Here is a 115,343-nt window from a genome sequence, read left to right as displayed (position 1 = left end):
CGGGCGGAAAGCTTTTTCAACTTCGCAACTTATATTGATGAGTTGATTGCCGAGGCAGACATCAGAGACAAAAAACGTATTTTAGATGCTTATGGCGGGCGCTCGCCACATGAGCAATCGCATGGAGAATCTTTTCTGTCCTTGTTCAATAATCAGTTCGATAACGGAATTTATATTCTTGATGAGCCCGAAGCTGCCTTATCTCCTGCCCGGATTCTGGCCTTTATGTCGGTTATACACGAGCTTGATAAAAGTGGCAGGGCACAATTTATAATCGCTACCCACTCTCCTATGCTTCTATGTTACCCAGGTGCTACGATTTACCAGTTTGACGATAATGGAATGGGGGAAACCAGCTATGAAGAAACAGAACATTTTACGCTTACCAAATCTTTTTTAAATAATCCGGGCGCATATTTAAGGCATTTAACTGATCATTAATACTGCAAACAAACGATCTTACCATCCATAGTTGTACCTATCAATTTGTTCTCATCAAAAAAACTTAACGGGTTAACCAGACAGTTTGATAGTTTATGCACCCATGCCAGCGAGCCGTCTTCGCGTTTAAAAGCATAAATATTGCCCGAGTTGCTTAAAGTAAATACCAAACCGTTGTGTTCTTCTATTAGTGACGGCGAAATGTCGTAACCGATATTTCTTTTAGCTTGCCATTTTACCTCCATAGAGTCGGCTTTGGCAGAGAAACCCAATACATCGCCCTCCATTGTTTTCCCGTAGATCAAGGTGCTGTCTGCAGAAACGCCCATAGCTTCGCGAATTCTTATTTTGGGATCGCCTTTGCGCCATATAACTTCGCCGGTAGCGGCATTAAGGCAGGTCATAAACCTGTCAGGTGCTACTATAAACACCTTGTTACCAGTTATTACTGGCACGCAAGATGCCGGTGAATACATGCGATTAGCAGAACCATTTGTCCAGCTCCAGGCTAATGTACCGGTTTGTTCATTGAGCGCGTAAAAATAATTACCCCAACCGCCAAAGTATATTTTGCCATTATTTATTACCGGCCGGGTTACAACAAAGCCGCTAACATCAGCAAAGTCCCATATTAAACTCCCGGAAGCAAGATCATAGCACCTGAAATGACCGTCGGAGCCCCCGCAAAACACCCGTCCGCTATGTATCACAGGTGATGCTACTATCGGTTTATCTGCTTTTACTTTCCAGTTAACAGCTCCGGTATTTTTATCAAGACAATAAAGGTATTTATCAGTACTGGCTACAACTACATAATTTCCATCGGCACAAGGCGTGCTGTAAATTTTGCCGCCGGTTTTTGTTGCCCATAGCTGTTTGCCATTTTTTAAGCGGTAAGCAGTAATCCAGCCCGCAGTATTGCTTACAACTACCCTATCGGCTGCAACGGCGGTGCCTGCGCCTATGTCGGTGACATCCTGCTTATTCCAAACCGATTTTACTGTATTAAATTGTTTATTTATAGCGAATGTGGGCCGCGGATATTGAATATCCTGCTTAAAATTATGTGTATAAAGCCGCTCTTTTACCCATGTTGGTTTGGTTTGAACGCCGGGCCTGCGCTCGTTATAGAATACCGAATCGCCGGTGACGGTTACGATATTGTACCCCCCTATTGTGTCTTTGGCCCTTAAATTTGAGCGGCCCATAACGCCGGGGATCCCTTCAAAGTTTTGCTTGTGATTACTATGCCCGTGCCCGCAAATAATGAGCTGCGTATTACGTGTTTTTAAACGATTGATAACCTCGTACCAATTGTTAAGGGCAGAATCAATGGGATAATGATTTACAAATATAACAGGTGTTGTTTTTGGTGTCGCTTTTAAAACCGAATCCAGCCAAACGAGGTTTTCCTGAGGGACCTGCCCCGGGCTCATCCGCATATTGGGCCCGCAATTGGTACCCAGAAACAGGAACCCATTATGGTTAAATGCAAAAGTTTCTGAGCCAAAAATGGTTTTAACGCTATTGCCCCCACTTTCAGACCAGTTCATATCATGGTTGCCAGGTATTATATACCAGGGCTTGTTTAAACCGCTTAACATGGATTTGGCAAGTGTTAACTCTTCATCGGCGCCAAACTCGGTAATATCACCAGATATGATTACAAATTGCAGTTCGGAATCAGCGTTAATATCAGCAATAGTTCTTTGTAGGTCCTCAACGGATGTCCCGCTGCCGATATGGATATCAGAAACATGGGCAAATTTCCAGGCAGTAGTTTGAGCATTGGTTTTAAAAAAAAGTAAAATTAAAACCGTTGTTAGCCATGCTATTTTCTTCATCAGTGCAGATATCTTAAAGGATGCAATCTCGGTATATCCGGTTACTTTAACATCAATTAATATTAAACTTTATTTACAGAAACTAAATGTATGGTTTTTTACTGTAGCTTCATTTTTACATGGATTTAACTTTTCTTGAATTATATTTAGGGAAAAATTAAAATTGCCCCATGATCAAAAAACTTACCAAACTCACTTTTTTAGTAATGTTATCTGCTGCTGCATTTGCACAGACAACGCCAACTGCCACTGCACCAACTGGCCAAAACCCGCAACGCAGGCGTAATGCACCCCGGCCATATGCCATAACAGTTGTTAATGATACAAAGGTTAAAGTAGATACAGCCCAGGTAAGCGCTGCTTTTAAAGCAGTGTATCCGGGATTTGCTGCCGCCGACGGTTACCGCACGGCGAAAGAAGTTACTATGCGCATAATTGATACCAATGCGAAAGATTTTACTTTAAGCGCGAAACCGGGCGAATTTTTAGTAAACAGCAAATGGATAAAAAACAAGAAGAACTTCGTTAATTTCCAAAACAGCTTGCAGGAAGCCTTGCATAAAAACTGGAGTTCGGTAGATACTACTGTGAGGGATGGCTACCAATTGGTTTTCATTAACAAAAATTCGGATTTTAACCCTGCTATAAGGAAAGACCTGGTAGAAACCTACTTTAAGGTATTCCCGGCATTGGTTAGTAAGTTTAATGATAAAACCACGCACGAAGTGGTATTTGTTACTGATACTGCCTATAAAGGCGTAGCCGAAGCAAGCGGCAACCGCATTTTATTCAGCACCAAATACATGAATGCTCACCCTACCGATATTGACATTGTAACACACGAAGGTTTCCATTTGGTACAAGGCTATGGTTATAGTGCCGGCCCGGTTTGGTTAACAGAAGGTATTGCTGATTTTATCCGTTACGAATATGGTGTAGATAACATCGGTTCTAAATGGTATTTACCCGCGTTTAAAGAAACACAAAGCTACAAAAACAGCTATAGGGTTACTGCGCGTTTCTTTGAATGGATAGAGCAAAAAGTTAAACCGGGTATGGCTGTTATGTTAGATAAAGAATTAAGAGCCCATACTTACACTGAAGCTACCTGGGCCGCTTTATCTGGTAAAAGCATTGATGAGCTTTGGGCGGATTATGCAAAAAATCCTGAAGTATCACTTCATTACAGCGGTAAAGAAAGAAATTAATCATACCCACACTTAAAACAAAAGGCCCGGTACATTACGTATCGGGCTTTTTATTTGTGACAGGTTTAGGTTGTTTTTTCCTGTCGACATACCGAAAGAGCATAGACTATTTCACCTCAAATAAATACTTGCCTGCACCGCATTTTACAAGTGGTATTTCACCTATATCCGGGAACCGCTTTTCACCGTTGATATACACTGCCTGTCCGCTTTTAACCGGCAGATAAACGTTGGCTGTGCTATTTGCCGGGATGGTAACCTTCATCGAAAATTTATCACCATCTTTTTTCCAATCTGTGTATACCCAACCGTAAGGGGTATGAAATGTGCCCGATGCGCTGGTGATGTCTCCTACAGGTTGCGGCCTTATTTTAAGTAATTTAAAACCTACGCTACCCTCCTCCTGCCCTATTCCGGCTAAACCGCTGTAAAACCATTCCATAATATGGCCAAGCATCAGGTGGTTGTTTGATACGTTTGTTAAAGCGGGCCATGATTCGGTGAGCGCGGTCGCCCCCTTTTTAAGTTGATAACCATAACCCGGTACATCGTCGCGGTTATTCATGGCATAAATTATTTTTGATTGTTCGCCTTTATCCAACGCGTCAATTAAAAAATGGAAACCGATATCGCCGGCAGTAAGCGCATATTTATGCAGACTGATAGAGTCCGTCAAATTTTTAAGTACTGTTGCTTTTATACCATTATCAACCAAACCAACACTCAAAGGCATAGCCATGGCAGTTTGGCTGCCGGTTGAATAAACATTGGTTGCGGCATTTAAAAACTTAGCGTTAAACGCCTGCTTTACAGCTAATTCCTGTTTTGTATACCAAGCGGCATCATCAGTTTTATTTAATATCGCTGACATTTTACTCAGCAGCAAAACATCGTAATAGTATATAGCAGTGGCGGTTAGCGCCTTTGGAGTTAATTGCGCTTCGCCGGGTTGCCGCGGGCCGTAATCGAACCAGTCGCCCAGGCCATAGTCCAAAATATGATTATTGGATTTACTTTCCAGGTAAGCCACATACTTCTTCATCATTGGGTAGGCTTTTGCAACGATATCTTTATCACCATACCAATTGTATAGCTGCCATGGCAAAATAACCGCGCTGCTCCCCCATTCGGGCGAGTCTAAAAATCCGCCACCGAAGCGTACAAACTCGGGCGCTATATCCGGCACAAAACCTTTTGGATCCTGCGAGTCTATCAGGTCAAAAACCAGCTTACGGTAAAGCGCGTAGTTGTCAAGGTTATAATGGATAGAGTTTCCCATCAGGTAATCCTGCTCCAGCCAGCTCAACTTCTCGCGGTGCGGGCAATCTGTTACCACACTTTGGTAATTGCTTTTTATGGCCCAGTTTATTAGCGTATAAATGCGGTTAAACAATTCGTTAGAGCATTTAAAAGTTCCGTTTTGTGGAGATGAATTGCGGATGTGCAAGGAGGTTAGCTTTTCAATAACCGGAAGATCGCCTGTGTTCCCCACCGGGATAGCACCTTCCACCTGTACATATCTAAACCCGTAATAAGTAAACTTAGGCCTGAAGGTTTCTACACCACCGCCTTTTAAAGTATATGCGAAATAATATGGGCCACCGGTGGCGCCCTGGTTAGCCATTTTAGCTGGAGTTAAAATCTCGGCAGGGCTAAGCTTCACAATTTGCCCTTTACGCCCTTTAACTTTTAATTCGATAATACCTGAAGCATTTTGCCCAAAATCATATAAGTAAATACCTGGTTTAGGTTGTGTTATATTTTTAACGCTAAACGAATCTATAACGGCAACTGGGTAATCCGGATCTGGAATTAACTGGCCCATTGGCGCTTTAACTAATTCGGCCTTTTTCCATAGCTTATCGTTAAAGCGGCCCTTATTCCAGCCCGCCTGTTCTAAACGCGCATCATAATCCTCGCCGCCGTAAATACTGCTAAATGTAATAGGCGATGGGGCAGTTGTCCAGTTTTCATTGCTTATCACATTGTCAGTTGTACCATCGGCATAGGTTAGTTTTACGCGGCATATTAGTTTAGGCATCCCGAAGGCATCAACCATTTTGGTATAGCGTTCATGGTTGATGTAATAAAACCCGTTGCCAACTGTTACCCCTAAGGTATTTACACCTTTATTTAAAAGCGGCATTATATCTAATACGTTATATAAAACAGTTTTGTCGTAAAAGGTCCAGCCGGGAGTTAAAAAACCATCACCGGCCTTTTTACCATTAACGCTCATTTCGTACTGTCCAAGTCCACTAATGAAAGCATAAGCACTGACGATCTTTTTATCAGCCTTAAATTCTTTGCGGAAATATGGTATTACGCTATGCTCCTTTGCCCTGTTACCCAATATCTTTAAAGCGGCCTTATCAGGGCCGTGCATCCCGGGCACAACCCGCATGGAGTCCGGCAATTCTTCGTAGCCTATCCATTTAGCATTCTTCCAGTCGGCTGCACTTTCAAGGCCGGTGCAAAAGCTGTTTACTTTACTCCAGGCCGAGACGCTGTTATTTTTATCCCAAATCTTTACCTGCCAATAATAGACCGTACCGGGCAATAGTGCTTTGCCTTTATAAGGTACCAAAACGCTTTCGCTTGTTTTTACCGCGGATGAGTTCCAAACATAATTGCCGGCTTTTAATTTTGCAGGCGAGGTAGCAATAACTATCTGGTAAGCTGTTTGGATCTGATTGTTTTGTAGTGATGACAATTCCCACCCAAAATGAAGGTTTTTGGCCGATACGCCCAAAGGGTTAACCTTGTTTTCGCATAAGGTTTTAACAACTATTAATTGTGCGTATGTATTAGTAAAAGCAACAAATAAAATAATAGCAGTTAGCAACGCTCTTACAGTCGCTTTTTTATTGGGATGGCTCATTTACAGGTATGATTGGTTATCTGAAATGTAATATAGGTATTTATGATAATCTTGTTAAATTTAGCAAACAAAAAACCTCCTGATGACTAAAACTTACTTTGATTTTAAAACCTGCGCGTTAATTAGCCTGGTAACGCTTTTTACAATATCCGCTTTAGCGCAAACCAACTTAAGCCGCAAAAAAGCCGACCAAATAGCTGCTGCCGAACTTAAGACCCAAATGGAACTGCAAAAACCCAAGGCAGAAGCTGAGTGGGCCGCACACCAGATCCAATATAAAAACTTCGCCATGAAGTTTACCACGCAAATATTTGGCGATAAGCCAGCCGGTGGTCGTAGTTTGTATATCTCGCTGCATGGCGGCGGCGGTACTGCGCCAAGGGTTAACGACCAGCAATGGGAAAATCAAAAGAAACTCTATAAGTTAAAAGAAGGTGTATATTTTGTGCCGCGATCACCTGTTGATGCCTGGAACATGTGGCATGATTACCCAATGGACGAGTTATTAACAGAGGTAATTAAAAGCGAGATAGTAATGGATGATGTAAACCCCGATAAAGTTTATGTAATGGGCTATTCGGCCGGTGGCGATGGTGTGTTTCAATTGGCCCCTCGCCTGCCTGATTATTGGGCCGCAGCATCTATGATGGCGGGCCACCCTGGTGATGCACAGATCCTGAACTTAAAGAACCTTCCGTTTATGGCATTTGTAGGCGGCAAGGATGCAGCCTACCACAGAAATGAACTTGTTGCACAATGGGGCAAGCGACTGGATAGCCTACAAACTGTTTATCCCGGCAGCTTTATACATGAAACCCATGTTTACCCAGATATGCCGCATTGGATGAACAGGAAGGATACTATAGCCGTTCCATGGTTGGCGTCGTACACCCGTAACGCTTTACCAAAGGATGTGATCTGGATCCAGGATGATATCCTGCGCGATCAATTTTACTGGTTGGGTATGCCGATTGAGAGCGCTAAAAAAGGCCTTAAAGCACGCGTAACAATAACGGGTAACAATATCAATATTTTAGAAAATGAACATGAGGTATTGTATATCTATTTAAATGACAACTTAGTAAACCTTGATAAGAAAGTAACCGTCACCATAAATGGCAAGCAGGTATTCAATAAAAAGGTACCGCGCAATGCTGCCGTTATTAAACAATCGGTTGCGGCAAGGATGGATAAGAGTTTAATATTTACGGGTAAGCTGGTGGTTAAGAACGGCGAGGTGACGGCTATATAAAACCTGTTAAGTAAGTTAATTATTACAATAGCACATTCGTTTTTATTATTTCCTATAATTGGGATGTAAAGCCGCATAACCAACGGCACCCCTATTACCAACTATTTAGGCCAATTAAGCGCATGAAACTAAAATTACTTTTTCTTACCCCTTTACTGTCTGTAAATTTCGCGTTCGCGCAACAGTTAGACTTAGTGCATTATGTAAATACCTTACAGGGTACTAACTCTAAGCACCAGTTAACACGTGGTAACACCTACCCCACTACAGCATTACCTTTCGGCATGCATACCTGGACACCGCAAACCGGCAAAAACGGAGATGGCTGGAAGTATCAATACTTTTTAGATCATATCCGTGGTTTCCAGCAAGCGCACCAGTGCAGCTCATGGACCCGTGACTATGCTGTGTTCTCACTAATGCCGATGAGCGAGTTAGTTGTTGATGAAAATAAACGCGAAGCCAAGTTTAGCCATGCTAACGAAATTGCAAAGCCAAACTACTATAAAGTTAAATTTGATAACCAGATAACTACAGAGATCTCGCCATCTGAACGTGGCGCGCATTTAAGGTTTACTTATCCATCAGGCAAGAAAAGCTTTTTGGTGTTAGACGGCTATGACCGTTTAAGCGGTGTTAAGATCCATCCGAAGGAAAACAAGATAACCGGTTTTGTAAATAATGGGGCGGGTTTTAAAAGAGGCTGGAAAAGCTATTTTGTTATACAGTTTGATAAGCCGATAAAAGCTTACGGTACCTGGGAAAATAAAAATAACACCATCAATGCAGATTCAACCGAGGCACAAGGTTTGGGCCGGGGCGCTTATATTGAGTTTAAAGCTGGCGTAAAGGTGCAGGTTAAAACAGCGTCTTCTTATATCAGCGCAGAACAGGCACAGTTAAACTGTGACCGCGAGTTAGGTGCCGATAAAACTTTAGAGCAAACCAAAGCAAACGCCGCAGCGGTTTGGAATAAATCGTTGGGTAAAATAACTGTAGAAGGCGGCAGCAAAGCCGATATGGAAACATTTTACTCTTGCTTCTTCCGCGCCAGCTTGTTTTCAAGGAAGTTTTATGAAGTAGGTGCTGATGGTAAACCATATTATTTTAGCCCTTACGATGGCACCGTGCACCCCGGTTATATGTATACTGATACTGGTTTCTGGGACACTTTCCGTGCGCAGTTCCCGCTTAATGCTTTGATCCAACCAGAGATGCATGGCCGTTACATGCAGGCTTTGTTAGACGCTTACAAACAATGCGGCTGGTTGCCGTCATGGTCGTTCCCAAGTGAGGGCGGCAGCATGGTTGGTAATCATGCTATTTCTTTATTGGCTGATGCGTGGGCGAAAGGTATCCATACATTCGACCCTAAAGAAGCACTTGCCGCCTATTTACATGAGGCAGGATCAAAAGGCCCGTGGGGCCCGGCAAATGGCCGCGAAGGCTGGAAAGAATATTACCAGCTGGGTTATGTGCCTTATCCTAATTACCGCGAGTCTACAGCTAAAACGTTGGAGTATGCTTACGATGATTGGTGCGGCTATCAGTTAGCTAAAATGACCGGCAACCAATATTATATGGATGTTTTTGCACGCCAGATATATAATTACAAAAACGTATATAACCCGGCTACGCACTTTATGCAGGGCAAAGGCCCGGATGGCGAATGGACAAAAAACTTCGACCCTATTGAGTGGGGCGGTCCGTTTACCGAGGGTAACTCATGGCACTACACCTGGTCGGTTTTCCAGGATACACAAGGCTTAATTAACCTGATGGGTGGCGACAGAAATTTCACAGCCAAGCTCGACTCGGTGTTTAGCGAACCTAATAAAGTTAAAGTTGGTACGTACAGGGGTATGATCCACGAAATGACCGAAATGGTTGCCGCTAACATGGGCCAATACGCGCATGGCAACCAGCCGATTCAGCATATGATCTATTTATATGACTACGCCGGCCAGCCTTGGAAAGCACAATCCCATTCAAGAGATGTGATGTCTAAATTATATAACGCTAGCGAGAACGGTTACCCGGGCGATGAAGACCAGGGACAAACATCATCATGGTATGTGTTGAGTGCTTTAGGTTTTTATAGTGTAACACCGGGCACCGGCGAGTACGTTTTTGGCAGCCCGATGTTTAAAAAGATCACCCTGAACTTAGAGAACGGAAAGAAATTTGTGATAGATGCCGCGGCTAATGATAAGGATCATGTTTATATCCAATCGGCAAGTCTGAATGGAAAAACTTATACTAAGAACTTCATTACACATAATGACTTGTTAAATGGAGGCACTTTAAAGTTAGAAATGGGTGACAAGCCTAATGAGCAAAGAGGGCTTGGTGCCGATGACAGACCATTCTCATTAACTAAATAACGTATGTTGAAACGGGCGGGATTAGTATTTGTAGGTTTGCTACTGGCCAATTTGGTTTGGGCACAAGCATCTACAGATGCTAATCCCCTATCCGGCGTTATTGATTTTCATTGCCACACCGGGCCTGATGTTACCGCCCGCGCCATAAGTGATATTGAGTTTGCTAAACTGGCTAAGAAAGAAGGCATGCGCGGCATCGTCCTTAAAAATCATTATTTCATGACTGCCGACCGTGCGCAAATTGCAATGCAGGAAGTACCCGGCATTGAGGTTTTTGGCGGGATTGTTTTAAATCGTTCCGTTGGTGGTATTAATGCCGAAGCTGTGCGCCGTATGGCGCAATTTGAAGGGCACAGAGGCAAGGTTGTCTGGCTACCTACCGTTGATGCTGAGAATGGTTTTGAGCATGCTGCCGGACCGCGTCAATTTGTTTCGGTTGTTAAAGATGGTAAGCCCGTGCCCGAAATGGCGGAGGTATTCCAGGTTATCGCGAAAAATAATCTGGTGTTTGAGACCGGGCACTCAACTCCTGCCGAATCGTTGATTCTGATCCCCGCTGCCAAAGCTGCGGGTGTTAAAAACATCGTGGTAACACATGCCATGCTACTTGGAGCTACTTTAGATCAGATGAAGCAAATGGCCGCTATGGGTGCTATAATTGAGTTTTGTTTCCAACCGGCGGGTTTGCCAAATGCCAAAGATAAAGGAGCTATAGCTAATTATGCAAATGTTATTAAAACCATCGGTGCCGATCATGTTATTATCGACTCAGACCTTGGACAAAAGAATAACCCTTTACCTCCTGATGGATTGCGTGCGTTTATAGCAGCACTAAAATCAAAAGGCCTGAGCGAGCATGACATCGATCTTATCGCGCGCCAAAACCCTGCTAAGTTATTGGGGCTGGATCAATCTAAATGATGCTAAAAACTACGCTTTTTAGCCATTTTACTGTTTCACTAAATAATGAAACACTTTGCAACAGTTGAAACACTTTTTTACTGTAATATACTGTAAATAAGTATTTTGAAACAAACCGAGTGAAACACTTTGCAACAGTACAAAAACTTTAGATTAAACAATGTAAATATTTGTAAATTAATTACTTATGTGTTTTTAAACATTTTTTGAAGCCCGGAGTGAAACACTTAAAGTGAAACACGCCTAAGCATCTTAGGTATTGGTATTTTGACACAGTTAATACCGGAGTTTGTATATTTACACAACAACCAGTTCTATATCGATCTAAATAATTCTAAATGAAAAACCTGTTTTTAGCAACACTCCTGTTAATTAATATTAACCTGTTTGCTGTAGATAAACCCGCTATCACTAAAGCACCTTATGGCGAAATTAACGGGCAACAGATCTATCAATACACCCTTACAAACAGTAACGGTATGCAGGTTAAAGTCATTAATTACGGCGCCACTATAACCGATATCCTTGCCCCTGGCCGCGATAATAAGTTAGGTGATGTTGTATTAGGCTTCGACTCGTTAAAACAGTATATGGGCCGTAATAACGCGTTATTGGGGGCCGCTGTAGGCCGGGTAGCAAATCGAATAGCTAAAGGGAAATTTACACTTGATGGGAAAGAATATTTGCTACCGTCAAACATCCACAGCGGGCCTCGTGGATTTGATAAACAGGTATGGGCCATTGAAGAAATACCGGGCAGTAAGGAAGTAGCTTTAAAGCTGACTTATTTAAGTAAAGACGGCGAGAACGGGTTCCCCGGCAATTTAAATACAATTATTACTTATACGTTGACCAATAATAACGAGTTAAAGTTAAGTTACCGTGCAACCACAGATAAAGCAACGCCGGTTGTTATAACTAATCATACCTATTTTAACTTATCAGGTACTACCGGTAAGGTGAGTAATACCCAGCTTACAATTATTGCCGATAAATACCTGGAAGCAGATAAAGATGTAATGCCAAGCGGTAAATTATTGGATGTAAAGGGAACCCCTTTTGATTTTACCCGGCCTAAAGAGGTTGGAAAAGATATCGCAGCAACCGGGAATGGTTATGACTTAAGCTATGCTTTAAATAATACATCTGGTAAAATGGCTTTGGCCGCTACTGCTTACGAGCCAACCAGCGGCCGTGTACTGCAGACTTATACTACCGAGCCATGCCTGGTGATATATACGGGTAATCATTTTAATGAACGCATTATCGGCCGCAACGGGCAGCACTTTAATAAATGGGGCGCGCTTTGTTTGGAGACCATGCATTTCCCCGATTCGCCCAATCAACCAACTTTTCCGAATGTTATTTTAAGGCCCGGCGAGACTTTTAAATCTGAAACGGTTTATAAATTTTCGGTTAGGAAATAGTTAGGCTTTTTCTTCTAAAAACGGGGTGTCACCCTGAGCCCGTCGAAGGGTGAGCGCAAAGGTGCAGGGTTGGTATAATTGGCCGAAAAAGCAAAGCCGACCAAACAGGCAAACAGCAGTACTGTTCTTTTCTGGCTGTTGGTTAGCAGCGCATTATCATTACTCATATAGGGTGTCGGTTATAATTGGTAACCAAATATATATTAAAGAAAACAGGTTTTAGATATCCTAATAAATTATCCTATCTATAAGGTAGATTTAATTTGTATATAGTATCTTAGCCACTGTATTTAATACCCATCACAATTATGACCGCAGTTTACAAAAGCCTTTTACGGGTAAGCATTATCTCACTGATTATTTCGACCGTATTTATCAGAACAGCAATGGCACAACAGTCATCTGGTTATCCAAAAATGGTTGGCTATTTTAGCACGGTATTGCCTGTTGCCTCATTAGCTAACGGAAAGATAACGAGTAATTACACCGGCGTTTATACACAGAATTTCCCGTTTGGCTTTAACCTGTTTAAGAGCGATAAGTTTGGGGTGAGTTTTGAAATTGCGCCAACCATGCGTGTAGAAAATCACATTGCCAAGATCAGCACCATATCATTTAACCCCGGCGCGGTTTTTCGTTTAAAGCATGATTTTGCTATCATCCAACGTGTAGCTTTTGAAACCAGCGGCAGGTTTGGTGTAACCACCATTTTTAATAAGATCGTGATAAAAGGGAAAGACGCGAGTTTGTTCCTGGCTGTTCCGTTTGCCACACGTACCGGCAATAATTTGCCAACTTCATTAACTACAGGTTTACAAGTCGGTGTATTCTTTTAATACCAAAAATCCCGGCTTAAAATTACCATCATAAAACTGTATTGTGTTAAATGCAGGCTATTATTAGCCGGTCATGTATTATATTTGCGGCTTGTTAGTCCATCAACCTATTTTAGCTGTATGCACGCATTCTATATTAATTTCATCAGAATATTTATCTGTTCAGTACTATTTTTAATTGGCTACATTAACACTGCCAACGCGCAAACCAACGAACTATCTGGCTGGGCCGCCTAGTTTCATACCCAACGCTTCAATAAAAATTGGGGCGCGTCGTTCGACGGGCAGTTTCGCTCGGCACACCATGCAGATTACCTGAAGAACGTTTTATTGCGACCTAACCTAAATTATTACTTCGGCAATAAAAGTGCAACCCTGGGCTATGCTTATGTATCAACCAATGGCCGTACCGCAACCGGCGGTAAAACTTTCCGCAGCGAAAACAGGATATTTCAGCAATTTATAGTTACGAAAAAAGCTGGTGTAAATACAGCTATTACCCATCGTTTTCGTTTAGAGCAGCGTTTTTTAGGTGCTACCCCAACCCAGGCAGAAGTATTCTCGCAACGGGTGAGATATTTTATAAGGGGCGTAATTCCGTTTAACAACGAGCCAACTTTTACTAAGGGGACTTTTCTTGCCCTGCAAAATGAAGTGTTTGCCAATATCCAAAACAAGGACAAAATAAACAATCATGTTTTTGATCAAAACCGGGCTTATGTGGCTTTGGGCTACCGCTTTAGTAAAAGAATGGATATAGATGCAGGCTATTTAAATCAGTGGGTGCAACAAACGTCTGCACATACAATTAATCACATAGCGCAAATAGCATTATATACCAGGTTTGGGAAATAACAAAGGGTAAACGACAATGATTTCGTTACTTAGCCTACTGCCGCCTGATTTATAATTAGGCGGCTTTTTTTTAAAGAAAAGAATTCGGGAATTAGTTGTGCTGTTTTTCGCCGGCTAATGGTAAGCTTGATATGTAAAGTACGATACCAATACCAAAAATAATAAAGCCGCCATAAGCTAAGGGGGCAGAGGCACTTATTCCATTTCCTGAATCTGCTGCATTTAAAGCATGATCAGGCGTAAAAACAAACGCGCCAACTACTATTAATATACCAACTAAAGTAATTATAAGTCCTAAAGTCTTTTTCATATCAGATACACAAAAATATTAAAGCGCAAATATATAAACTTTGTGTTTTAATTATATATCCTTAAAACAATTCTTTTGGTTATTTACTTCTATAGGCATGTTTATTTCTGATACCTATAGAATATGATAACATCCCTACCCCAATTTAACCAAAGGTACTTATTTGTAAAAAAAAATGCAGTTATCTTTACATTGCTTATTAGCTGTTCATTTATAACTATCCCATTGTATGCGCAGGTACCCGCCACGTACGAACAACCGGTTAAAAAAGATAGTATACCTAAACCCCGTTTACGCTGGCGCAACCGACCTGCTCATTTTGACCGTGCGGTAATTGAACTGGGGTTGATGGAAATAATTCCATGGTCGTATGATAAATTTATTGCTAAGAAGGATTATGCCGATATATCATTTAAAAGCGTTCGTAACAACTTAAAACCTAATAGCTGGGCCTGGGATGATGATCCCTTCCAGACCAATCAGTTTGGTCATCCGTTTCATGGCAGCCTTTTTTATAATACTTTCCGGTCTAACGGGTATACCTTTTGGCAATCGGTACCGGCTGTAATGGTTGGCAGTTATATTTGGGAAACCACCGCCGAAACCCAGCCTCCCTCTCCTAACGACTTTATAAACACCAGCTTTGGCGGTATAGTATTAGGCGAGATGACCCACCGCCTGGCCAATAAACTGGTAAATAATCAACGTACCGGGATTAGAAGGCAGGCAACAGAGGTTTTAGGCTTTGTTATTAATCCGGCTAATGGCCTTAACCGTATTTTGGACGGTAAATGGGGTAAAGTGGCCCGTAATTCCAAGATCGATTCATCGACAATAACTGCCGAAATTGATGCGGGTGTGCGTACTTTCAACCGCAGTAATTCTAACATTTTGCACAACAGCAATTTTGGCTGGTACGGCCATATTAAAATATTATACGGAACCCCATATAAAGATTATGACACCCCGTTTAGTAACTTTACTATGAATGTCGAATTTGGCAAGGATGACAGCTCGAAGGTTAACATGGTTAGTGTATATGGCTCGTTAAAGGGCTGGGAAATTAAAACTAATGAGAAACTGCAACACCTGGCTGTGCTTTCGGCAAATTATGATTTCCTTCATAATTCGGCTTTCTTTTATGGCTCACAAAGTGTTAAGATGAACCTGCTGTCAGAATATAATATTTCCAAAAAACTCAAGATCAATACCGTATTTGGTGCAGGGCCAACACTGCTTTCGGCCACGCCCGACCCTTACCTGTATTATGCCAACGGGCGTAACTATGATTATGGGACCGGTGCTTCTATAAACGCCAGTGGCGCTTTAACCATATTAAACAGGTTTACTTATGGTGTTAACTATCGTGGTGGTTGGACGGTAACTTTAAACGGACATCCATCCCATTACTTCTTGCATACAGTTTCAAGCGAAGCAACTGTTACGCTTTCGAAAAAATTTGCATTCAGTGCAGAGTCGGGATACTTTGCCTTACATGGCAGCTATCAAAAGTATGCTGATGTAAATAGAAATTATCCTTATTTGCGTTTTTCAAGCCGGTATACCATCAGTTTTTAACGGGCGTGTTTATAACTTTTAAGTATGAGGTGTACTGTTTTGTATACTATAATTTCATTATTAAGTTTTTTCGTTGTACATTTAATTCCCTTTCACAACAGGATCCGTCTTTAATACAGGCAGTTGCATAATAGGCACACTATTTGAATACTGTTTGATGGCTGTGTAAAAGCGGATTACTATGAAGAAACTTACCATACTTATCATTATTTTAATTTACGGGTTCAATGCATCCGCATTAACGTTACGTGCTGATACTGCTGTTAAGCAACAAATGGTTGTGTTAACTCCAATAGACAGTTTAAAGCAACAATTGCAATTAGCTACTAACGACACTTTAAAGTCAAACCTCTATACCCAAATAGCTGCCGAATATTTAAAGTACGATAACCTGGACAGCCGCACCAAACGCTTTTACCAGGCACAAGCATTAAATTACAGCTATCTGGCACTGCATTCATATTCTAATTTAAGTGATACTGCCGGTTTGCGTACTACCTTTAACAGCCTGGCAAAGGTTTACAGGTCGCAAAAAAAATATCCGCAGGCAAAATGGTTCATTCTTCAATCAAATACTTTATCGCGTGCTAAAAATGATATCCCCAATATAATGGCTTCGCTTTTGGTACTGGCTAATATAAAAATGGAGATAAAGGATTACACCCTTGCAATGCGTGACCTCGATGAGGCACTAACGCTATCTAAAGCAAACCACTTCCCTAAAGTTGAATCAACGGTACAGGAAAGCTATGTATTATTATACACACATTTAAAGAATTATGCCAAGGCAGATATTGCTGCAAAAAGGCATGAGTTTATCGAGGATAGCCTGCTTAAAAACGCAGAGGTGCTGGTTGCTAAAACACAGGATACCTTACAGTTGAAAAAAAAAGTATATCCAATCAGCAGGAAACTTTCCAAAGCAAACTACTCCAGAAAGATAGCCTCGTTATAATACTGATTATTGTTATAGGCTTGTTAAGTATAGTATCTATATTTTTCTACAGAAAACAAAAACGGAGGAAACGGAAAAACAACCGTTAAACTTCGTACCTTCATCATTGTCTTAGTAGCATATGAAGATCATTATACTATCGCTGGTAGTTGCATTTAGCATAAGCCAAAAAGGATATAGCCAAAAAGCCGGCGATAAAAAATTTAAAAAACAGTTTTTAGAATCAATTAACCGTACCCGCCAAAGAGGCTGCAATTGTGGTACTACCTATATGCCCCCTGTCCCCCCTTTAACCTGGAATGAGGATTTAGAGAAGGCAGCTAAAGGGCATGCTGCTGAGATGGCAAAAAAACAATTCTTTAGTCATATTAGTAAAGATGGCCGTACTGCTATGACGCGTGCCGAAAATGCAGGTTACAACCATAAAGGTTATAGAAGCTTTACCGTAGGTGAAAACATTGCCCAGGGACAACCAACCATTGCCGATGTAATGGTGGGCTGGTTTAAAAGTGAACCGCATTGTATGAACCTGATGAACCCCGATTTTAAAGAAGTTGGTGTTTGGGTAGATGATAGCTATTGGGTACAGGACTTTGGCGGACGGGAGGAGTTTTCGCCCGAAATGCAGCGGATGATAAAAAGCGGTAAGGCTACTATTATACCGGGCAAAACAGGCGAGCGTCGCTAAGCGTGCCCCTAAAGGTAAACTACTTAGGTGTATTTTGACTGCGTTCGGGACGTGGACCGCGTTGGTGAATAATTAATCCGTTTAAAAAATTACGAAGGATCTGGTCGCCGCAAGGCTTAAAGTTGGGATGATCCTCTGCGCGGAAAATAGCGCCCAATTCTGTTTTGGTAATCCTGAAATTTGCCAGTTCAAGCACCTTTACAATATCGTCATCGGTAAACTTCATAGCTACTCTAAGCTTTTTCATTATATCATTATTACTCATGTCGTTTTATCTTGATATTTCGATCTTTACTTTTTTATTTTTTATTTTTTCTCCTTTTAAGCGATCAACGACCTTTTCAATCTGCGTACGTTTTACCGCGGCGTATGATGTATTATCCAACACCTCTATTAAACCCACATCATCTTTAGGCAACTCCCCTTTTTTTAATAATAACCCAACGATATCTACTTTGTTGATCTTATCTTTTTTGCCTGCGGCGATGTACAAAGTGGCCCATGGCGTAATTTCTGGTAAAGATAGGTTTTCGGGCAATTGTTCTATCTCTGGTTTTTGTTTCAGGTATTCCTGCTTTTCATCCTCACTTAGTATCAGGTACGCGGTTCCTTTGGCATGCATCCTGGCCGTGCGGCCGTTGCGATGGGTAAATGCCTCTTCGTTATGCGGCAGCTGATAATGGATAATATATTCTATCTCGGGGATATCCAAACCGCGCGAAGCCAAATCTGTAGTGATTAATAACCTATGGCTGCCGTTTCTAAACTTTAACAATGCCCGCTCCCTATCCTCCTGCTCCATACCCCCATGAAATATATCATGTATAATCCCACGGTTCCAAAGCAAGTCACTTATCCTATCTACAGCTTCGCGGTGATTACAAAAAACCAGGGTAGCTTTGTTTCCAATCTTGCAGATCAATGAAAACAGGGTATCTAACCTATCAGTTGCCTCTGACATTACTGCTTTTAGTTTGATATCAGGCGTATTAGACTTGTTTCTCAGATAATCTAACTGTATGGGGTTAGTCACGCCTGTAAAATCAGGTATTTCCTTCATTCGGGTAGCTGATGTCAGGATTCGCCTGCCCAGGTGTTCTAACTGGCGGATAATTATCGTCATGTCAGTTTGAAAGCCAAACTCTAACGATTTATCAAACTCATCCAAAACCAACGTATGTATAGCCTCTGTACTAAAGCTTTCCCGGCGCAAATGATGGGCAATACGGCCCGGTGTACCTATTAAAACTGCGGGGGGCTGCGACAGGTTGTTCTTTTCTATTTTAGTGGAGTGCCCGCCATAACAGCAATTAACTTTAAAGCCGCTGGCTATGGTTCTGAAAACCTGCTCTATTTGTAAAGCCAGCTCGCGCGACGGCACTAAAATAAGCACCTGCACCAGGTTAACATCAGGATGTAATGATTTTAATACCGGTAACAAAAACCCTAATGTTTTACCCGAGCCTGTTGGCGAAAGCAAGATCAGATCACGTTTTGCATCGGCATTAATGGCCGCGTTTTGCATTTCGTTTAATGCGGTGATCTTAAGGTTTTCAAGCGCTTTTTTTATCATGGCGCAAAGATACATTATTAACCATTGTCATTTCGACGAGGTACGAGGAGAAATCTATACATTGGTCACCTATCTTGTATATATTTCTCTCTTCGTTGCAAATGATACGAGGGATTACTTAGTTCCCTTTGCCAGCGCCAACGCTGTAGTGGTAGTATAATACTTGGCAATCATATTTGGCACTTCCCATTTAGGCATGTTACCGTTGCGCAGATAGTCCAGGTACTTTTCGGTTACCCGGCCAAAATGCGCTTCGTGTCCGTCTTTATATTTTTCGGGAATTATTACGGCCCAGCCTTTGTCTTGTTTTTTTAGTTCGACGCCGGGGTATTTAGCTTGAATCAGTTTTAACTTATCCATCAGTGTCTGTTCAAAATCAACACTTGCATTTACAGGCTCGATATATAAAACCGGGGTGAATTTTTCTGCGGCGCCTTGTCTTACATACAGATCGGCCCTGGTTCCGTGCAATACAGCATATTGGCTATCCCCACTTCCCGGAGGCGCAGCATAGGCCCATTTAGCGGTTAGCTTAACATTGATGCCAAATAGTTTATAATTAACAGAACCATTGGCATAAACCTTAAGTATAGTATCCTTAACCACATTCTTTTTCAAAAATTCAGGGAAGCCGTTTAATTTGGTTATGGCTTTAAACTGGCTAAGCGTAACTTCAGACGGCCACCTTTTAGCGCTGTTAAATTTGATATCCTTTTTATAGTCGATTATCCTATCCGGAAAACACTCCCATTGTGTAAGGTCAACCAAATGCACGCCTACGTCCTGTAAACCTTCGCCCTGTTGTTTTACATCAAAAAACCAGGCCGGCCTGCTTAAAACGCTACCCGATACATATTTATAGAAATAGTGCACGCTTTCCATCTCTACAGCCGGGTTTTGTGGCGTGCCTTTTTTAAGCCGACCAAATACTTCAGGTATCATTGCAAATTCGCGTTGCAGGTTGTTAGTTATTTCATAACGCTCGGTCATGATATCATACAGCACCAGTTTTTTCTTAGCTGCGTTGGCGAAGGCGCTTTTAAGCATTTCAAAATGCTGGTTGTCAATGGCCATTGGCTTATCGCCCAAAACATTAAAACCTGCATCGATAGATCGTTTTACGTATTCGGTTTTCTTTTGATTGTTACCCGCCATTACTACCACATTGCCCTTTTTATCGGCTATCATCCGGTTAAAGAAATCATTACCGGCATATACTACCTCGTTCCAATGTGACGGGTCGGCGGGGCGATGGTTATATCCATCTATCTTACTTAAGTGCGCTTGCAGATCGGGCCCTTGCGGGGCGTAAACATAAACGTTACTGCCAACATCATTTAAATCGGTTTTTTGCACCAATGCGGCATGGAAGTGGCCCGGATCTAAGGTAATCAGGTTAAACTTACTTTCTTTTTTCACCTGTGCAATTGCCGGCATTGTTAATAATATTGCACCTGTGACAGCACAATTAATAAAAATATTTTTCATAAAAATTTAAGATTAAAACCAAACTCCCCGGATTAAAAAGAAAGCACCAATACCTGCAAAGACAATGCTAACCAGCCACAGGCTTTTACGTTTAACAATAATGGATATAGCGCCTATAGCAATTGAAATTTGGAACAAGGTTATCCCCCTTGCAAAAACACTATGTTTGGCAACATGCACATTTGACTCTTTCTGAAACTCCTCTGCCTTTTCTTTTATTTCTGCCTGCTCTTTTTTGTTTTCCCGGATCTTTTCTTCATCGGCAGCAAGTGGGGTTTTGCCAAAAGCCAGCAATAATTTATTGGTTTGATTTAGTGTTTCTGATTTAATACCCTTTGCCTGGTAATATGCCCATTGGTCTGATGCATGAATCTGGGCCAGCATGGCTTCGTCTGCATGCTCGCCGGCTAACAAGCCGGTTATGGCAGCCAGTACAGCTATTAAGGCTGTAGAGAGCGCTACAAACAGCACCCAGCGCTCTTTGCCTTCGGCCAGCATGTGATGCGCGTGCTCGTTACTTTGTTCATGAATTTTTTCAGAATAGTTTTCTATTTCGTCCATGTAGCAATATAGGCTGTTGTAATTGGTTTGGCAGTAAAGGTAAAATTAGAAACGTTTACCTGCAATAGCTAAATAGTAAATCAGGTTTTATCGTTATTATTTGTAATAGCGACGTTTTCAGTTTGTATAAAACCGGCTATCTCCGCTGCATTCGCATGGTCTAAATAACCCATCGCGGTATATTCCCATTGCTTCAGCATATTATCAAATACAATATCACCCAAATCTACGCCACCCTCTGTTAACTTAAAAACACCCGTTAAATTAATTTCTCCGTTAGGCAAGGTTTTCATAAGTGGCGTAATAGTAATGTTATGCCCTTCGTCATCTTTGTAAATGGTATACTTTAACTGCGCTGTCATGCACGTACTACAAAATCAGGCCAATTTTGTTTAAGATTTACCAGTCCATTAAATTCATTACCCTGCTAAATTCGCTGTTAACAGCGGCATTTATGTTAAGATATTCTCCAGAAACAGGATGTTTAAATGATAGTGTCGAAGCGTGTAACAACAGCGTGGTCATTTCCCATTTTTCTCTAAAAAGTTTATTTTGCTTGTTACAACCGTGTGTGGTGTCGCCAATTATAGGGTGATTAACATGGCTCAAATGCTTCCTTATCTGGTGCATACGCCCGGTTGACGGCACAACTTCTACTAAAGAATATCTTGAGGTATCATGTCTTCCTAACGGGACAGCAATTTCGGCACGCTTAAGCGTGGTATACCTGGTATGGGCTCCCTGTAAAGCGCCGTTTTCTTTGCGTAAGGGATAATCTATGTCTTCACTATCCGGTGTGTATCCCCTAACTATAGCCGAATATTTTTTTTCAACCCGGTTATCGGCGAACTGTTGTTGCATCATTATTTCAACCTCTTTGTTTAAGGCAAATAATAATATGCCGCCGGTGGCCCTGTCTAACCTGTGTACGGGGTTAACTTTTAAGCCTACCTGGTCTCTTAGTAATTGTAAAGCAAATTCTTCCGCATCTGCTGCTATGGGCGACCTGTGTACCAATAAACCATGCGGTTTATTAATAGCGATCAGGTATTCATCGCGATAAAGTATATCGAGCATTAATTATCCCAATATTTTACCCAGTTCGGCAGGCGAATAGTTAATTGATTTTAGTGTCTTGTTATCCTGGCTCCTGTATACCAGGAACAAGCCGTCAATTTCTTTATGATATGATTCTGTATTGTCTTTACCTTTATAATGTGCAATTGTATGATCAGCTTCCTCAATTGTTTTGCAGGCTTTGCTCATATTTGAACGGTGCACCTCATCAAAAAGCTCTTTAAATTTCTCGCCCAAACCAAATTCCAATACAGCACCTGATAATACATACTGCAAATCGCAAAGTGCATCGGCTATTTCAACCATGTTATTATCGGCTATTGCTTGCTGTAACTCTTTTAACTCTTCGGCTAAAAGCTCTACGCGCAGTTGGCAACGCTCTGGCGACGGGATGGTTGGAGTTGGTAATATAGGATGTTTAAAGGTGGTATGAAACTCTGCTACCTGGTTTAATGAGTTCGTATCTTTTATCATGATCTGTTATTAGATTATTTATAAGCGGCCGGTATATTACCGCAAGCTGCTAAGTTATAAATAACCCGATACTTGTCAAAAATGATTACTGATTTTGAGGATTATAAATATCCCCTTTTTTTAAAGAGGCATTATAATTTCCTTTAACAGTAAAATACGTATTATGAACATCGACGAGTGTAAGAATCATATACTCGGAATTCCACTTTCCAATTTCATATACATGAAATGGCATAGAATATTTGCTAAATGATTTAGTATCAGTAGCAACTTGTTTCTGCGATGAGCAAGCAAAGAGCAGTAAACAAAAAAACAAGGGGAGTTTTTTCATTTTAATAGGGGTTACAATAGTTAAATAAAATTAGTACAGTATAGTAAAATAACAAAATTTTTATTTAATTTGTTTTACCACCAGTTAATTTTTTACTAAAAAAGAAAACGTTTTTTGCCAAAAAAAAGCGTCATTTCAATGGATGATATTTCCATCGAAATGACGCTTAAAAGTCCTGCCGGTTTATTACAACTCTCTAACCCAGATATTGCGGAAGCTTAAAGGTTCGCTTCTATCGCCATGTGCCTGTAATTTTATAGGCGCCGGGCCAAATTTGGCATTTGTGTAAGATGCCTGACCAATGTATTGTGTAGGGCCCAACAAGGTGACATTGTTTTGTACTAATACGCCATTATGGAAAACAGTTACTCTTGCAGGTGTTTTTACAGTAGTATCATCATTAAATGTTGGGGCTATCCATACAACATCATAAGTTTGCCATTCGCCCGGTGCTTTGCTTACATTAACCAATGGGACAAACTGTTTGTAAATACTGCCAGCCTGCCCATTAACATAGGTTTTATTATTATAAGAGTCTAACACCTGTAACTCGTACCCGGCATCACCCTTGCCTAATGATGCTAAAAAGACACCACTGTTACCACGCGCCTGGCCTTCGCCTGTAATATTTGCCGGTACGCGCCACTCTATGTGCAATTGGTAGTTGCCAAAAGATTTAACAGTTTCTATATTTCCGCTGCGTTTATTAACGGTCAGGATAGCATCGGCAACCGTCCATGACGCAGGTGTGCCACGGTTATCGGTCATTGTCCATTGGTCAAGGTTTTTTCCGTCAAATAACACAATTGCGTCTGAAGGCGCATCTGCATTAGTTTTTCCGGGAGTTACAACGGGCGGAACAGGTGTATAAAACTCTGTATCTTGTGGTTTGGCTTGTGCATTAGCTATCAATGAGCTACCTGCCAGTATCGCCGAAAAAAATAAGGTGTGTTTTATATTCATAATTTTAAATTTATGTTTGGTAAACAAACATAATAAAAAAAATCAGCCTGTATAATTAAGCGCCAACCTAAACACTATTGTTACAAATTTCTTACCCATTTACCCATTAACAACCTCGCCTCCGTTAACGTGTATTACCTGGCCCGTTATAAATGAAGCATCGTCGGACGCGATGAAAACATACGCAGGGCCCAACTCTGATGGTTGCCCGGCACGTTTCATAGCAGTTTCTGATCCGAAGCTTTTTATTTTTTCTTCATCAAAGGTTGATACGAAGCCAGTTAAAAAAATAGCGATGGGTTTCAAATCCATCGCTATTTTTTTTAATAGTTCTCCCCCCTGAGAGCATTAGGGGGCTTACATTCTTTCTGGCACTTTAATACCCAGCAAATTCATCCCTCTGCCTATTACACTGGCTGCTGCTGCTGATAATTGTAACCTAAACTGTTGAACCAATTCATCTTCGGCTTGTAATATGGAATGCTCATGGTAAAACTTATTGTAGGCTTTTGCCACCTCATAAACATAGTTGGCAATAGCTCCCGGATTATGGCCGGCAGCTGCCTGTTTAATTGTATCCGGGAATTGTCTTAACGTTACTATCAGATCGCGCTCTTCGGGTGCAAGCTCCGTCGGCTGGGTAGCTATACCGGTTATGGCTGCGCGATTTAAAACAGATTTGATGCGGGCGTGGGTGTATTGTATAAATGGCCCTGTATGTCCCTGGAAATCTACAGACTCATTAGGATCAAACAATAACCGTTTTTTTGGATCGACCTTTAACAGGAAATACTTTAAAGCACCCATACCAATGGTATGGTATAATTGCTCTTTTTCTTCCTCGCCAAAATCATTGATCTTACCCAACTCCTCGGTTACCTGTTTGGCGGTACGTTCCATTTCGGCAATCAGGTCATCAGCATCAACTACAGTACCTTCGCGAGATTTCATTTTACCAGATGGCAGATCAACCATACCGTACGACAAATGATATAAGCCTTTTGCCCAGGTTTTACCCAGTTTCTCTAAAATCAGGAACAATACCTTAAAATGATAATCCTGCTCATTACCTACTACATAAATAGATTCGTCCATTTGGTAGTCGTCATACTTTAACTGGGCGGTCCCCATATCCTGGGTAATGTATACTGATGTGCCATCCGCACGTAAAACCAATTTTTGGTCCAGGCCATCATCAGTCAGGTCAATCCAAACAGATCCATCATCTTTTTTAAAGAAAACACCGCTGGCCAATCCCTCTTCAACAATATCTTTACCTAATAAGTAGGTGTTCGATTCGTAATAGTATTTATCAAAAGCTACACCCAGTTTTGTATAGGTTTCGCTAAAGCCTTCGTAAACCCAGCTGTTCATTTTTTGCCAAAGGTCAATAACGGCATCAGCGCCTGCCTCCCATTGCAGCAGCATTTCCTGCGCTTCTTTAATCAGCGGGGCGTTCTTTTTTGCTTCGTCCTCGGTTTGGCCCGCTAACTTCAGGTCTTCTATCTGCTTTTTATATTCTTTATCAAAAATAACGTAGTATTTACCTACCAGGTGATCACCCTTCTCCCCCGTTGATTCCGGCGTTTCGCCATTGCCCCATTTTTGCCAGGCCAGCATTGATTTGCAAATGTGGATGCCGCGGTCATTAACCAAATTGGTCTTCACCACGTCATAGCCCGCGGCAGCTAATATTTGCGCTACCGAATAACCCAACAGGTTATTACGTACGTGGCCCAGGTGCAAAGGTTTGTTGGTATTGGGCGATGAATATTCAACCATCACCTTTTTGCCATTGGGTTTTATAACGGCAAAATCATCCGCAGCAATTACTTTGTAAAGCTGCTCTATCCAATAAGTGCCGGAGATAGAGATATTTAAAAATCCTTTTATTACGTTAAATGCCGATACTTCTTTTAGTTCATTTTTAAGGAACTCGCCTATTTCGGCACCGGTTTGCTCGGGCGATTTACGTGAAACTTTGGTGAACGGGAAAGTAACTATAGTAACCTGGCCCTCAAACTCCTTACGGGTTTCCTGCAAACTTACATCGGCAGGTATTATATCTGTTTGATATAATTGTTTAACGGCTTTAACGGTAGCATCAATAATAAAATTCATGCGGCAAAATTAATAAAATTGTTGAGAGCGTTAAAGCCGGCCATGAATAGATAAATCAAATGCTGTTAACAATTGTTTAATACCAGAAACAAATTTTTCTCAATAGCTTTACAAATTGCTAAAACGTATATGATATTACCCGGTACCGATTTTAAATTAAGCGTTACATCAGAAATTGGCGATTTGAAAGCCTTGTTGATCCACAGCCCGGATAACGGCCTGGGCCGCGTTGTGCCATCAAAAGCGCAGGATTGGCTGTTTGAAGACATTGTGCACCTGGACAGCATGCGTAAAAACGAATACGACTATTACGTTAAGCTACTGCTATACTTCCTTGACCCCGCTAAAATTAAAGGCAAACTAAAAGAGATTGACGCCAAAGAAAACAACCGCGACTTTTTTAAGCCCGATAACCAAGCCTTTTACGCGTCAGATAAAGTAATTGAGATCCAAACTTTATTAGCTGATATTTTAGAGGATGAGGATATTCGCAATAAACTGACTGCCTCTGTTTGCGCTATTGAGAGCTGCAATTACCGTTTGCAACAACGGTTGATAAATACGGCGCCTGTCGAACTGTCCAAAATATTCATCTCAGGGTCATTGGACAGTAACGAAATGATCTTCGCTCCTATCCCTAATCTTATATTTTCGAGGGATATTGGCATCGCCATAAATAACTATATGTTATTGAATAAACCGGCCAAGAAGGCACGCTCGCGCGAGACTTTACTGGCGCGGTACATATTCTTTAATCACCCATTGTTTGCGGCCTACCGCGATAATATATTAGAGATACCGGAAACGGTACAACACTTCCTGCGCCCCGGCGAAGACCAGGACGAGAAAACCACATTAGAGGGCGGAGATGTAATGATGATAAGCCCCGAGCATCTGATTATAGGCTGCAGCGAACGCACATCATACAGCGGCGCTAACGAGGCTATAAAACTGCTTTTTGCTAAAGATGTGGTGAAGAAGATAACCATTGTTAAAATACCGCACCGGCGTGATTATATGCATATTGATACGGTGTTTACGCAGGTAAAACGTAATATGTGGGTGCTGCTGCATTCGCTGGCTGTAACTCAAACCCCTGCCGCCGACAGTGAGCCCATAGCCTGGCTGGCCGATAAAAAGACAAAGGATAAGGACCGTACAGATATCCTGCAGTTTGAAAAAGGTAAGAAAAAACCACGCTCGTTTAATTGCCTGGAAGACCTGCTGAAAGATATCAGCGAAAATGATTTGAGCAGCAAAGAGGAAACCCGGTTCATTTACTCTGGTAATGATACCTTCCCCTATGATTCGCGCGAGCAGTGGACCGATTCGTGCAACGTCCTTGCCGTAAAAGAAGGCGTTGTATTAGGTTATGACCGTAACGACAAAACCATTGAAGCTTTTAAAAAGAATGGTTTTAAAGTAATTAAGGTAAAGGACCTGCTTAACAAGTTTGAGAACGACGAACTTGATCCTAAAACGATCAAAGATACTTTGATACTAATGCCGTCTGCAGAGCTTTCAAGAGCGCGTGGTGGTTTTCATTGCATGAGTATGCCGTTGCAGAGAGACGAAATCATTTAGGATATGAGTCAATCTACCAATAACATCCTCATGATACGCCCGGTAAGTTTTGGCTTTAACGAGCAAACTGCCCAAAGCAACGCCTTCCAAATCCGTAGTGCCGACCAGCAGCAGGTACAGGCCAAAGCAATTGCCGAGTTTGACGGGCTTGTACAAACATTAAGGGACAACGATGTAAACGTTACTGTTATTGACGATACTGCCCAACCGTATACCCCCGACTCTATCTTCCCGAACAACTGGGTATCCTTTCATGACGACGGCGAAGTGTTTTTATACCCCATGCAGGCCGCAAACCGCAGGCTGGAGCGCCGCGAGGATATTATTACCACGCTTCAGGATAACTTCAGGGTAAAGCATGTTATCGACCTGAGCCATTTTGAGCACGACGGCAAGTTCCTTGAAGGTACCGGTAGCATGGTGCTTGACCGCGAGGAAAAAATAGTTTATGCCTGCCTGTCGCCCCGTACCGACGAAATTGTATTGGCGGCGTTTGCCGGGCAGGCCGGCTATACGATAATTAACTTCCACGCTACTGACAAAAAAGCACAGGCAATTTACCATACCAACGTTATGATGGCGCTTGGCAGCAGTTTCGTGGTGATTTGTTTAGATAGCATTGCTAATGATGCTGAAAAAGAATTAGTTACAAACTATTTAAAAGATACCGGAAAACAAATCGTTGATATATCGTTCCACCAGATGAACCACTTTGCAGGTAATATGCTGGAGGTTAAAAACAGCAAAGGCGATACATTGATCGTGATGTCGCAGAGCGCATATAATTCGCTTAATTATGGCCAAAAAGCGGTGCTGTCAACTTTTGGCAAGTTGGTTTATGCTGATATAAATACCATTGAAACTAATGGCGGCGGCAGCGCAAGGTGCATGATCGCCGAGGTGCATTTGCTCCTCAAAACCAATGACTAATGACACAATGACCAATGACATTACAATTATTACAATCCAACAATAAATTTGTCCCAACAAATAGCCTATAATTCCGTTTAAAAATTACATTTTTGCCAAAATTTTAATTAATGCAGAGTTACCAGGAATTTCTTGACTTAAGTGTTGGCTTCCCGCAAGAAGGCTTCGAGATTATTGAAGATGAATTATACTTCCATGATTTGAATCTGATGGAGATGATTGAAACGTATGGCACCCCGTTACGTTTTACTTATTTGCCAATGGTCACCAAAAAAATCCAGCAGGCTAAATTGCTGTTTCAGCAGGCTATAATCAAAAACAATTATCGCGGCAGCTATAAGTATTGCTATTGCACCAAAAGCTCGCACTTTAAACATATTGTTGAAGAAGCGCTGAAGAACGAGATCCACCTGGAAACATCTTCAGCCTTTGATATGCCGATGATTGACGCGCTTGAGAAAAAAGGTGCTTTAACCAAGGATATGACCGTTATCTGCAACGGCTTTAAAACCTTCCAGTACAAGCAATATATTATTGATATGCTGCACGATGGGTTTAAAAACATCATCCCGGTACTGGATAATAAGGAAGAGTTTAACCTGTATGATGATGAGGTAGAAATGTCTACCCCATGCAACCTGGGTATCCGGATAGCTGCTGAAGAGCAACCCGACTCGCAGTTTTACACCTCGCGTTTAGGCATCCGCATGGAGGATATTATTGATTTCTACTACAACAAGATAGAGCAAAACCCTAACTTCCAGGTTAAGCTGCTGCATTTCTTCATTAACTCGGGTATTTCTGATACGCCGTATTACTGGAACGAGCTGGAGAAATATGTTACCCTGTACTGCAAGTTCAAAAAGATCAACCCTGCGTTAGATACATTGGATATTGGCGGCGGTATGCCGTTTAAAGATTCGCTGGTGTTTGATTTTGATTATGAGTATATGATCAACGAGATCGTGAGCCGGATCAAAGAGATCTGTGCTGATAACGATACCGAAGAACCGGATATTATAACCGAATTTGGTAAATATACCTGTGCGGAAGCGTCGGGCATATTATATAAGGTATTGGGCCGTAAACAACAAAACGACCGCGAGAAATGGCTGATGCTGGATGGTTCATTCATCACCAACCTCCCTGATGTTTGGGCGCTCAATCAAAAATACATCCTGTTACCTATAAACAACTGGGATAACGAGTACGAGCGTGTTAACCTTGGCGGCATTACCTGCGACGGTCAGGATTACTACAACCAGGAAGCGCACATGAACAGTGTGTTTATGCCAAAAACCCGTAAGGTACAATACCTGGGCTTTTTTAATACAGGCGCCTACCAGGAGGTATTAAGCGGCTACGGCGGTATACACCATTGCCTGCTGCCATCGCCTAAGCACGTTATCATCCGCCGCAACCGCGACGAGACATTTAACTTCGAGGTATTTGGCGAGGAGCAAAATAGTAAACAGGTATTGAAGATATTAGGCTATACTACTTAGCGGTTATATACCTTAAAAGTACATTAAACTATTAAGCCTGATTCTTGCGGATCAGGCTTTTGTTTTTAAAAAAGCAAAGCAACAACAGCAATACAAAATATAGGCAGGCTAAATTTATTATCTTTAACCCAATGCAAACTCAGGAGATAATAACCTTTACTATAGTGCTGGCGGCGATATTTGCCTATATCAATCACCGCTTTATTAAATGGCCGCCTACTATCGGTATAATGGCATTATCGTTAATCTCATCAATTGCGCTTGCCACATTTGGTTCAAGATCCCTAATTTCAGAAAAAGCATTACAATTAGTAAATTCATTGGATTTTCAGGATGTGCTGATGAATTTTATGCTTAGCTTTTTGCTATTCGCAGGCGCTATCCATATTGATTTGGGCAAATTAAAACGCGAACGTTGGCCGATAATAATATTGGCCACCTTAGGTATTTTACTGTCTACCTTTATTGTTGGTGGCTCGGTTTGGTATTTGTTTAAGTTATTCGGCCTGCCAATCCCCTTTATTTATTGCCTTTTGTTTGGCTCGCTCATTTCGCCAACAGACCCTATAGCTGTACTTTCCATATTAAAGGAAGCTAAAATTCCGGCATCATTAGAATTAAAAATATCCGGCGAATCATTATTTAACGATGGTGTAGCCGTTGTGATATTCATTACTATTGCCGAAGTAGCCAGATCAGGCACCGGTGATTTTTCATTCCCGCTCGCGGCGAAACTGTTTGCGCAGGAAGCAATAGGCGGCTTACTATTCGGTGGATTATTGGGTTATATTGGTTATTGGGCGATGCGATCAATAGATGACTATAAGGTGGAGGTTATGATAACCCTGGCTATTGTAATGGGCGGTTACTTTATTGCCGGCAAATTGCACATATCAGGGCCATTGGCAATGGTAATTGCCGGTATAATAACCGGTAACAAAGTCAGGGATGGCGCTGTATCAACAACAACACTTGATTATCTGGATAAATTTTGGGAGTTGATTGACGAAATATTAAACGCTATTCTGTTTATGCTGATGGGGCTTGAAATGCTGATCATTAAAATAGATAACACTATACTAATTATCGGTGCCATTTGTATTGTTATTATTTTGTTTGCCAGGTGGGTTTCTGTAGTTATTCCAATTTCATTGTTAAGGTATAAGATCAAATTCGAGCGTAATGCTGTAGCCATACTAACCTGGGGTGGTTTACGGGGAGGGTTATCTGTAGCCATGGCACTATCATTAAGTACCGCCATGCATCGCGATGAGTTTGTATTAATAACTTATATGATAGTAGTATTCTCTATTATTGTGCAGGGCCTTACAATAGGCAAGCTGGCAAAGAAACTAAAAACAAGTGATGGGTAAATTAATAACAGATATTCGAACGCTTTTGACTGACCGGTTCCATTTACAAGATGGTAAAGCCGAAGAGTCTGTAATTATCGACGCTGTAAAAAATAATATAGATTTTAAAGGCGCAAATCTGTTTGCGTTAATATTTGCCATCTTTATTGCATCCATCGGTCTAAATGTAAATTCAACCGCGGTTATTATAGGTGCTATGTTGATATCGCCTATAATGGGCCCTGTAATGGGCATTGGCCTGGGTATAGGTATTAATGACCTTGATTTGGTAAGGCGCGGACTTAAAAACTTATTCGTAGCCACAGTTATAGCTGTTATCGCGTCTACTATTTATTTTTTGATCACACCACTGCATAATGCACAGTCTGAATTATTAGCACGCACTTCTCCTTCCATTTGGGATGTTTTTATCGCTTTTTTTGGCGGCCTCGCCGGCATGGTTGCCGCATCGCGCAAAGAAAAAACTAACGTGATACCTGGTGTTGCAATTGCAACCGCTTTAATACCGCCGCTATGTACGGCCGGTTTCGGTATTGCTATGGGTAATTGGTATTTTGTGCTTGGCGCCCTATACTTATATTTTATTAATAGTGTTTTTATCGCTATTGCTACCTTCCTGATGGCAAGATATCTAAAAATGAAAAAACACCATCTGGAGGACATCGGACAGGAAAAAAAAGTAAACCGCTATATTATCCTCATTGTTATAATTACTATAGTGCCCAGTATCTTTATGGCCTATCGGATAGTTGATAAAAGTATTTTTGAAAACAACGCCCGAAAGTTTGTTGAAAAAGAATTTATCTTCTTAAACACACAGGTAGTGTCCAAATCAATTATCTATAAAAATAAAACTATCGACTTATTATTACTTGGTAGCATATTAGACAAACCTGTGTTAGATTCTATAAGAAAAAAGTTACCATATTACAAATTGACCAATGTTACCCTGGTCGTCAGGCAGGGGTTAAATGCACGACAGCAAATAGATCTTTCGCAAATAAAGGCAAGTATAATAGAAGATGTTTTTAAGGGCCGTGCCGACACAATTAAAAAGAGTACAGTTAATAAGCCGGTAGTCGCCGACTCGACCGTGCTTGCTGAATTGAAAATTCTTTATCCTTCCATTACCTCCTTTGGTGTAAATCAAACATTTGTTCGTCATACGGCTAAGCAACCAATTGATACTGTGAGTGTGGCTTTGGCAACTTTTAACAATAAATTAAGCGATAGGGAAACAAGCAAATTGGCCGGTTGGATAAAGTTGCGATATCAAATGCCAAAGTTAGTGGTGGTTACTAATTTTTATAAATAACTATAGGCTAAACACGCTATCATCCACCGCAACCATCACCAAATCTATAATTTCGGGGTGTTTAACGCGGAGAATTTGAAAGGTTCTCAGTTTCCCGGGAGGCTTTTTGTATTGAGTAATCTTCCGGCAATTGCAGGTTAGCAAAATTATGATTTACTTAGTATAACTATAGCCAACCTTATATCATGCATAACCTTAAACCAATTTTCATTTGCCTGAGTACCCTATTCTTATTGTCCGCTTGCGGCGGTACAAACAAAACTGATAAAACAGATACCGGCAAAATTACTATTCGCACCCCGATAACCCCTCCTTTGTTTGTTGTGGACAGGATAGATGATAGCGTTAAACTAACTGCGTTAGTAAGGGCTTTATACAAGTGGCACGAAACCGCAGAAATTAAGCCAAATGGCTTTGTACCTACCAAGAGGAATCCGGGCGATACTTTAAATACCGGCATGGATTTAAAAGTCACCGAGGTAGCAATTGTTAACTTAAGAAGGCTCGGTTTTTTTACCGAAGATTTCTTAAATGATTACAAAAATATCGCCGTGCGCATGGATAAAGAATTGCGCGATGGCTCCTCGCTTTGGCCCGATGGTGAACTGCCTACTTTCAATGATGATGTTGATGAATGGTGCAACTGCCAGGATTTCCCTGATAATTACTGGGAGAAACTAACGCTGGCTAATTTGAAGTTCAATGATAATGAAGCGGATTTTAAATGGACCTGGGGCGATAATTTCTTTTACCATACCAAAGCAAAAAAGGTAGCAGGTATTTGGAAGATAAGCTATTTAGAAGGCTATGATATGAACTGGTATAATTGGGAATGGCAAAAAAAGCATAAATAAGCTTATCTTAGTTCAACCAATATCAACCGCCATGCTTCGCAAATACTTTATCGCGCCATTACTGTGCACCTTTATTTTTGGCTTTACCTTAAAGTTGAAAGAACCTAAATGGACGCAATTATTTAACGGCAAAAATCTTAAGGGTTGGGATAGTTACCTTGGCCCGGACCTTGACGATAAAGGCAAATTCATTACCCCAACGCCGGTTGGCCTGAATAACGACCCGCGGCAGGTATTTACTATTGTAAAAGAAGATAATGAACCGGCCATAAGGATCTCCGGCGATGGCTGGGGTGCTATCATCACCAAAGCCGAATACGAGAATTACCATTTGCGCCTGCAATTTAAATGGGGCAAATTAAAATGGGGACAACGCAAAAACGGCAATAAAGACAGTGGGCTGCTTTACCACTCAGTTGGCCCGTATGGTGCGGATTATGGCGCGTGGATGCGTGCGCAGGAGTTTCAGGTTGAAGAAGGTAACTGCGGCGATTTCTGGGGCTGCGCGGGCGGCACTGCTGATATCCCGGCGGTTAAAAAAGGCGATAACAATTATGTTTACAGTCCGCAAGGCGTATTGACCACCTTTAGCGATGGCAATAAACAGGGCCGCCATTGCACCAAACAAGGTAGCAGTTATGAAAAACCATCAGGCGAATGGAATACACTCGACCTGTATTGCCATGGTGATACCAGCATCCACGTAGTGAATGGTAAAGTATCTATGGTGCTTTACCGTAACAGCCAGAATGATAAAGGCGTGCTCACCCCACTTGCCAGGGGAAAGATCCAATTGCAATCAGAAGGTGCCGAGGTGTTTTACCGGCGGGTAGAAATGCAGAGGATTGATAGGTTGCCGATGGCGTTGTTGAAAGAGTAGGTGCATATTTAAATATTGAAGGTGCAGACCTGGCTATTTAGAATATCAAGATTAGGGAAGTCGATGCTTCAATAATTCACAGGCCCCGCCTGTCAGGGCCGATTTGTAATCCCGGACTATTGAGATATAGTAAAGTAACAAATAAAGTGTTCGTTTTTGGCTTTTTAAAAATTTAAATTTTTTCTCATAATAACTATATACCATTTTTATACCTACCTTTTACCGGTTTTTCTACCTGTGTAAACAGGTGAACGATCCTCTGAGAACGATACGAATATGGGACATCTTGCAGAACAACTTAGGCTTGCAAACATGCAACTGGAAGCCGTTAATGCCGAGTTATTATACGAACGACAAGAAAAAGCTAAGCGGGAAGCCGAACTGATCCTTGCCAATATTGAGCTTGATTTCCAGAATCACGAAAAAGAAAAACGTGCCGCCGAATTAACATTAGCCAATACCGAATTGCTTTTTCGGAACCGCGAAAAAGAAGATCGTGCTAACGAATTAGCCCTTGCCAACCACGAACTGGTATTTCAAAACCAGGAAAAACAAGATCGTGCCGATGAACTCGCTATAGCCAATAAAGAGCTGATCTATCAGAACCAGGAAAAGCAAAAACGTGCCGATGAACTTGCTATTGCCAATAAAGAGCTGATCTATCAGAACCAGGAAAAGCAAAAACGTGCCGATGAACTTGCTATTGCCAATAAAGAGCTGATCTACCAAAACGAGGAGCGTGAGAAACGGGCTATAGCGGATGCCAAAAAGGATGAGTTTTTTAATATGGTTAGCCATGAATTAAAAACACCGCTTACCAATATCAAAGCCATTAACCAGATCTTAGCTAAATCGTTAAATAAAGCCGACCGCAGTTACCGCTTTATAGAACGATCTAATCAGAGTGTTTTGCGGTTAGAGCGGCTTATTGAGGATCTGCTGGATGTTACCAAGATTAATACCGGCGAGATAGACCTTAATATAACCGAATTCTTTTTTACAGATATACTTACTCAAAGTATTGAAACGGTACAACAGATCTCCACGCAACATCAAATCACACTGGAAAACTCGGTAGATATTTTTTACACCGGCGATCAGTTTAGGTTGGAGCGTGTTATTATCAACCTGTTAAACAATGCCATTAAATATTCGCCCGATGCTACACAGGTAAAAGTAAGCGCGTTTGTTGAGAGCGGACAGATAACCGTTTGCGTAATCGATTCGGGCATAGGGATAGCCAAAGAAGATATCGCGCAAATATTTAAGCGATTTTTCAGGGTGAAAAAAGTAGCCAAGCAATTTAATGGTGTGGGCCTGGGCCTTTACATTGCTGCCGAGATCATTAAAAAACATAATGGCACCTTTACTATTGACAGCGAACCGGGTGTGGGCAGTAATTTTTGCTTTTATTTGCCGATTAATTAACGCTGTTTTAAATATACCTAAGACTCTTAGGCATGTTTCACTTTAAGTGTTTCACTCCGTTTGATTAAAAAAGAAAATTTTTGTATACTTTATTTATTTACAGGTAATTACAACCTTCATCTCAAGTTTTTGTACTGTTTCAAAGTGTTTCACTCAAGTTTTATCAAATCATTGATTCATAATAACTTACATTAAAATAGTGTTTCAAGTGTTGCAAACTGTTTCATTTTTTAAGTGAAACAGTTTGATGCTTTTTTAAGATCATCTACTGTCAGGCAGCTGTCAGTAGATGGATATTAGTTTCCTAATTCGATAGCTATCATTATATTGGCTGTATTAATAATTTTATACGGATGCTTGAACAGTACGACCTGGGTAATTTAGTGGTATTAGACATTGAAACCGTGCCGCAACACGCCACGCACGATGAGCTGCCCGATCATTTTAAAAAGCTTTGGGACCTTAAAACCCAACGCATCCGCAAGGATGAGACCGCCGAAGAGTTCTATGAAAGCGCCGGCATCTGGGCCGAGTTTGGGAAGATAATTTGTATCTCGGTTGGCGTATTCACCGGTAGCGCTGTAAGAGGCATGCGTATAAAATCATTCGCCGGGCATGATGAGAAAGAGCTATTAGCGGACTTCTCGACCATGCTGGCCGGCCAGCCGCCAAGCCTGATATTGGTTGCACATAATGGTAAAGAGTTTGATTTCCCCTATATCTGCCGGCGTATGCTGGTTAACGGCCTGCCCCTACCCAAACAGCTGGACATAGCCGGCAAGAAACCCTGGGAGATTGGCCACCTGGATACCATGGAACTATGGAAGTTTGGCGATTATAAAAGCTACACCTCCTTAAATCTACTCACCTCTATATTCAACATCCCCACCCCAAAAGATGATATAGACGGCAGCATGGTTGGCTCGGTTTACTGGAAGGACAACCAGCTGGAGCGTATCAGCACCTATTGCCAAAAGGATGTGATAGCTACAGCCCAATTGCTAAGGCGCTATCGCGGCGAGCCATTGATTGACGAGGAGAACATCACCATAGTAGGTTAATATGCTAAGCGTTACCAACCTCACTATCCAATTTAAAACGCCCGAGGGGTTGTTTGATGCAGTTAAGGGTATCTCATTCAATCTCGCCAAAGGCGAAACCATTGGTATAGTTGGCGAGTCGGGGTCGGGTAAGTCGGTTACCTCATTAAGCCTGATGCGTTTGCTGGATAAAAGCAGTTCGGTAGTTAGCGGTAAGGTGCTGTTGGATGATATAGATCTGTTTGGCATATCCGAAGAAGAAATGCGTGCCGTACGCGGCAACCGTATAGCCATGATCTTCCAGGAACCCATGACCTCGTTAAACCCGGTACTTACTTGCGGCTACCAGGTTACAGAAGCTATACAGCTGCATTTGGGATTGACGGAAGCCGAGGCAAAGGCACAAGCCATCAAACTATTTAAAGAGGTGCAACTCCCCCGCCCCGAGGCGATATTCGACAGTTATCCGCACCAGGTATCTGGCGGCCAAAAGCAACGGGTCATGATAGCCATGGCGCTTTCCTGTGATCCCGAGATACTGATTGCCGATGAGCCCACCACCGCGCTTGATGTTACGGTGCAAAAGACCATCATCGACCTGTTAAAAAAGCTAAAGGACGAGCGCGGCATGAGCCTGGTATTTATCTCGCATGACCTTGGCGTTGTGCATGAAATTGCCGACCGCGTGCTGGTAATGTATAAAGGCGAGATCGTAGAACAGGAGAAGGCATCGACACTGTTCGCGCACCCGCAGCACCCATACACCAAAGGCTTGCTGGCTTGCCGTCCATCAGTCAAACATCATCTTAAAAAGCTGCCCGTTATAGCCGATTTTAAAGATAGCGATACCAGCATAGCGCACATCCGTAACGAATACCATTACCCGAAGGCAGAGTTAGCCGAACGCAAGAAAAGACTATACAGCCAGCAACCATTATTGGAAATAAAAGACTTGAGCACCTGGTTCCCGGTAAGCTCAGGGATCTTCGGGCAATCAAAGAACATGGTAAAGGCGGTTAACAATGTAAGCTTTGATGTTTACCCCGGCGAGACACTGGGCCTGGTTGGCGAATCGGGCTGTGGTAAAACAACTTTGGGCCGGAGCATCTTAAGGTTGATAGAGCCTACAGCAGGCATCATCAATTTTGAAGGTACTGATCTGCGCAAACTAAACAAAACCGACCTGCGCAATATACGCCGCGATATCCAGATCATATTCCAGGACCCCTACTCGTCGCTTAACCCACGGCTTACCGTTGGCGAGTCGATTATGGAACCCTTACAGGTACACAATTTGTATAACAACAACACACAGCGCAAGAAACGGGTTGTTGAACTACTGGAGCGCGTTAACCTGCTGCCTGAGCATTTTAACCGTTACCCGCACGAGTTCTCTGGCGGGCAGCGGCAGCGTATCGTTATTGCCCGCGCTTTGGCCCTACAGCCTAAGTTTATCATTTGCGATGAATCTGTATCGGCATTGGATGTTTCGGTACAGGCGCAGGTGTTGAACCTGATAAGAGAATTGCAACAAGAGTTTAACCTTACTTACATTTTTATCTCGCATGACCTGTCGGTTATCAAACATATATCCGACCGTATGATGGTAATGAACAAAGGCGAGATCATTGAAATTGGCGATCCGGATGATATTTATCAGCACCCTAAACAAGAATATACCAGGCGGTTGATTGAATCGATTCCGGCTGTTTGAATGCGGAAGTCGGAATGCCGATTGCGGAATGTGGTAAGTTTGAAATATAAATTTTGAATATGCAACCTGTGAATGACCTTAAACTGAGAACTAAAACTTTTGCGCTCAACATAATTAAACTTGTCAAGTCAATGCCGGAAGATAGAATTGGTAGAGTACTTGGAAATCAAATATTGCGATCCGGCACATCGGTAGCCGCCAATTATAGGTCGGCTTGTAAAGCTCGTTCTAAAGCCGATTTTATATCGAAAATAACAATTGTTGAAGAAGAAGCTGATGAAACAATGCTATGGCTTGAACTGATAATGGAATCGGAAACTTTAAATAATGATTTTACTAAATTTCTACATAAAGAAGCCAATGAATTAACAGCGATATTTACAAGCTCGGGGAAAACTGCGAAAGAAAATAACGTTAAGAAATAGTCACTGACGAATTATCATTCAAACGACATTAAAAAACTTCCGCATTCGGCATTCCGACTTCCGCATTCATTTTTCCGTATCTTCGCATAAATACTTATTTAATACATGTCTAATAAAAAGAAACATAGCGCAACAATAAACACAGTACTAACCCAAATGGTGCTGGATATTTTTGAGCAAAATGGCAATACACCACTTAATTACAAGCAGGTATCGGCCAAACTAAACGTACGCGATCCTGATGCAAAATACACCATACTTGATATTTTAAAAGAAGAAGCATTTAAGCAAACCCTTAAAGAAGTATCGCCCGGCAAATTCCAGCTGATTGAACTGAAAACATTTATCGAAGGCAAAGTCGATTTGACTAATGATGGCTCGGCCTTTATAGTTACTGACGATGCTGATGAAACTGACATTTTTGTAGCTCCGCGCAAGCTACGCAATGCCTTAAATGGTGATCGTGTTAAGGTTTATGTTTATGCCAAAAGCAAGGGCAAGCGCCAGGAAGGCGAAGTGATAGAGATATTGCAACGCGCCAAAATGGAATTTACCGGTATAGTAAAACTATCAGACCGATATGCGTTTTTTATTCCTGATGATCGTAAAATGATGCACGATATCTTCATCCCGATGGGTGAACTTAACGGCGCTAAAAACGGAATTAAAGCAGTTGCCGAAATAACCGACTGGCCCGCGCAGGCTAAAAACCCGGTTGGACGCATCAAGCATATTTTAGGCGCTCAAGGTGAGAACGATACTGAAATGAATGCCATACTTGCTGAGTATGGTTTCCCCCTCTCCTTCCCTAAAGAGGTTGAGCAAGATGCAGAAGAGATCTCAGCAGATATAACTCCACAAGAAGTCGCTAAACGTCGTGACTTCAGAAACGTTACCACCTTCACTATCGACCCATTTGATGCCAAGGATTTTGATGATGCCATATCATTTAAAATATTGGAGAATGGCAACTACGAAGTTGGCGTACACATTGCAGATGTATCGCATTACATCATTCCCGATTCGGCTTTGGATAAAGAAGCTTTTGATCGAGGAACCTCGGTTTACCTTGTAGATAGAGTTATCCCAATGTTGCCGGAAAGATTATCAAACGGTTTGTGTTCATTGCGTCCTAACGAAGATAAACTTTGTTTCGCGGCTGTATTTGAGTTGGATGAGCAAGCCAATATCCAAAACGAATGGTTCGGGAAAACAGTTATCAACTCAAACCGCCGTTTTACTTATGAAGAAGCACAGGAAGTTATTGAAACCAAACAAGGCGACTTTAGCGATGAGATATTAAAGCTGAACGAGCTTGCCTATATACTGCGCGACCGTAAGTTTAAAAATGGTGCCATTAGCTTTGAAACTACCGAGGTTAAGTTTATTCTTGACGATAAAGGCAAGCCAACCGGGGTTTACGTAAAAGAACGTAAAGATGCGCATAAGCTGATAGAAGATTTTATGCTTTTAGCCAACCGCAAAGTGGCCGAATTTGTAAGTAAAAAAGGCAAGGGCAAGCAAAAATATACATTTGTTTACCGTGCGCACGATTCGCCAAAACCCGAAGCATTGGCCAGCTTTGCCAATTTTGCTGCACGGTTTGGGTATAAGATCAATACTAAATCCGACAAAGAAACTGCAAAGTCCCTTAACTTTTTGATGGAGGACGTGGAAGGCAAAAAAGAAGCGAATGTATTGACCCATTTGGCTATCCGGTCTATGGCTAAGGCAATTTACACCACTAAAACCAGCAGTCATTACGGTTTGGCGTTTGATCATTATACGCACTTCACCTCACCTATCCGCCGTTACCCCGATGTGATGGTACACCGTTTATTACAACATTATTTAGATGGCGGTCAGTCGGTCAATGCAGATCATTACGAAAAGATGTGCCAGCATGCGTCAGCAATGGAAAAGAAAGCTGCCGATGCCGAGCGTTCATCTGTTAAGTACAAACAAGCCGAGTTTTTGAAAGACCAGGTTGGCAGCGTTTATAGTGGCGTTATATCGGGTGTTACAGAATGGGGTATGTATGTAGAGATCCTTGAAAATAAATGCGAAGGAATGATAAGGCTGCGCGATATCTCTGACGATTTTTATACCTTAGATGAGAAAAATTATGCCATCATTGGCCAACGTAAAAAGAAGATTTATCAACTGGGTGATGAGGTTAAAATACGTGTAAAAAACGTCGACCTTGCTAAAAAACAAATTGATTTTTCGTTAGTACAAGATTAGTATAATGGTGATTAGTTAGATTAATTTGATTGGGTTTAAACCACTCACTTACTCAACCACTCACTTATTAACCAAACCATGAGAGAACTACAAGACCTGCAACTATTAATTGATAAAGCGGTTACCAATCTTAAATATCCGGTGTATCCCGCCGAATTATACGAGCCTATAGCATATATCCTGAACATGGGCGGCAAGCGTATGCGCCCTGCCCTGTTATTAATGGCTTGCGACCTGTTTGGCGGCGACGTAGAAAAAGCGCTTCCTCCCGCTCTGGCAATTGAGGTGTTCCATAATTTTACGTTGATGCATGATGATATTATGGATAATGCGCCACTGCGCCGCGGTAAAGTTACCGTGCACGAAAAATGGAATAAAAACGCGGCCATCCTGTCAGGCGATGTGATGTTGATAGAGGGTTATAAGCTGATGATGCAGGTTGAGGACAGGTTGCTACGGGTTATACTGGACATATTTAACAACACAGCAGTAAGTGTTTGCGAAGGCCAGCAACTGGATATGGATTTTGAGGTACGTAACGATGTAAAGATAGACGAGTATATTTACATGATCCGCCTTAAAACCGCTGTAGTACTGGGGGGAGCTTTAAAAATAGGGTCGATATTAGGCGGTGCCGATATGAAAGATGCTGAGCTTATCGCCGAGTTTGGCGAAAACCTTGGCCTGGCCTTCCAGTTACAAGATGATATCCTTGATATCTATGGTTCGCCCGAAAAATTTGGCAAACAGGTTGGCGGTGATATCATATCAAACAAAAAAACTTACCTGTTGATAAAAGCTTCGGAGTTGGCTAATCCTGATCAAAAAGCCGAATTAGCCAAATGGATCAATGCTGAACAATTTGATCAACTGGAAAAAGTAGAAGCCGTTACCGCTATTTACAACGACGTACAAGTAAGACAGCACGCCGAAACCACTATGCACAGTTATGCTGATAAAGCTTTCGAGGCGCTAGAAAAGATCAACCTGCCTGAAGAAAACAAACAATACCTGCGCGATTTTGCGGATAGCTTAATGGTGAGGGAATATTAGTATATTTAGTTATGAAAAAGTTTATCACGCTAATCTTTCTTGTAGTGTGCGGTTTCGGTTCGCAAGCACATTACAATTTAACTACACAAGAACCTATTTTATATAAGGTAGACAAGTACCCGCAATATGCAGGAGGTTTTGAGGCCTTCATTACTTACCTCAAAAAAAATTTACATACAGGCACCGAAAAAGGCAGGGTAATAGCAACATTTGTTGTTGAAAAAGATGGCAGCATCACTGGTATAAAAATCGTTCGGTCGTTTTCAGAAGAAGCAGAGGCAGAAGCATTACGGGTGATCAAATTGATGCCAAAATGGTCTCCTGGTATGGACAAAGGCAAGACTGTAAGAGTGCAATATACCATACCCATTTCGTTCCCAACACTATAGATACTGGTCCTGTTGGTTTTTAGATTAATTAATGTAGTATATTTATATCTACTTAATAAGTCGGTTTATGAAAAAGGCGCTATTCATCCTTATCGTTATTTCATTTACGCTTAAAATACAAGCGCAAACCACATCTTACCAAAACTCTCCTATTCTTGAAGATGCCGATACCATGCCTGAATACAAAGGCGGCATGGATAATTTTTACTATAAACTAAGCCAAATCCATTATACATTTTCAGATAGGATGTATGGCTGCCAGGGGCGCGTAACTGTAATGATGGTAGTTGAAAAAGATGGCAGCATAAGCAACCTGAAAATAGTAAATGGATTATCAGCAAAACAAGACGAAGAAATACTGCGTGTTGTTCGGCGTTTAAACAAATGGAAGCCAGGCACAGCTAATGGAGAGCCTGTGCGGGTGTTGTGCGCAATCCCTATCAATTTCAAAATCAAACAACCATCATAGTATCAGTTTTTTTACAGCGGTTGTAACCTATTATGCTAAAAAGATTTAGCATATTTAGTCAACCAATATTAAACTGATTTTATGAAACCCAAAAAGCTATCCCCTGCTGCTTCAGCTGTTGGTAAAAATCCGCGTCGTACATTCATTAAAAACAGTGTTACACTGGCTGCTTTGATAGCTGCTGGTCCGCTGGTTAAAATATCGGGATTTGCAGCTAACAAACCCGCTAAAGAGTTAATAAATGGTCTGCAGGTAGGCATGGCTTCGTTTGCTGATGAAGGTGTCGATAGCGTATTGGATACCCTGCAAAAACGCGGTGCTATTAACACCATTTTCTTAAATACATTTACTTATGGCGATGGCCTATCAGGCAGGCAGGTTGGCGGACAGCCATTCCCTGATCATGGGCCACAGGAAAAAGATCTTAACTACCATGGCGGCAACTACGCTATCCCCCATGCCCAATATTATAAAAACACAACTTTAAAAGATACGCGGTCGCCGGAGTATGGTAGCCGTGACTTGGTTGCCGAAGTGATAAAAGGCACCCGCAAACGCGGCATGAAAGTATTTGCTACCATTGAAGACCAATGGCGCGATGATGTGCCCGGTATAGATGATTGCCGCGAGGTGGATCTGATAGGACGCAAAACAAAAACAACCTGTTTATTTAATCCAAACGTCCGTGCTTTTTGGACAGCCCTGGCTACCGATACTTGTGCAAGCTATGATCTGGACGGCCTTGTATTCTTTAACGAACGCAGCGGCCCGCTATTGAATGCTTTGGGTGCAAGCCATTTGGTTGGTACGGTTGATCCCTCTAAATCAACCTGCTTTTGCCAGTATCACCAGGAAGCTGCAAAGAAACGCGGTATCAATTTCGAACGCACCAAAGAAGGCTACCATAAACTGGATGCCTTTGCAAAAGCGGCTTTAGCTGATCAGCGACCAAGTGATGGTTATTATGTCGAGTTTCAGCGGATCATGCTGGAATACCCGGAGATAGTTGCCTGGGATCAGCTGTTTGACTATGGTAAGCACCAGATTGTTGATGATGTTTATAAAGCCATTAAGGCACTCGGCAAAAAACAATTGGTCGGCTTACATATTGAGCACGTTAACTCATTTAACCCTTTCTTTCGCGCTACGCGGGATTATGCAGACTTGGCAACACGGGTTGATTTCCTGAAGATCGTTGTTTATAACAATTGCGGTGGCGAACGTTACCAGCATTTTATAAAAAACATAGGTTCGACCATGTTCAAGGATATCCGGCACGAAGAACTAATGAGGTTTAACAGCCGGCTATTAGGCTATAGCGAAAATGAAGCATCATACGATGATCTTCCTATGGCTGGCTTGTCGCCTGATTATGTTTATCGCGAAACACAACGTGCACTTAAAGGGGTTAAAGGCAAATGTTTGATCTTCCCCGGCATTGATATTGGTATCCCGACAGGAAAGAACAGCCGAAAGCAATCGCCTGATGATGTTTATAAAGCCACCCTTGCCGCTTATAAAGCCGGCGCTGATGGGATTATCATATCCCGTAAATACTCTGAAATGAAACTGAACCTTATTGATGCTGCCGGGCGTGCTATCCGCGAAGCGACAAAAGGTTAATCCCTAAAATATAATGAAAGAAGAAGCAAAAGACGGAATTTCAAGACGTAAGTTTATGCAGGCCGGCAGTATGCTGGCTGCAGTAGCAGCAATACCTGTTACGGTTAAAGCTGCTGTAGATAAGCTTGCAGATGATCACGCAAAAACGGAAGAAGACTACCTGCAATATATTGACCCTACAATAGGCAATATAGCCCCGCTGTTAAACACAAACCGCCCGGTGGTACACTTACCTAATCAAATGGTTCGCACGCACCCAAGGCGCCAGGATTATTTAGACGACCAGGTATCGGGATTCCCTTTATTGTCGTTGAACGTTATAACGCCACAAGTTATATTCTCTGTCAGGCCGGCAAAAGGTACACTTACTGATGCCGACTGGAACGAGCGCCTTACCTACGACCATGATATGGAAGTAACACACCCCTGGTATTATGCAACAACACTGATTGATAAAGACATCCGGGTTGAACATACAGTTGGCAAACGAGGCGGCATGTATAGGTTCAGGTACCCTAAAGGGGTTGCTAAGCATGTGCTGCTTACGCACTGTTATGATAATGGCTTATATGACATCGCAGCAGATGGCAGCATAACAGGCACCGAGCTTGTAATGGACGGTATCCATGCGCAAAAGGGTAAAGCTTATATGTATGGTACGTTCTCGGGCAAACCCGTAAGTGTTAAACTAAATGGCGATAAGGATTGGGGCAAATACACCGTACAAGGTGCATTAGCTACGCCCAAAATGATGAACGGCGAAAAGGTGGCCATGAGCTATGCTAAAGCTGATGGAGATACCGTCGAGTTTAGATTTGCGGTTTCCTTTATCAGCCCCGAACAGGCGAAGAAGAACTACATGGAGGAGTTCACCCATATCACTTTTGATCAGTTAGCCGCACAAAGTAAAGAGATATGGAGAAAAGAGATCGGTAAGATAAAGGTTGAAGGCGGTACCGTTGGGCAAAAACGAACGTTCTACACGGCGCTTTACCGCAGCTATGTGCGGATGTACAACATCACCGAAAGTGGTGATAAGTACTTCAGCGGTTACGATGATAAGGTACATGACGATAAACGCAACGTGTATACGGATGATTACACCTGGGGCGATTACATAGCGCAGCACCCGCTGCGCTGCATCCTTAACCCGGCGCAGGAAGGTGATATGCTGCAGTCGTACGTTAATATGTACGAACAGAGCGGCTGGATGCCCGAGTACCCAAAAGTATTCGGCGATCGTCCGGGCATGTTTGGTTTTTACTCGGCAGTGATGTTTTTGGATGCATACCGTAAGGGCATTCGTAACTTCGATACAAAGAAGGCGCTTGAAGGCATGCTAAAGAATGCTGAGCAAGCCACTATGCTTGCCTCCACAAACGGCCCTAAAGGTGCGCTGGAAGACTTTTATTACGAAAAGGGCTACTATCCTGCCCTGAACATCGGCGAGGCTGAGAACGACGCTGTAGCTAAAGTGCACCGTAGCGCACGGTCGGCAGTGGCAGTAACATTGGCCGCAAGTTATAACGACTGGGCGGTTAGCGAGCTGGCTAAAGAGTTAGGCAATAATACGGTGCACCTTAAGTATGCCCCGCGTGCCAAGAACTATAGGAACTTATGGAGCACTGAAAAGACGCTGTTTATGCCTAAGAATGATAAAGGCGAATGGGTGAATATCGACCCAAAAACACAGGGGCAATCTTACTATAACGAGAATAACGGCTACACCTATAAATGGGGTGTTACGCATGATATTGAAGGGTTAATTGAACTAATGGGCGGCAAGGATAAGTTTGAAAGCGAGCTGGATCAATACTTCCGCGAAGGTTTGGGTAGCAGCCGTGCAGCGTTTTACGCGAAGTTCCCGGATATGACAGGATTAATAGGCCAGTTCTCTATGGGTAATCAATGCTCGTTCCAGATCCCCTATTTCTTTAACTACACCAACAATCCCTGGAAAACCCAAAAATGGACCCGGTTTATACTGGATGTTTACTTTAAAGACAATGTTTTAGGCGTGGCCGGTGATGAAGATGGCGGGTCAATGTCATCGGTAGTCGTGTTCTCGGCTATGGGCTTCTTCCCGGTTAAGCCAGGCTCGCCAATGTATACCATTACCAGCCCGTTGTTTAGTAAGGTGGCTATAGATTTGCCAAATGGCAAGACATTTACTTTGATAGCTAAAGGATCATCAAAAACTAAAAAGTATATCCAGTCGGCAGCCATGAATGGCAGGAAGCTGGATAAGCTATGGTTCTCGCACCAGGACCTGGTTAATGGCGGTACATTGGTTTTAGAGATGGGCGAAATGCCGGTGAAAGCGTAACAGGTGATCCACTTTAAAATGTGGATCACCTGGATCATCTCTTTTAGTGACCCTAAATGCTATGATCATACTGTTTTTTAAAATCAATTGTTTGTTAACCCCTTCACCAGCTCCGGTACGCCGACAGTTGCTTTTTCTTCTATTTTTATTAGGTTTTTTACCCGGTTAACATCCGGAATATTAGGGTCTATGATATACTTGGGTACATTATAATGCACATAGTTGATTAAGCCTGCTGCCGGGTACACCGCTAATGACGAGCCCACCAAAATAAAGATATCAGCCTGCTGACAGATCCGTGCCGACGGTACGATCATCGGCACATCCTCGCCAAACCAAACTACATGCGCGCGCAGTTGCGAACCTAACTCGCACATCGCCCCCATTTTAAGTTCCCAGCCATCAATCGGGTAAGTAAGGTTTGAGTCGATGCTTGATTGCGAACGTGTAATAACCCCATGCAAATGCATCACCTTAGTTGATCCGGCACGCTCATGCAGGTCGTCAATATTTTGGGTGATGATGGTTACGTCGTATTGCTTTTCTAATTCGGCCAGGGCATAATGCGCGGCGTTGGGTTTGGCTGCAAGCGCATCCCTCCTGCGCATATTATAAAAATCCTGTACCAGTTGCGGGTTTTGCTGCCATGCCTCGGGTGTTGCCACCTTTTGTATATCGTAACCTTCCCACAGGCCGTCGCTGTCCCTAAAGGTCTTTAAACCGCTTTCAGCGCTTATACCGGCGCCCGTTAGTACAACTATTTTTTTCATAAATAAAAGCTCATAAAAAAAGCGTCCCGATATATCGGGACGCTTTCACATATATCGTATAGTTATTAAAGTGCTAATTTGTGGTTGGTACGCAATACGGTATACTTGCTCTTAGCCAGCTCAAAACCGCCGAATAATACAAGCCCAAAAACAGCATCTCCTAAAAACATATTTTGCTCAAACGGCAATGCGGCAACTAAGGCCTCCCAATATCCAAGTACCGTGTATGGATAAAGTGCTGCAGCGCCGTTTATCCATGGCAGATCCATAATTAACCAATGAACAGCTACCGGTGCAAGTAAAATAACCACGCTATTAACAACAGTCAGTTTTTTAATTTGGGAACCAATAAATACGGTTATTGAAAAACATACGCAATTCCAAAAAGTATCACTGCTCCATAAAGACCACTGCCCGGTGTATGAATGATTGATGATAACATCACTTACAAAAAATGTTAACAGTACAACAACGTAAGCTTTCCACTTTTCGTTAAAATATACCCCGCCAAAAATTGCTAATGCACCTACCGGCGTAAAATTACTCCAGATCTGGTATTTTAAAGTTAATAACCGGGTAGCTGTCAGGATGATTATGACCAAAGCCAGTATGATGTTCCTTGTGTTTATTTTTTGTAATGATGACATGCCGTAAAATTACATATTAATCCTAAAATTACTAAAGAATAATTTATAGGAATTATTTATTGATCAATACTATTTTACCTGGATTAATACCGGTAGTTATAACGTATTCTTTTTTACCATTTTTATCAAAAGCGGTTAAAGTTCCGTTTGATGCATAGTCCTTAGCGTCTGAAATGAAGATCTCGCCGGTTAATACATCGCCTGATATGGCATACGGAGTAGTAATAGCTGTACCGTCGGTAACAAAGTTTGCAGATGATAGCGTTTGTGTTTTAGCATTATAAACAGCTATCTTGTTATCAACTGTTGGATAGTAAACAAAATCTCCTTGTGCGTAAATCGGCACATTATAACCTAAACTTAAATCTGCTTTTGATTTAACAACATCTGTTGTATTATTTATGATAGTTAATCCGGGATTAACGTTTTGTGTATTAGTGATGATTCCTAATGATAATACATATACATTTCCAAATGTATCTGCGGTAACCGAAATAGGATCTGCGATAACAGTTACTTTTTTAACTTCTGCCAATGTAGTCAAATCAATAACTGATACCGTAGTTCCAACATTTGGATAATCTAAACCACCTGAATTGGCTACATATAGTTTTCCATTTGCAATAGCCATTTGCTCCGGACTGCTACCTACATTGATGGTTTTAGTAATAACCATAGTAGCAGTGTCAATTACAGATACGGTGTTATTATAAGATGTTACGAAAGCATTTGTTTTGTAAAAAACAACACTGCGTGGTTGATTTAGCGTAATGGTTTTTAAAACTTTAGAAGTTTTAGCGGTACTAACATAAACCAGGTTTGAGTTATTTACAACGATATACATTTTAGATCCATAAATCCCCAGGTCATTACCGGTATCGCCAAGCTTATTAGTGTTAGTCGCTACAAAAAGGTCGCCTGTTAAAGCTTTGGTGGTGTAATCATAATAAGTTAAGGTACTGTTGTTTTTACTGAAAGCACCCTGGTTTAATATATAAACACCGGCTCGTTCTGCTGTAGGTTTATCCGGAGTTGGGTCTGTTTTATCTTTATGGCATGATGCCAGGATCGTTGTAAATGTTAACGCGATAAAGAGGTTGTGAAGTTTAATTTGTTTCATGAGTTATTGTTTTATATAGTTATTTGAAATGAAATTCTGAATGACCGGCCGGGCATGGGGTAACTTTGCACCACCATATAGTTGGTATTAAATACGTTATTAACCCCCGCAGATAAACTAACCGGAAAATGATTAACAGCGCCTTTATAAACTACCGACGCGTCGCTGATACCATAAGCCGGCATATAATCGATAGGCAGGTTATCGTTGTCGTAATATCTTGATGACGATATTACCTGGTTGTAATACAAACCAAATGCACCCTCACTAATACCAGCGTTTATAGCCACTGTATGTTTAGGGGTGTAGGGCAACTGATTAAGATAGATAGCTGCTGTAGGGTCCGTAACATTTTGTACTTGCTGAAAGGTGTAGTTTGCAGCTAATGTTACCGTAAAAGGTGTAAGCTTCGCCTGGGTTTTTAATCCGGCGTCAATCCCCAATACTTCTACCTTGCCTGTGTTGCGGGCATAACCATTATAAAGGCTTGGTATATTTATAATTTTATCGGTGATGTTGTTGTAATAAGCATCGGCGGTAAAACTCAGGTAATCAAACAATCCGGTGAGACTTTTCAGGTAACTAACACCCAGATCATACTGCTTTGTAAGTTCGGGCCTTAGTTCGGGGTTTATACTGAAACCATAATATTGGTCATTAAACGTAGGCGCCCTGAATATGTATTTATAAAAGCCGCGCAGCTGTAAGTTTTTATCAGTAAATGGTTTTATCATGGCTATAAAAGTAGGCGCATAGATGTTCCTGTCGGGTGTTGTGGTGCCGGTTTTTACGGTTTCGTGCAGGTGTGTATTAAGTAAGCTGCCCTGCAGCGTAAAATCACCTAATATTAAATTACTTGCCAAAACATTAAGTATGGTAAGCCGTGTTGGATAACGAAAACCAGGCAGATCGGCATTCATATTATTTACAGCCAAATCTGCTGCATATGATATTTGCCAGTTTGGTTTGATAGAGTAAGCCAAAGCTGCCGACTGGTAATATTCGCGCTGGCTAAAATGCTGATCAAGCACTCCTGCGGTATTCGGGAACTGCGGATCAAGATAGCGTAACTGGTTTTGTGAGATTTTTGAGTTGAGTAATAGTTGCAGTCCGCTGTTCCATTTATGCTCATAGCCACCCTGCAAAAACAGGTCGCGGTTGTACAGCTTTTGTCCTTCGGGCGGTATCTTGTAAAGTATTACAGCACTTGGTAAACCCCGGTCAGAATTATAATAGTTAAGCCGCAGGTTAAACTTGCTGTTATTACCGGTCCAATATAAAGTACCATCAACCTGCTGGATAGCCACCGCTGATCCAACGCGTTTTTGTTTGGTGTTGGTAGCGCCGTCAAAAAGTAAAAAATTGTAGCCCCCGTCCGCATTTATGGTGTAACTATTTATAACAAACGCCCACTTATTGCTAAGCCGCTGCTGCCATTGCAGATACGGGCTTACCAAACCAAAACTGCCCGCTTTTATCCCGGCGGTTACCAGGTAAGGCTTTTCTGCGGATAAGTTGGGTTTTACGGTTTCGATAGCTAAGACAATTGCTGCTGCAAAGGCCCGTGCTGTTTGTAAGATATCTGGCGGCTGTGCATTATATAAGGTGATCCGCTGGATACCGTTTACGTTCAGCTTACTCAAGTCTATCTGCCCGTTCTCGGCATCGTTTACCTGTACACCGTCATATAAAACTGATGTATGATTAGCGCCAAGCCCCCTAACGGACATTGTTTTTAAACCGCCGATACCGCCATAATCTTTAATGATAACACCCGAAAAATCACGGATAGCATCTGCTACGTTAAATGCGTTATAACGGATAAAATCGCCTGAAGATATAGACTGCGATGGCACAACAAGCTGCATGGCCGGTATAGCCGAAGTATTTATTTGAACTTCTTTTAGCTTTTTAGTAGTATCGCTTTGCGCAAAAACAGAAATGGTTGACAATAAAAAGGCCGATAGCATTAAACATCCACACAAATGCGCCGGATATTTTAATAAGTATGCTACTGTTTTGTTCATGGCCTGATGCAAGTAAAACTTACAGCCTGAAGGAAGAGTGATAATGGAATGAAAACACGCCGGTTTTACAGGTGAGCATCACATCCAAGCTTCAATCCCCGAAAGCTGTGAATAATATATAATGCTCTGGCAGGTCTTCTGACTTACTCCCCTTTCGTCCTGTCTTCCCATCCGGGTATCCGGATAGTGACTAATGAATGGACTATGGTTATGGAGCTTACAGCTGCGGGACAGTTACAGAATTACACTGTATTCCCTTTTAATCCCTAATGATTGTTATCACCAGGAAACCTAAAGCATTGCAAAAGTAGGATAAGTATTGGATATCGCAAACTATTTAATGTAGCCGGCATCGCGCAGTACTTCTTTATTCATGCGGATATATTCGGCGTTCTCGTCCTTTTCAGCTATAAACAAGCCTACTTTGGCAGTATTAATGGCTCCTTTTTTGTCCCCCATTTTTAACAAGATCCTGGCTTTCCAGTACTTAACGTTGTAAGCATCGGGTTGTGTTTTTTCCTGTTCCGTCATCCAGGCCAGGGCTTTAGTCATATCTAAATTATGGTTGTAATACCATACTGCGGCAAGGTAGTAGGGCTTATCCTTCCCTTTCATCATCCGGTTAATATTGGCTATTACGCGGTCATTAACATTGGCTTTTAAATGAAGTGCTATGCCTGTGCGTTCCCATAAAATTTGCAGTATCCCCTCATCAATATGCACATCAGTGAATTGCATAGTTAAAGTTTCAAGCGTAATTGGTAAACGATAAGGTTTTACTTTAAAACGCAGCAAGTCCTGTTTTTGATCATATGAATACGCGCCCCATTGTTTAGCCACTTTGTTTATAATTACAGTCCACTCGGTAGCGCCGGGTATCGTGAATAAGGAATATTCGCCCGGCTTAATTTTATGGCCTTCAATAGTCACTTCGTCAGTAAACTTTATTATGGTAGCTGCGTTGGCACCGGTGCGCCAAACAACGCCGTATGGTTCTGTACCATTAAATATCTTGCGACCTTTTACATCAGGCCTGCCATAGGTTAAGCTGATGGTGCCCAGACCAAATTCCTGGTCGATATGTTGAGTTGAACTAAAATTTGGGATCTGCGCTTTAAGCGTTAGCACAGATAAACAGATTACAAAGCAGGAAAGTAGCGTTTTCATCAAGGTGTTTTTTTATGATAAGACTAAGTATAGTTTATAGTTGGTTGCTAAACTTAGACGTAATTTTTTGTAAAGGTTTATTCAGTTCGATCAAATAAAATATTTGGTATCCGACTAAACAACCAAGTAATCGGCTTATTGTTGCAATAAATGCAATTAACAATAGCATCAAATATATAATTTGTTAATAAATTAGTATACCTCGGCACAAATTTTTAAATTAGGTTCATGAAAACTGAACTCACACTCCGCTTTACCAGCCGGCTTAAAATCGCTATGTCTTTTGCCGGCATGTTGCTTTGCAGCAGCACCTTTGCGCAATCAACCCAATCTGTTGTCGACGCTATTGTACAGGAAGAAACCAACAATTCGCAATTACCAAAATTAGCCCATGAACTTTTTGATGGCGTTGGCCCCCGTTTAGTGGGCACCCCGCAAATGAATAAAGCAGGCGACTGGGCAGTCGAGAAATATAAAAACTGGGGAATATCAGCTAAAAAAGAAAACTGGGGCGTATGGCGCGGCTGGGAACGCGGCATATCGCATATTGATATGATATCGCCCCGCGTAAAATCATTAGAAGGTACACAACTGGCCTGGAGCCCTGGCATGGGTACAAAAACGGTTACCGCACAAACTATCATCATTCCTGATCTGGAAGATTCCGTTGCTTTCCAGAAATGGCTGCCTAATGTAAAAGGTAAGTTAGTAATGATATCCATGTTACAGCCAACCGGCCGCCCGGATGATAACTGGAAAGAGTTTGCTTTCCCCGAAGTAATTGATAAAATGAAAACCGAGCGTACAGCAATGACCGCTGCCTGGGCCAAACGCATCCGGAAAACCGGTTATACATTAAGAACATTACCTATTGCATTGGAAAATGCGGGCGCTGTTGGCGTGATAAGTAATTATTGGTCGGCTGGTTTTGGGGTTGATAAAATATTCAGTGCCTATACTAAAAAGGTTCCTACAGTTGATATCGCGTTAGAAGATTACGGTATGCTTTACCGTTTAACCGAATCGGGCAACCCTCCTACTATTATGCTGCACACCGAGTCGAAAGAGCTTGGTGAAGTACCTACCTTCAACACCATTGCCGAAATTAAAGGATCAGAAAAGCCTGACGAATATGTGATGCTATCGGCACACTTTGATTCATGGGATGGCGGCACAGGCGCTACAGATAACGGTACCGGTACCCTTACTATGATGGAAGCTATGCGTTTGTTAAAGAAATTTTATCCTCACCCAAAACGTACTATACTGGTTGGCCATTGGGCAAGTGAAGAAGAAGGGTTAAACGGATCGCGTGCTTTTGTTGAAGATCATCCTGAAATAGTAAAAAACCTGCAGGCTTTATTTAACCAGGACAATGGTACCGGCCGCGTTATAAACTTAGGCGGTGCCGGTTATACCGACGCAAAAGACTATTTACCACGTTGGCTTGCAGCAGTACCTGATACGATTAAACGCCGTATTAAAACAAATTTCCCGGGACAGCCAAGTGGTGGCGGATCTGATAACGCTTCGTTTGATGCTGTTGGCGCGCCGGGTTTTTCAATAGGTTCGCTTAACTGGTCGTACTTTAATTACACCTGGCACACCAACCGCGATACTTACGATAAAGTTGTATTTAGCGAAGTAGCCAATAACGCTATGCTTGCCGCGATATTAGCTTATATGGCCAGCGAAGATCCCGAAAAAACAAAAAATATAAAAGTTGAAGGTGTAAAATGGCCCGAGCCTGTTAAGGCCATGCGCCGTGGCGGGTTGGATAAATAATAACCTTTACACAACAAAAAAGCCGCCCTGATAAATGCAGGGTGGCTTTTTTGTTGGTATCAGATGATTTAATATTTTACTACATTTATCAGGGTGACAAATTTAAACCAATATTTATCATCGCTTTATAAACCTGTAATATGAGAAACTTGACACATTGGCTAATTGTTGGCCAGCTGTTTTTATCTGCGCTGCTATTTTCACAAAATATAAAACGGACAAATACTCCCATGTTACCAATTATACCGATTGGATTGGATGCATACCGGATGTGGGATACATGGCCGATGCAAAGAATTGGCGACCGGGCCTATATGAGGAGTACGTATGACCGTGAGGGCGGCAATCAATCTGCCGATGCAAGCCATTACCTGTTTGCGAACGAAGAAAATTACAATGTTGCGCTTGATGTTAAAGGTAAAGGCGTCGCTTATTTTTTTAGAGCGAACCATTGGCATGGCAGCCCGTGGCATTTTATTGCTGATGGGAAAGATAATATTGTTAAGGAAACCTCTACAGCCGATCCGAGAAATGCCGCCGTATTGTTTAAAACAAGTACAGTCTTTATACCTCAAACACCTTTTCCAAGCCCGCTTAACTATACCTGGGCCGCCACCAAAGGAGCTGACTTGATATGGACACCGATGCCGTTTAAAGATTCATTCAGGATTGCTTATTCAAAAACGCATTACGGTACGGGGTACTTCATTTATCATTTATATGCTGACCAGGAAAACCTCTCGCAAAATATAGACACCTGGGATATCAACAAAGCACCTGACAAGGATGTACTTGACCTGATTGATAAAGCGGGTACAGATATCGCACCTCAAAATATTAAAAAGGTAAGCGGGAAGTTGAAACTTAACAGTAATAGACTATTACTATCAAACATAACGGCGGGGCCATCCTCGGTACGGGCATTTAAATTATCCTTACCATTAGATAAAGCAATAGCCCTTGAACGCCTACGGTTAATAGTTACCTGGGATGATGCTAAATATCCTTCTATCGACGCACCGTTAGCCTTATTTTTTGGCGCCGGTACCTTATATAACCGCGATGAGCGCGAATACCTGGTGAAAGGGTTTCCTATAAATATCCGTTTTGATTATACTACTAAAAAGGCAGAGTTATCGTGTTATTACCCGATGCCATTCTTTAAATCGGCTAAGTTTGAATTAGCTGATATACCTGCTGACAATACAGAAATTGAATATGAAATAAGATATGAACGATTAAAAACTACCCCAAACCTTAGTAGCTATTTCCATGCTACTTATGCTGACATGCCCAACCCGGAGTTAGGTAAAGACATGGTGTATTTAGATACCCGTGGAATTGAAGGGAAAGAAGACTGGTCTGGAAGTTTTGTGGGTACATCGTTCATATTCTCGCACGCTGCCAACCTGGGTACACTGGAAGGCGACCCAAGGTTCTATTTTGATGATAGTAAAAGTCCGCAAGCCTATGGTACCGGTACCGAGGAATGGGCAGGCGGGGGCGACTATTGGGGCGGACAAAACATAACTTTAGCTTTTGCCGGGCACCCTTTGGGGGCCAATGGAAAAAATAATTCAAAAGGCGAAAAAGATCTTATCGAATCTGCATATCGGTTCCTTTTGGCAGATATGATGCCATTTGGTAAACGTGCAGTGATTGGATTTGAACATGGTGCTGAAAATTTAAGCACGGAGCATTATGAAGCGGTAACCTATTGGTATGGGTTGCCTACACCTTCGTTAATTAAAACCGACGAGGTGGATGTTGGTGATAAGACAAGCGAGAAAGATCATAATTACTCATCCCCTGAGGCATCACCGGTTGAAACCATAACATCAAGGTATGAAGCAGGAATAGATGTTTTTCCTAATTTCCCTATGGGGGTTGATCGTAATCAACTTAAAGGATATATGGAGAAGATTGGTAAAGATGTCTACCCTGCTCAGCAAGAAAACGGAAGGTTCACCCGCGGAACATCAGAGTTTACTGTAAAGCTTGCTGCAAATAATAAGGGCACATTATTACGCCGTACTTTAGATTATAGCTTTCCTAACCAAACTGCCGAGGTATATATTGCCGGTACCGGACAAAATGCAGAATGGAAACTTGCAGGCACCTGGTACCTGGCAGGATCTAATACCTGCATTTACTCTGACCCGCCCGGCGAGCTTGAAAATAGACTATTGCGAACTAAAACGTCTAACCGCAAGTTCCGTGATGATGAATTTATGATCCCTGCAAGTTTAACTGCAAACAGATCAGCAATTCGCATCAGGGTTAAATTCATACCCAATTACCAGGAGTTATTTCCCGGCTTTCCGTTCCCTAAAAAAAGCGCGTGGAGCGAATTACGGTATGAGGTATACAGTTATATATTACCAGAATTTTCAACAAAGAAATAACCGGATATAACAATGCATTGTAATAATTTATGGGTTGGCTACAAACTTGTAGATCCTGCCATCTTTATAATTTAATAGGTAAAGGTTGCGGTTACTGTCTTCTCCAAATGAAGATAATGAATTAGCTGCCACAGTACCTATCAAATCATTACTTATCGCAACTTTACCCGAGCTTGCAAGTGCCCATACATTGCCCGAAACGTAGTCGCCATACACGTATCTTCCGGTTAATCCGGGCAGGTTTTTATCGCGGGATACATAGCCGCCGGTAATACTGGCACCTAATGTTCCGTGTACATAACTCCATATAGGTAATTGTAAACCGGTTTGATCGCAGGTAGCAGTGTTGTAACAAGTGTTTCCTTCCATCACGTTCCAGCCGTAGTTGACACCTTTTTCAATAATATCCACTTCTTCAACTTTATCCTGCCCTACATCGGCTGCCCACAGGAAGCCCGTTGTATGATCAAAGCTAAAACGCCATGGGTTACGCATACCATAAGCATATATTTCTTCCTTGTAGCCGCTTGTATTGCCTTTAAATGGATTATCATCCGGGATAGTGTACTTTCCGGCTTTACTTACGTCAATGCGTAATATCTTACCTAATAATGCTGCCTTGTTTTGGCCATTCTTGTTAGGGTCGCCCCCGCTCCCGCAATCGCCGGCAGCTATATATAAATATTTATCATTACCAAAAGCCAGCTTGCCACCTTTATGGTTTTCAAAAGGCTGGGCGTAGGTCAGTAATATTTCTTCGCTTGCAGGGTCGGCAATATTCGGGTTTGATGCACTTACTTTATAGCGGGCTATTACAGTTTCTAACGATGGATTTTTCCGCACATAATTCACATAAAAATAACCGTTGGTTTTATAATCAGGGCTAAATGCCAGGCCCAGCAGTCCCATTTCGCCGCTAAAATTAACTTTGGCTGATATGTCCAGGAAAACATTTTTGGTAATTACATCCGCCGTGTTGGCAAACTCGCTGATCACGCCTTTTTGTGATACCACAAATATCCGGTTGGTTCCATCATCCGGAGCTGTCAACTCTACCGGATTATCCAATACAGGTAAAGCCGGGAACGCTTTTGTAATAGTATAAGTGCCCGGGGGAGCTGGCGGTGTATTGTGATTGTTATCAGGCTCGACGGCCGGATTCGATTTACAGCCTATGATTACACAAAGGGCAGCAAAAATTATTACAGGATATTTCATAACACAAGTATTTAACTAAATAAACAACTTTAGTATCTTATGTTATAACCTGATTTATATCACCTTTGTTTTATAGGATATTCATTGCCTATTAAACTAATCTGACAGAAAATTTAAAAAGTTTAGCTTTAAATAATTCGTAAATAAAGGCAGGGCCGTAATACAAATATCTTTTTGACATGCGTTTAGGTTCTTTGGCCAACCTAACAGCCCATTCTAAACCCAGGTTAATCCAAAATTCAGAAGGCCGGGTAACCGTTTCTGCATAAAAATCAAATACGGCGCCTATTGCACAAATTATTGTGGCATCTAACTGATCTTTATACTTAAAAGCCCATTTCTCTTGTTTGGGCGCAGTCATTCCAATAAATAACACATTAGGCTTAAATGCATTTACCGCAGCTATCATGGCCGCATCTTCTTCTGCTGTAAATTCTGCTTTAAAAGGCGGTGAGTATGTGCCTACTTTAATTTTAGGATACTCTCTTGAAATACGTTTTTTGATAATGGCAAGGGTTGATTCTGAAGCACCAAGATAAAAACAGCTTTTTCCTTCGGCATTTAATTGTTGAAGCAAATGTTTGTGAACATCAGCGCCGGCAATTTTTTTAATACTGTCACCATTCAGCATTTTTGCAGCGGCAACAATCCCCACTCCATCTGCCAGCAATATATCAGAAGCCATTAGGGCATTTTTAAATTCTTTATCCTTTTCTGCAACCATGTATGAGTATTGGTTAACAGTATTTATGAGGCATTTTTTTTCAAAGCCAACGTTGCTAAGGTTACTATTAAAGATAGAATAATCTAATACGTCTACAGTGGTATAATTGAAAACGCCCTTAAGATTGATTACAGCCATTTTTATTATTTGCTCGTGAACCAAAGTAGGCAATTATCAAGCCTGAAAAATAAAATGCAATTTAAGTTAGATATCACAGTTTCGGGGAAAATAAAATACTCAATTTGGGGAATTATTTACCTCTTGAATTTTAACCATGGTACTAAAAGGCAGCCGTGCCACTAAATGTTGGGATAAATCATTTTGTGTTAGGTATGCTATCCAGTCTCCCGTCGAATTTACATCTACGTGGTCAAATAATTCACCATTGGCATCAAAGTCGGGGTGAACCATTATTTCAACTTTACGTTCAGCAGAAAAATTGGTGTGGCTCTTTAAAAACTCCTCTACCGTAACAAAATATTCCGAGTGATTAATACCGAGGACTTTAATTCTATTATTAATGTATTTGCGGTAATAAAACTTGAGATAACTTCCCTCTCTATAAGTTTGTGCTAACCTCAGTTTTAAATTATGGTACTTTGCCACGTTTATAAAAAGATTGTAAAAGGCCGGTAAGGTATGTAAGTGCAGATGGGAATCTATATGGTCAATTTTAATTTTTGCTGTAAGCGCACGTTCCAATTGCGCATTGATCTCGTTAAGAAAGGCCGTTTTGGTTTCCTTATTTAAAAGCGTAAACAATTTACCGGTTTTATTAATATCCCAGTTGCCTTCCGCATCCAGGAATTGGGTTTGAGCGAAATTGCTTACCGGCTTCCCTTCGGCAAAATTAACATGCAGGCCAATGTTTTGTATTACCCGGTTTTGATGGATAAACTCAACAGTATCGTTAAAATAATCCATGTTTGTTAGCAATGATGTACTATTGATATAGCCTTGCTCAAAACAGTAAAGTATAGCTTTATTAACTGAGGGCTTTAAACCGATATCGTCTGCATTAACTATAATTTGGGATGGTATGGACATTCTTGTTAACAATAAGTTTCACTACTAAAATGGTTATACGAGGCAATTAAGGTAACACTTAAAATTAGAAGTTGTTACCTGATTGGGTTTTTATAGTGAAATCTGTTAAGTTAACAACAGCCCCATAAACCATATTATTAGTTAAAGTAATTGAATATGCAGGATCAGTGTTGCCCGATATAGCTAACACTGGCTGTTTATTGGCCCGGATGTTATTACCGTAAACCTGGTTGGCATTAAGAACTGCATTATCGGTGCCAATTTCAAAACCATACTCTAAACCCTTGCCTCCCCCCGCGGTTATAGCATATGTGACTACATTGTTATCTAAATTAATATTTTGAATACCTGTATGATTTAAACTTGTGTATGACTCGAAAGCTTTTCTATCATGTATGTTGGGGACATTAAAAGATATTTTATTATCAGTGACATTTATGGTATAGAGCGGCGAAGCGCTATCTACATTTATCCCGACTAACCCGGGATTATTTAGTGTATTTGATACAATATTAACATTTGGCGAATAGTCCCCAAACACGACAATGCCTCTGTCGCAACCGGTTATTACATTTCCGGCTATGCTCATAACGTTTGAAGCCCACCTGCTCACTATTGTTGCTGATTGCACCGCAGTGAAATTACTCATGATACCAATGGCGTTACCCCGGGTGTCATTAATGATATTATTGTCAATTATATTAGTTCCGCCAGACTCGATATAATATACCGGGGCATCAGTTAATTTATTATTTACCACCCTGGTATTAATACCTACAGCAGATATGCCAATGCCATTTACAGCCTGGGCGGGATCTTTACCTACACCGTTTATGGTATTATTATCAATGATTGTTCCGTCAACTTTTCCCCAATCTTCAATACCCATTAAGCCGGAATTTTCTATTACATTGTTACTTACAATATGTTTTGTGCACCAGGTTAAAGAATTTCCATGCGAACTTAAACCATCATTGGCGGCATGGGTTATATAATTAGCATCTACCGTTGTGGAGTTAGCACCATTTTCTGCGTATTCAATCCCCACTGAAGTAAGGTTATTTGCTTTGATCAGGGTATTTTCAGATAGCTCACCGCTTACCCAAATACCCTCAAGGCCTGTTTTAGAATAAGGCAGGTGAAAATCAAAATTATTATAGCTGATAGTAGTGCTTTTACTGTTAATAATATAAATGCATGCGTTTGCCCATTTACCCAAATTAAAAGTTTGTTTTGATTGTTGAAACCTGATATTAGTGATCAATGAGTTATCAGCATTGCTTAAATAAAAGTATCTGCCCATAGATAGCAGGGTACCTTGCATACTATTACCCGATTTGATGATTGCACCACCTGTTCCATATAACTTAACCCCCGGGCGCATATTTACAGTGGTATTGATTATATAATTTCCCGCCGGCAAAAAAACAACACTTTCTGAATTTAATGCGGCTTGTATGGAACTTGCATCATCATGCACACCATCGCCAACCGCACCGTATTTTTTGGCACTTACTGCAGTTGCTGGTACAATTGTATCAATTAGGGAAGTACTTGCGGGGGTAATATTAAGTGTGTTGTGAAGGTTTTGAGAAGTACTTGCAGCAAGCTGTTGGTCGCTTATGGGAGGGACTATTGTTTTTCCACACGAAAACAACAACAACAAGATCAAGCCAAACATAATTAAAGAAAGTTTCATTTAAATTAACGGTATATCCTTTATACTAAAGAATATGCGTTAATGTTACACGTATTATGAGTATCAACTATTTATTCCATCCAGAAGTATTATACCCCCCCTTCCATACACCCATAAAAACTGAGCCGAGAAAAGTTGCTTTCTTAGCTTTTTGCAAAGCCATCTTGTTTAATACCGTCAGCAGTTCATTACCCATGTTTTCGTAATTCATGGTGTTTATTATGGCTAATGATTTAACAGACATTGCTTTTTTTGCAGGTATATCAAGGTTGATAAATTGTAAGATTTTTTGCGCCATCCCGTCCACATTGTATGGGTCAAAGGTATAACCATTCTCTCCATCTTTTAAAAGAGCTGTAGCAGCATGGATTGTTTTACTTAACAGCACAGGTAAACCGGCCGCCATGGCCTCGTTAACTACTAACCCCCAGCTTTCGGCAAAGCTTGCCAAAACAAAAGCATCCGATTTAAACAGATACATCGGAATATCCTGGTTGCTTACAATTCCAGTAAAATCAACCCGTTTCAATCCAAGGTCTGTTTTTAATTTTTGCAGGTGATCATGCAATGGCCCCGACCCTATTATTGATAACCTATAAGTAGCATTTGCTGACTCGACAACTTTCCAGGCCTTTAATAAATTATCAAAGTTTTTAATGTCTACCAGCCGGGCAACACAGGTAATGGTGTTATGGTTAAATTCTTTTTCGGCATTAATTTTAAACAGATCATTATCAATGGTATTGTAGCCGTGAAAAAACCATGGTTTATCAAAAACTCCTTTATATTCTGCATCATAATCTGCAGAAGGCAGCCACAATGCATCGGCCTGTTTGGTAAGAGTATCTTTAATGTATTGAATAAATGGGTTGCGTTTAATAAAAGATGGTTTTCCATCATCAAACATTATAAAATGCTTGTTATTGTTCCTGCACCAACGCACACCTAACGCACCCGAGAAAAACACGATAGAGCCGGCAATAACAACATCCGGATTTATCTCGTCCAGCTTTTCAAATAATTTGGTTTCAATTTCGCTTTTTGATAGTTCATCATAACTGTTATCAGGAAATAAACAATTATTACTATCATGAGGATCGAACGCATAAGGAGATCCTTTGCCAAATAGTTCGATGGAGTATAGGGTAATATGATGTACCTGTAAAAAATCATGAAGATATTTTATCCTGCCTTTCCAGTAAACACGCAGATCATTATGTAAAATTACGACCCTCATCTAATCTTTTTTATATTTATCGTATACAACCGGCAACAGCGTCTTTAACCATAATTTTAAAACCGCTGCGGGGTAATTTAACGGAAAGAACTTCCTGATATATCGCAAATAACTCCGCGATTCAATTCCCTTAGGGCTACGCATGTAGGCGATACGTTGTTTTAAAGAGTGCTTTTGCGACATCCATGGCTTACCGTGGTCGTATTCACACCACCCATAATATCCTGGTGCTACCCAAACTTTAGATCCATGACGTTTGGCATTTAAGGTGTAGTCAAAATCTGCAAAGCTGTGTATATACCTATCAGATAATATACCTGTTTTATCAACTGTACCTTCATCAACAAGCATGATATTGGCGTTTCCCAGATCGCACTCCTTTAACTCAACAGCATCGGGCTCAACCAATACCGCATCGCCATTATGGCCATTTAATAGTTTGCGCCCGCCATACGTTATTTTAGTATGCCCGGGGTTTTGTACTGTGCCTATCAGTATATTGTTTTTATAGGCAGATCTATGGTAAGCTGTAATGAGCTTTTCTATCGCATTGTCAAATAGCTTAACGTCATCATTTAATAGGATAAAAAAATCATAATCGGCAGTATTTACTACATGCTGCCAAAGCATTCGCATACCCCCGGCCCAAAACAAAGAACCAGATCCGTCGATAATATTTACAGTTTGAAAATGCTCACGTATATAGCTTGCGGTTCCATCTGGTGATTGATCATCAAGCATATAAATATCCAGCGAATATCCCGCGGGAATAGATTGGTCGTTAAGACTTTTTAAAAACGCCTTAGTCTTCTCTATCCTGTTATAGGAGCATGCAAGGGCAGCTATTTTAAAAACTTTGGACACGCTTTAATTATTAGTTTTGTTAGTTGATACTTTTTTATAAATATCCAAAAGGCCGGTTGTAATCCTATCAATATTGTGCCTTTCCAGACCTCTTGTCCTGGCATTCTTTCCTATGGTAATAGCTAATTCTTTGTTCTCTTTTAACTCTATTATTGCGCCAGCCATTGAGTATGGATCACCATCCTGAATTAATATCCCATCCACCCCATCACCAATCAAACTATTGGTGCCACCGGCATGTGTGGCAATGCTTGGCATACCTAATAATAAAGCCTCGCATAAGCTATTAGGGCTGTTTTCTATGTGCGATGTTGCTACGTATATATTGGCTTTTAGCAATTTATTAACTAATGCGTTTTCGTCAAGCTTTCCTAAAAAAATAATATTGCCTGAGAGTGGCTTACCGGTGCTTTTTGAGGCAATGGTTACTATCTCATCGTCTTTGTTAATACCTGCTACACTCCATTTATAATCTATATTACTATCGTCCAGCAAATGGGCGGCATAAATTAATGTTTCAATGCCTTTATATATATCCGGGCCGTTAATAGTTATTAAATTAAGCTGGCTGATTGGCTCATAGTTCCACTCTGATTTATAAAACGAATCGCGAAGTATCTCATCATTATGGAAATACTGCGCCTGCGGAGCCAATATGCGCGATACCCTTCTATCCCATACTGTACGGCCAATTAAATTTTTGGTATGTTTAAGTATTTCCAATTCGCGGTCGCGCGCCTTTCCAAAAAGGAAGTAAGTGTTTATAGCTGTACGAAAAAATAGAAGGTTTTTAAGTTTAGCGCGCCTTACAATATCGAAGAACATTATTTTAGAGAAAAACTTATACCTGTAAACCGTCACAATGCCTTGTAATGACAGCACAGTTGGAATATTGGTAAACTTTTGAATTAAGCCAAATGAAAACTCCGAGCCATGTACGTGGATAAGATCGGGTTTAACTTCATTTATAATTTTCACAAAAGCAGCTATATCTTCCTTAGGTTCTAAAGTATTAAATATACGCCTGCCAACTTTAGACAACTGGCCGTTAACAAATCTTTGAACGGGATAATACGTTGTATCGCCTAATTTAAACGGATCAAGCTGTTTTTCATAATAGAACGCAACAGACAGATCTACTTTAGATTGTATATTTTTTTCCAATGATTTTATCCATCCGCCACCAGTGGGTTTATCATTTAAGTAAGACTCGCTTAAAGAAGGTGTAAAACAAAACCAGAGTACTTTCAATTTCCTTATTTTAATTACTACAATGTATATTAATTTATTTACTATTTACTTAAAAGACTACACTATACCACATGCCCCAATTCATATTCATCAACATCATTTCCCTCATCATCTTCAAGTTCATTAGGTTGCGCGTAATGATACAAGAAGCAAAATGCCGTGGTTATTGGCAACATAAATATGGATTCACCAAAACCCAATATCAGGATCAGGATAATGCAATAAAAGGCCTGCTCAAAATTTGAAGTATAAACCCTGAAAAAGAGATAAGCCCGATATAACAAAAATATTATTCCAACAGCGCCAAACTTCGCGCAAAATTCAAATATGCCGTTTGATATGTTAATATTAGCAAAAATTGGATTTGTATCAGTAAAGATGTTTGATATGCCAAAAATTAGTTGTGCACCAAATGTTTTATAAATAAATAACAAACTGGCAAACCTGTTTAACGGGAAAGTCTCGCCTATGCGTATATAATATTTGCTCAGATACGCTATGTTTTTCATACTGTTTAAATCATCCTTATAAGTGTGGATAATCTTATCGGCCAGGAACGGTAATTGAAAGGCAGCTACCAATATTAAGGGTACGGCAAATGTTAACAGCAGGCTCCATTTTAGTCCCCTGGCCCTGAAAAACAACAGGCAAACCAATATTAAAGCTATAAATGAGGTTGTAGACAAGGTTGTAAAAATAGCAAGGACCAACCACCGGGCCCGTTTATCAAAACTAAAACCATTTGACATGAAATGTAGTACCAGGCCTATATTTAAAAAGAAACCATAGGCTCCCGGTTCCCACGCAAAGCCGGCATTTTGAAATGCATGGAGCTTAACGTATACAAACACGATAAAATTGGTATACTCATACCCAACTACATGTGGCGGGATATTTAATGCGCTGCCAATATTGAAAAGCATATTGCCTGCTAATACTTGTATCAAAAAAAAGGGGATCGAAATAATTGCCAGGTCGATAATTACTTTTGACAGATAATATAGCGCTTTATCTTTTAATAGTGCGCAAAACAGGAAGCTTGGTAAGATGTATTTGAACAGGTATATTATATCGCTTACAAAAAAGTTTATAGGCAGGTGTGTAAGAAATACTGAACGGAATGTGCAATAAGTTATGTACATGGCCGCAAATTTCACAAACAGCCCTATATCTCTTTTATTAAATCGGTTATGTTCAATACCAATCCATAAAAAAACAAATTCAACAATAAACCAATTAATATTAAAGAACGGTATAAATGTTCCGTTGGCCGATAGTAGTATAAAAATTAGCGTTGCAAAATAATACATACCAGGTAATGGATATTGAATTCAATTATGGGTTAAATATGTGCCTAACTTATATTGTTAACTCCTAAATTATTTGTCTTGGTATTTAATATTACACCAATTTCTTTTTTCCAAAGGATCACCTGTATTACAGACCATAATATACTTGCATATATAATAGAGTTTAAACCCAGGTGCATATATCTTATAAAAAACAGCACAACAGGTATGTGTAATATTGCAGTAATTATTGATACAATAGATTGCATTTTAACGTTACCTGTGCCATTTAAAACAACGGTATAAACCAACGTAAATAGTGTTACACTAAAGTAAACAGCCATACCCACACTCAAACTAAACGGAACCTGTATTTTATCGCCCACCCATATTTTAAATACCGGCCCGGCCAATAAAACCTGTGCAATAATTATAATTAAAAACAGCGCAGCTATTTTAATTAACTTGCTGATACTTGTTCTTATCCATACTATATCATTTAACGCGAAGGCATTAGTAAAGGCACTCCAGTAGGTGGCTAAAACTATATTAATAATAATGCTTGTAGCCGAGTAATATTTATATAACGATACGTATATAGCTACATCGCCCCCACCAAACTCGCGTGCTACAATTATTTCGGTTGTTGAGTAAAGGAAAACGCCCGCTATTTGCACTACAAAAAAGGCGATGCTTAGTTGAAATAATGATTTACTTTTTTTCAGGTCGATAAACTTTAAAGACGGTTTAATATCGACATAGCTTTTGTTAAATAATACTATGGTATAAACGAGCAATACGCCGACGGGCAAAAGTGTTTGTGCAATTGCCAGGGCAAACATCGATCCTTGCAAATACTTGCCCAAAAGTATGATGGGTACCAGTGGTATAAAATTACATATCAGCTGTATTTGATTGCTTTTATATATTTTCTGATCTCCCTGTAAAATAGATGATATTGGTTTTAAAATAAACTGGAATGATAAACCTGTAAATACGGTAATAAGTGTATACAGCAGTTCTTTCTGATCTAAATTTGTTTTGAAAACGTTGTTCCAGTTTATAAATGGCGCGGCAATTGAAAATATAACGGCTACAGGCAAAATTATTAACAGTAATATAGCATACGTTGATGATACCGCTATTTTAGCCTGATCATACTCTTTTTTCGCAATATACTCTGCAACTTTATTTCTTAAACCATTTGCCAGCCCTATGTCCAGGATACTTATCCAGCTTACTGTTGATGATATAGCCAGCCAGATACCATATTTATTGGTATCTAATAGTTTTAATGAATAAGGAACTATAAGAAATGAAATAATTATACTAACAGCCCGCAATGCAAAAGAAACGGCTATATTAAAATTCACCCTCCCAGACAGGGCCTTATCGTTCCCGGTTAACGACTCCCAATATCTTTTTGCAGTTTGTATAATACTCATTAATTACTATTTATCCTTTACCAGGAAATAATCTTTATATCCGTACCTAATCGGGTCTACACCATTAAATAAAATGCTCATTTTTGGTAATTGATCATCGGTGTGTAACTTATTAATAAACGGAAGCTGGGTTTTTGATGTGAAGCCTTTCCTGATAATATATAGCGTGATATCGCAAAGCCTTGATACAATATTAGCGTCGCCTATAACCTGTAATGGCGATGAGTCAATAATAATATGATCATAGTGTAAACGCAGCCAGTCTATCAATATCTCTATACGTTTGCGGTCAAGTAATTCAGAAAAATTGGGTATAAACTGCCCTGCAGCAATAACATCGAGGTTACGGTAAGTAACCGTATTTTGGATAACTTCTTCTTTTAATGATTCCCAGTTTAAATAATTGCTCATACCGGGATGCGAAACAGGCAGGTTAAAAATATCGCTCATTACCGGGCGGTAAAGATTCAACTCTAAAATTATAGTTTTCTTGCCCGAGGTAGCCAGGGCCACACCAAGGTTTGATGATATAAAACTTCTACCCTCGCCGGCAACACTTGATGCAATGAGTGTCACCCTGCCTTTGCTATCATTGTCATGCAAATAATAAAGTTGGGTACGCAGGCTTCTAAACTGCTCAATAAGTATAAAATTAACTTTAGCATTAGCCGCGTCAGTAACAATAGGCGATCTTAATTTACCCCATTCCAAATCGCCTGATATGGGTATGGGCAGAGCCTTTTCAATATTTCTGAGGCTGGTTACCTGGTTCTTTATGGTATCCCTGATGTAAATTAAGCCGGCGGGTATAAGCAGGCCCAATACAAGGGCAATAATAAACGGCAGTATTGCTTTTGATTTTTTTGGAGGTATTACATAGGCAAGGTCAACCATGCGGGCATTACTTACTATAGAAGCATAGCTTAGCGCAGTTTCTTCACGCTTTTGCAGTAATACATTATATAAAGATTCTTTACTGGCCTGTAAGCGCTTTAATGCCGCCAACTCTCTGTCTTCACCGGGTATGCCTTCTATAGATGATTTAAACTGGGAGCCATAATTTTGCAATGCATTACGGGTAGCAGTTAACGAGGCTTTAATATTATTTATATTTTCTTTTATGGCGGCTCTTGTTGTAGCTATTTGTTTATTTATTGGCTCAAATGCAGGGTTTTTTTCAGGCGTAGTTGCCAGCATTCTGCTCCGCTCAAGCTGTTGGTCGGTATAGCTCTGTACCAGTGTTACTAAATTTTGATCGCCGATATTAAGGGTTGAGGGTACAGTCCTATCAGTAATATTTGGAGAATTAATATAATTTTCAATTTCATTAATAACCTTTAACTGAACATTTACATCGTCTAATTTTAAGCCATTTGTCTGTGCGTTTTGTATATACACCTGCGATTGTGCGTTTACATCAGTTATACCATGCGAGCTTCTGTAATTTTCTACATTTTTTTCGGCAAGGTTTAGTTCGATAGCTAATGAATCAAGGCGCTGATCTATAAAATCAAGTGTGCCTTTTGTTTTAGCATTTCGGTCCGCAACTTCGGTTTTATTATAGGAGGAAATTAAATAATTAATAAAATCCTGCCCCCTTTGCGGTATCTGGTCTTTAACAGAAATGTCAACTATTGACGATTCTAACTTATCTCTTAAAGCCACTTCTAAAGTGCTCTGGTAAGTGTCAGTAATATCTTTTGGGTCGGCCAGTTCAATAACAATGGTAGAGCCGATATACTTTCTAAGATTTGGGGTTGGTGTTAGCTGCCAGGTACCAAAGTTGCTTTCAACAGTACTTGAAAAACTGTATTCGGTTCCGGATATTTCAGGATCATCTGATGTTTTAAGTAAGAAAGTATAGCTACTTTCTATAACTATGGTAATTTTTTGATTTAGTTTACCGCTGTTTCTTATAAAATTGAATGTTACAGGGGTTGTATTTTTATAAAGATTTTCTTTTAAATGATTGACAACTACTTTGTATGATATCCATAATTTTAAATCCTTCACAACATTTTCTACAATCCGTCTTGATTTTATTAGCTCGACGTCATCTTCCAGTTTTCTCGGCGAGCTGCTTATACCCATTTCCTGTAATGAGGTTTTAATATCATTGGCGCCTTTATCATCCTGTAAAAGCATCGTCGCCTTTATATCGTATAGTGGTTTGGTCACCACATGATACGCATAGGCCCCGATCAGGGTTATTATAGTAAAAAGCAAAAATACGGGCCAATAGTATAAATACTTCTGGATGACTTCGCGCAGGTCGAAATCGTCATCAATAAGTGGAGGACGTTTTTTAGCTTGTGTGTTTGTTTTTAGCGCACACATAGTTATTTGTTATTGTAATATAAGAAATAACTGGTTGCCACTACGCCCGCCGCCGATATAGCCGCCAGGATGGTGGTAAAGGTACGATAGCCCCTATCAAGCGGAGCGTATTTGGTACGATCCGGCTCAACATATATCACATCATTATTTTGAAGATAGTAATAAGGCGACGTAAATATCTTCCTTGATGTAAGATCTATGGGTAAATATTCGCGTTTTCCATCATACTCTCTTATAAGCAATACGTTTCTGCGTTTAGCGGTAACATTTAAATCGCCTGCCAGTCCAAGCGCTTCAATTATAGTAATGCGCTCGTTTTGAACAGTAAAAACATCCGGCCTCAACACATCACCCATTACCGAGATCTTAAAATTCAATATCCGCACGCTCACAATCGGGTCTTTAAGATATTGTTCTAATAATGGCGTTAATTTAGCTACCACTTCATCGGTAGAAAGTCCGGTCACTTTTACCTTGCCCAGGTAAGGCAGGGTTGCTTCGCCCTGCTGATTTATCCGATAGCCAAAAACCGGGTTGCCGGCTACATTTTCGGTTCCAACAGGTGGGTTGGTTCTACCAAATCCCCCCGCACTTTCGTCTCCTTTAGTACGCTGGTTTGCCGAATTAAACGCGTTAGTCGGGCTTAAGCTGTTTACATTTATGCCTAACAGGTCGCCTGCCTGTATTTTTAGAGGCGAGTAGTTCTCTATATTTTCCTGGCTTATTTTTTTATGGTCAAGATCCTGAAAGTAAGGTACCTGGTGGTATGAAGAGCATGAAATGTTAAAGAATATTAATACTAAAAAAAATATGTTCTTTAAGTTAAATCTCATCATTTCTAATCTTTAAATAGTTGTTTCGAAATTAGCAATTACTTTGTTAAGCTAAGGGCTGTAATTATTAACAAAGCCATATTAATTAACAAATATTGCCCGGCTGTAAATCATCACTAAATTAATTGCAGGTAAACATTCTGTTAATATACAGAGCATTAGTATTATAGCTTTTATTTATTATAAAATGCTGCTACAACAACCGTGCATTAAGGCTTATAAAAGGTGTTTTATTTAGCGTAAATAAAATGCAGTTATGTTAAAGCCTCATTTTCAACATGAAACTACCAGGCTTGAATTTTGTGTTATTTTTTAGGGTGAGATATTATTGGGGTTAAAAACCACATTAAATGTAGAAAATGATTTGAGGTGAGCACATATTTCCCCATAAATTGCAGTTCACAATTGCAAATAATACCTTTGGTTATATTTAAGACGATCAATGTTAAGAATAAGCGAATTATATATTTATCCCGTTAAATCATTAGGTGGTATAAAGCTTGATAACGCTGTTATCACAGATCGGGGTATTAAACATGATCGTCGCTGGATGCTGATAGATTCTGATAACCGGTTTATTTCGCAACGCGAGTGTTCAAAAATGGCGCTGTTAAAAACGCACATTACAGATGAATGTTTAACGGTAACAAATACTTCAAATAATTCTTCTGTTAACATACCATTAGCGCCTGTAAAAAAGGAGGTTATCCAAGTAACTATTTGGGACGACACCTGCACGGGCCAGTTGGTTGATAATGATATTGATGCATGGTTTACCGATGCTTTGGGAAGGGATATCCGGCTGGTATATATGCCTGATAGTACAGCACGTTTCACAGAACCTGCGTATGCCCCTGAAGGTAGTATTACATCGTTTTCGGATGCTTATCCTTTCCTGCTCATCGGGCAATCTTCATTGGATGATCTAAACAAGCGACTAAACAGTCAGTTGCCCATAAATAGGTTCAGGCCCAATATTGTATTTACCGGCGGCGCTCCCTTCCAGGAGGACATGATGGATAGTTTTACAATAAACAATATTGCTTTTAATGGCGTAAAGCTTTGCGCACGGTGTGTTATGATAACCATTAATCAGGCCGATGCATCTATAGGGAAAGAGCCAACAAAAACACTTGCCTCCTATCGCGCAAAAAACAATAAGATATATTTTGGACAAAACCTGGTTCATAGCGGCAGTGGCACAATTTCAGTTGGTGATGAATTATCTGTATTAAGCACACATAATGATGACCGGTTTATTATCCCCATAAAATAACATGAAACCTACCATCATAATTGAATATTGCCCAAAATGCAACTGGTTATTACGGGCAGCATATATGGCTCAGGAATTATTAACTACGTTTGAAGCAGACCTTGATAGTATAGCCCTAAAACCAAGCGAAACTGCCGGCAGGTATACCATAAGTTTAGGCGATGTTGTTTTATTCGACCGGAAAGAGCACGGCCGCTTTCCCGAAATAAAAGAACTAAACAGCTGGTGCGCGACAAGGTAAACCCGCGCAAAAACCTTGGCCACTCGGACGCTATTGTAAAATAAGTATAGCTAATCGGTATTTTTTATTGGATTACAATTCTTTAATTATATTTGTTAGTTATTAACTTTAGAAAATGCTATCGAAAAAAACTAAGTATGCTATTAAAGCATTAGTGATTCTTGGGAAGAACATGGACAAACCTCCCATGCAAATTTCAAAGATTGCAGAACAAGAACGCATCCCTAAAAAATTTCTGGAACAGATATTATTGGATATGCGCAATGCCGGCTTTTTATACAGTAAAAAAGGCGCCGGTGGCGGATATGCTTTAAATAAAGACCCAAAAGATATTTACCTGGTAAGTATAATGCGTATTACTGATGGGCCGGTGGCTATGCTACCTTGTGCCAGCTTAAATTTTTATCATAAATGTGATGAATGCCACTCTGAAGTAACTTGTGGCATACGCGATGTGTTTATTGACGTACGCGATGCTACGTTAAAAATACTCTCAGAAACAAGCATTGCTGATGTGATAACCAGGGAAACTACACTTATCAACAATTAATATCCGTTATTCATTTAATTGTTAAAATACACCTTTTTTTAACAATATTCTACCAATTCCATATACTATATATATCTTTGGCAAAGAATATGCCTTTTTAGCTATTAAATTGGCTTTTTACAAACACTATTTATATTATGCAGAGCTTCAGAACAGAGCTTGAAAACCCTATTGTTGAACAGGATATTATAGATCTTGAAAAGAAAATAAGGGCTTTTCGTGAAGGAAAAATACATGACGAGAAATTTAGAAGCTTACGTTTAGCCCGTGGCATATATGGCCAGCGCCAACCGGGCGTGCAAATGGTACGCATTAAATTACCTTTCGGTAAAGTAACGTTTAAACAATTGTTACGCATAGCTGATGTATCAGACGAATATGCAAGCCGTAACCTGCACTTAACTACCCGCCAGGATATCCAGATCCATTACGTAAGCTTAGACCGGACTCCCCAATTATGGGCCGATCTTGAAAAAGATGATGTTACCATGCGCGAAGCTTGTGGTAATACCGTACGTAACGTTACGGCCTCTCCTACTGCCGGAATCGACCCGTTGGAGCCGTTTGATGTTTCGCCATATGCCCACGGTACATTTGAATATTTATTGCGCAACCCTGTAAACCAGGATATGCCGCGTAAGTTTAAAATAGCTTTTTCATCAAGCAATGAAGATACAGCCTACACTTTTGCACATGATCTTGGTTTTATACCAAAGATTAACAGTAATGGCGAACGAGGTTTTAAAGTGATGTTAGGTGGTGGCTTAGGTGCCCAACCTATATTGGCGCACATTGTTGATGAGTTTTTACCCGAAGATCAGCTTGTTCCGTATATAGAATCAACGATACGTGTGTTTGACCGTTATGGCGAACGCACCAACCGTAATAAGGCACGGTTTAAATATGTTATCCAAAAATTTGGGATAGAAGAAGTTCTGGAGTTGATAAAGACCGAAAGAATTGCAAACAAAGTAAAATCATACAAAATAAATACAGAAGCTGTTGAGGTGCCTGTATTACCACAACCTATTGAATTTGGTGATGTTGCCATAACTAACCCATTGGGTTATGAGCAATGGCTGGCTACAAATGTATTTGAGCAAAAGCAAAAAGGCTTTTATGGGGTATATATCAAGGTTCAAACCGGCGATATCCCTACAGATCAGGCACGCAAACTGGTAGCTTTATTGCAACCATTAGCTGGTGATGAGATCCGTATCACCCAAAATCAAGGCTTGCTATTAAAATATGTACGCAAAGAAGCTTTTGCTACCTTGTACAATGGCTTAGCAGAATTGGGTATGGCTGCACCAGGTTTTGACAGCGTTGCCGATGTTACTACCTGCCCGGGTACGGATACTTGCAACCTGGGTATATCAAACAGTATGACTTTTGCGCGCGTGTTAGAGGATCTGATCTATAATGAATACGAGGACCTGATCTATAACCGCGATATCAAGATAAAAATAAGTGGTTGCATGAATTCGTGCGGTCAGCATAGTATGGCGCATATTGGTTTTCATGGCAGCTCTTTAAAAGCAGGTGCCAAGGTTTTACCATCAATGCAGGTTATGCTTGGCGGTGGCGTTGTGGGTGACGGCGTGGGCCGGGCCGGCGACAGGGTAATTAAAATACCTGCTAAACGTGCCACCCAGGTTTTAAGAGATCTTTTAGATGATTATAAAGCCAATTCAATTGAAGACGAGCTTTTTAATAACTATTATGACCGCCAGGGTAAAGATTACTTTTACCAAATGTTAAAACCATTAGCTGATCTTACAACACTTACTGATGAAGATTTTGTTGACTGGGGCCATGTAGAGAGCTACGAAAAAGCTATTGGCGTGGGCGAATGTGCGGGCGTAGTAATTGATTTAGTTGCAACGTTGTTATATGAGTCTGACGAAAAAATGGAGTGGGCAAATGAGTCATTTGCCGGTGGCGCCTGGGCTGATGCTATCTATCATTCTTATAACGTGTTTATCAACTCAGCTAAAGCGTTATTGTTAGATAAGGGTATAAACAGCAGCACCCAAATCGGTATTATTCGCGAGTTTGATACCCAGTATGTTGATACTAAAGAGTTTGATTTAAACACCAGCTTTAACAACCTCGTAACACAATTAAATCAAAATGAACCTTCTGAAGAGTTTGCTACAACTTATAAAGCTGCAGCTACCCAGTTTTTGGAAAATGTGAAAGCGAAAAGAGAAGCAGTATTACAATCATGAGTATTGAACCAACAATAACTTCATTTAAAATAAGCAGAATACTAAATGGCGCTGTTAACCGGAAATAATGAACTAACTACAGTTCAGGACGAAAAGACCGGCAGCAATCAACTGTTCCCTGTTTTTTTAAAACTGAATGAATTGCATACCGTGCTTATTGGTGCAGGTAATGTTGGCTTGGAAAAGCTGACAGCTATTTTGCATAACAGTAATGACGCAAGAGTTACTGTTATTGCTAAAACTGTTATACAGGCCATTAGAGATCTTGCAATAACCTACCCTACTATAACTATTATAGAAAAACCGTTTATCGACAGCGACCTTAATAACGCCGACCTGGTTATTGCCGCTACAGATGATTCGGTATTAAATACTTATATAAGGGATTCGGCACACCAGCGTAGGCTTTTAATTAACGTAGCCGATAAACCCGACCTTTGCGATTTTTACCTTGGTTCGATCGTAAAAAAAGGCGATCTTAAGATTGGTATTTCAACTAATGGTAAATCGCCCACCATTGCTAAGCGTCTAAAAGAAGTTTTAAATGAAAGTCTGCCTGCAGACCTGCATATCACACTACAACAAATGAGCGACCTGAGGAACTCGTTAAGCGGTGATTTTACCTACAAAGTTAAAAAGCTAAATGAAGTTACATCAGTGCTGGTTGAACAGAAAGCAGAGCGTAAAAACCTTAACTGGTTAATCTGGCTAACTATCGTATTTTCATTAGTGGTTGCTATAACAGCGTTATGGATGAATGAGCCTGAATTTAGGGCTTATGCGCAAGAGATTGACCCTGTATTTTATTATTTTTTAGGGGCAGGGTTCGTATTTGCGATGATAGACGGAGCAATAGGCATGTCTTATGGTGTTACTTCAACGGCTTTTTCTTTATCCATGGGTATCTCTCCAGCTTCGGCAAGTATGGCAGTGCATCTATCTGAGATTATGAGCAACGGTATCGCCGGCTGGATGCATTATCGTATGGGTAATGTTAACTGGAAAATGTTTAAATTACTTATTTTACCCGGCATTATTGGTGCAGCAGCTGGTGCCTTCTTAATTTCATCGTTAGAGCATTATTCAATGTATACTAAGCCTTTGGTATCTGTTTATACGTTGATATTGGGCTTAATTATACTTTCTAAGGCCTTTAAAACTGCGAAAAAGAAATCGGCTGATAAAATAAAGCGGATAGCATTATTGGGTTTAGGCGGCGGGTTTATCGATGCTGTAGGCGGAGGCGGTTGGGGTTCAATAGTACTATCATCGTTAATAGCAGGTGGTCGACATCCGCGTTTTTCACTGGGCACCGTAAAATTAACGAGGTTTTTTATTGCCATGATAGGCTCGCTTGTGTTCTTAACCATGCTTAATGGTGCTCCCTGGAGTGCTATTGCAGGCTTAATTATAGGCAGCGCCCTGGCAGCGCCTATTGCTGCGCGCATTTCTAATCGGATATCAGTTAAGGTTATTATGGTTGCCGTAGGCATAATTGTGATACTGGTAAGCCTAAAAAGCATCTTTGCATTTGTAAGTAAAGTAATATAATGAACCCATTAGCAGAAAATATAAAACAGTTAACTACGGGATTAGATCCTGTTGAAGCTTTAAAAAAATTAGCTGAGTTGTTTGCCGGTGAGATCGTATTTTCGACCAGTTTTGGCTGGGAAGACCAGGTGATCACGCATATGATCTTCACCAATAATATCCCCATTAAAGTTTTTACATTGGAAACCGGGCGATTATTTCCGGAAACTTATTATGTTTGGAACCGCACAATGGAAATGTATGAAAATACCATTTACGCATACTATCCGCAAAACGGCCCGCTTGAAAAAATGCTGAACGAAAAAGGCCCGAGCAGCTTTTATGAGTCGGTAGAGAACCGTAAGGAGTGCTGTGGCATACGTAAGGTTGAGCCTTTAAACCGCGCCCTGGCGGGCAACAAATGCTGGATAACCGGCATCCGTGCAGAGCAATCTGTAAACCGCCAGGATATGCATAATGTGGAATGGGATGAAGCACATAACCTGGTTAAGTTCCATCCTATTTTTGAGTGGACGTTAGAAGAAGTAAAAGCATATATTAAAAAACACAACGTGCCATATAATATTTTACACGACCGTGGTTTCCCGAGTATTGGATGCCAGCCGTGTACAAGAGCGATAAGAGAAGGCGAAGATTTTAGGGCAGGACGCTGGTGGTGGGAAGACCAATCGAAAAAAGAATGCGGCCTGCACGAATTAATAATAGACAATAAATAAGGTAGTTATTGAATTAATGATTTATTGAATTATAGAGTAACAAAGTCAATAATTATAAATCACTATTCAATCATTAATTCAATAACTCAATAATTCAATAATTAATGACACAACACAACCAACTGGACTATTTAGATGAGCTTGAAGCAGAAGCTATACACATTCTGCGTGAGGTAGCCGGCCAGTTTGAGCGCCCAGCGCTTTTATTTTCGGGAGGTAAGGATTCTATTACACTGGTACGTTTGGCCGAGAAGGCATTCCGTCCGGGTAAGTTTCCCTTCCCGCTAGTACATATCGATACCGGGCATAATTTTATTGAGACTATCGAGTACCGCGATGCTATGGTAAAACGCTTAGGCGAAAAACTGATAGTAGGCCACGTACAGGATTCGATAGACCAGGGCAAGGTTGTTGAGCAAAAGGGCAAAAACGCAAGCCGTAACGCCCTACAAACTGTAACCCTGTTGGATACCATTGCCGAGCATAAGTTTGACGCCTGTATTGGCGGTGCACGCCGTGATGAGGAAAAGGCCCGTGCTAAAGAGCGTATCTTTTCGGTACGCGATGAGTTTGGCCAATGGGACCCAAAACGTCAGCGCCCGGAGCTTTGGAACATTTATAATGGTAAGATCCATAAAGGCGAGAACGTTCGCGTGTTCCCTATCAGTAACTGGACGGAATTAGACGTTTGGAACTACATCCGCAGAGAAAAAATAGACCTGCCTACTATATACTTCGCGCATGAGCGTGATACTATTGTACGTAACGGCCAGCTAATGGCAGCATCACCGGTTTTGAATATGGATGAGGATGACGTGATTACCCGTCGTACCGTACGTTTCCGTACTGTGGGTGATATGACCTGTACAGCTGCAGTATCATCAGACGCATTTTTAATTGACGATATTATTGACGAGATAAGCGCTTCGAAAATAAGCGAGCGCGGCGCACGCATGGATGATAAAGTATCAGAAGCTGCAATGGAAGATAGAAAGAAAGGCGGCTACTTTTAGCCCCCTAACCCCCTGAAACGGGGAACGATAGTTAACAAGATATAATTACAAATAAGATATTAAAGTCTCACCTTTAGGGTGAGATTTAGAGGGGCAAATGGATATACTTAAATTTATAACAGCAGGCAGTGTCGATGATGGCAAAAGTACCTTAATAGGTAGATTACTGTATGATAGCGATTCTATCCTGGCAGATCAACTGGAAGCATTGCATTCATCAAACCGTAAGAATGACGACGGCAGTATCGACCTTGCCATATTAACCGACGGACTTAAAGCCGAACGTGAACAAGGTATTACAATTGATGTCGCTTACAAATACTTTCAGACAGAGAAACGCAAGTTCATTATAGCCGATACCCCGGGGCATATCCAGTATACCCGTAACATGGTAACCGGCGCCTCAAACGCTAAGCTGGCTATTATATTGATAGATGCGCGTAAAGGTGTTATCGAGCAAACTATCCGCCACTCCTACCTGGTTTCGTTATTGGGTATAGAGCAGGTGGTTGTTTGTATCAATAAGATGGATATGGTAGATTATAGTGAAGAAGTTTATAACAACATACTAAAAGACTATAACGCTTTAGCTGCTAAAGTTGGCCTAAATAATGTGCACCCCATACCCGTAAGTGCGCTTAAAGGCGATAATGTAGTTAACAATACCACCAATATGGATTGGTACAAAGGCGAAAGCCTGTTACACTTCCTGGAAACCGTCGATTTAGCGATTGATAACAGTACCGAGCATGCACGTTTCCCGGTGCAATGGGTTATACGCCCGCAGACCGAAGAATTGCATGATTACCGTGGCTATGCCGGCCGGGTATCGTCAGGATCATTTAAAGTTAATGACAAGGTTACTGTATTGCCATCAGGTTTTACTTCAACCATCACCAAGATAGAGGTATTAGACCAGGAGCCGGAAGTAGCGGTATCGGGTATGTCAGTAACCATGCATTTAAAGGATGAGATCGATATCAGCCGTGGCGACCTGTTGGTTAACAGCAGTTATCAGCCCCAGGTATCGCAATTAATCGAGGCCGATCTTTGCTGGATGGATACCCGTGCTTTGGATATCAGCCATACTTACTTTATACAACACAACAGTAAAGTAACCCGTTGTAAGATCCAGGAGACTTTATATAAAGTAAATATCAACACGTTGGAGAAAGAGCAGGGCGAAGATTTTAAACTGAATGACATCGGCCGGATAATCATTAAAACTGCCGACCCGTTAGCGTTTGACCGCTATCAGGACAACAAAGCTAACGGTGGCGCTATTATTATTGATAGCCGTACCAATGTTACCGTAGGTGCGGTAATGCTGCGTTCGGTAGCTGATTGATAGATTATAAATATTAATAAGCGAAGGCGGCCTGAGATAACTCAAGCCGTCTTTCTTTTTAACAGGTGATCCATTTTAAAATGTGAATCACCCGGATCACCTTTTTTACTTAACTAATTGAAAATAAAATACTTAAAGTTTAACGTGGATCACTTTGGATCGCTCTTATTCGTCAGTATTTATAGGTGCAAGTTTTACTTAAGATACTGATAATAAAGCGATTATAAAACAGTCCTTTTTTACTCTTTTTTGAAGAGTGGATCACTCAAGTGGATCACCCATTTTTTTAAAAATAAGCAATTCACAAATTTAGTGAGTAGCTTTTTCTACCGTATAATCACCATTCTTTACTTCCAGTCCACAATCAACAACGTGGCTATTTGTAGTTTTGCGGCATCTATCACAACACAATGCTTAAAGAAAAAAATCAACGCATCTCTACCTTGCTTGCATTCGCCTTGCTGCCCCTATCCGGGTTCGCAACTGATATTTATATCCCATCATTACCCAGTATGGGTGCCGACATGCACATCAGCGCCATACAAGTGCAACTAACGCTTACGGTTTTTTTGATAACTTACGGTACTTCACAACTATTCATCGGTATTATATTAGATAGTTTCGGGCGGTACCGGATGAGCCTTATCGCTTTATTTATATTTACTATCTCCTGTATGCTTATCGCGGTAACGCATAACATCTACTTAATTTATTTTATGCGGGTTATCCATGGCATTACCGTAGCTTTTATAATTGTAGCTAAGCGTGCGCTGTTTGTTGATATCTATAAGGGTAAACAGCTGCAACATTACCTGAGTATGTTTACCATTATCTGGTCGGCCGGGCCAATTGTGGCGCCGTTTATAGGTGGCTATTTCCAGGATACTTTTGGCTGGCAATCAAATTTTTATTTTTTAGGCGGATTAGGTGCAATACTGTTTGTTTTAGAACTGATTTACAGCGGCGAAACCTTAACCAGGCCTGTGGAATTTAACATAAAACGGATTGCCGGAGTTTATGCCAATATGATAAAAACCACCAGCTTTAGTTTGGGTATTTTGATTTTGAGTTTTGGCTATTCTATGGTGATCATGTATAACATGACCGGGCCTTATATTATCGAACATCATTTTAAGCTTACGCCTGTTGTTGCCGGCTATTGTTCATTAATTTTAGGCTTAGCCTGGATGGTGGGTGGTTTTATTAGTAAGGCGGTTATCAATAAGCCGTTTTACAGTAAGCTATCGGTAAATATTGCTTTGCAGGTTGTGTTTGTGGGTATCATGATCGGTAGCTTAAATTTTGTTTCCAACTTGTATTCGATGGTATTTTTTGCTTTTCTGATCCATGTTTGCGCCGGGTTTACTTATAACAACTACTTTGCTTATTGCCTGGGTAAGTTCCCGGATAACGCGGCAACCGCAGGCGGCCTAACCGGTGGGGCGGCTTATGTTATACTTTCAATCCTTACGTATGGTGTTATAACCTTATTTCCGGCTAAAGATGAACGCAACCTGAGCTATAGTTACCTGGTGTTTATCTTGTTGTCGGCAGTGGTGATGTATATTTTGTTCAGGTTGAACAGGCGGGCGGTAAAACAAATAGCTGTTTAATTATCACCCGTTCCCTACCCGCTGCATTTCATCGCTAACCCCGCTTTGGTGTTTAACGGTTTTGTAAGCCTTGCCAAACCGGTAAGTAAAAGCAAGGGTATAAACCCGGCTGTCTCTTTTCAGGATAAAATACTCAGTAGAGTTTGGGAACTGCGTTAAGCCTTCCATAGCGTTGGTATATAAAATATCGCGCGCGGTAAATTTAAGCGTGCCTTTTTTATTGAAGATTGGCCGTGAAATACCTGCTGATAGTTGCCCCGTTGGATACAACAATTCCTGCACATCATTACGTGCACGGGTAGTGTAAAAGCCGGATAACTCGGCAGTATAATTTTTGCCTATGGTAAATTGATTGTTCAGGTTAACATTTAACTGATCTATGGACGTTGTATAGGTATTACCGTTAAATCCTTTTAACTGTTTATGGTTATACACAGCCTGGAAAGTAAACGACCACCAATGCACCGGCGCCAACGCCACAACTGACGACACACCAAAATTACTGGTATGCCCCACATTGCCCTGGGTATATAATATGATATCTGTTGTAGCGCCGTTAAGGAAGATCTGCGAGAAATAGTTTTTGATATCACTGTAAGAAACCGTAGTAGTTAACCAGCTTTTATATTGATGGCTCAGCTCGAAGTTCCAGGTGTATTGCGGTAATATGAACGGGTTACCCGTCATATACGTGTACTTATTAATGATAGACAAAAACGGGTTCAGTGTTTGAAATATTGGGCGGTCAATACGCCGTCCAACGGTTAAAGTAAACCCGTTAGCTGTATCAACCTGGAAAGTAAGATACCCGCTCGGGAAAAAGCCGCCATAGTTTTTGGTGAACGCGGTATCTTTCTGAACGGCATTACCATATTGGCGTGCGTTATAACCGGTATGCTCATACCTTACACCCAGCTGGTAGCTTATTTTCTTATACTTACTTTCTATTGTACTATATAAAGCGTGGATATCCTCAGCATAAACAAAATGATTGTTCCTGTTATTATCATCCACCCAGGTCGATCCTATTAAATTTTGATAGGATGCCAGGTTATCCGTTTTACTCATTGATGATTTCCAGCCCGATTGAAAAGTCGTCTCCTTCCCTATCTTCTGGTTATAATCAATTTTACCGGAGGTAATGTTAATAGTTGTAGGGATATGGCCACGCGATTGCTCATCATAACCCCCTGCTTTTAATAACCGGTTATCGTAATCGGAAGTACTGGTGGTGGTATAATGCAGGTAATCAAAATCGGCAGACAGGTCCTGCGTTTTGGATATGGTATGCCTGGCATTTAAATTAACCGAGCCATTTCTTAGCTGATTATTTGTATTGTTGGTGGTATAAATTGATGAGTCGGCCACTCCTGCCGGGTTTAACCAGGTTGCCGTACCCACGTTGCCGCCAACGCGGCTAACGGTTATGCCGCCAATTGCAAAGCCTATCGTGGTTTTTTCCGAAACAGTATAGTCCAATCCTGTTTTCAGGATATTATTAAACAGGTTACCTGTAAAACCGCCGGGCTGGTCAAGCTGCGCAGTGATGTCATTATTAGCGTCGTAATACTTCCGGAAAGCATACAGGTCGGTTAGGTATTTAAGTATGTTAGCGTTATAATTAAAGAACATATTAACCTTGCCAACCCGGTAATTTAAAATTAAACTATTGCTGTTTTTAGGGTAAACACCTATACCAGCCGATGTAGTGAACGACCCGTTAAACCCCTGTTGCTTATTCTTTTTTGTTTTAATGTTAATAATACCCGCGTTGCCGCTGGCATCGTATTTAGCTGTCGGGCTGGTTATCAGCTCTATTTGTGATACGTTGGTCGAGCTCATGCTGCTTAGCAGGTTATTCAGGTCGGAACCTGATAGATAAGTCGGCTTATCATCAATCATTACCAATACGCCTGCTTTACCCTGCATGGCAATACCGCCATTCCTGTCAACGGTTACACCCGGCGATTTCTCCAACACTTCTAACACCGTTGAGCCCACATTGGTAACTGATGCTTCTACATTAACTATGGTTTTGCCCTGCTTGTGTTCTATAGCCGGCGCTCGGGCAACAATATTTACCTGTTGCAGGTTGGTGTTATCAGGTTGCAATTTGATGGTATCGATATAGATATTTGAAGGGAAGGTGTAATTGCGCGTGATTTCTTTATAGCCGGTATAACTGATGGTGAGTGTATAAGAGCCAGCGGGTAGCCCTTCAAAACCGGCCATACCCTTGGCATTTACAATAACGCTATTGATTAGTTTATTAGCTAATAATTGCTTTACACCGGCGCCTTCGGCAGGCTGCGACTTTTCGTTTAAAACAACAAGCGTGAGTGTACCACCGCTTTGCGCCTTGGTTTGGGTATAGAAACCAGTGGATAATAAGATCAGCGCGATAAAATAGATCGCTTTTTTAGTGTCTATCATAAACTCTTACAGTAGACTAAATTAAGGGCATATTGTTACAGCGTATAATGTGCGAAAATCACCCAAATATCATAACAGTTCTTTAAGTTTTGCCGCTAATTGAGTGCTCACATCACCGGCCACGGCGTTCCCTATCGCTTTGCCGTCAATGGCTATAACCGGTAAAATATTTTTTGTTGAGCTGGTGATAAACGCTTCTTTACACAAGCGCAGATCCTCAAGGGTGATATCGCGTTCGGTTAGGTTAAATCCGCTGTCTTTAATAGCTAATAATTGCTTGCGTACAACTCCTTTTAAAATGTTGGTAGCGGTTGTTATAACCTCGTTGTTTTGGGTTACGATAAAGAAATTGGCGCGCGGGCATTCCCTAATAATTCCGTGGCTAAAGTATAATACATCATCGGCGCCTTTTTCCTTAATTAAGGGTTGCAGCCATATCGCCATCAGGTAGTCCAAAGTTTTAACATGGGCAAGCTGCCGTTGGTGCGAATGGGTAATGAGTTTAATGCCGGGTGCTATATCGCCCTTATTAAGCGTTAAGGCTTGCTGTGTGATGATCATATTGGGTTTTGCTATCGAGTACCCATCCGGAGTATAACCACCCGTTAAAGTGATCTTAATGCCCGATTCGGGCAGATCATTCTTTTTCATCAATTCGAAAAGCATTGCTTTTAACTCGTCGCGGGTTTGATCAACCGGCAAATGCATCTGTTCGGCCGAATTATAGAAACGATCCAAATGATCTTCTAAAAACTTAATCTCACCGTTTAAGATCTTAAAGAAATCAAAAATGCCGTAGCCACGTTGCAGCGCCAGGTCGGTTATTTTTACCGAGGCTTCAGTTGCAGGTAAAAAATCTTCGTTTACAATGGAGTATTTAGTCGGCTGTAATTGCATGGTGTTTTATCGTATCCTTTTCAACAAATTTACTAATTATCATGGCCGCGGCGGTATCGCCGGTTGCATTAAGTAAAGTAGCTACAGGGTCTATAAGCGTACCTATAATTATGGCCGGTGGTAAAGCCTCGGGCGGGAAACCATAGGCAGATATAAATAATAACTCGCCTATATAACCACCATTAGGTATTCCACCTTCAACAATACTTACTAAAACAGTCATACCAAGTGCTAATAATATAATATCCGGGCTATTAAAGCTTTTACCAAACATGGCAAATACCACAGCCATTTTTAAAATGGACGAAATACTGGAACCATCCTTATGCAACGCTCCGAATAATGGTAATACAATGCCCGCAACTGTATCAGAAATGCCCATACCCTTGGCTGCTTCCAAATTTGCAGGGATAGTGGCTATACTGCTGCACGTACCTACCGCCGTGGCCGATGGTATGATATTGTTTTTCCAATACCTTTTTATCCCCTTTATACCACCCGCAATAAATGCAAATAAGCTGTAAAAAACCAGGTAATAAAATATACTAACCCCATAACCTATACCCATTGCATGCGCATAAGTGCCAAATAACGATGGCCCAAACACGGCTACCTGGTAAGCAAAGTAAGCACCCAATCCTAATGGCCCTAACTTCATTATCAGGGTAAATACATTTTTAAACACCTCGGCACCGGCATCTAAAAGCTTGCGGAAAGGTTCGCCCTTATCGCCCGACCTGAGTGTAGCAAATCCTATTAAAATGCTAAAGATGATCATGGCCAGCATATTTTTGCGCGAGAGCAGCTGGTAAAACTCGCCGGTGGTGAATAGTTGGGTTATCTGTTCGCCGGTTAGTTTACCACCCTCGCCCTGCTTCATCATTTCGGCAGTAACCGTTACGTGCTGGTGGACAGGGAAGATCCATACCGCTATCATGGTAACTATTGCGGCAAGCAATATCGTCATTAAAAAAACAGCGGTCATGGTAACCATAATGCGGGTAAGCTTTTGCCCACCGTTTAAATTGGCAATTGCCGAGGCTATACAAAAGAAAACTACGGGTATAACAGCCACAAACAACAGGTTTAAAAACATGTCGCCGATAGGTTTCAACACTTCGGCCTGCTTACCGAAAACAATGCCGATAATACTGCCGGCAATTATACCGGCTATCAGCCAAATCATACTGCTATAATTTTTAATCCAACTCATGCAATAACCTTTAAATATCGAAGGTAAGATAATGATATTCGCCGTTTTTTAAGTATTGGTTTCAGTATCTGTAAAACATTTTTTACTAAAAGGCTGTTAAGTATACAGTTACAAAAACTACATTTTATGGAAACTATAACATTAACACCGGTAACCACGACTACCACATATAAACAAGCTGCAGACATCAACCTTAACTGGCCAGAGCGTTATATCTCAATCGCCGCAGGTGTTAAACTGGCATTAAATGGCTTGGGCAACATATTTTCAAGTCCGTTTACCAGCGCTTTAAAGATGGGTGCAGGCGCATATCTTTTAAATCGCGGGGTTAGCGGCCACTGCGCTATTTATTCAAAAATTGGTAAGAACACGCAGCAGCCTATTGATATCAGTATCCGCACGGCTTTTACCATCAATAAACCGCGTAAAGAGGTTTATAAGTTCTGGCGCAAGCTGGATAACCTGCCTTTATTTATGAACCACCTGGAAAGTATTGAGGTGATAGATGATACCCGGTCGCGCTGGGTACTAAAATTACCAACCGGCGTAGGTACTATAAGTTGGGATGCCGAAATTGTTAAGGATAAACCTAACGAAATGATTGGCTGGAGCTCATTGCCCGATTCAATAATTGATAATGCCGGTAAAGTGTTTTTCCGCGATACAGAAGATGGTAAAGGCACTTTGGTTGATGTGGTAATAACTTATCAGCCACCGGCAGGCGGCGTTGGCGCCAGTATAGCACATGTATTAAACCCATTGTTTAAAAACATGGTGGATACCGACGTACGCAATTTTAAACAATATATGGACCTGGAGAATTCTTTAAAAGCGGTTACTCAGGGTAATGCCGTTAGTCATAAACTGGCCACCCACAAATCAATTACCCATAATTAAGCTACAAGGTAGTAGTATTACAAAGCCTCGCCCCTGTTAACCAGGACGAGGCTTTGTTGTTTAATACCTGACCCCGATAACTAGCATTTCCGAGCTAAGAAATATTTTTTTACAAAAACGCTTTGAAATACAAAGTGTTTTTATTTAACTTTGTATCGCAAAGTACTTTTATAATTTAAATACATAAAATCAAGACAATGAATCTTAAAATATCATTTGTAACATTATTGGCACTGGCGATGTTTAGTACGGGCTATGCACAGACATTTGACCAGGCAAAGTTAGACCAGTATTTTGACCGGCTCGCTGAAAAAAACAAGGCGATGGGTACACTGGTTATTGCTAAAGATGGTAAAGTAATTTATAATCGATCCATAGGTTATGCACAGGTAGATGAAACAGTAAAGAAACCATTAACAGCCGAAAGCAGATACCGTATAGGCTCGATCACCAAGATGTACACAGCTGTGATGATCTATCAGCTTGTAGAAGAAGGCAAGTTAAAACTTACAGATACCCTTGGCAAATTCTACCCGCAGGTAGCTAATGCCGGAAAGATCACTATCGCTAACATCCTGTCACATCGCAGTGGTATCCATGACGCGCTTATTGATCCTAACATGCGCACCCGGTCAAAAACAAGCCCCATGACCAGGGACGAGATCCTTGATCTCATCTATAAAGGCAAACCCGACTTTGAGCCGGGCACAAAACATCAATATAGTAATTCAGGCTTTACCCTATTAGGGATGATCATTGAAAAAGTAACCGGCAAAACCTATGCTGAAAATCTTAAACAACGTATTACTTCAAAGATCGGGATTAAAGACACTTATATCGCTACAGGCAGCATCGATGTAAATAACAATGAAAGTCTTACTTACCGGTATTCGGGTAGCTGGAAACAGGAACCCGAAACACATCCAAGTATCCTTTTTGGGGCGGGTTCTATTATTTCAACACCCGCCGATATGGCTAAATTCATCCATGCGTTGTTTGAGTTAAAATTAATATCTAAACAACATCTCGCTATCATGACAACCATTCGGGATGATGAAGGTTCAGGAATGGAACCTTTTGAGTTTGGTGGCAGAACGTTTTACGGCCATACAGGCGGCGGTGATAATTATGGTGCCTGGCTGGCTTATATGCCCGCAGAAAAACTGGCGCTGGCTTACACAACAAATGCCAAGGTTTACCCTGTGGGAGATATTATGAAAGGGATTACAGATATCTACTACAATAAACCCTTTAACATCCCCTCTTTTGAAGCGATGGCTATTAGTACAGAATTGCTTGACAAATATGTTGGCGTTTACGCTACTGCAGATGCCCCGGTTAAATTTACCATCACCAGGACCGGTAGTACGTTATATATTAAACCACCAAGAGAGGGTGCTGCCCCACTTGAAGCTACGGCACAAAACATCTTCAAAATTGAAGGTGTAAACGGAATAACTTTTGAATTTGATATCGATAAAAAACAAATGATCATGAAGCGTCCGGGGGGCGAAAGAATGTTCACCAAAGAAAATTAAACCTTAAAAATTATTAAAACGATCATTAAACATTAAAAGAACATGAAAACCTCTAAACTTAAATTTACCATCATCTTTGTTGTATGTGCATTTGCCTTTGTCTTAGGCACTTCCGTATTATTAGGTCAACAGCCTGAAACGTTATTCGCATCAGGTACACAAATAGCCTGGAAATCTTTCCTGTCAACCGTACTATCCCCTATTAAAATTATCCTGATGGGGCCTTTATTGCCATTTATTAAATTTTTGCACCAGGATCCGGATACCCCGCCACCGTTTTTCCTTGTAGGATTTGCTATCTACTGGACTATACTTGGTTTAGCTGTTCACTATCTCCTTAGTAAGTTAAAACGCGCTTAACTAAAAAGCCCCGCTTCTGATATACAGGCGGGGCTTTTTCGCTTTACTGTCTGATTATTATCAATCAGTTTTCAGGCTGTATTTATCAGCGTACTTTTTATACAGTTGTTTATGTAAATTATCAAGGTTGATGTTTCTTCCCTGTATAAACGCGTTGTCTACTCTAAGGGTAATCATATCCAAAGCATCACCTTCTGATATAAACAGATTAGCATCCTTACCTGTTTCCAACGTTCCGGTGGTTTTATCAATACCTAATATCTTAGCGTTGTTTATAGTGATCATGCTTAAGGCCTGCTCTTTGGTTAAGCCATAACCAACAGCCTGACCGGCTTCAAAAGGCAAGTTACGCTGGCGCCAGAAACCAATGCCGGTTAACCCATAAAGCACTCCTGCGTCCTGTAGTATCTTTGGTAATTTATAAGGCAGGTAAACATCATCTTCATCCCGGGCCGGCAGGGTTTGCGTTTCGCGAATGATAACCGGGACGTTGTGTGCCTTTAAAACCGATGTTACCAGGTATGATTCTTTACCACCTACTATTACCGCCTGTACACCCCATTTGCTTGAAAATGTTACCGCCTCAATTATCTCTTTAGCGCCATCGGCAATTATAAATAGTTTTTTGGTGCCGTTAAACAGGCCCTTCATCGCATCTAACTTCAAGTTTACTATAGATGGTGCCGCTTCTGAATAAGCTTTTACCTGTGCAAACAGGTTGTTTATCGCGTCTAAGGATTTTATCCTTGCTTCGTCCGGCGACTCGGCGCCAGGAACTGCAACAACAGGGCCTCTTCTTCGACCACCACCGCCAGCTGCCGGCCAGGTTAAATGAACAGCAATATCAGTTTTATAAGCAGCATCTTCCCAATTCCAGGCATCCAGTTGTACTACTGATGACTGGCCCGAAATAGTACCACCATTCGGTGTAGGTTGCGCCAGTAAGATCCCATTTGAACGTACGGTAGGGATAACTTTCGAATCGGTGTTATAAGCAACAATCGCTCGCAGGTTAGGATTAAGGTCGCCGGTGTCTTCATCATCCACCGTGCCCTTTGCGCCGCCCTCTACTTCTATTAAGCCTAAAGTAGTTACAGGGCATATAAAACCCGGATATACTTGTTTACCGGCAGCGTTTATGATCTCAGCACCGGCCGCATTAGGTGCTGCTCCTTCGCCTACGGCGGTTATTTTGCCTTTATCAAAAGCTATGTAGCCGTTGTTTATAACCTGGCCATTACCAATATGTATGGTAGCACCCGTTATAATTATTTGTTTACTTTGTGGTTTAGCAGGCGATATGTTGGCCTGCGCATAGGTAAGGACCGCGCTTAGCAATAATCCTCCAAAAATTAATGTCTTTTTCATCTTGTCGATCTTATTTCCTGTTAAGCATTCCGTTATATTCATCAGCTACTACATAGGCGCTTTCTTCAACATCGTCACAAGTATAGCCCGGGCGTCTTCCGCCACCACCTGTCGGCCTTTGTGTTGCAGCACCTTTGTTTTTAGCATCCAGCATTTTTTGGATAATGCGGCCCTCTTCGGCTTTTAACGCTTTTTGTTTAGCTGCGTCTTTTTCATAATCCCAATAAGGTACTCCGTCTATATAAGTCTTTTCGGCGACAGCATAGATAGATAACGGGTTAGTTGACCAAAGCACCAGATCAGCATCTTTACCTGCTTTAATACTGCCAACTTTATTATCAATATGCAGCATTTTTGCAGGGTTAAGCGTAACCAGCTTCAAAGCATCCTCTTCATTCATGTGGCCATAAGTAACCGCTTTACCGGCCTCCTGGTTAAGGCGGCGGGCCATTTCTTCATCGTCCGAGTTAAACGCGGTAACAACACCTACATCGGTCATTATCTTTCCGTTATACGGGATGGCGTCGCTTACTTCCATTTTATAAGCCCACCAGTCGGAGAACGTAGAAGCGGCAATACCACGCGCTTTCATTTTATCAGCCACTTTATAGCCTTCTAATATGTGGGTAAAGGTATTAACCCGGAAACCCATAGAATCGGCCACATGCATCAGCATGTTTATTTCTGATTGCACATAAGAGTGACACGTAATGAAACGCTTGTTATCCAATATCTCAACCAAGGTTTCCAGCTCCAAATCACGGCGGACGTTGTTACCTTTTACCGCAAGCGCCGCTTTATATGCTTTAGCACGGGTAAAGGCATCAACATAAACCTGCTCAACACCCATGCGGGTTTGCGGGAAACGGGTGTTTGGCCCCGGTTGCGCACTCGAACTGCTTTGCTTTACGTTTTCGCCCAGTGCAAATTTTATAAAGCCATCTGCACCTTCAAACTTTAATTGCTCGGGTAATACACCCCAGCGGTGTTTAATCAATGCACTTTGACCACCAATCGGGTTGGCCGAACCATGCAATATTTGCGACATGGTAACGCCGCCGGCTGCCTGACGGTAAATATTAATATCTTCGGGATCTAATACGTCGCCCATCCGTACTTCGGCGGTAACAGCTTGCGTACCTTCATTTATCCCATTGGTAATGGCTATGTGCGAGTGCTCATCAACAATACCTGCAGAAATGTGCTTGCCGGTAGCATCAATAACTTTAGCGGCACCTGCCGCCAGGTTTTTACCAACTGCTTTTATCTTTCCGTTTTCTATCAGTACATCAGCATTTTTAAGGATACCTTCTTTTTCGTTTGTCCAAACGGTAGCATTTTTAAATAATACCGTTTCGGCAGTTGGCAATACGGCATTACCAAAAGCGGCAAACGGGTAAACCACCGGCCCTGTTGTTAGGTTAGGTTTAGGCGTATCTTTACGTTCGGTTACCGGCGGCACAACACCGTTTGATGTTGCTGTCCAGCTGGTAGCCGTACCATCAGGCAATATAGCGCTGCCGGTTAAGGTTATTGGCGATACTGATGATATATAACCGCTAAGGCGGATAGTACCTGTTGGATTAGTTTTCAGGTCGAAATATAAACTCACCATGTCACCGGTACGGGTAATAGTACCACGTGCACGTACGCTGTCTGCACCTGTACGCTGAACGTTTAATTCGTATGATCCCGGGGTACCGGCAACTCTTAATGTAACACCAGCCAAACCATCGCCTGATACTTTATAAGTACCGGCAAGGTTTATGGGGCTAACGCGGCTAACCACGTATTGCTTACCCTCTACCCAGTTTTCGTAAATTACATTCTCCTTTTTAAATAAACTATCAGACGTAATGATAAAATTAGCCAGTTTGCCTTTTGCTAACGTACCTATCTTATCAGACACGCCTAACATCTCTGCCGGAATTTCTGTCAGCGATTTTAAGGCCTGGGCCTGGCTCAGTCCGCGATCAATTGCTATGCGCAGGTTTGTCCAGAAATCACGCGGATTGGTTAAGCCGTAAGATGTAAGGGCAAAACGGATCCCTGCTTTTTCCATAACAGCTGGGTTGCCTGGTGCCAGTTCCCAGTCTTTTAACTGCTGATAAGTAACCCTGCGTGCCTGCAATGGGTCCTCTACATCAAAAGCATCGGGAAAAGTAAGCGGGATAATAAAACTGCTGCTGGTAGCCTTCATCGCATCTATACGGCGATACTCATCACCATCTGTTTTATAAATATATTTTACACCAAACTCTTTGGCTATTTTATCAGCACGTAATACAGCAAGTGGGTCCGTTACCTCAAATATTTGTGGTAATGATTGCGTGCGGTTAAACTCTAATAATGATATGTTATACTCATCTTTTTGCGATTTGTACCATTGCGCATCTAAATAAGTTTGGCGCAATAAGGCTATACTTCCCGCTAATGATGACGGGTAATTTGTGGGCGCCGTACCTTTGCTGAAAGAGTAGTTTGCAGCAGCTTCGCCATTTAAAATAACCAGGTTATCACGTTCGTCCCCTAATGTAGCTACTACCGATGTACCCCGGGCTATACCATCATGTATCAATGATTGTACCGCGCCAAAACCATTTTTTTTCATTGCTTCGGCTTTGGCGGCATCAGCATGAAAAATAGATTTTACGTTCACTTCCGGGCGAATAGCTTCGTTCCAGCCGTAAGCGCCGGCTTTTGTTGAAACCGGTGTTGGCGCAGGGCGTGTAAAGGTAAACGCGCCGGCTTGCCTTGGCGCATCAGGTAAACCATACGTAGTATAAGCGTCGATCAATCCGGGATATACAAATTTCCCTTTCAGATCAACCACAACATAACCTTTTGGAATAGCACCTGCAGGGCCAACAGACTCAATCATCCTGTCTTTAACCAATAAAGTACCATTGGTAATAGTTTGAGCGGCACTAACAACAATGGTTGCGTTAGTAAATGCATACAATCCGGGGCGGATATCCTGCACGCCGTTTACGGGGTAAGTTTGCTGCGCCCGGGCAAAATTGCACAATAGCACCGCAAAACCATAAAGTAAGAGTTTCTTCATGTTTTTTTAATTATGATATCAGTTAGTTTGTCTAATATAATGGGAAAAACTTGGGTTTTTATCCCCTGTGGAAAATAACAGGCAAAAAACAGGCTCATATAATGAGAATATTACAATTAAAGATAGATTAAGATCAGTTTAAGTACTTTTAAAACTATATTCACTAATATTAAAGCAAAAAAAAGACCCTTACCAAATTGGAAAGGGTCTTTTTATATAATGTGTAATACGCTTATTTTACTGCGTCGATTACTGCTTTGAAAGCATCAGGGTGATTCATCGCTAAATCAGCTAATACTTTACGGTTTAAACCAATTTCACTTTTGATTAATTTACCCATCAATTGTGAGTAAGAAATTCCGTGCTGACGTGCACCAGCGTTGATACGTTGGATCCATAAAGCTCTGAATTCTCTTTTCTTGGTTTTTCTATCGCGGTAAGCGTATTGTAAACCTTTTTCTACTGTGTTTTTAGCAACGGTATAAACCTTGCTTCTTGATCCCCAATAACCTTTGGCGAGGATCATGATCCTTTTTCTGCGTCTTCTCGACGCTACGGCGTTAACTGAACGTGGCATGTTGTTTGTTTTTGGTAGTGAGTGCCTTAATGGACTTTAAAACTCGAATACCTGGTTAAAAATTAATTAATTACTTTCCGATACAAAGCATACGTTTTACGTTACCCATATCAGCATCAGAAACTAAACTGGTGTGAGTTAGGTTACGCTTACGTTTTGTTGACATCTTGGTTAAGATGTGGCTTTTGTATGCGTTTTTTCTTGCAATTTTACCGGTTCCAGTAAGCTTAAAACGCTTTTTTGCACTGGAATTGGTTTTCATTTTTGGCATAGCTATTATTTATTTGTGTTAGTTACAGGCGTTATCTCAACGCTTTATCTTTACTGTGCACAAAGCACACTTTAATTATTTCTTAGCTCCTTTTGAGGCTACGGTTAAAAACATACGTTTACCTTCTAATTTTGGTAGTTGCTCTACTTTACCCACTTCTTCTAAAGCTTGTGCAAAACGCAGCAATAATATCTCGCCTTGTTCTTTGTATACAATTGCACGGCCTTTAAAGTGTACGTAAGCCCTTACCTTCTCGCCTGCTTCCAAAAACTTGGTGGCATGCTTTAATTTAAAATCAAAGTCATGATCATCAGTATTCGGTCCGAAACGAATTTCTTTAATAACCGTTTGCTTGGCATTGCTTTTAATCTCTTTAAGCTTTTTCTTCTGCTCGTAAATAAACTTGTTATAGTCCGTTACCTTACAAACCGGCGGAACCGCGTTTGGAGAGATCTCTACCAGGTCAAGTTCCTGCTCTTCGGCGATAGCCAAAGCATCTTTTAATGAAAAGACACCCTGCTCTACATTGTCGCCTACTAAACGAACTTCTGCAGCCCTGATAAATTGATTAATGTTGTGTTCAGCTTCTTTTTTCTTGAAAGGAAGCCTTGGTCCTCTGTTGAAGGGTTTGTTTAATGCCAAGTTATACCGTTATTTCTTTAATTATTTGTTGTTTAAATTCTTCTATGCTCATACTTCCCAAATCGCCCTGACCATGTTTACGAACCGAAACTACTTCTTCATTAGCTTCTTTTTCGCCCACAATCAGCATATATGGGATCTTTTTAACTTCAGCATCACGGATTTTTCGTCCGATCTTTTCATCCCTAAAGTCAATCAGCCCGCAAATATCGGAATTCTTTAACTCATCTGAAAGTTTTTTTGCATATTCTTCATACTTTTCCGAGATAGGCAAAATAATAAACTGCTCGGGTGACAACCAAAGCGGGAAATTACCGGCGCAATGTTCTATCAATACTGCCACAAAACGTTCTAACGAACCAAACGGCGCACGGTGGATCATTACCGGGCGGTGCTTCATATTGTCGCTGCCTGTATACTCCAGTTCAAAGCGCTCAGGCAGGTTATAATCAACCTGGATGGTACCCAATTGCCATTTACGGCCCAGCGCGTCTTTAACCATAAAGTCAAGCTTAGGGCCATAAAATGCTGCTTCACCCAATTCAACTACGGTTTTTAAACCTTTTTCCTCAGCAGCCTCAATAATAGCAGACTCGGCTAATGCCCAATTCTCATCAGTACCGATATATTTAGCCTTGTTTTCAGGATCGCGAAGCGATACCTGTGCAGTATAATCATCAAAACCTAAGGCTTTAAATACGTATAGTACCAGGTCAATTACTTTCTTAAACTCTTCCTTTACCTGGTCAGGGCGGCAAAACAAGTGTGCGTCATCCTGTGTAAAGCCGCGCACACGGGTTAAGCCGTGCAGCTCGCCGCTTTGCTCGTAACGGTAAACGGTACCAAACTCAGCCAAACGAACCGGAAGATCCTTGTATGAGCGTGGTTTTGTTTTATATATCTCGCAATGGTGCGGGCAGTTCATCGGTTTAAGGAAGAACTCCTCTCCCTCCTGTGGTGTTTTTATCGGCTGGAACGAATCGGCACCATATTTTTCATAGTGACCGGACGTAACGTACAAGTTTTTGTGGCCGATATGCGGTGTGATAACCTGCTCATAACCTGCTTTTTGCTGTGCCTTTTGCAGGAAATTAACCAAACGCTCGCGCAAGGCAGTTCCTTTAGGCAACCATAATGGCAAGCCCATACCAACTTTTTCAGAGAAAGCAAACAGCTCCAGCTCTTTACCCAGTTTACGGTGATCGCGTTTTTTAGCTTCTTCCAGTAAATGAAGGTAATCTGTTAATTCGCTTGCTTTAGGGAACGTTACACCGTAAATACGGGTTAACTGTTTGCGGCTCTCATCACCGCGCCAGTAGGCACCGGCAAGGCTCATTACCTTAACGGCTTTAATAAAGCCGGTGTTTGGGATATGTGGGCCGCGGCACAAATCTGTAAAGTTGCCCTGTGTATAAAAAGTAATGGCACCGTCAGGCAGGTCCTTTAAAAGGTCAAGCTTGTATTCATCATCCTTTTCAGTGAAATAAGCAATAGCATCAGCTTTAGATACAGGTTTGCGGACAAACTCTTCCTTGGTTCTTGCCAGCTCAATTATTTTATCTTCAATTTGTTTAAATTCATCTGACGATAGAACCTTGTCGCCAAAGTCAACATCATAGTAAAAGCCGGTCTCGATAGCCGGGCCGATACCGAATTTTGTTCCCGGGTACAAAGCTTCCAGAGCCTCGGCCATTAAGTGGGCCGATGAATGCCAGAAGGTTGATTTCCCCTTGGTATCATTCCAGGTTAACAGTTTTACGATTGAATCTTTTTCAATGGCGCGGCTTGCGTCCCAAACTTCGCCGTTAACTTCGGCGGCTAATACGTTACGAGCCAGGCCTTCAGAGATAGACAAGGCTATCTGCATGGCAGTGATCCCCGCGTCATACTGACGAACGGACCCATCGGGTAGTGTAATATTAATCATCTACAACTATGATTTAAAGTTTATAAAATTACGTTTCGCGGTCACCTACGTGTGTGACCATTTATTTTGAGTGGCGAATTTAGAGAAATTATTGGAATTATTGGCGGTCGCGATAGCAATATTATCTCAATTTTACCTTGTAATGATCCCTGACGTGCTGATTGATATAGGTGGTTAATCCCGCGCCTTTTTTAGCAAGCGACTTCATTTCGGCGACAGCAGCCGGTCCGGCGCTTTTATTGGTATAAACATATACCGACCCATCCCTGAATTGTATGCTGATGCTGTCTTTGCCTGTTTCATAGGCAACTACGCCCGTGTCAGCGTTGGCTGTTTTGTAAGGTTGCATAGTGTATTGTAGCAAAATAGTTGCCAAACTGCAACCATAATGCGTAGGCATTATTAAAAACTTTCATTAGTTTAGCTATCTAAACCAAATCGATATACAACCTATCTTCTTTTCCTATGAATTTTAAAAAACTGTTTGTACTCTTAGTATGTACGGGCCTTGGGTATACATCATTTGCGCAAAGCTGGGCGCTTAAAACGGCTCCGTTAATGAGTAAGTTTGCCAAAGATGTAAACCCTGCCAATGTATTGCCCGAGTATCCGCGCCCACAACTGGTACGTAAAGAATGGCTTAACCTTAACGGCTTATGGCAATATCAGCCCGGCGCTACAGGCGACGCATTACCAACAGCCAAGCTGGATAAAACCATATTGGTACCGTTTCCGGTTGAGTCTGCCCTGTCGGGGGTTATGGAACACCACGACCGTTTATGGTACCGCCGTACGTTTACTGTGCCGTCAGGCTGGAAAGGCAAGCAGGTGTTAATACATTTTGGCGCGGTTGATTATGAATCGGAAGTGTTTGTAAATGGCAAACATATAGGTTTGCACAAAGGCGGCTACGACCCTTTTACCTATAATATTACCAAGGCACTGATAGAAACCGGCAAGCAGGAGCTTACCGTGCGTGTTTATGACCCCACAGACAACGGCGGCCAGCCACGCGGTAAACAAACCTTAAAGCCACAGGGCATTATGTATACTTCGGTTACCGGTATTTGGCAAACCGTTTGGCTGGAGCCTGTTGCTGTGGTTAGTATAAGAGATATTAAAATAGTGCCTGATGTTGATAATTCGGCGGTTAAGCTTACTGTGAGCACTTCCGGAACAGCAAGGGGCGCAATGGTTTCGGTAAAAGTTAAAGATGGCAATAATACTGTTACAACCGTTTTGGTAGCACCTAATAAAGAGACGAGTATTAAAGTTGATAATCCTAAATTATGGTCGCCGGATAGCCCGTTTTTGTATAACCTGGATATTGCCCTAAATAAAGATGGCGCTACTACTGATGCGATAACCAGTTATTTTGGAATGCGTAAAATTTCTGTCGAGGAGGATGGCGGTTACAAAAAATTGTACTTAAACAATAAATTCCTGTTCCAATTGGGGCCGTTGGATCAGGGCTTTTGGCCCGATGGCGGTTACACTGCCCCCACCGACGAAGCCTTAAAGTACGACCTGGAAATGATAAAGAAGTTTGGATTTAACATGGTGCGTAAGCATATTAAGTACGAGCCCTACCGCTGGTATTATTGGGCCGATAAGCTGGGCGTAATGGTTTGGCAGGATATGCCATCGCCAAACTCTTATACCGAACATGTGCCACCGGTTGATACAGTAGAGTTCAGGTCGGAGTTGACAAGGTTGATCCGCACCCACTGGAACTCGCCAAGCATTGTTACCTGGGTTATTTTTAACGAAGCACAGGCGTAGCATAATACCGCAGGCTTAGTTAAAATGGTGCATAAGCTTGATCCATCGCGCTTAATTAACCAGGCCAGCGGTGGCAACCACTTTGGTGTGGGCGATTTTTTGGATATCCATAGCTACCCACCCCCGGCGGTACCGTTTAGCAACAAGCAGGTTTTGGCCTGCGGCGAATATGGTGGCATCGGCTTTATTATTCCGGGCCATACCTGGAAAGTTGGCGATACCTATATCATGATCAACAATAAAAAAGAGTATACCGACCTGTACGATAAATTTACCAACGACTTAACTCTTTACAAAACCAATATGGGCCTTAGTGCCGCGGTTTATACCGAGATAACTGATGTTGAGGTTGAACTGAATGGGTTGCTTACTTATGATCGCGATGTAATAAAAGGCGGGGTTGATAAGATCTATGCGTCAAACTATAAGGCTATTCATGATAATTTATACATTAAAGAAGTATTAGCATCATCACAAAAAGAGGCAAAAACGTGGAAGTATACCACAGATATACCACAGGACGATTGGTTTAAAACTGATTTTAATACTAATACCTGGAAAAGCGGCCCTGCCGGATTTGGTACCCGAGGGACACCGGGCGGCAATATCAAAACCGTTTGGAACACTAAAGATATTTGGATGCGCCAGGAGTTTGATTTAGGCGATCTGTCAGCAAATGATAAAGATAAATTGGCCTTATACATTCACCATGATGAAGATTGTGAGGTTTATATCAACGGTATAAAAGCAGCAATTATAAGCGGTTATTCATCAGCTTATACTGTAGTACCTATAAACGCCGAAGGTAAGGCGGCGATAATTTCTAACGGTAAAAATATAATTGCCATACACTGTAAACAAACTGCCGGCGGGCAGTATATTGATGCAGGGCTTTCTTTGTTGAGTAATACTAAAGTAGAATAGACGAGATCGCCTTGACATAAAAGTGCCCCGATTTATCAGGGCGTTTTTATACGTTAAGATCAAAATCAATACTATTTTATGGTCTCGTTAATAGATACTATCAATTAATCCATTTAAACTTTGAAGCACTTACACTCTAATACGCAATGAATTAAGTAACATCTTATAAATTACTACAGATGATATTTTGAAGCTGGCGAAATTATCTTTTATTCCAATCTTTTACGACCTCGTTATAGTTTAGGAAAAACCTCTGTTTATGTGGCTTATAAACTTCTATAATCAAAGAACCTTTTCTTTTTAAGATCGAATCACCTCTTGAAATAATACTTACCCATTCTGGAAATAATTCAAACTTAGATTTATCCGACAGTAAAGCAGTTCTCTCGTTATGATTTCGAGTGTCATTATAAAGTGAATCAACTTTCCCCGCAAAACTCTCTCCTGATCTCTCCTTTAAAAAAGTTTCCGTTCCTGTGGGTCCAAAAAAATTAGACCATAAGGCGAGCCCAAAAAGCGATACGGGAACAGCTCCGAAACAGAAGTACAAAATAATCTTTTCTGTTTTTGTTATACTTGGGTTACGTCTTATCCAACCAAAAATATTTTCCATATCTTATACGTTACCCCAACCCAATGTCAAAACATCGGCCAGGTGCAGGGTTTTAATAGGCAGGTTGTTCTTATCGATATAGCCCTGCAAGTGAAGCAGGCAGGATGCGTCTGTAGAAATTATATACTCAGCGCCAACAGAAAGGGCTATATCAACCTTTTGCTGCGCCATAGCGCTTGATATAGCGTCGAACTTAACAGCAAAGGTACCACCGAAACCACAGCAGGTGTCGCCCTGCGGCAGATCTACCAGTTCCAGTCCCAATACTTTTGATAATAGCTGGCGGGGTTCTTGTTTGATATGGCACTCGCGCAAAGCGGCGCAGCTATCGTGGTAAACGGCACGGCCTTCCAGCTCGGCCCCGAAATAATCAAACTGCAAGATATTCACCAGGAAATCCGACAGCTCATAAATATTACCTTGTATGGCCCTGCACTTGTTGTGTACAATGGTATTGGTAAACAGATCGTTATAATAGTTCTTGACCATACCGGTGCACGATGCAGACGGGGTTACAATAATGCTGTCTTCCGAAAAGCCATTTAAAAATTTGCTTCCCACATCTTTTGCCTCGTCCCAAAAACCGGCGTTAAAGGCGGGCTGGCCGCAACAGGTTTGCTCGGGGTTGTATTCCACCGTACAGCCGGCTTTTTCTAAAACTTTAATGGTATTAAAAGCTGTTTCAGGGAAAAGTTGGTCTATAAAACAGGGAATAAATAGTTCGGTTTTCATGCGCCGCTAATTTCAGAAAAAGTAATGGGTTTTGGGCGATGAGTTTTGAGTTTACTTAACCATGCTTAAATTTTGTTCATGCTTATATAAAGCGATCAGCAATATCAAACCTGCGATAAAGAAAACGCCCAGCGCAAGTATGGAGTTGCGCATGCTGCCGGTCAGATCTTCTATCAATGCGAAACTGAACATACCGCCAACTATGGCCAGTTTTTCGGTAACATCATAAAAGCTGAAGAATGAGGCTGTATCGGTAGCATCCTGCGGCAGGTATTTAGAATAGGTTGACCGGGACAGGGACTGGATCCCTCCCATTACCAAACCAACCACAGCAGCCAGCAGGTAAAACTGTATAGCATTATTGATAAAATAAGCTATTAAACAAACAATGATCCAGATAATTACCACACCGGTTAGCACAAAAACGTTACCGTACTTTGCTGATAACCTTGACATTAAATTAGCACCAAATATGGCCACTAATTGAATGATAAGGATGATAGTGATTAAACTGGTGGTGGGCAGATGTAATACCTTTGCGCCAAAGCCGGCCGCCGCCAGCATAATGGTTTGCACGCCCATACTGTAGAAAAAGAAAGCCGGTAAATAGCGCTTTAATAAAGGCATGTGTTTAACCTGCTGCCATACTTTACCTAACTCAATAAAGCCGCCACGTAACACACTAACTTTTTTATTAATAACTTTTGCGTTGCCCGCAGGTAAACCTTTAAACGGAATTTGAGCAAAGCCTATCCACCATAAACCAACCAGCAAAAACGATAAACGCGCCGGGAAACTGGTATCTGTTATCCCAAATATACCCGGCGCTAATACAAATACAAAACAAATTACCTGGAGGATCATACTGCCGATGTAGCCATAACTAAAGCCTTTTGCGCTAACCGAGTCCTGGTTATCAACGGTGGCTATCTCTGGTAAATAGGAGTTGTAAAACACAAAGCCGCCACTATATCCTATGGCGGCCAATGCAAAGCAAATAATTCCAAACTCTAAGGTAGCCAGCTTGAAAAAGTAAAGACAGCAACAGGCTACGGCGCCAAGCCAGGTAAAAAACTGCATAAAGGCTTTCTTATTGCCACGATAATCGGCAATGGATGTTAGGATGGGCAGCATTAGCACAATAACGAAGTAAGCAGCCGCCAAAGCATAATTTGACAAAGCTGTATTCACAAAGCTATGGCCAAAGAACATTACCTTATCACCGTTGGCTTTATTTTCAGTAATAGCCACGTAATAAGCCGGGAAGATGGTTGAGGTTATCACCAGGTTATACGCCGAGTTAGCCCAATCAAACATGGCCCAGGCGCGGATGGTTTTTTTATTGTTTTTTTCGAACATTAAAGCTAAATTAAAATATACGTTATCAGTTGTTGAAGGTTATCGCTTATTTAGATTAACGATTAACACTGAGAATTTTAATGGCCAGATCTACTGCCGGATCTTTACCTTTAACCCTGTCATTTATGGTTGGGTAAACCTGGTAATCCGGGACAAAGTAAGAGGCACTGTTTTTTTCATATCCGGGCAGATAAAAATTTTTAGTTGGGAAATAAACGCTGCATTTGGTATTTGAAGTTATTGCTTCCCGGACCTCGCCTGAAATAAATAATGGCTCAGCACTTATTTGTCCTATTACAGTTCCCATTTTATAATATTTAAAAGCGTTTGCCATCATGTGCGCACTTGAATAGGAAGTGACATTATTTAAGAGAATTGTTCGTCCTATAAATTTATCCGCCATCCGCTTAGGAGCGTCAAGCGTTGTATCACTTTCAAAAACGTTTTTTGAATTTTGCAGGTATTCTTCGCCAGTATCCATGCTGTATTTTTTATCGGTAATGTAGTCGAAAACATCCCTGGATAATTTTGTGCTCCCGCCTAAATTACCACGGATGTCAACAATCAATTTATTGATGCGCTGCTGTTTAAGCGTCTTGAAAAAAACAATTAAACCCGAATCAAGTTTTTGCCGCTTATCTGCTACCAACGTGTTTATGCGCAGGTATCCAATTTTTTCGTTAAGTATGACATACGTAAAATCATCAATTGAATCCCAAAGTGCAGTTATTACCTTTTTTTGAACGCCTTTTATTTTTACCGTTTTATTGGCAAATTTTAAGCTAAAATTATTCCGGAAACCCATTTCCGAAAATAAACTTCTATAAAAATGATCTTCATTCCGTCTTTCAAAATAATTCTCTTCATTACTTTTTAGTAGCATGCCATGCCGGAACCTATTTAATATCTCTTTTGAAGGAACGTTATTAATAGAAAGGACTTCATCTCCTTTCTTTACCGCTGTACCTTCCCTTAAACATTTATCAATAAAAATTTTATCCTTATCTATAAAAACCGTGAAAGGGAAATAGAGGTCGGGGTTTTGTAGTTCTAACTTTTTAACAAGCCCTTCGTCCAAACGAAGACTAAAGTGTTCGTCATTCAACAGGGTAAACATTGGCGATACTTTCTGATAAAATTCGATAGTAGTCATCGGCTTGTTTATTGAAGCTGTGATCTTTTGTTTTATTGAATCGTAAGAGCTTTTGGCACATAAATAATATGGATTGGGCGCCTTGCTTTCAATATTAAAAGTTATTTCTTTAAAGTCTGCCTTAAGTAAATCCAGCGATACCTTATCATCAATACTTTGCATGGTATCAGGTATGCAGAAACTTAAAGTAAGCAGCAAAAATATGGCTGCGATGATATGAGTAGTTTTCATTTAATATTTAGGTTATAGGAGAAGTACGCTTTTACTCTGCTAATGGTACAATTTGTATGTCCTTAGCTTTCTTTTCAGCTACAAATAAAGCTATCAATAATACCAATCCCACCAAAAAGAAACAATCCAGGGCTAATGCCGAGTTACGCATGGTGCTGGTATGGTCTTCTACATAGGCGAAAACTGCAAGGCCCACGACAATAGAAAGTTTTTCAGTGGCATCATAAAAGCTAAAATAAGATGCGGTGTCCGGGATGTCTTGTGGTAACAGTTTGGCGTATGTTGAACGCGATAATGATTGTACGCCACCCATTACTATCCCAACTGCAAATGCAGCTACATAAAACTGGTTTTGGTTTGCTATATAGTAAACACTCAAACAGGTTAAAGTCCAAAAAACTACCAGCACAATCAGGGTTTTTGTATTGCCATATTTGTTAGATGCCAGCGAAGTAAGCCATGCGCCTATTATAGCTACCACTTGGATGATAAGGATGATGGCAATTAAATCGTCATCCTTCATGTGCAGTTCCTTGGCCGCAAATTCGGCAGCAACCAACATGATGGTCTGTACACCTACCGAGTAAAAGAAGAATGCAGGTAAAAACCTTTTAACCAGCGGCATAGTTTTGATTTTACCGAAAACCTTTGCCAACTCTTTAAATCCTCCGGTAATTACATTGAATTTATGAGACCCGGCATTAGGTTCGCCTTTGGGCAGTATTTTGAAAGGGATTATAGCAAATCCTATCCACCATATAAAAACAATGATGAATGAAATACGCGCCCCCATATCTTCGGTGATCCCAAACGAATTGTGAAATAATATCCCAACCAAACAAACCAATTGTACTACGATGCTGCCGGCAAACCCATATATAAACCCTTTCGCGCTCACGTCGTTCTGCTTGTCTAATGTGGCTATTTGCGGGAGGTACGAGTTATAGAACACAAACCCGCCGCAGTAACCTATGGTGGCTAAACCAAAGCATATCATACCAAGCTCTATTGGCCCGCCTTCTTTCAAAAAGAACAAACCGGCACATGCCAAAGCGCCCACCCAGGTAAACAATTGCAGATATAGCTTTTTAGCGCCGCGGTAATCGGCTATGGAAGTCAATATCGGCAATAAAAGCACGATAAGCAGGTACGATACAGCTAAAACGTAATTTTGCAATACGGTATTAACAAACTTATGGCCAAAAAAGCTAACCGTATTTTTACCATAAATTGTATGGGCTGTGATTCCTACATAATAAGCGGGGAAAATAGTTGAGGTTATAACCATGTTATACGATTGGTTAGCCCAATCAAACATGCACCACGCCCAAATGGTTTTTTTGTTGTTTTTTTGTTCCATGTGATTGCTAAAAGTATATAATTTTTAGCAGGTACAAAAGCCTTTAAGAACTCAAAAAAAAATGATCCGGGTGATCCACTTTTACTGATCCACATCAAAAAAATCGGCAAAAAATACCCGATTTTCAATTATTTGATTATCAACAAACTAATTAATGCGTATGCTTAAAAATCCTGACTAATAAGAGTGATCCAAAGTGATCCGCTTGAAAAGTTAAAATATTAATTTTCAATACGTTAATCAAAAACAGTGATCCAGGTGATCCATATTTTAAAGTGGATCACCTGCGTCAAAAGCCTGCTCTTTTCGAGTCGATATTCTTTAATTTATTTGAGATATAATAACTTGGCACCATCAATACTATGAAAAAGATCTTAGCCATTTCCGGCAGTTTACGCCAGGGTTCGTCCAACCATGCCATACTAACTTATTTGGGTTCAATAGCTCCTGCGGATATCGAATATACTATCTATACCGATCTGGCCCTAATCCCGCCGTTTGATCCCGGATTGGATACCGATACTCCGCCGCCCGCTGTAGCAGCTTTACGTCGACAATTAACAGAGGCCGACGGCCTCATTATATGCACGCCCGAATATGCTTTTGGCGTTCCCGGTTCATTGAAGAACATGCTGGATTGGCTGGTGTCAAGCAGTACGCTGGTTGATAAGCCAGTGGCCTTGATAACTGCTTCGTTGGGTGGTGAGTATGCGCATAGTTCCCTCCTGCTCACTTTGGGCGCTTTGTCAGCAAAGGTTGTTAATAGCGCTACTTTTTTGATACGGTTTATCCGATCTAAGATGGATGCTGATGGAAATGTGAAGGATAACGAGACTATGAAAAAATTACAGGATGTGTTTGCCGCTTTTTTAAAAGAAGTATGCCAATTTGACAAATAACCACCTTTGGAACGCTCATTGATATGCAGGGTTGTTACTAAACATTAACCCTGAAATTAGATTATAAAATTATGCAAGAAAAAGGAACCATTTCGATCCACACCGAAAACATTTTTCCGATAATTAAAAAATTCCTGTACTCTGATACCGAGATATTTTTGCGCGAGCTGGTATCAAACGCGGTTGACGCTACCCAAAAAATTAAACGACTGGCTTCATTGGGCCAATATAACGGCGAGCTTGGCGACCTGCGGGTTGAGGTTGCTTTTGATGAGGCAGCAAAAACCATCACTATATCCGACAATGGGTTGGGTATGACCGCCGAAGAAATAAAAAAATACATTAACCAGATCGCATTCTCGGGAGCCACCGAGTTTATGGAGAAGTTTAAGGAAGCTAAAGATGCCAACGAGATTATAGGTCGCTTTGGTTTGGGCTTTTACTCTGCATTTATGGTGGCAGATAAGGTAGAGATCCAAACACTATCTTACCAGGATGGTGCCGAGCCCGCACACTGGATCTGCGATGGCAGTACGGAATTTGAAATAAGCGAAGGTACGCTTGAAGAACGTGGCACCGAGATCACCCTGCATATCAATGCCGAATCTGAAGAGTTTTTAAGCAAACATCGCTTACAGGAAATATTAGATAAATATTGCCGCTTCCTGCCGGTGCCTATCATCTTCGGTAAAAAAACCGAATCTGTGGAGGATGGTGTTGACGAAGAAGGCAAACCTAAATACAGCGATGTTGAGGTTGATAATGTGATTAACAACACCAGCCCCATCTGGACAAAAGCGCCTGCTGAATTAAAAGATGAAGATTATCTGTCATTCTATAAAGAATTATATCCGTTTAGCGAGGACCCATTATTCTGGATCCATTTAAATGTTGATTATCCGTTTAACTTAACTGGGGTATTATATTTCCCTAAGCTTAAAAAGGATTTCGAGATCCAGCGTAATAAGATCAAATTATTCTCTCGCCAGGTATTTATTACTGATGAGGTTAAGGATATCGTGCCCGAGTTTTTGATGCTGTTGCATGGTGTAATTGATTCACCGGATATCCCACTTAACGTATCGCGCAGCTTTTTACAAGCCGATAGCAATGTTAAAAAGATAAACAGCTACATCACCAAAAAAGTAGCTGATAAGTTGGCAGAGCTGTTTAAAAACGACCGCAAGGGTTACGAAGAAAAATGGACCGACATTGGCCTGTTTGTAAAATATGGTATGGTGAGCGAAGACAAGTTTTATGATAAGGCTAAAGACTTTGTTTTATTAACCAATACTGCTAAAGAGAACTTTACTTTAACCGAATACAAAGACAAGGTTGAGCCGGTACAAACTGATAAAGATGGCCAGTTGGTTTATATCTACACTAACGACCCATCAAAACAGGACGCGTTTATCCAGTCGGCTAATCGTAAAGGTTATGATGTATTGTTGATGGATTCGCCTATCGATACGCACTTTGTAAGTCATTTAGAGCAAAAGCTTGAGAAAACCTCGCTAAAACGTGTTGATGCTGATGTAGCTGATAAACTGATCAAAAAAGATGATGCGCCTGAACATGTTTTAACCGAAGAGCAAGCTACTAAAGTAAAAGCGATATTTGATAAAGCTATCAATCGCGCTGCTTATAAAGTGGAACTGGAAAGCCTTAGTCCGGACGAATTACCGGTAACTGTAACCATGGATGAGTTTATGCGCCGTATGAAAGATATGGCAGCCATGGGTGGCGGTATGGGTTTTTATGGCAGCATGCCTGATAACTACAAAGTAGTAGTAAACGGAAACCATAAACTGGTAAGCCGCATCTTGCAGGACGCAAACGAAGAAGTACAATCGCAATTAGCTAAACAAGCTTTTGATCTGGCTTTACTTTCGCAAGGTTTATTAACCGGTGCCGAGCTGACAGAGTTTGTTAACCGCAGCGTTAATTTGATATAATTAAATGGCGACGGTAACAGTTAATGTACCAACTGATATACAAAAAAAACTGGCCGATGGTGATCTCACCATCGGCCGTTTTTTTATTGACGTATTTGACAGTGACAAGGCAATTAAAACGGAGATCTGTGCAAGCCTGTTGGCTTTTCACGATGATGTAGGCGGATCGCCTGAGATTGAAAGTTTAGAAATAGATCAGCAGCAAATAACTTTTGATGCTGTAACAAACAGCGGTAAAATACTTTTCAGGTACCGCGTACGTTTTTATTATGGATGTGCCGATATTAATAAAGATGAACCTGCAAATGAGCGATCGGACTTTGAAATAGACAATATCAACAATAAATTATTGGTGCATATTCATGATCCAATAAGGCGAGATACTATCGATGAATTTTGATTACCACCTACTTTAAAAAAAGCAAAAACTCACATCCTTACTTTTAAGTATGTGGGTTTTTTTCTTTTAACTAAACTTATTGCTTAAATTTATGTCATATAGTAAAAGCACACACTTAACTAACCTTAAAAACCTATTGCTATGAAAAAACTTAGTAAACCTTTATCATCGTTGTTATTCAGCTTATTTGTCGTCACGGTAAGCTTTGCACAAACAACTACTGCTGAAAAAAAAACAGCGAAAGCCGCCGAGATCAAGCGCCTCATTACATCGCAAAATTTCGTATTTAAACCAGAGTATGCAGAAACTGTAACCCCGGCCAAAAAGCTGTATGGCAGTTATGACCTTGAAGTTTCTAAGGAAGAATTTAGTGTATACCTTCCCGCTATTTATCGTTTTGATCAATACATGAACCCTAATGAGGGCGGATATAATAATACTACTTCTAAATTTGGATATGTTGCTACGGTTAATAAAAAAGGTACCTGGCGCGTGCTGATTACTCCGAAAGATGACCCTACGGAACATTTAAAAAATCGTTTTAGTCCTTACGTGAAGGTGATATTAACTATAACACCCGACGGCTACGCCACTTTGGCTTTTAATGATGGTATATACTTTAGCGGCCATATTGAAGAACAAACATCTGATTCGTTGGCATCAAATTAAACCACTGGCTATGAAAAGCATATTAAAACTCATTACCTTCATGATAATTTGGCTGGGCACCTTATCATACAGCTATGCACAAACACCCATAGCTGATAAAAAAGCATTAGAGGCTGCTGAAGTTAAACGCCTCATTACATCGCAAAATTTTTTATTTAAACCGGAATATGCTGTAAACGTAACACCCGAGACAAGATTATTTTATGATTTCGGTTTAGCTGTTTCAAAAGATAACCTGGAGATATATTTGCCTACGTATACCACTACTACATCACATAATCCCGGTGGTTGGAATGAGGATGTTGTTAAATTTGATTACAAGAGCAAGGTTGACAAAAAAGGCATTTGGCATGTGTTTATTACTACAAAAGATCTTCAATAGGAGAATGTAAAATTCACTTTAACGCTGAAGCCTGACGGCTCGGGCACATTAGCTTATGCTGGTCGCATATACTTTACCGGCCATATTGAAGAACCAATATCTGATAAATTAACATCAAATTAAACTTAGAGATATGAAAAATTTATTAAAATCAATCACATTAATGATAGTTTGCCTAAGCACATTATCATACAGCAGTGCACAACCAACCAAAGCCGATAAAAAAGCTGCGAAAGCCGCTGATATCAAACGTATTATAACGTCTGACAACTATGCTTTTAAGGCAAACTATGTTATCCCAATGTCCATGTCTCCGCGTGCTTTAACCAGCGATTATGATGTACGTGTAAGCACAGGCAAGCTAGAGGTATACCTGCCTTATTTTGGGCGCGCATACTCCGCACCGCGCGATTTAAACGATGGTGGCATTAAACTAAAAACCGTAGATTATGATTACAAAGTCGTAGAAAAGAAAAAAGGCGGATGGGACATCACCATCAAGCCTAAAAAAACTACTATAAATACGGTTGGGGATGTACAGACCTTGCGATTAGATGTATCAAACGATGGGTACGCTTCATTACAAGTTACATTAGGTAGCAGGCAGTCAATTTCGTTTAATGGTTATATCGAAGAGATTAAGAAAAGTTAAGCAATACAACTAATGCGGCAATGCCGGTTTATTCATGCAATAAGCCGGCATTGTCTTTTAATTCAACACCCGATAGTTTTCTTCTAAACGCTTCCTGCACCAGGTAAAAGATCTTTTTAGATGCCTGCTCGCAGGTAAGACCTGCCGGCCTGATGTTTGAAATACAGTTACGCAGTTCATCAGTTAAACCCGGTTTGGGGTTGTAAGTAAGATACACCCCCATACTATCCGCCGAACTTAAACCCGGCCGTTCACCTATAATTATCAAGGATAATTTAGCCTGTAAAGCCTGGGCTATTTCATCGGCTATAGCTACCCTTCCCTGTTCAACAATCACTATATCAGCCAGTTGTAAATTAGCCAAATGCAGCATCGGGATCAGTATTTTTAGCAGGTTCACGGCATTGGTATTAATTGCAGTTGCAGATAACCCATCAGCTATAATTATGGCGATATCCGTCGGTTGAGTATGACCCTGTAGTTCGGTTTTAGAAGCCTCGCTTAGCTTCCTGCCCAGGTCCGGGCGTTGCAGGTATTGCTCGCGGTAACCGGCCTGGCTATGCAAGTGCAGGATGGGCAGCCGGAACTGTTTCAGGTCATCCGTTAATGCGTTGATATCCAGATCTGAATAAACTGCATCGCGGGCATGGGCATGGGCCAGTTTAAACTCCAGCGACTGTTTTAAAGGGATGCTGGTACCTGCCCTGCCAATTGCAATCCGCGCGGCAGTAAACGCCCGCATACCTACTAATAAGTCAGTGGATTTTATGACTTTTTTCACTTTTTATTACCATTTAATAACCCGTTGTTACCATTTATTACCAATATATTACCGTTTTTATCTATTATTTCCTGCTTTATCAGCCATCTTTCAAATTCTGGCGAAGGCCTCAATCCTAACACCTTTCGTAAATACAAAGCATCATGAAAAGAGGTGGATTGATAGTTTAACATAATATCATCCGACCCCGGGATCCCCATCACAAAATTACAACCGGCAACGCCCAGCAGCGTCAACAGGTTATCCATATCGTCCTGGTCGGCTTCGGCGTGGTTGGTGTAGCAAACGTCGACACCCATTGGCAGGCCAAGCAGCTTTCCGCAGAAATGATCTTCCAGCGCCGCCCTTATAATTTGCTTGCCATCATATAAATATTCAGGGCCGATAAAGCCCACCACCGTATTTACCAATAGCGGGTTATACTTCCGGGCAACGGCATAGGCCCTTGCCTCGCAGGTTTGCTGATCCACACCAAAATTAGCGTTGGCTGATAGTGAGCTGCCCTGCCCGGTTTCAAAGTACATCACGTTATTCCCCACCGTCCCCCGGTTTAAGGACAGCGTGGCGGCGTAAGCCTCGTCCAGCAAAGCCAGGTCGACGCCAAAACTTGAGTTGGTACGCTGGGTACCGGCTATGGATTGAAAACAAAGATCAACCGGCGCGCCTTCGTTGATCAGTTGGATAGTGGTAGTGATATGGCTCAATACACAGGACTGTGTGGGGATCTCAAACTGCTCCCGCAGGTTATCTATCAGCCTTAATAAATTTGCTACCGCCGCCGGGCTGTCCGTGGCCGGGTTTATGCCGATAACAGCGTCGCCGCTGCCGTATAGCAAGCCATCAATAATGCTCGCGGCAACACCCTTAGGGTCGTCTGTAGGGTGGTTAGGCTGCAGCCGGGTAGAGAAATGCCCCTTCAACCCTATCGTATTCCTGAACCGGGTTACTACCTCGCATTTTTTTGCTACCGCGATCAGGTCCTGGTTACGCATCAACTTGGATACCGCGGCGGCCATTTCGGGGGTGATTCCCGGGGATATACTTCGTAAGCTATCACAGTCCGTATCATCGCTTAACAGCCAGTCGCAAAAATCGCCGACGGTTAGGTGGCTTACAGGTTCAAACGCTATGGCATCATGGCTGTCGATTATCAGGCGGGTAACCTCATCCTTTTCATAAGGGATAACCACTTCGTTCAGGAACGTTTTCAACGGTACATCGGCCAGAGTTATCTGGGCAGCAACCCGTTCCTCATAAGTAGCTGCGCATACCCCAGCCAACTCATCACCCGACCGGCATGGCGAAGCTTTGGCCAGCAGATCTTTAAGATCATCAAATTGGTAAACCTTTCCTTTTATGGTATGCCGGTACATTATTGGGTCATTTGTTCAATGGTTCATTAGTTTATTGGTGAATGGCTGATTAACGCTCAAGTAACGCATCGTCAGTTATCTTAATTTTATGTTTTCCCATCAGCATAAAAATAACAATAGCTGCGGCTAATAATGCAAAGAAAATAAGGCTCACCAGCGCGTTGAACCAAATAATGGCGAACAGGCAAATTGCTGATATAACCAAAGCTATTGCAGGAAAGACGGGGTAAAAGGGCGAAATAAACGGCCGCTCCAAACCCGGTTCTTTCTTCCTTAAAATAAACAGGCTTACCATGCTCATTAAATACATCACCACAGCGCCCAATACCGATAACACCAGGATCTGATCCATGGTACCTATAAATATCGCTATAAAGCTTACAACACCACTACCGATCAGCGCCCAATGCGGGGTTTTAAATTTAGTGTTTACGTTGGCTAAAGTCCGCGGTAAATAGCCGCTGCGTGCCATAGCGAACACCTGCCGGGATGAAGCCAGTATAATACCATGCAGGGAAGCGATTAGCCCGAACAAACCTATCCCCGCAAATAATTTGGTGATGCCGTTATCATTGCCTAAAACAATGCCTATTGAAGCCGGCAGCGGATAAGCTAAACTATCCAGTTGATGCCAGTTGGTGATGCCGCCGGTTAATATCATTACAGCAAGCGCCAGAAACACAAGGGTCAATATAGCCGAGATATAGCCTTTGGGAATATTCTTCTTTGGCTCTTTCACTTCCTCTACCACCATCGCGACCCCTTCTATCGCCAGGTACAACCATACCGCATAAGGCAGCGCAGCAAACACGCCCGACCAGCCAAAAGGCATGGGGTCGGTTAAAAAATTGCTCATTTTAAAATGCGGGGTAACTATACCCATGTATAATAAAAGCTCGCCAACAGCTAATACAGTAATTAATATGGAGAAGGTGGCCGACTCTTTAACCCCCGAAATATTTAAAATGATAAATGCCGTATTAAATAACAATGCCGATTGCATAACCGGTATAGCGGGATATAAGAAGTGTAAATAACTGCCTAAAGAAATGGCGATAGCAGGCGTAGCAAGCAGGAAATCAATAAGCGTAGCGTAACCGGCAATCAGCCCGCCAAACGGCCCCATTGCCCTGTAAGCGTAAGCAAACGCGCCGCCGGCATGGGGTATGGCTGCGGTAAGCTCGGTATAGCTAAATATGAATGTGACGTACATCAGGGTAACTACCAGCGTGGCTATTAACAGCCCCATAGTACCCGCTACGTGCCAGCCCAGGTTCCAGCCGAAGTACTCGCCGGATATAACCAAGCCCACCCCTATTGCCCATAAATGCACAGGCTTTAATACCCGTTTTAATTGTCCTGTAGCGGTATCTGCCATAAGCCTGATTGGTGTTTGTTAATGCAGGCTTAAGATAGGGATTGAACCGGGTATTTCAAAATAGCAGACTGCAACACTAAATACTTAAATACCTAAAACAGGTTTAGCTTATTCCTGTTGATATAGTATTAAACAAATCATATTTAAAACGCAAATTATGCTACGTATCGCCATTCCGTCAACCGGAGAATCACAACTTACTTTTAACAGTTTTGAAAGATATTCCGTTCCGCCGCCGCCAAATGGCGTAGATGCCGAGGTAAATAATGATGTGGTGTTATTGTTTGATGACGAAGAACAGGCCGTTGCCTATGCCGACAGCCTGTACGAGGTGGGTACCGAACTGGAAGATGATGAACCCAACAAAAAGGCGATCGTAAACGATATTGTAGGGGCCATCTACAACAATGATTTTATAAAAAGCTATCGCGAGGAAGATTAATCCCAAAAAAACGGGTTAAAATGCATTGTACCTACGCATAGCGGCTGCTATGCAACAGTCTTTTCTCTCAACAGGACATTTAATATTTTTACTAAATTTGAATAATGGATTTAATAGACAACCATATTGATAGCCTGACAGAGCTTTGTAGTAAATACAATGTAGAGAAGATGTATCTTTTTGGGTCTGCCCTGAATCCCAATTTAAATACCAAAAGTGATATAGATTTTTTGGTGAAATTTAAATCTATAGAGTTGTCAAAATATTTTGAGAACTATATAAATTTAAAAGAAAATTTACAAAATCTATTTGGCAGAGACGTTGATTTGCTTGAAGAGCAAACTTTAAGAAACCCAATACTGATAAAATCCATAAATAGAACTAAAGAGCTCATTTATGGATGAGCGGATTACAACAATCGAAGATTTACTTATCGTCAGTTATTGATTTAAGTAAGTATGTCAGCTCTGTATCGCTAATATTTTCCTGATCACCCTTATCGTATATCTTAAGCAGAAATAAGGTTTCGTTTTCAAAAGCAACCAAAAAATGCGTTATAATCCTTGCGCCACCACTCTTACCTTTCCCCTTACTGGTAATTTGAAGTCGTATTTTATAACAGTTTTTTCCAATAGCCACGCCTGATCTTGGATTTAAAGCCAAGTCTTCGCCGAGTTTTCGTAGATCATCTTTTATGGATGGGTACTTTTTAGAAAGATGTTTAAGCTCTTTTAAAAAAGGTTTTAGTGGTAATATCCTAAAGCTCATCTAACACTTCAGATAACGTCTTTAACTGGATCTTTCCTTCCTGGTGACGTTTTATTTCTTTAAATGCCGCCTCCAAATCTTTTTTCATCTTTTTGGCAGCCGGCGATAATTTGGGGGTATCAGTAGTTATCAACTTTACTTTTCCGCCTAATTTTGAAATTACCTTCATAATCATTTCGGCATCTTTTTCGGGTAGTGTAATTTCGGCAGTGATCATAAAATTAATTTTTAATAAAAATAAAGCAAATTGCTTAAAATAAAAAATGCTTTTAAAACTAATCGAAAGCATGTAGCTTTAAATAATAGCCTCTAATAAACACCACCTTGTCATCGAAACATAGTGAAATATCTATACATATGCTATTAGCGTGTGTATAGATTTCTCCTCGTTCCTCGTCGAAATGACGAGATGGCGAAAGCGCTCAATCCTTCAAAAACGGATTAAAATTCCTTGTACCTATTGCCATACCGGCGGCCCGGCACACTGTCTTTTCTCCAAATTTAAAGTTGATCTTATCCATGGCCTGGTAAAGTTTTATGCGCTCGTCGTTATCTTCAAACAAATTGATCTGGTAACTT

Annotated in this window: 102 protein-coding genes, 1 pseudogene and 1 riboswitch (2 of these 104 running past the window's edge); of the genes and pseudogenes, 52 read left to right on the top strand and 51 right to left on the bottom strand. The window is 41.2% G+C overall.

Features of this window, described 5'->3' with window-relative positions:
• Positions 1–441: the 3' portion of an AAA family ATPase gene (locus tag ABIB50_RS15080; RefSeq protein ID WP_429380862.1), read on the top strand. It extends 309 nt beyond the left edge of the window; the window shows 441 of its 750 coding nt (coding positions 310–750); its start codon lies off the left edge, out of view; its stop codon occupies positions 439–441.
• On the opposite strand, the gene ABIB50_RS15075 is transcribed toward ABIB50_RS15080, so the two are convergent.
• Complete coding sequence (locus ABIB50_RS15075; RefSeq protein ID WP_429380860.1) at positions 438–2,285, bottom strand: PQQ-binding-like beta-propeller repeat protein; 1,848 nt, start codon at positions 2,283–2,285, stop codon at positions 438–440. The two genes, ABIB50_RS15080 and ABIB50_RS15075, sit on opposite strands and share 4 nt — an antisense overlap.
• Positions 2,286–2,455: 170 nt before the next feature.
• On the opposite strand from ABIB50_RS15075, the gene ABIB50_RS15070 reads away from it, so the two are divergent.
• A complete protein-coding gene (locus tag ABIB50_RS15070) occupies positions 2,456–3,493 on the top strand; it encodes a basic secretory protein-like protein (RefSeq protein ID WP_429380858.1) in 1,038 nt (345 codons plus the stop codon).
• 106 nt (positions 3,494–3,599) lie between these two features.
• Here ABIB50_RS15070 and ABIB50_RS15065 read toward each other — a convergent pair whose 3' ends face one another.
• Positions 3,600–6,374 carry a family 78 glycoside hydrolase catalytic domain gene (locus ABIB50_RS15065; RefSeq protein ID WP_429380856.1) on the bottom strand — a complete coding sequence of 925 codons (2,775 nt, stop codon included), beginning with the start codon at positions 6,372–6,374 and terminating at the stop codon, positions 3,600–3,602.
• An 82-nt stretch (positions 6,375–6,456) separates the two neighbouring features.
• On the opposite strand from ABIB50_RS15065, the gene ABIB50_RS15060 reads away from it, so the two are divergent.
• The 4 genes from ABIB50_RS15060 to ABIB50_RS15045 all read left to right on the top strand — a co-directional run bounded on the left by ABIB50_RS15060 (position 6,457) and on the right by ABIB50_RS15045 (position 12,358).
• Positions 6,457–7,626 (top strand): hypothetical protein, encoded by a 1,170-nt coding sequence (locus tag ABIB50_RS15060; RefSeq protein WP_429380854.1) that lies wholly within the window; start codon positions 6,457–6,459, stop codon positions 7,624–7,626.
• A gap of 122 nt (positions 7,627–7,748) precedes the next feature.
• On the top strand, positions 7,749–10,010 hold the full coding sequence (locus ABIB50_RS15055; protein WP_429380852.1) for a GH92 family glycosyl hydrolase: 2,262 nt from the start codon (positions 7,749–7,751) through the stop codon (positions 10,008–10,010).
• A gap of 3 nt (positions 10,011–10,013) precedes the next feature.
• The gene (locus ABIB50_RS15050) at positions 10,014–10,931 is read left to right on the top strand and encodes a DUF6282 family protein (RefSeq protein ID WP_429380850.1); all 918 of its coding nucleotides are present in this window, start codon (positions 10,014–10,016) and stop codon (positions 10,929–10,931) included.
• A 338-nt stretch (positions 10,932–11,269) separates the two neighbouring features.
• Positions 11,270–12,358 (top strand): aldose epimerase family protein, encoded by a 1,089-nt coding sequence (locus ABIB50_RS15045; protein WP_429380848.1) that lies wholly within the window; start codon positions 11,270–11,272, stop codon positions 12,356–12,358.
• Between the two features lie 14 nt (positions 12,359–12,372).
• On the opposite strand, the gene ABIB50_RS15040 is transcribed toward ABIB50_RS15045, so the two are convergent.
• On the bottom strand, positions 12,373–12,525 hold the full coding sequence (locus ABIB50_RS15040) for a hypothetical protein (protein WP_429380846.1): 153 nt from the start codon (positions 12,523–12,525) through the stop codon (positions 12,373–12,375).
• A gap of 141 nt (positions 12,526–12,666) precedes the next feature.
• Here ABIB50_RS15040 and ABIB50_RS15035 point away from each other — a divergent pair, with 141 nt between their 5' ends.
• Both ABIB50_RS15035 and ABIB50_RS15030 read left to right on the top strand, forming a co-directional pair.
• Entirely contained in the window at positions 12,667–13,194 is a 528-nt protein-coding gene (locus ABIB50_RS15035) for a hypothetical protein (protein ID WP_429380844.1), read from the top strand.
• A 255-nt stretch (positions 13,195–13,449) separates the two neighbouring features.
• Positions 13,450–14,049 (top strand): annotated as a pseudogene (locus ABIB50_RS15030) (DUF2490 domain-containing protein); the annotation flags it as partial.
• Positions 14,050–14,140: 91 nt separating this feature from the next.
• Here the strand turns inward: ABIB50_RS15030 and ABIB50_RS15025 are convergent.
• Positions 14,141–14,359, bottom strand: a complete 219-nt coding sequence (locus ABIB50_RS15025) for a hypothetical protein (RefSeq protein WP_429380842.1) — start codon at positions 14,357–14,359, stop codon at positions 14,141–14,143.
• A 192-nt stretch (positions 14,360–14,551) separates the two neighbouring features.
• Here ABIB50_RS15025 and ABIB50_RS15020 point away from each other — a divergent pair, with 192 nt between their 5' ends.
• From ABIB50_RS15020 to ABIB50_RS15010, 3 genes are all read left to right on the top strand, one after another.
• Entirely contained in the window at positions 14,552–15,937 is a 1,386-nt protein-coding gene (locus ABIB50_RS15020) for a DUF3943 domain-containing protein (RefSeq protein ID WP_429380840.1), read from the top strand.
• Between the two features lie 181 nt (positions 15,938–16,118).
• Complete coding sequence (locus ABIB50_RS15015; RefSeq protein WP_429380838.1) at positions 16,119–16,892, top strand: hypothetical protein; 774 nt, start codon at positions 16,119–16,121, stop codon at positions 16,890–16,892.
• A gap of 121 nt (positions 16,893–17,013) precedes the next feature.
• A complete protein-coding gene (locus tag ABIB50_RS15010) occupies positions 17,014–17,580 on the top strand; it encodes a CAP domain-containing protein (RefSeq protein ID WP_429380836.1) in 567 nt (188 codons plus the stop codon).
• Positions 17,581–17,599: 19 nt separating this feature from the next.
• Here the strand turns inward: ABIB50_RS15010 and ABIB50_RS15005 are convergent, their stop codons facing one another.
• The 10 genes from ABIB50_RS15005 to argS all read right to left on the bottom strand — a co-directional run bounded on the left by ABIB50_RS15005 (position 17,600) and on the right by argS (position 26,168).
• Positions 17,600–17,827, bottom strand: coding sequence for a DUF1456 family protein (locus tag ABIB50_RS15005; protein ID WP_429380834.1), 228 nt, complete (start codon positions 17,825–17,827; stop codon positions 17,600–17,602).
• A gap of 24 nt (positions 17,828–17,851) precedes the next feature.
• A complete protein-coding gene (locus ABIB50_RS15000; protein ID WP_429380832.1) occupies positions 17,852–19,153 on the bottom strand; it encodes a DEAD/DEAH box helicase in 1,302 nt (433 codons plus the stop codon).
• Between the two features lie 114 nt (positions 19,154–19,267).
• Positions 19,268–20,641, bottom strand: a complete 1,374-nt coding sequence (locus ABIB50_RS14995; RefSeq protein ID WP_429380830.1) for a putative oxidoreductase C-terminal domain-containing protein — start codon at positions 20,639–20,641, stop codon at positions 19,268–19,270.
• 12 nt (positions 20,642–20,653) lie between these two features.
• Positions 20,654–21,202 (bottom strand): DUF4337 domain-containing protein, encoded by a 549-nt coding sequence (locus ABIB50_RS14990; protein ID WP_429380828.1) that lies wholly within the window; start codon positions 21,200–21,202, stop codon positions 20,654–20,656.
• An 80-nt stretch (positions 21,203–21,282) separates the two neighbouring features.
• On the bottom strand, positions 21,283–21,564 hold the full coding sequence (locus tag ABIB50_RS14985) for a hypothetical protein (protein ID WP_429380826.1): 282 nt from the start codon (positions 21,562–21,564) through the stop codon (positions 21,283–21,285).
• A gap of 37 nt (positions 21,565–21,601) precedes the next feature.
• Entirely contained in the window at positions 21,602–22,279 is a 678-nt protein-coding gene (locus ABIB50_RS14980) for a pseudouridine synthase (protein ID WP_429380824.1), read from the bottom strand.
• Between the two features lie 3 nt (positions 22,280–22,282).
• Positions 22,283–22,753: a hypothetical protein gene (locus tag ABIB50_RS14975; RefSeq protein ID WP_429380822.1), complete on the bottom strand. Its 471-nt coding sequence runs from the start codon at positions 22,751–22,753 to the stop codon at positions 22,283–22,285.
• 517 nt (positions 22,754–23,270) lie between these two features.
• The gene (locus ABIB50_RS14970) at positions 23,271–24,047 is read right to left on the bottom strand and encodes a 3-keto-disaccharide hydrolase (protein WP_429380820.1); all 777 of its coding nucleotides are present in this window, start codon (positions 24,045–24,047) and stop codon (positions 23,271–23,273) included.
• Positions 24,048–24,146: 99 nt separating this feature from the next.
• A complete protein-coding gene (locus tag ABIB50_RS14965) occupies positions 24,147–24,359 on the bottom strand; it encodes an SDR family oxidoreductase (RefSeq protein WP_429380818.1) in 213 nt (70 codons plus the stop codon).
• A gap of 45 nt (positions 24,360–24,404) precedes the next feature.
• On the bottom strand, positions 24,405–26,168 hold the full coding sequence (gene argS, locus ABIB50_RS14960) for an arginine--tRNA ligase (RefSeq protein WP_429380816.1): 1,764 nt from the start codon (positions 26,166–26,168) through the stop codon (positions 24,405–24,407).
• A 129-nt stretch (positions 26,169–26,297) separates the two neighbouring features.
• Here argS and ABIB50_RS14955 point away from each other — a divergent pair, with 129 nt between their 5' ends.
• The 17 genes from ABIB50_RS14955 to ABIB50_RS14875 all read left to right on the top strand — a co-directional run bounded on the left by ABIB50_RS14955 (position 26,298) and on the right by ABIB50_RS14875 (position 47,320).
• The gene (locus tag ABIB50_RS14955) at positions 26,298–27,752 is read left to right on the top strand and encodes an arginine deiminase family protein (protein ID WP_429380814.1); all 1,455 of its coding nucleotides are present in this window, start codon (positions 26,298–26,300) and stop codon (positions 27,750–27,752) included.
• A gap of 3 nt (positions 27,753–27,755) precedes the next feature.
• Entirely contained in the window at positions 27,756–28,682 is a 927-nt protein-coding gene (gene ctlX / locus ABIB50_RS14950) for a citrulline utilization hydrolase CtlX (RefSeq protein ID WP_429380812.1), read from the top strand.
• Positions 28,683–28,792: 110 nt separating this feature from the next.
• The gene (locus tag ABIB50_RS14945; RefSeq protein WP_429380810.1) at positions 28,793–30,187 is read left to right on the top strand and encodes an arginine decarboxylase; all 1,395 of its coding nucleotides are present in this window, start codon (positions 28,793–28,795) and stop codon (positions 30,185–30,187) included.
• Between the two features lie 131 nt (positions 30,188–30,318).
• A complete protein-coding gene (locus ABIB50_RS14940) occupies positions 30,319–31,560 on the top strand; it encodes a cation:proton antiporter (RefSeq protein ID WP_429380808.1) in 1,242 nt (413 codons plus the stop codon).
• Positions 31,553–32,875, top strand: a complete 1,323-nt coding sequence (locus ABIB50_RS14935; RefSeq protein WP_429380806.1) for a TIGR00341 family protein — start codon at positions 31,553–31,555, stop codon at positions 32,873–32,875. Before ABIB50_RS14940 ends, ABIB50_RS14935 begins: the two co-directional genes overlap by 8 nt.
• A gap of 185 nt (positions 32,876–33,060) precedes the next feature.
• A complete protein-coding gene (locus ABIB50_RS14930; RefSeq protein WP_429380804.1) occupies positions 33,061–33,729 on the top strand; it encodes a hypothetical protein in 669 nt (222 codons plus the stop codon).
• Between the two features lie 31 nt (positions 33,730–33,760).
• Positions 33,761–34,609: a 3-keto-disaccharide hydrolase gene (locus ABIB50_RS14925; protein ID WP_429380802.1), complete on the top strand. Its 849-nt coding sequence runs from the start codon at positions 33,761–33,763 to the stop codon at positions 34,607–34,609.
• A 312-nt stretch (positions 34,610–34,921) separates the two neighbouring features.
• On the top strand, positions 34,922–36,037 hold the full coding sequence (locus ABIB50_RS14920; protein WP_429380800.1) for an ATP-binding protein: 1,116 nt from the start codon (positions 34,922–34,924) through the stop codon (positions 36,035–36,037).
• 353 nt (positions 36,038–36,390) lie between these two features.
• Positions 36,391–37,098 carry a 3'-5' exonuclease gene (locus ABIB50_RS14915; RefSeq protein WP_429380798.1) on the top strand — a complete coding sequence of 236 codons (708 nt, stop codon included), beginning with the start codon at positions 36,391–36,393 and terminating at the stop codon, positions 37,096–37,098.
• Position 37,099: 1 nt separating this feature from the next.
• Positions 37,100–38,791 carry an ABC transporter ATP-binding protein gene (locus tag ABIB50_RS14910; RefSeq protein WP_429380796.1) on the top strand — a complete coding sequence of 564 codons (1,692 nt, stop codon included), beginning with the start codon at positions 37,100–37,102 and terminating at the stop codon, positions 38,789–38,791.
• A 59-nt stretch (positions 38,792–38,850) separates the two neighbouring features.
• Entirely contained in the window at positions 38,851–39,216 is a 366-nt protein-coding gene (locus tag ABIB50_RS14905) for a four helix bundle protein (protein WP_429380794.1), read from the top strand.
• A 105-nt stretch (positions 39,217–39,321) separates the two neighbouring features.
• A complete protein-coding gene (gene rnr / locus ABIB50_RS14900) occupies positions 39,322–41,460 on the top strand; it encodes a ribonuclease R (RefSeq protein ID WP_429380792.1) in 2,139 nt (712 codons plus the stop codon).
• A gap of 78 nt (positions 41,461–41,538) precedes the next feature.
• Positions 41,539–42,513, top strand: coding sequence for a polyprenyl synthetase family protein (locus ABIB50_RS14895; protein WP_429380790.1), 975 nt, complete (start codon positions 41,539–41,541; stop codon positions 42,511–42,513).
• Positions 42,514–42,524: 11 nt separating this feature from the next.
• The gene (locus tag ABIB50_RS14890) at positions 42,525–42,902 is read left to right on the top strand and encodes an energy transducer TonB (RefSeq protein ID WP_429380788.1); all 378 of its coding nucleotides are present in this window, start codon (positions 42,525–42,527) and stop codon (positions 42,900–42,902) included.
• 67 nt (positions 42,903–42,969) lie between these two features.
• A complete protein-coding gene (locus ABIB50_RS14885; protein WP_429380786.1) occupies positions 42,970–43,371 on the top strand; it encodes an energy transducer TonB in 402 nt (133 codons plus the stop codon).
• Positions 43,372–43,452: 81 nt separating this feature from the next.
• Positions 43,453–44,994: a hypothetical protein gene (locus tag ABIB50_RS14880; protein ID WP_429380784.1), complete on the top strand. Its 1,542-nt coding sequence runs from the start codon at positions 43,453–43,455 to the stop codon at positions 44,992–44,994.
• 13 nt (positions 44,995–45,007) lie between these two features.
• Positions 45,008–47,320: a GH92 family glycosyl hydrolase gene (locus ABIB50_RS14875; RefSeq protein WP_429380782.1), complete on the top strand. Its 2,313-nt coding sequence runs from the start codon at positions 45,008–45,010 to the stop codon at positions 47,318–47,320.
• A gap of 83 nt (positions 47,321–47,403) precedes the next feature.
• On the opposite strand, the gene ABIB50_RS14870 is transcribed toward ABIB50_RS14875, so the two are convergent.
• The 5 genes from ABIB50_RS14870 to ABIB50_RS14850 all read right to left on the bottom strand — a co-directional run bounded on the left by ABIB50_RS14870 (position 47,404) and on the right by ABIB50_RS14850 (position 53,051).
• Positions 47,404–48,090 carry an SIR2 family NAD-dependent protein deacylase gene (locus ABIB50_RS14870; RefSeq protein ID WP_429380780.1) on the bottom strand — a complete coding sequence of 229 codons (687 nt, stop codon included), beginning with the start codon at positions 48,088–48,090 and terminating at the stop codon, positions 47,404–47,406.
• Between the two features lie 65 nt (positions 48,091–48,155).
• Positions 48,156–48,737: a DUF6580 family putative transport protein gene (locus ABIB50_RS14865; RefSeq protein ID WP_429380778.1), complete on the bottom strand. Its 582-nt coding sequence runs from the start codon at positions 48,735–48,737 to the stop codon at positions 48,156–48,158.
• A 52-nt stretch (positions 48,738–48,789) separates the two neighbouring features.
• A complete protein-coding gene (locus tag ABIB50_RS14860) occupies positions 48,790–49,857 on the bottom strand; it encodes a YncE family protein (protein ID WP_429380776.1) in 1,068 nt (355 codons plus the stop codon).
• An 11-nt stretch (positions 49,858–49,868) separates the two neighbouring features.
• Positions 49,869–51,884 carry a TonB-dependent receptor plug domain-containing protein gene (locus ABIB50_RS14855; RefSeq protein ID WP_429380774.1) on the bottom strand — a complete coding sequence of 672 codons (2,016 nt, stop codon included), beginning with the start codon at positions 51,882–51,884 and terminating at the stop codon, positions 49,869–49,871.
• Positions 51,885–51,995: 111 nt separating this feature from the next.
• Positions 51,996–52,195: riboswitch (cobalamin riboswitch) on the bottom strand.
• A 22-nt stretch (positions 52,196–52,217) separates the two neighbouring features.
• The gene (locus tag ABIB50_RS14850; RefSeq protein WP_429380772.1) at positions 52,218–53,051 is read right to left on the bottom strand and encodes a DUF2911 domain-containing protein; all 834 of its coding nucleotides are present in this window, start codon (positions 53,049–53,051) and stop codon (positions 52,218–52,220) included.
• Between the two features lie 228 nt (positions 53,052–53,279).
• Here ABIB50_RS14850 and ABIB50_RS14845 point away from each other — a divergent pair, with 228 nt between their 5' ends.
• A complete protein-coding gene (locus ABIB50_RS14845) occupies positions 53,280–54,836 on the top strand; it encodes a M20/M25/M40 family metallo-hydrolase (protein WP_429380770.1) in 1,557 nt (518 codons plus the stop codon).
• 230 nt (positions 54,837–55,066) lie between these two features.
• Positions 55,067–57,241, top strand: coding sequence for a DUF2961 domain-containing protein (locus ABIB50_RS14840; RefSeq protein WP_429380768.1), 2,175 nt, complete (start codon positions 55,067–55,069; stop codon positions 57,239–57,241).
• Positions 57,242–57,268: 27 nt separating this feature from the next.
• Here the strand turns inward: ABIB50_RS14840 and ABIB50_RS14835 are convergent, their stop codons facing one another.
• The 11 genes from ABIB50_RS14835 to ABIB50_RS14785 all read right to left on the bottom strand — a co-directional run bounded on the left by ABIB50_RS14835 (position 57,269) and on the right by ABIB50_RS14785 (position 71,188).
• Positions 57,269–58,459 (bottom strand): PQQ-dependent sugar dehydrogenase, encoded by a 1,191-nt coding sequence (locus tag ABIB50_RS14835; RefSeq protein ID WP_429380766.1) that lies wholly within the window; start codon positions 58,457–58,459, stop codon positions 57,269–57,271.
• 91 nt (positions 58,460–58,550) lie between these two features.
• A complete protein-coding gene (locus tag ABIB50_RS14830) occupies positions 58,551–59,183 on the bottom strand; it encodes a WecB/TagA/CpsF family glycosyltransferase (protein ID WP_429380764.1) in 633 nt (210 codons plus the stop codon).
• 237 nt (positions 59,184–59,420) lie between these two features.
• A complete protein-coding gene (locus ABIB50_RS14825) occupies positions 59,421–60,230 on the bottom strand; it encodes a ChbG/HpnK family deacetylase (RefSeq protein ID WP_429380762.1) in 810 nt (269 codons plus the stop codon).
• A 64-nt stretch (positions 60,231–60,294) separates the two neighbouring features.
• Positions 60,295–61,929 (bottom strand): glycosyl hydrolase family 28-related protein, encoded by a 1,635-nt coding sequence (locus tag ABIB50_RS14820; protein WP_429380760.1) that lies wholly within the window; start codon positions 61,927–61,929, stop codon positions 60,295–60,297.
• A gap of 67 nt (positions 61,930–61,996) precedes the next feature.
• Positions 61,997–63,166, bottom strand: a complete 1,170-nt coding sequence (locus ABIB50_RS14815; protein WP_429380758.1) for a glycosyltransferase family 4 protein — start codon at positions 63,164–63,166, stop codon at positions 61,997–61,999.
• Positions 63,167–64,030: a glycosyltransferase family 2 protein gene (locus tag ABIB50_RS14810; RefSeq protein ID WP_429380756.1), complete on the bottom strand. Its 864-nt coding sequence runs from the start codon at positions 64,028–64,030 to the stop codon at positions 63,167–63,169.
• A gap of 3 nt (positions 64,031–64,033) precedes the next feature.
• Positions 64,034–65,281, bottom strand: coding sequence for a glycosyltransferase family 4 protein (locus tag ABIB50_RS14805; protein WP_429380754.1), 1,248 nt, complete (start codon positions 65,279–65,281; stop codon positions 64,034–64,036).
• A gap of 62 nt (positions 65,282–65,343) precedes the next feature.
• The gene (locus tag ABIB50_RS14800) at positions 65,344–66,591 is read right to left on the bottom strand and encodes a hypothetical protein (protein ID WP_429380752.1); all 1,248 of its coding nucleotides are present in this window, start codon (positions 66,589–66,591) and stop codon (positions 65,344–65,346) included.
• Positions 66,592–66,635: 44 nt separating this feature from the next.
• A complete protein-coding gene (locus ABIB50_RS14795) occupies positions 66,636–68,015 on the bottom strand; it encodes an MATE family efflux transporter (RefSeq protein WP_429380750.1) in 1,380 nt (459 codons plus the stop codon).
• Between the two features lie 6 nt (positions 68,016–68,021).
• Entirely contained in the window at positions 68,022–70,352 is a 2,331-nt protein-coding gene (locus ABIB50_RS14790) for a GumC family protein (protein ID WP_429380748.1), read from the bottom strand.
• Between the two features lie 2 nt (positions 70,353–70,354).
• Positions 70,355–71,188, bottom strand: coding sequence for a polysaccharide biosynthesis/export family protein (locus ABIB50_RS14785; RefSeq protein WP_429380746.1), 834 nt, complete (start codon positions 71,186–71,188; stop codon positions 70,355–70,357).
• 439 nt (positions 71,189–71,627) lie between these two features.
• On the opposite strand from ABIB50_RS14785, the gene ABIB50_RS14780 reads away from it, so the two are divergent.
• The 9 genes from ABIB50_RS14780 to ABIB50_RS14740 all read left to right on the top strand — a co-directional run bounded on the left by ABIB50_RS14780 (position 71,628) and on the right by ABIB50_RS14740 (position 81,724).
• A complete protein-coding gene (locus tag ABIB50_RS14780) occupies positions 71,628–72,461 on the top strand; it encodes an MOSC domain-containing protein (protein WP_429380744.1) in 834 nt (277 codons plus the stop codon).
• Between the two features lies 1 nt (position 72,462).
• Positions 72,463–72,702: a SelT/SelW/SelH family protein gene (locus tag ABIB50_RS14775; protein ID WP_429380742.1), complete on the top strand. Its 240-nt coding sequence runs from the start codon at positions 72,463–72,465 to the stop codon at positions 72,700–72,702.
• A 115-nt stretch (positions 72,703–72,817) separates the two neighbouring features.
• Positions 72,818–73,252: an RrF2 family transcriptional regulator gene (locus ABIB50_RS14770; protein ID WP_429380740.1), complete on the top strand. Its 435-nt coding sequence runs from the start codon at positions 72,818–72,820 to the stop codon at positions 73,250–73,252.
• A 137-nt stretch (positions 73,253–73,389) separates the two neighbouring features.
• A complete protein-coding gene (locus tag ABIB50_RS14765) occupies positions 73,390–75,483 on the top strand; it encodes a nitrite reductase (RefSeq protein ID WP_429380738.1) in 2,094 nt (697 codons plus the stop codon).
• Positions 75,484–75,528: 45 nt separating this feature from the next.
• Positions 75,529–77,034, top strand: a complete 1,506-nt coding sequence (locus ABIB50_RS14760) for a TSUP family transporter (RefSeq protein ID WP_429380736.1) — start codon at positions 75,529–75,531, stop codon at positions 77,032–77,034.
• A complete protein-coding gene (locus tag ABIB50_RS14755; protein WP_429380734.1) occupies positions 77,034–77,750 on the top strand; it encodes a phosphoadenylyl-sulfate reductase in 717 nt (238 codons plus the stop codon). The genes ABIB50_RS14760 and ABIB50_RS14755 overlap by 1 nt, the downstream gene beginning before the upstream one ends.
• Positions 77,751–77,854: 104 nt before the next feature.
• Entirely contained in the window at positions 77,855–78,763 is a 909-nt protein-coding gene (gene cysD, locus ABIB50_RS14750; protein ID WP_429380732.1) for a sulfate adenylyltransferase subunit CysD, read from the top strand.
• Positions 78,764–78,860: 97 nt separating this feature from the next.
• Complete coding sequence (locus ABIB50_RS14745) at positions 78,861–80,111, top strand: sulfate adenylyltransferase subunit 1 (protein WP_429380730.1); 1,251 nt, start codon at positions 78,861–78,863, stop codon at positions 80,109–80,111.
• 410 nt (positions 80,112–80,521) lie between these two features.
• A complete protein-coding gene (locus ABIB50_RS14740; RefSeq protein WP_429380728.1) occupies positions 80,522–81,724 on the top strand; it encodes an MFS transporter in 1,203 nt (400 codons plus the stop codon).
• Positions 81,725–81,727: 3 nt separating this feature from the next.
• Here the strand turns inward: ABIB50_RS14740 and ABIB50_RS14735 are convergent, their stop codons facing one another.
• The 3 genes from ABIB50_RS14735 to ABIB50_RS14725 form a co-directional block, all read right to left on the bottom strand.
• Entirely contained in the window at positions 81,728–84,157 is a 2,430-nt protein-coding gene (locus tag ABIB50_RS14735) for an outer membrane beta-barrel protein (protein WP_429380726.1), read from the bottom strand.
• Between the two features lie 69 nt (positions 84,158–84,226).
• Positions 84,227–85,054, bottom strand: coding sequence for an aminotransferase class IV (locus ABIB50_RS14730; protein ID WP_429380724.1), 828 nt, complete (start codon positions 85,052–85,054; stop codon positions 84,227–84,229).
• Entirely contained in the window at positions 85,035–86,267 is a 1,233-nt protein-coding gene (locus ABIB50_RS14725; protein WP_429380722.1) for a dicarboxylate/amino acid:cation symporter, read from the bottom strand. The genes ABIB50_RS14730 and ABIB50_RS14725 overlap by 20 nt, the downstream gene beginning before the upstream one ends.
• 126 nt (positions 86,268–86,393) lie before the next feature.
• Between ABIB50_RS14725 and ABIB50_RS14720 the strand changes: the two genes are divergently transcribed.
• The 3 genes from ABIB50_RS14720 (at position 86,394) to ABIB50_RS14710 (ending at position 89,062) form a co-directional block, all read left to right on the top strand.
• Positions 86,394–87,164: an SRPBCC family protein gene (locus ABIB50_RS14720; protein WP_429380720.1), complete on the top strand. Its 771-nt coding sequence runs from the start codon at positions 86,394–86,396 to the stop codon at positions 87,162–87,164.
• 197 nt (positions 87,165–87,361) lie between these two features.
• Positions 87,362–88,702 carry a serine hydrolase domain-containing protein gene (locus ABIB50_RS14715; protein WP_429380718.1) on the top strand — a complete coding sequence of 447 codons (1,341 nt, stop codon included), beginning with the start codon at positions 87,362–87,364 and terminating at the stop codon, positions 88,700–88,702.
• A gap of 42 nt (positions 88,703–88,744) precedes the next feature.
• Positions 88,745–89,062, top strand: coding sequence for a hypothetical protein (locus tag ABIB50_RS14710; RefSeq protein ID WP_429380716.1), 318 nt, complete (start codon positions 88,745–88,747; stop codon positions 89,060–89,062).
• Positions 89,063–89,122: 60 nt separating this feature from the next.
• On the opposite strand, the gene ABIB50_RS14705 is transcribed toward ABIB50_RS14710, so the two are convergent.
• The 7 genes from ABIB50_RS14705 to ABIB50_RS14675 form a co-directional block, all read right to left on the bottom strand.
• Positions 89,123–90,430 (bottom strand): amidohydrolase family protein, encoded by a 1,308-nt coding sequence (locus ABIB50_RS14705; protein WP_429380714.1) that lies wholly within the window; start codon positions 90,428–90,430, stop codon positions 89,123–89,125.
• Positions 90,431–90,440: 10 nt separating this feature from the next.
• Complete coding sequence (locus ABIB50_RS14700) at positions 90,441–93,494, bottom strand: amidohydrolase family protein (protein ID WP_429380712.1); 3,054 nt, start codon at positions 93,492–93,494, stop codon at positions 90,441–90,443.
• 232 nt (positions 93,495–93,726) lie between these two features.
• Entirely contained in the window at positions 93,727–94,071 is a 345-nt protein-coding gene (rplT, locus tag ABIB50_RS14695) for a 50S ribosomal protein L20 (protein WP_299357177.1), read from the bottom strand.
• 70 nt (positions 94,072–94,141) lie between these two features.
• Positions 94,142–94,342: a 50S ribosomal protein L35 gene (rpmI, locus tag ABIB50_RS14690; RefSeq protein WP_214070640.1), complete on the bottom strand. Its 201-nt coding sequence runs from the start codon at positions 94,340–94,342 to the stop codon at positions 94,142–94,144.
• A gap of 75 nt (positions 94,343–94,417) precedes the next feature.
• Positions 94,418–94,984, bottom strand: coding sequence for a translation initiation factor IF-3 (infC, locus tag ABIB50_RS14685; RefSeq protein WP_429380709.1), 567 nt, complete (start codon positions 94,982–94,984; stop codon positions 94,418–94,420).
• A gap of 1 nt (position 94,985) precedes the next feature.
• The gene (gene thrS, locus ABIB50_RS14680) at positions 94,986–96,911 is read right to left on the bottom strand and encodes a threonine--tRNA ligase (RefSeq protein ID WP_429380707.1); all 1,926 of its coding nucleotides are present in this window, start codon (positions 96,909–96,911) and stop codon (positions 94,986–94,988) included.
• A gap of 121 nt (positions 96,912–97,032) precedes the next feature.
• Positions 97,033–97,311 (bottom strand): hypothetical protein, encoded by a 279-nt coding sequence (locus ABIB50_RS14675; RefSeq protein ID WP_429380705.1) that lies wholly within the window; start codon positions 97,309–97,311, stop codon positions 97,033–97,035.
• A gap of 65 nt (positions 97,312–97,376) precedes the next feature.
• On the opposite strand from ABIB50_RS14675, the gene ABIB50_RS14670 reads away from it, so the two are divergent.
• A complete protein-coding gene (locus tag ABIB50_RS14670) occupies positions 97,377–98,693 on the top strand; it encodes a glycoside hydrolase family 2 protein (protein WP_429380703.1) in 1,317 nt (438 codons plus the stop codon).
• Positions 98,694–98,717: 24 nt separating this feature from the next.
• Positions 98,718–99,617 carry a hypothetical protein gene (locus ABIB50_RS14665; RefSeq protein WP_429380701.1) on the top strand — a complete coding sequence of 300 codons (900 nt, stop codon included), beginning with the start codon at positions 98,718–98,720 and terminating at the stop codon, positions 99,615–99,617.
• 202 nt (positions 99,618–99,819) lie between these two features.
• On the opposite strand, the gene ABIB50_RS14660 is transcribed toward ABIB50_RS14665, so the two are convergent.
• From ABIB50_RS14660 to ABIB50_RS14640, 5 genes are read right to left on the bottom strand one after another with little or no spacing between them, the layout of a single operon-like run.
• Positions 99,820–100,230, bottom strand: a complete 411-nt coding sequence (locus ABIB50_RS14660) for a hypothetical protein (RefSeq protein WP_429380699.1) — start codon at positions 100,228–100,230, stop codon at positions 99,820–99,822.
• 3 nt (positions 100,231–100,233) lie between these two features.
• Positions 100,234–100,962 carry a (Fe-S)-binding protein gene (locus ABIB50_RS14655; protein ID WP_429380697.1) on the bottom strand — a complete coding sequence of 243 codons (729 nt, stop codon included), beginning with the start codon at positions 100,960–100,962 and terminating at the stop codon, positions 100,234–100,236.
• Between the two features lie 51 nt (positions 100,963–101,013).
• On the bottom strand, positions 101,014–102,321 hold the full coding sequence (locus ABIB50_RS14650; RefSeq protein ID WP_429380695.1) for an MFS transporter: 1,308 nt from the start codon (positions 102,319–102,321) through the stop codon (positions 101,014–101,016).
• Positions 102,322–102,376: 55 nt separating this feature from the next.
• On the bottom strand, positions 102,377–103,705 hold the full coding sequence (locus tag ABIB50_RS14645) for a S41 family peptidase (protein ID WP_429380693.1): 1,329 nt from the start codon (positions 103,703–103,705) through the stop codon (positions 102,377–102,379).
• A gap of 31 nt (positions 103,706–103,736) precedes the next feature.
• On the bottom strand, positions 103,737–105,065 hold the full coding sequence (locus ABIB50_RS14640; RefSeq protein WP_429380691.1) for an MFS transporter: 1,329 nt from the start codon (positions 105,063–105,065) through the stop codon (positions 103,737–103,739).
• A gap of 362 nt (positions 105,066–105,427) precedes the next feature.
• Between ABIB50_RS14640 and ABIB50_RS14635 the strand changes: the two genes are divergently transcribed.
• From ABIB50_RS14635 to ABIB50_RS14610, 6 genes are all read left to right on the top strand, one after another.
• On the top strand, positions 105,428–105,964 hold the full coding sequence (locus ABIB50_RS14635; RefSeq protein WP_429380689.1) for an NADPH-dependent FMN reductase: 537 nt from the start codon (positions 105,428–105,430) through the stop codon (positions 105,962–105,964).
• Between the two features lie 71 nt (positions 105,965–106,035).
• Positions 106,036–107,919: a molecular chaperone HtpG gene (gene htpG, locus ABIB50_RS14630; RefSeq protein ID WP_429380687.1), complete on the top strand. Its 1,884-nt coding sequence runs from the start codon at positions 106,036–106,038 to the stop codon at positions 107,917–107,919.
• Positions 107,920–107,923: 4 nt separating this feature from the next.
• Positions 107,924–108,319: a hypothetical protein gene (locus tag ABIB50_RS14625; RefSeq protein WP_429380685.1), complete on the top strand. Its 396-nt coding sequence runs from the start codon at positions 107,924–107,926 to the stop codon at positions 108,317–108,319.
• Between the two features lie 141 nt (positions 108,320–108,460).
• Positions 108,461–108,988 (top strand): DUF4251 domain-containing protein, encoded by a 528-nt coding sequence (locus tag ABIB50_RS14620; protein WP_429380683.1) that lies wholly within the window; start codon positions 108,461–108,463, stop codon positions 108,986–108,988.
• A 10-nt stretch (positions 108,989–108,998) separates the two neighbouring features.
• Positions 108,999–109,370, top strand: a complete 372-nt coding sequence (locus tag ABIB50_RS14615; RefSeq protein ID WP_429380681.1) for a DUF4251 domain-containing protein — start codon at positions 108,999–109,001, stop codon at positions 109,368–109,370.
• Positions 109,371–109,503: 133 nt separating this feature from the next.
• Positions 109,504–110,022, top strand: coding sequence for a DUF4251 domain-containing protein (locus tag ABIB50_RS14610; RefSeq protein ID WP_429380679.1), 519 nt, complete (start codon positions 109,504–109,506; stop codon positions 110,020–110,022).
• 28 nt (positions 110,023–110,050) lie between these two features.
• Here the strand turns inward: ABIB50_RS14610 and eutC are convergent, their stop codons facing one another.
• The 3 genes from eutC to eat are packed head-to-tail and all read right to left on the bottom strand — an operon-like array spanning position 110,051 to position 113,554.
• Positions 110,051–110,803: an ethanolamine ammonia-lyase subunit EutC gene (gene eutC, locus ABIB50_RS14605; RefSeq protein ID WP_429380677.1), complete on the bottom strand. Its 753-nt coding sequence runs from the start codon at positions 110,801–110,803 to the stop codon at positions 110,051–110,053.
• The gene (locus ABIB50_RS14600; RefSeq protein WP_429380675.1) at positions 110,800–112,176 is read right to left on the bottom strand and encodes an ethanolamine ammonia-lyase subunit EutB; all 1,377 of its coding nucleotides are present in this window, start codon (positions 112,174–112,176) and stop codon (positions 110,800–110,802) included. The genes eutC and ABIB50_RS14600 overlap by 4 nt, the downstream gene beginning before the upstream one ends.
• A gap of 49 nt (positions 112,177–112,225) precedes the next feature.
• Entirely contained in the window at positions 112,226–113,554 is a 1,329-nt protein-coding gene (gene eat, locus ABIB50_RS14595) for an ethanolamine permease (protein WP_429380673.1), read from the bottom strand.
• 157 nt (positions 113,555–113,711) lie between these two features.
• Here eat and ABIB50_RS14590 point away from each other — a divergent pair, with 157 nt between their 5' ends.
• Positions 113,712–113,996 (top strand): hypothetical protein, encoded by a 285-nt coding sequence (locus ABIB50_RS14590; protein ID WP_429380671.1) that lies wholly within the window; start codon positions 113,712–113,714, stop codon positions 113,994–113,996.
• 104 nt (positions 113,997–114,100) lie between these two features.
• Positions 114,101–114,400, top strand: coding sequence for a nucleotidyltransferase family protein (locus ABIB50_RS14585; RefSeq protein WP_429380669.1), 300 nt, complete (start codon positions 114,101–114,103; stop codon positions 114,398–114,400).
• A 22-nt stretch (positions 114,401–114,422) separates the two neighbouring features.
• Here ABIB50_RS14585 and ABIB50_RS14580 read toward each other — a convergent pair whose 3' ends face one another.
• The 3 genes from ABIB50_RS14580 to dinB form a co-directional block, all read right to left on the bottom strand.
• Positions 114,423–114,764, bottom strand: coding sequence for a type II toxin-antitoxin system RelE/ParE family toxin (locus tag ABIB50_RS14580; protein ID WP_429380667.1), 342 nt, complete (start codon positions 114,762–114,764; stop codon positions 114,423–114,425).
• Positions 114,754–114,981 carry a hypothetical protein gene (locus ABIB50_RS14575; RefSeq protein WP_429380665.1) on the bottom strand — a complete coding sequence of 76 codons (228 nt, stop codon included), beginning with the start codon at positions 114,979–114,981 and terminating at the stop codon, positions 114,754–114,756. Before ABIB50_RS14575 ends, ABIB50_RS14580 begins: the two co-directional genes overlap by 11 nt.
• A 205-nt stretch (positions 114,982–115,186) precedes the next feature.
• Positions 115,187–115,343, bottom strand: the 3' portion of a protein-coding gene (gene dinB, locus ABIB50_RS14570) for a DNA polymerase IV (RefSeq protein ID WP_429380663.1). The gene runs 1,028 nt beyond the window's last position; 157 of the gene's 1,185 nt are visible here — the last part of the coding sequence; its start codon lies beyond the right edge, outside the window — the gene reads right to left on this strand; its stop codon occupies positions 115,187–115,189.

This window comes from Mucilaginibacter sp. UYCu711, from assembly GCF_050433825.1.
GTDB lineage: Bacteria > Bacteroidota > Bacteroidia > Sphingobacteriales > Sphingobacteriaceae > Mucilaginibacter.
This window is presented reverse-complemented; position numbering and strand designations above follow the sequence as displayed.

Coding starts and splice junctions, on each gene's coding strand:
- ABIB50_RS15000 (WP_429380832.1), bottom strand. CDS start 19,153: ATGATAAAAAAAGCGCTTGAAAACCTTAAGATCACCGCATTAAACGAA.
- ABIB50_RS14820 (WP_429380760.1), bottom strand. CDS start 61,929: ATGAAACTTTCTTTAATTATGTTTGGCTTGATCTTGTTGTTGTTGTTT.
- ABIB50_RS14635 (WP_429380689.1), top strand. CDS start 105,428: ATGAAAAAGATCTTAGCCATTTCCGGCAGTTTACGCCAGGGTTCGTCC.
- ABIB50_RS14830 (WP_429380764.1), bottom strand. CDS start 59,183: ATGGTTGCAGAAAAGGATAAAGAATTTAAAAATGCCCTAATGGCTTCT.
- ABIB50_RS14870 (WP_429380780.1), bottom strand. CDS start 48,090: ATGAAAAAAATAGTTGTACTAACGGGCGCCGGTATAAGCGCTGAAAGC.
- ABIB50_RS14980 (WP_429380824.1), bottom strand. CDS start 22,279: ATGCTCGATATACTTTATCGCGATGAATACCTGATCGCTATTAATAAA.
- ABIB50_RS14875 (WP_429380782.1), top strand. CDS start 45,008: ATGAAAGAAGAAGCAAAAGACGGAATTTCAAGACGTAAGTTTATGCAG.
- ABIB50_RS14665 (WP_429380701.1), top strand. CDS start 98,718: ATGGTGCATAAGCTTGATCCATCGCGCTTAATTAACCAGGCCAGCGGT.
- ABIB50_RS14640 (WP_429380691.1), bottom strand. CDS start 105,065: ATGGAACAAAAAAACAACAAAAAAACCATTTGGGCGTGGTGCATGTTT.
- ABIB50_RS14890 (WP_429380788.1), top strand. CDS start 42,525: ATGAAAAAGTTTATCACGCTAATCTTTCTTGTAGTGTGCGGTTTCGGT.
- ABIB50_RS14925 (WP_429380802.1), top strand. CDS start 33,761: ATGCTTCGCAAATACTTTATCGCGCCATTACTGTGCACCTTTATTTTT.
- ABIB50_RS14955 (WP_429380814.1), top strand. CDS start 26,298: ATGATATTACCCGGTACCGATTTTAAATTAAGCGTTACATCAGAAATT.
- ABIB50_RS14795 (WP_429380750.1), bottom strand. CDS start 68,015: ATGAGTATTATACAAACTGCAAAAAGATATTGGGAGTCGTTAACCGGG.
- ABIB50_RS15065 (WP_429380856.1), bottom strand. CDS start 6,374: ATGAGCCATCCCAATAAAAAAGCGACTGTAAGAGCGTTGCTAACTGCT.
- ABIB50_RS14905 (WP_429380794.1), top strand. CDS start 38,851: ATGCAACCTGTGAATGACCTTAAACTGAGAACTAAAACTTTTGCGCTC.
- ABIB50_RS14920 (WP_429380800.1), top strand. CDS start 34,922: ATGCAACTGGAAGCCGTTAATGCCGAGTTATTATACGAACGACAAGAA.
- ABIB50_RS14865 (WP_429380778.1), bottom strand. CDS start 48,737: ATGTCATCATTACAAAAAATAAACACAAGGAACATCATACTGGCTTTG.
- ABIB50_RS14785 (WP_429380746.1), bottom strand. CDS start 71,188: ATGATGAGATTTAACTTAAAGAACATATTTTTTTTAGTATTAATATTC.
- ABIB50_RS15035 (WP_429380844.1), top strand. CDS start 12,667: ATGACCGCAGTTTACAAAAGCCTTTTACGGGTAAGCATTATCTCACTG.
- ABIB50_RS14590 (WP_429380671.1), top strand. CDS start 113,712: ATGCTACGTATCGCCATTCCGTCAACCGGAGAATCACAACTTACTTTT.
- ABIB50_RS14885 (WP_429380786.1), top strand. CDS start 42,970: ATGAAAAAGGCGCTATTCATCCTTATCGTTATTTCATTTACGCTTAAA.
- ABIB50_RS15060 (WP_429380854.1), top strand. CDS start 6,457: ATGACTAAAACTTACTTTGATTTTAAAACCTGCGCGTTAATTAGCCTG.
- ABIB50_RS15070 (WP_429380858.1), top strand. CDS start 2,456: ATGATCAAAAAACTTACCAAACTCACTTTTTTAGTAATGTTATCTGCT.
- ABIB50_RS14850 (WP_429380772.1), bottom strand. CDS start 53,051: ATGAAAACGCTACTTTCCTGCTTTGTAATCTGTTTATCTGTGCTAACG.
- ABIB50_RS15015 (WP_429380838.1), top strand. CDS start 16,119: ATGAAGAAACTTACCATACTTATCATTATTTTAATTTACGGGTTCAAT.
- ABIB50_RS15050 (WP_429380850.1), top strand. CDS start 10,014: ATGTTGAAACGGGCGGGATTAGTATTTGTAGGTTTGCTACTGGCCAAT.
- ABIB50_RS14965 (WP_429380818.1), bottom strand. CDS start 24,359: ATGGATTTGAAACCCATCGCTATTTTTTTAACTGGCTTCGTATCAACC.
- ABIB50_RS15025 (WP_429380842.1), bottom strand. CDS start 14,359: ATGAAAAAGACTTTAGGACTTATAATTACTTTAGTTGGTATATTAATA.
- ABIB50_RS14945 (WP_429380810.1), top strand. CDS start 28,793: ATGCAGAGTTACCAGGAATTTCTTGACTTAAGTGTTGGCTTCCCGCAA.
- ABIB50_RS14765 (WP_429380738.1), top strand. CDS start 73,390: ATGCAGAGCTTCAGAACAGAGCTTGAAAACCCTATTGTTGAACAGGAT.
- ABIB50_RS14775 (WP_429380742.1), top strand. CDS start 72,463: ATGAAACCTACCATCATAATTGAATATTGCCCAAAATGCAACTGGTTA.
- ABIB50_RS15040 (WP_429380846.1), bottom strand. CDS start 12,525: ATGAGTAATGATAATGCGCTGCTAACCAACAGCCAGAAAAGAACAGTA.
- cysD (WP_429380732.1), top strand. CDS start 77,855: ATGACACAACACAACCAACTGGACTATTTAGATGAGCTTGAAGCAGAA.
- ABIB50_RS15055 (WP_429380852.1), top strand. CDS start 7,749: ATGAAACTAAAATTACTTTTTCTTACCCCTTTACTGTCTGTAAATTTC.
- ABIB50_RS14970 (WP_429380820.1), bottom strand. CDS start 24,047: ATGAATATAAAACACACCTTATTTTTTTCGGCGATACTGGCAGGTAGC.
- ABIB50_RS14910 (WP_429380796.1), top strand. CDS start 37,100: ATGCTAAGCGTTACCAACCTCACTATCCAATTTAAAACGCCCGAGGGG.
- ABIB50_RS14645 (WP_429380693.1), bottom strand. CDS start 103,705: ATGAAAACTACTCATATCATCGCAGCCATATTTTTGCTGCTTACTTTA.
- ABIB50_RS14975 (WP_429380822.1), bottom strand. CDS start 22,753: ATGATAAAAGATACGAACTCATTAAACCAGGTAGCAGAGTTTCATACC.
- rpmI (WP_214070640.1), bottom strand. CDS start 94,342: ATGCCAAAAATGAAAACCAATTCCAGTGCAAAAAAGCGTTTTAAGCTT.
- thrS (WP_429380707.1), bottom strand. CDS start 96,911: ATGATTAATATTACACTACCCGATGGGTCCGTTCGTCAGTATGACGCG.
- ABIB50_RS14760 (WP_429380736.1), top strand. CDS start 75,529: ATGGCGCTGTTAACCGGAAATAATGAACTAACTACAGTTCAGGACGAA.
- ABIB50_RS14700 (WP_429380712.1), bottom strand. CDS start 93,494: ATGAAGAAACTCTTACTTTATGGTTTTGCGGTGCTATTGTGCAATTTT.
- ABIB50_RS14915 (WP_429380798.1), top strand. CDS start 36,391: ATGCTTGAACAGTACGACCTGGGTAATTTAGTGGTATTAGACATTGAA.
- ABIB50_RS14675 (WP_429380705.1), bottom strand. CDS start 97,311: ATGCCTACGCATTATGGTTGCAGTTTGGCAACTATTTTGCTACAATAC.
- ABIB50_RS14610 (WP_429380679.1), top strand. CDS start 109,504: ATGAAAAATTTATTAAAATCAATCACATTAATGATAGTTTGCCTAAGC.
- ABIB50_RS14990 (WP_429380828.1), bottom strand. CDS start 21,202: ATGGACGAAATAGAAAACTATTCTGAAAAAATTCATGAACAAAGTAAC.
- ABIB50_RS14880 (WP_429380784.1), top strand. CDS start 43,453: ATGAAACCCAAAAAGCTATCCCCTGCTGCTTCAGCTGTTGGTAAAAAT.
- ABIB50_RS14660 (WP_429380699.1), bottom strand. CDS start 100,230: ATGGAAAATATTTTTGGTTGGATAAGACGTAACCCAAGTATAACAAAA.
- eat (WP_429380673.1), bottom strand. CDS start 113,554: ATGGCAGATACCGCTACAGGACAATTAAAACGGGTATTAAAGCCTGTG.
- ABIB50_RS15005 (WP_429380834.1), bottom strand. CDS start 17,827: ATGAAAAAGCTTAGAGTAGCTATGAAGTTTACCGATGACGATATTGTA.
- ABIB50_RS14935 (WP_429380806.1), top strand. CDS start 31,553: ATGGGTAAATTAATAACAGATATTCGAACGCTTTTGACTGACCGGTTC.
- ABIB50_RS14600 (WP_429380675.1), bottom strand. CDS start 112,176: ATGTACCGGCATACCATAAAAGGAAAGGTTTACCAATTTGATGATCTT.
- argS (WP_429380816.1), bottom strand. CDS start 26,168: ATGAATTTTATTATTGATGCTACCGTTAAAGCCGTTAAACAATTATAT.
- rplT (WP_299357177.1), bottom strand. CDS start 94,071: ATGCCACGTTCAGTTAACGCCGTAGCGTCGAGAAGACGCAGAAAAAGG.
- rnr (WP_429380792.1), top strand. CDS start 39,322: ATGTCTAATAAAAAGAAACATAGCGCAACAATAAACACAGTACTAACC.
- ABIB50_RS15075 (WP_429380860.1), bottom strand. CDS start 2,285: ATGAAGAAAATAGCATGGCTAACAACGGTTTTAATTTTACTTTTTTTT.
- ABIB50_RS14825 (WP_429380762.1), bottom strand. CDS start 60,230: ATGTCCATACCATCCCAAATTATAGTTAATGCAGACGATATCGGTTTA.
- ABIB50_RS14705 (WP_429380714.1), bottom strand. CDS start 90,430: ATGAAAAAGACATTAATTTTTGGAGGATTATTGCTAAGCGCGGTCCTT.
- ABIB50_RS14625 (WP_429380685.1), top strand. CDS start 107,924: ATGGCGACGGTAACAGTTAATGTACCAACTGATATACAAAAAAAACTG.
- ABIB50_RS14895 (WP_429380790.1), top strand. CDS start 41,539: ATGAGAGAACTACAAGACCTGCAACTATTAATTGATAAAGCGGTTACC.
- ABIB50_RS14730 (WP_429380724.1), bottom strand. CDS start 85,054: ATGCAATTACAGCCGACTAAATACTCCATTGTAAACGAAGATTTTTTA.
- ABIB50_RS14725 (WP_429380722.1), bottom strand. CDS start 86,267: ATGAGTTGGATTAAAAATTATAGCAGTATGATTTGGCTGATAGCCGGT.
- ABIB50_RS14860 (WP_429380776.1), bottom strand. CDS start 49,857: ATGAAACAAATTAAACTTCACAACCTCTTTATCGCGTTAACATTTACA.
- ABIB50_RS14815 (WP_429380758.1), bottom strand. CDS start 63,166: ATGAGGGTCGTAATTTTACATAATGATCTGCGTGTTTACTGGAAAGGC.
- ABIB50_RS14740 (WP_429380728.1), top strand. CDS start 80,522: ATGCTTAAAGAAAAAAATCAACGCATCTCTACCTTGCTTGCATTCGCC.
- ABIB50_RS14780 (WP_429380744.1), top strand. CDS start 71,628: ATGTTAAGAATAAGCGAATTATATATTTATCCCGTTAAATCATTAGGT.
- ABIB50_RS14580 (WP_429380667.1), bottom strand. CDS start 114,764: ATGAGCTTTAGGATATTACCACTAAAACCTTTTTTAAAAGAGCTTAAA.
- ABIB50_RS14735 (WP_429380726.1), bottom strand. CDS start 84,157: ATGATAGACACTAAAAAAGCGATCTATTTTATCGCGCTGATCTTATTA.
- ABIB50_RS14755 (WP_429380734.1), top strand. CDS start 77,034: ATGAACCCATTAGCAGAAAATATAAAACAGTTAACTACGGGATTAGAT.
- ABIB50_RS14800 (WP_429380752.1), bottom strand. CDS start 66,591: ATGTATTATTTTGCAACGCTAATTTTTATACTACTATCGGCCAACGGA.
- ABIB50_RS14720 (WP_429380720.1), top strand. CDS start 86,394: ATGGAAACTATAACATTAACACCGGTAACCACGACTACCACATATAAA.
- ABIB50_RS14940 (WP_429380808.1), top strand. CDS start 30,319: ATGCAAACTCAGGAGATAATAACCTTTACTATAGTGCTGGCGGCGATA.
- ABIB50_RS14650 (WP_429380695.1), bottom strand. CDS start 102,321: ATGTTCGAAAAAAACAATAAAAAAACCATCCGCGCCTGGGCCATGTTT.
- ABIB50_RS14790 (WP_429380748.1), bottom strand. CDS start 70,352: ATGTGTGCGCTAAAAACAAACACACAAGCTAAAAAACGTCCTCCACTT.
- ABIB50_RS14615 (WP_429380681.1), top strand. CDS start 108,999: ATGAAAAGCATATTAAAACTCATTACCTTCATGATAATTTGGCTGGGC.
- ABIB50_RS14710 (WP_429380716.1), top strand. CDS start 88,745: ATGAAAACCTCTAAACTTAAATTTACCATCATCTTTGTTGTATGTGCA.
- ABIB50_RS14770 (WP_429380740.1), top strand. CDS start 72,818: ATGCTATCGAAAAAAACTAAGTATGCTATTAAAGCATTAGTGATTCTT.
- ABIB50_RS15045 (WP_429380848.1), top strand. CDS start 11,270: ATGAAAAACCTGTTTTTAGCAACACTCCTGTTAATTAATATTAACCTG.
- ABIB50_RS14655 (WP_429380697.1), bottom strand. CDS start 100,962: ATGAAAACCGAACTATTTATTCCCTGTTTTATAGACCAACTTTTCCCT.
- ABIB50_RS14855 (WP_429380774.1), bottom strand. CDS start 51,884: ATGAACAAAACAGTAGCATACTTATTAAAATATCCGGCGCATTTGTGT.
- ctlX (WP_429380812.1), top strand. CDS start 27,756: ATGAGTCAATCTACCAATAACATCCTCATGATACGCCCGGTAAGTTTT.
- ABIB50_RS14995 (WP_429380830.1), bottom strand. CDS start 20,641: ATGAAAAATATTTTTATTAATTGTGCTGTCACAGGTGCAATATTATTA.
- ABIB50_RS14840 (WP_429380768.1), top strand. CDS start 55,067: ATGTTACCAATTATACCGATTGGATTGGATGCATACCGGATGTGGGAT.
- ABIB50_RS14845 (WP_429380770.1), top strand. CDS start 53,280: ATGAAAACTGAACTCACACTCCGCTTTACCAGCCGGCTTAAAATCGCT.
- ABIB50_RS14745 (WP_429380730.1), top strand. CDS start 78,861: ATGGATATACTTAAATTTATAACAGCAGGCAGTGTCGATGATGGCAAA.
- ABIB50_RS14620 (WP_429380683.1), top strand. CDS start 108,461: ATGAAAAAACTTAGTAAACCTTTATCATCGTTGTTATTCAGCTTATTT.
- ABIB50_RS15010 (WP_429380836.1), top strand. CDS start 17,014: ATGAAGATCATTATACTATCGCTGGTAGTTGCATTTAGCATAAGCCAA.
- ABIB50_RS14670 (WP_429380703.1), top strand. CDS start 97,377: ATGAATTTTAAAAAACTGTTTGTACTCTTAGTATGTACGGGCCTTGGG.
- htpG (WP_429380687.1), top strand. CDS start 106,036: ATGCAAGAAAAAGGAACCATTTCGATCCACACCGAAAACATTTTTCCG.
- ABIB50_RS14585 (WP_429380669.1), top strand. CDS start 114,101: ATGGATTTAATAGACAACCATATTGATAGCCTGACAGAGCTTTGTAGT.
- ABIB50_RS14985 (WP_429380826.1), bottom strand. CDS start 21,564: ATGACAGCGCAGTTAAAGTATACCATTTACAAAGATGACGAAGGGCAT.
- ABIB50_RS14835 (WP_429380766.1), bottom strand. CDS start 58,459: ATGAAATATCCTGTAATAATTTTTGCTGCCCTTTGTGTAATCATAGGC.
- ABIB50_RS14575 (WP_429380665.1), bottom strand. CDS start 114,981: ATGATCACTGCCGAAATTACACTACCCGAAAAAGATGCCGAAATGATT.
- ABIB50_RS14930 (WP_429380804.1), top strand. CDS start 33,061: ATGCATAACCTTAAACCAATTTTCATTTGCCTGAGTACCCTATTCTTA.
- ABIB50_RS14715 (WP_429380718.1), top strand. CDS start 87,362: ATGAATCTTAAAATATCATTTGTAACATTATTGGCACTGGCGATGTTT.